Source organism: Streptomyces sp. NPDC001927, from assembly GCF_053594455.1.
The window spans coordinates 674,947-787,419 of the sequence record NZ_JBSFEN010000001.1; the positions used below are offsets into that span (position 1 = coordinate 674,947).

103 protein-coding genes (2 of these 103 cut by a window edge) are annotated in these 112,473 nt (G+C 72.0%); 52 read left to right on the forward strand and 51 right to left on the reverse strand.

The features are described from left to right. Both ACWCO8_RS02815 and ACWCO8_RS02820 read right to left on the reverse strand, forming a co-directional pair. A protein-coding gene (locus ACWCO8_RS02815; RefSeq protein ID WP_451030602.1) for a protein phosphatase 2C domain-containing protein crosses the window boundary here: on the reverse strand, positions 1–584 show its beginning. 742 nt of this gene lie to the left of the window's left edge; 584 of the gene's 1,326 nt are visible here — the first part of the coding sequence; the start codon lies at positions 582–584; its stop codon lies beyond the left edge, outside the window. A 108-nt stretch (positions 585–692) separates the two neighbouring features. After that, complete coding sequence (locus tag ACWCO8_RS02820) at positions 693–4,457, reverse strand: S8 family peptidase (RefSeq protein WP_451030603.1); 3,765 nt, start codon at positions 4,455–4,457, stop codon at positions 693–695. Positions 4,458–4,690: 233 nt separating this feature from the next. On the opposite strand from ACWCO8_RS02820, the gene ACWCO8_RS02825 reads away from it, so the two are divergent. The 3 genes from ACWCO8_RS02825 (at position 4,691) to ACWCO8_RS02835 (ending at position 6,911) form a co-directional block, all read left to right on the forward strand. Continuing rightward, positions 4,691–5,674, forward strand: a complete 984-nt coding sequence (locus ACWCO8_RS02825) for a helix-turn-helix domain-containing protein (RefSeq protein ID WP_362017086.1) — start codon at positions 4,691–4,693, stop codon at positions 5,672–5,674. 101 nt (positions 5,675–5,775) lie between these two features. Then, entirely contained in the window at positions 5,776–6,258 is a 483-nt protein-coding gene (locus ACWCO8_RS02830; protein ID WP_362017084.1) for a DUF456 domain-containing protein, read from the forward strand. A gap of 242 nt (positions 6,259–6,500) precedes the next feature. Continuing rightward, a complete protein-coding gene (locus ACWCO8_RS02835) occupies positions 6,501–6,911 on the forward strand; it encodes a PPOX class F420-dependent oxidoreductase (protein WP_451030604.1) in 411 nt (136 codons plus the stop codon). On the opposite strand, the gene ACWCO8_RS02840 is transcribed toward ACWCO8_RS02835, so the two are convergent. From ACWCO8_RS02840 to rsgA, 3 genes are all read right to left on the reverse strand, one after another. Continuing rightward, positions 6,883–7,323 (reverse strand): N-acetyltransferase family protein, encoded by a 441-nt coding sequence (locus ACWCO8_RS02840; protein WP_451030605.1) that lies wholly within the window; start codon positions 7,321–7,323, stop codon positions 6,883–6,885. The two genes, ACWCO8_RS02835 and ACWCO8_RS02840, sit on opposite strands and share 29 nt — an antisense overlap. A gap of 7 nt (positions 7,324–7,330) precedes the next feature. Beyond that, on the reverse strand, positions 7,331–8,698 hold the full coding sequence (locus tag ACWCO8_RS02845) for a bifunctional transcriptional activator/DNA repair enzyme AdaA (protein WP_451030606.1): 1,368 nt from the start codon (positions 8,696–8,698) through the stop codon (positions 7,331–7,333). Between the two features lie 89 nt (positions 8,699–8,787). Further along, on the reverse strand, positions 8,788–9,924 hold the full coding sequence (gene rsgA, locus ACWCO8_RS02850) for a ribosome small subunit-dependent GTPase A (protein WP_451030607.1): 1,137 nt from the start codon (positions 9,922–9,924) through the stop codon (positions 8,788–8,790). 312 nt (positions 9,925–10,236) lie between these two features. Between rsgA and ACWCO8_RS02855 the strand changes: the two genes are divergently transcribed. Both ACWCO8_RS02855 and ACWCO8_RS02860 read left to right on the forward strand, forming a co-directional pair. Beyond that, positions 10,237–11,067, forward strand: coding sequence for a glycoside hydrolase domain-containing protein (locus tag ACWCO8_RS02855; RefSeq protein ID WP_451030608.1), 831 nt, complete (start codon positions 10,237–10,239; stop codon positions 11,065–11,067). Positions 11,068–11,228: 161 nt separating this feature from the next. Further along, positions 11,229–12,050: a slipin family protein gene (locus ACWCO8_RS02860; protein ID WP_362017072.1), complete on the forward strand. Its 822-nt coding sequence runs from the start codon at positions 11,229–11,231 to the stop codon at positions 12,048–12,050. A 12-nt stretch (positions 12,051–12,062) separates the two neighbouring features. Here the strand turns inward: ACWCO8_RS02860 and ACWCO8_RS02865 are convergent, their stop codons facing one another. Continuing rightward, complete coding sequence (locus ACWCO8_RS02865; RefSeq protein WP_362017071.1) at positions 12,063–13,181, reverse strand: molybdopterin-dependent oxidoreductase; 1,119 nt, start codon at positions 13,179–13,181, stop codon at positions 12,063–12,065. Between the two features lie 160 nt (positions 13,182–13,341). Here ACWCO8_RS02865 and ACWCO8_RS02870 point away from each other — a divergent pair, with 160 nt between their 5' ends. Then, positions 13,342–13,740 carry a VOC family protein gene (locus ACWCO8_RS02870; RefSeq protein ID WP_362017069.1) on the forward strand — a complete coding sequence of 133 codons (399 nt, stop codon included), beginning with the start codon at positions 13,342–13,344 and terminating at the stop codon, positions 13,738–13,740. Here ACWCO8_RS02870 and ACWCO8_RS02875 read toward each other — a convergent pair. Next, complete coding sequence (locus tag ACWCO8_RS02875) at positions 13,677–14,414, reverse strand: helix-turn-helix domain-containing protein (RefSeq protein ID WP_451030609.1); 738 nt, start codon at positions 14,412–14,414, stop codon at positions 13,677–13,679. The two genes, ACWCO8_RS02870 and ACWCO8_RS02875, sit on opposite strands and share 64 nt — an antisense overlap. 22 nt (positions 14,415–14,436) lie before the next feature. Continuing rightward, positions 14,437–15,552: a YihY/virulence factor BrkB family protein gene (locus ACWCO8_RS02880; protein WP_451030610.1), complete on the reverse strand. Its 1,116-nt coding sequence runs from the start codon at positions 15,550–15,552 to the stop codon at positions 14,437–14,439. Between the two features lie 17 nt (positions 15,553–15,569). On the opposite strand from ACWCO8_RS02880, the gene ACWCO8_RS02885 reads away from it, so the two are divergent. From ACWCO8_RS02885 to ACWCO8_RS02955, 15 genes are all read left to right on the forward strand, one after another. Further along, positions 15,570–17,216 carry an acyl-CoA dehydrogenase family protein gene (locus ACWCO8_RS02885; protein WP_451030611.1) on the forward strand — a complete coding sequence of 549 codons (1,647 nt, stop codon included), beginning with the start codon at positions 15,570–15,572 and terminating at the stop codon, positions 17,214–17,216. 246 nt (positions 17,217–17,462) lie between these two features. Beyond that, entirely contained in the window at positions 17,463–18,785 is a 1,323-nt protein-coding gene (locus ACWCO8_RS02890) for a GAF domain-containing protein (protein WP_451030612.1), read from the forward strand. A gap of 149 nt (positions 18,786–18,934) precedes the next feature. After that, positions 18,935–19,504: a GNAT family N-acetyltransferase gene (locus ACWCO8_RS02895; RefSeq protein ID WP_362017059.1), complete on the forward strand. Its 570-nt coding sequence runs from the start codon at positions 18,935–18,937 to the stop codon at positions 19,502–19,504. Positions 19,505–19,667: 163 nt separating this feature from the next. Then, a complete protein-coding gene (locus ACWCO8_RS02900) occupies positions 19,668–19,751 on the forward strand; it encodes a putative leader peptide (RefSeq protein ID WP_352077884.1) in 84 nt (27 codons plus the stop codon). Between the two features lie 126 nt (positions 19,752–19,877). Next, positions 19,878–21,575 (forward strand): nitrite/sulfite reductase, encoded by a 1,698-nt coding sequence (locus tag ACWCO8_RS02905; protein WP_451030613.1) that lies wholly within the window; start codon positions 19,878–19,880, stop codon positions 21,573–21,575. Further along, a complete protein-coding gene (locus ACWCO8_RS02910; RefSeq protein ID WP_451030614.1) occupies positions 21,572–21,751 on the forward strand; it encodes a hypothetical protein in 180 nt (59 codons plus the stop codon). Before ACWCO8_RS02905 ends, ACWCO8_RS02910 begins: the two co-directional genes overlap by 4 nt. Further along, complete coding sequence (locus tag ACWCO8_RS02915) at positions 21,748–22,467, forward strand: phosphoadenylyl-sulfate reductase (RefSeq protein WP_451030615.1); 720 nt, start codon at positions 21,748–21,750, stop codon at positions 22,465–22,467. The genes ACWCO8_RS02910 and ACWCO8_RS02915 overlap by 4 nt, the downstream gene beginning before the upstream one ends. Then, on the forward strand, positions 22,449–23,033 hold the full coding sequence (gene cysC, locus ACWCO8_RS02920; RefSeq protein ID WP_451030616.1) for an adenylyl-sulfate kinase: 585 nt from the start codon (positions 22,449–22,451) through the stop codon (positions 23,031–23,033). Before ACWCO8_RS02915 ends, cysC begins: the two co-directional genes overlap by 19 nt. Continuing rightward, a complete protein-coding gene (cysD, locus tag ACWCO8_RS02925) occupies positions 23,030–23,965 on the forward strand; it encodes a sulfate adenylyltransferase subunit CysD (RefSeq protein WP_362017049.1) in 936 nt (311 codons plus the stop codon). The genes cysC and cysD overlap by 4 nt, the downstream gene beginning before the upstream one ends. After that, on the forward strand, positions 23,965–25,329 hold the full coding sequence (locus ACWCO8_RS02930; RefSeq protein WP_451030617.1) for a sulfate adenylyltransferase subunit 1: 1,365 nt from the start codon (positions 23,965–23,967) through the stop codon (positions 25,327–25,329). Before cysD ends, ACWCO8_RS02930 begins: the two co-directional genes overlap by 1 nt. Positions 25,330–25,531: 202 nt before the next feature. Next, positions 25,532–26,638: an aliphatic sulfonate ABC transporter substrate-binding protein gene (locus ACWCO8_RS02935; RefSeq protein ID WP_451030618.1), complete on the forward strand. Its 1,107-nt coding sequence runs from the start codon at positions 25,532–25,534 to the stop codon at positions 26,636–26,638. Between the two features lie 24 nt (positions 26,639–26,662). After that, positions 26,663–27,457: an ABC transporter ATP-binding protein gene (locus tag ACWCO8_RS02940; RefSeq protein ID WP_451030619.1), complete on the forward strand. Its 795-nt coding sequence runs from the start codon at positions 26,663–26,665 to the stop codon at positions 27,455–27,457. After that, positions 27,444–28,337: an ABC transporter permease gene (locus ACWCO8_RS02945; protein WP_362017041.1), complete on the forward strand. Its 894-nt coding sequence runs from the start codon at positions 27,444–27,446 to the stop codon at positions 28,335–28,337. The genes ACWCO8_RS02940 and ACWCO8_RS02945 overlap by 14 nt, the downstream gene beginning before the upstream one ends. A gap of 10 nt (positions 28,338–28,347) precedes the next feature. Further along, the gene (locus ACWCO8_RS02950) at positions 28,348–29,226 is read left to right on the forward strand and encodes a sirohydrochlorin chelatase (protein WP_451030620.1); all 879 of its coding nucleotides are present in this window, start codon (positions 28,348–28,350) and stop codon (positions 29,224–29,226) included. A gap of 262 nt (positions 29,227–29,488) precedes the next feature. Next, a complete protein-coding gene (locus ACWCO8_RS02955; protein WP_451030621.1) occupies positions 29,489–29,959 on the forward strand; it encodes a flavodoxin family protein in 471 nt (156 codons plus the stop codon). Between the two features lie 12 nt (positions 29,960–29,971). Here ACWCO8_RS02955 and ACWCO8_RS02960 read toward each other — a convergent pair whose 3' ends face one another. Continuing rightward, positions 29,972–31,111, reverse strand: coding sequence for a hypothetical protein (locus ACWCO8_RS02960; RefSeq protein ID WP_451030622.1), 1,140 nt, complete (start codon positions 31,109–31,111; stop codon positions 29,972–29,974). Between the two features lie 110 nt (positions 31,112–31,221). Between ACWCO8_RS02960 and ACWCO8_RS02965 the strand changes: the two genes are divergently transcribed. Continuing rightward, positions 31,222–31,761 carry a hypothetical protein gene (locus ACWCO8_RS02965; protein ID WP_451030623.1) on the forward strand — a complete coding sequence of 180 codons (540 nt, stop codon included), beginning with the start codon at positions 31,222–31,224 and terminating at the stop codon, positions 31,759–31,761. 13 nt (positions 31,762–31,774) lie between these two features. Here the strand turns inward: ACWCO8_RS02965 and ACWCO8_RS02970 are convergent, their stop codons facing one another. Beyond that, on the reverse strand, positions 31,775–32,347 hold the full coding sequence (locus ACWCO8_RS02970) for a TIGR03086 family metal-binding protein (RefSeq protein ID WP_451030624.1): 573 nt from the start codon (positions 32,345–32,347) through the stop codon (positions 31,775–31,777). 75 nt (positions 32,348–32,422) lie between these two features. Between ACWCO8_RS02970 and ACWCO8_RS02975 the strand changes: the two genes are divergently transcribed. Beyond that, on the forward strand, positions 32,423–33,274 hold the full coding sequence (locus ACWCO8_RS02975; protein ID WP_451030625.1) for an aldo/keto reductase: 852 nt from the start codon (positions 32,423–32,425) through the stop codon (positions 33,272–33,274). Here ACWCO8_RS02975 and helR read toward each other — a convergent pair. The 7 genes from helR to ACWCO8_RS03010 form a co-directional block, all read right to left on the reverse strand. Then, entirely contained in the window at positions 33,271–35,433 is a 2,163-nt protein-coding gene (gene helR / locus ACWCO8_RS02980; RefSeq protein WP_451030626.1) for an RNA polymerase recycling motor ATPase HelR, read from the reverse strand. The genes ACWCO8_RS02975 and helR overlap by 4 nt on opposite strands. Positions 35,434–35,614: 181 nt before the next feature. After that, positions 35,615–36,169, reverse strand: coding sequence for a DUF1697 domain-containing protein (locus ACWCO8_RS02985; RefSeq protein WP_362017025.1), 555 nt, complete (start codon positions 36,167–36,169; stop codon positions 35,615–35,617). 71 nt (positions 36,170–36,240) lie between these two features. Continuing rightward, positions 36,241–37,449 (reverse strand): S8 family serine peptidase, encoded by a 1,209-nt coding sequence (locus tag ACWCO8_RS02990; RefSeq protein ID WP_451030627.1) that lies wholly within the window; start codon positions 37,447–37,449, stop codon positions 36,241–36,243. Between the two features lie 223 nt (positions 37,450–37,672). Further along, positions 37,673–38,884: a macrolide-inactivating glycosyltransferase gene (mgt, locus tag ACWCO8_RS02995; protein ID WP_451030628.1), complete on the reverse strand. Its 1,212-nt coding sequence runs from the start codon at positions 38,882–38,884 to the stop codon at positions 37,673–37,675. Positions 38,885–38,960: 76 nt separating this feature from the next. Further along, positions 38,961–40,256, reverse strand: a complete 1,296-nt coding sequence (locus ACWCO8_RS03000; RefSeq protein ID WP_451030629.1) for an ABC transporter substrate-binding protein — start codon at positions 40,254–40,256, stop codon at positions 38,961–38,963. Then, entirely contained in the window at positions 40,256–41,098 is an 843-nt protein-coding gene (locus ACWCO8_RS03005) for a carbohydrate ABC transporter permease (RefSeq protein WP_451030630.1), read from the reverse strand. The genes ACWCO8_RS03000 and ACWCO8_RS03005 overlap by 1 nt, the downstream gene beginning before the upstream one ends. Then, positions 41,095–42,024, reverse strand: coding sequence for a carbohydrate ABC transporter permease (locus ACWCO8_RS03010; protein ID WP_451030631.1), 930 nt, complete (start codon positions 42,022–42,024; stop codon positions 41,095–41,097). Before ACWCO8_RS03010 ends, ACWCO8_RS03005 begins: the two co-directional genes overlap by 4 nt. 148 nt (positions 42,025–42,172) lie before the next feature. On the opposite strand from ACWCO8_RS03010, the gene ACWCO8_RS03015 reads away from it, so the two are divergent. Continuing rightward, positions 42,173–43,072, forward strand: a complete 900-nt coding sequence (locus ACWCO8_RS03015; RefSeq protein WP_451030632.1) for a phosphotransferase enzyme family protein — start codon at positions 42,173–42,175, stop codon at positions 43,070–43,072. A gap of 52 nt (positions 43,073–43,124) precedes the next feature. Further along, the gene (locus ACWCO8_RS03020; RefSeq protein WP_451030633.1) at positions 43,125–43,970 is read left to right on the forward strand and encodes an alpha/beta fold hydrolase; all 846 of its coding nucleotides are present in this window, start codon (positions 43,125–43,127) and stop codon (positions 43,968–43,970) included. Positions 43,971–44,004: 34 nt separating this feature from the next. On the opposite strand, the gene ACWCO8_RS03025 is transcribed toward ACWCO8_RS03020, so the two are convergent. Continuing rightward, positions 44,005–44,727 (reverse strand): 3'-5' exonuclease, encoded by a 723-nt coding sequence (locus ACWCO8_RS03025; RefSeq protein WP_362017010.1) that lies wholly within the window; start codon positions 44,725–44,727, stop codon positions 44,005–44,007. 120 nt (positions 44,728–44,847) lie between these two features. Continuing rightward, positions 44,848–46,098 carry an SAV2148 family HEPN domain-containing protein gene (locus ACWCO8_RS03030; protein ID WP_451030634.1) on the reverse strand — a complete coding sequence of 417 codons (1,251 nt, stop codon included), beginning with the start codon at positions 46,096–46,098 and terminating at the stop codon, positions 44,848–44,850. 429 nt (positions 46,099–46,527) lie between these two features. Between ACWCO8_RS03030 and glgX the strand changes: the two genes are divergently transcribed. Together glgX and treY are read left to right on the forward strand one after the other, a co-directional pair. Continuing rightward, complete coding sequence (gene glgX, locus ACWCO8_RS03035; protein ID WP_362017006.1) at positions 46,528–48,648, forward strand: glycogen debranching protein GlgX; 2,121 nt, start codon at positions 46,528–46,530, stop codon at positions 48,646–48,648. 161 nt (positions 48,649–48,809) lie between these two features. After that, positions 48,810–51,170, forward strand: a complete 2,361-nt coding sequence (gene treY, locus ACWCO8_RS03040; RefSeq protein WP_451030635.1) for a malto-oligosyltrehalose synthase — start codon at positions 48,810–48,812, stop codon at positions 51,168–51,170. Here the strand turns inward: treY and ACWCO8_RS03045 are convergent. Beyond that, on the reverse strand, positions 51,154–52,281 hold the full coding sequence (locus ACWCO8_RS03045) for a cytochrome P450 (protein ID WP_451030636.1): 1,128 nt from the start codon (positions 52,279–52,281) through the stop codon (positions 51,154–51,156). The genes treY and ACWCO8_RS03045 overlap by 17 nt on opposite strands. Positions 52,282–52,478: 197 nt before the next feature. On the opposite strand from ACWCO8_RS03045, the gene ACWCO8_RS03050 reads away from it, so the two are divergent. Next, a complete protein-coding gene (locus ACWCO8_RS03050; RefSeq protein ID WP_451030637.1) occupies positions 52,479–52,949 on the forward strand; it encodes a MarR family winged helix-turn-helix transcriptional regulator in 471 nt (156 codons plus the stop codon). Between the two features lie 20 nt (positions 52,950–52,969). Here the strand turns inward: ACWCO8_RS03050 and ACWCO8_RS03055 are convergent, their stop codons facing one another. Both ACWCO8_RS03055 and ACWCO8_RS03060 read right to left on the reverse strand, forming a co-directional pair. Continuing rightward, positions 52,970–55,159 carry an MMPL family transporter gene (locus ACWCO8_RS03055; RefSeq protein ID WP_451030638.1) on the reverse strand — a complete coding sequence of 730 codons (2,190 nt, stop codon included), beginning with the start codon at positions 55,157–55,159 and terminating at the stop codon, positions 52,970–52,972. A gap of 160 nt (positions 55,160–55,319) precedes the next feature. Continuing rightward, positions 55,320–55,868, reverse strand: coding sequence for an FHA domain-containing protein (locus ACWCO8_RS03060; RefSeq protein ID WP_451030639.1), 549 nt, complete (start codon positions 55,866–55,868; stop codon positions 55,320–55,322). Positions 55,869–56,140: 272 nt separating this feature from the next. On the opposite strand from ACWCO8_RS03060, the gene ACWCO8_RS03065 reads away from it, so the two are divergent. Both ACWCO8_RS03065 and treZ read left to right on the forward strand, forming a co-directional pair. Then, on the forward strand, positions 56,141–57,130 hold the full coding sequence (locus ACWCO8_RS03065; RefSeq protein ID WP_451030640.1) for a GNAT family N-acetyltransferase: 990 nt from the start codon (positions 56,141–56,143) through the stop codon (positions 57,128–57,130). Positions 57,131–57,229: 99 nt separating this feature from the next. Further along, on the forward strand, positions 57,230–58,981 hold the full coding sequence (gene treZ, locus ACWCO8_RS03070; RefSeq protein ID WP_451030641.1) for a malto-oligosyltrehalose trehalohydrolase: 1,752 nt from the start codon (positions 57,230–57,232) through the stop codon (positions 58,979–58,981). A 12-nt stretch (positions 58,982–58,993) separates the two neighbouring features. On the opposite strand, the gene ACWCO8_RS03075 is transcribed toward treZ, so the two are convergent. The 4 genes from ACWCO8_RS03075 to ACWCO8_RS03090 all read right to left on the reverse strand — a co-directional run bounded on the left by ACWCO8_RS03075 (position 58,994) and on the right by ACWCO8_RS03090 (position 62,874). Further along, complete coding sequence (locus tag ACWCO8_RS03075) at positions 58,994–60,091, reverse strand: aminopeptidase P family protein (RefSeq protein ID WP_451030885.1); 1,098 nt, start codon at positions 60,089–60,091, stop codon at positions 58,994–58,996. Between the two features lie 170 nt (positions 60,092–60,261). Next, positions 60,262–61,233, reverse strand: a complete 972-nt coding sequence (locus ACWCO8_RS03080) for a hypothetical protein (RefSeq protein WP_362014413.1) — start codon at positions 61,231–61,233, stop codon at positions 60,262–60,264. 59 nt (positions 61,234–61,292) lie between these two features. Next, the gene (locus ACWCO8_RS03085; protein WP_451030642.1) at positions 61,293–62,165 is read right to left on the reverse strand and encodes a LysR family transcriptional regulator; all 873 of its coding nucleotides are present in this window, start codon (positions 62,163–62,165) and stop codon (positions 61,293–61,295) included. A 121-nt stretch (positions 62,166–62,286) separates the two neighbouring features. Continuing rightward, positions 62,287–62,874, reverse strand: a complete 588-nt coding sequence (locus ACWCO8_RS03090; RefSeq protein ID WP_451030643.1) for a hypothetical protein — start codon at positions 62,872–62,874, stop codon at positions 62,287–62,289. A gap of 128 nt (positions 62,875–63,002) precedes the next feature. Between ACWCO8_RS03090 and ACWCO8_RS03095 the strand changes: the two genes are divergently transcribed. Next, positions 63,003–63,752, forward strand: coding sequence for a CTP synthase C-terminal region-related (seleno)protein (locus ACWCO8_RS03095; protein ID WP_451030644.1), 750 nt, complete (start codon positions 63,003–63,005; stop codon positions 63,750–63,752). Here ACWCO8_RS03095 and ACWCO8_RS03100 read toward each other — a convergent pair. Then, positions 63,749–64,384, reverse strand: a complete 636-nt coding sequence (locus tag ACWCO8_RS03100) for a nucleoside/nucleotide kinase family protein (RefSeq protein WP_451030645.1) — start codon at positions 64,382–64,384, stop codon at positions 63,749–63,751. The two genes, ACWCO8_RS03095 and ACWCO8_RS03100, sit on opposite strands and share 4 nt — an antisense overlap. A gap of 47 nt (positions 64,385–64,431) precedes the next feature. Between ACWCO8_RS03100 and ACWCO8_RS03105 the strand changes: the two genes are divergently transcribed. Next, entirely contained in the window at positions 64,432–64,824 is a 393-nt protein-coding gene (locus ACWCO8_RS03105; RefSeq protein ID WP_451030646.1) for a VOC family protein, read from the forward strand. An 84-nt stretch (positions 64,825–64,908) separates the two neighbouring features. On the opposite strand, the gene ACWCO8_RS03110 is transcribed toward ACWCO8_RS03105, so the two are convergent. Both ACWCO8_RS03110 and ACWCO8_RS03115 read right to left on the reverse strand, forming a co-directional pair. Beyond that, positions 64,909–65,289 (reverse strand): hypothetical protein, encoded by a 381-nt coding sequence (locus ACWCO8_RS03110; protein WP_451030647.1) that lies wholly within the window; start codon positions 65,287–65,289, stop codon positions 64,909–64,911. 68 nt (positions 65,290–65,357) lie between these two features. Continuing rightward, entirely contained in the window at positions 65,358–66,821 is a 1,464-nt protein-coding gene (locus ACWCO8_RS03115) for a TerD family protein (protein WP_451030648.1), read from the reverse strand. A gap of 116 nt (positions 66,822–66,937) precedes the next feature. Between ACWCO8_RS03115 and ACWCO8_RS03120 the strand changes: the two genes are divergently transcribed. Beyond that, entirely contained in the window at positions 66,938–68,182 is a 1,245-nt protein-coding gene (locus tag ACWCO8_RS03120) for a benzoate/H(+) symporter BenE family transporter (protein WP_451030649.1), read from the forward strand. Between the two features lie 11 nt (positions 68,183–68,193). On the opposite strand, the gene ACWCO8_RS03125 is transcribed toward ACWCO8_RS03120, so the two are convergent. The 5 genes from ACWCO8_RS03125 to ACWCO8_RS03145 form a co-directional block, all read right to left on the reverse strand. Further along, the gene (locus ACWCO8_RS03125) at positions 68,194–68,790 is read right to left on the reverse strand and encodes an NAD(P)H-dependent oxidoreductase (RefSeq protein WP_451030650.1); all 597 of its coding nucleotides are present in this window, start codon (positions 68,788–68,790) and stop codon (positions 68,194–68,196) included. A 148-nt stretch (positions 68,791–68,938) separates the two neighbouring features. Then, complete coding sequence (gene msrB / locus ACWCO8_RS03130; protein ID WP_362014425.1) at positions 68,939–69,349, reverse strand: peptide-methionine (R)-S-oxide reductase MsrB; 411 nt, start codon at positions 69,347–69,349, stop codon at positions 68,939–68,941. A 10-nt stretch (positions 69,350–69,359) separates the two neighbouring features. Beyond that, on the reverse strand, positions 69,360–70,751 hold the full coding sequence (murC, locus tag ACWCO8_RS03135; RefSeq protein ID WP_362014427.1) for a UDP-N-acetylmuramate--L-alanine ligase: 1,392 nt from the start codon (positions 70,749–70,751) through the stop codon (positions 69,360–69,362). 144 nt (positions 70,752–70,895) lie between these two features. Next, positions 70,896–71,384, reverse strand: coding sequence for an indole-3-glycerol phosphate synthase (locus ACWCO8_RS03140; protein ID WP_362014429.1), 489 nt, complete (start codon positions 71,382–71,384; stop codon positions 70,896–70,898). Between the two features lie 106 nt (positions 71,385–71,490). After that, positions 71,491–72,372 carry a pyrimidine reductase family protein gene (locus ACWCO8_RS03145; RefSeq protein WP_451030651.1) on the reverse strand — a complete coding sequence of 294 codons (882 nt, stop codon included), beginning with the start codon at positions 72,370–72,372 and terminating at the stop codon, positions 71,491–71,493. Positions 72,373–72,441: 69 nt separating this feature from the next. On the opposite strand from ACWCO8_RS03145, the gene zapE reads away from it, so the two are divergent. The 5 genes from zapE to ACWCO8_RS03170 all read left to right on the forward strand — a co-directional run bounded on the left by zapE (position 72,442) and on the right by ACWCO8_RS03170 (position 77,584). After that, a complete protein-coding gene (gene zapE, locus ACWCO8_RS03150; protein ID WP_451030886.1) occupies positions 72,442–73,524 on the forward strand; it encodes a cell division protein ZapE in 1,083 nt (360 codons plus the stop codon). A gap of 34 nt (positions 73,525–73,558) precedes the next feature. Further along, on the forward strand, positions 73,559–73,984 hold the full coding sequence (locus ACWCO8_RS03155) for an OsmC family protein (RefSeq protein ID WP_451030652.1): 426 nt from the start codon (positions 73,559–73,561) through the stop codon (positions 73,982–73,984). A 199-nt stretch (positions 73,985–74,183) separates the two neighbouring features. Further along, positions 74,184–75,542, forward strand: a complete 1,359-nt coding sequence (locus tag ACWCO8_RS03160; RefSeq protein WP_451030653.1) for an alkaline phosphatase PhoX — start codon at positions 74,184–74,186, stop codon at positions 75,540–75,542. Between the two features lie 264 nt (positions 75,543–75,806). Then, a complete protein-coding gene (locus ACWCO8_RS03165) occupies positions 75,807–76,625 on the forward strand; it encodes a PPK2 family polyphosphate kinase (RefSeq protein WP_451030887.1) in 819 nt (272 codons plus the stop codon). A gap of 17 nt (positions 76,626–76,642) precedes the next feature. Next, on the forward strand, positions 76,643–77,584 hold the full coding sequence (locus tag ACWCO8_RS03170; RefSeq protein WP_451030654.1) for a polysaccharide deacetylase family protein: 942 nt from the start codon (positions 76,643–76,645) through the stop codon (positions 77,582–77,584). Here the strand turns inward: ACWCO8_RS03170 and ACWCO8_RS03175 are convergent. Genes ACWCO8_RS03175 through ACWCO8_RS03190 form a run of 4 tightly spaced genes read right to left on the reverse strand, consistent with a single transcriptional unit; the run spans position 77,581 to position 79,995 of the window. After that, positions 77,581–77,802, reverse strand: coding sequence for a hypothetical protein (locus tag ACWCO8_RS03175; RefSeq protein WP_451030655.1), 222 nt, complete (start codon positions 77,800–77,802; stop codon positions 77,581–77,583). The genes ACWCO8_RS03170 and ACWCO8_RS03175 overlap by 4 nt on opposite strands. Positions 77,803–77,816: 14 nt before the next feature. Next, entirely contained in the window at positions 77,817–78,470 is a 654-nt protein-coding gene (locus tag ACWCO8_RS03180; RefSeq protein ID WP_451030656.1) for an ABC transporter, read from the reverse strand. Beyond that, complete coding sequence (locus ACWCO8_RS03185) at positions 78,467–79,324, reverse strand: ATP-binding cassette domain-containing protein (protein ID WP_451030888.1); 858 nt, start codon at positions 79,322–79,324, stop codon at positions 78,467–78,469. Before ACWCO8_RS03185 ends, ACWCO8_RS03180 begins: the two co-directional genes overlap by 4 nt. After that, positions 79,321–79,995, reverse strand: a complete 675-nt coding sequence (locus tag ACWCO8_RS03190; protein ID WP_451030657.1) for an AIM24 family protein — start codon at positions 79,993–79,995, stop codon at positions 79,321–79,323. The genes ACWCO8_RS03185 and ACWCO8_RS03190 overlap by 4 nt, the downstream gene beginning before the upstream one ends. 128 nt (positions 79,996–80,123) lie before the next feature. Here ACWCO8_RS03190 and ACWCO8_RS03195 point away from each other — a divergent pair, with 128 nt between their 5' ends. The 5 genes from ACWCO8_RS03195 to ACWCO8_RS03215 all read left to right on the forward strand — a co-directional run bounded on the left by ACWCO8_RS03195 (position 80,124) and on the right by ACWCO8_RS03215 (position 86,221). Further along, positions 80,124–80,834, forward strand: a complete 711-nt coding sequence (locus ACWCO8_RS03195) for a peptidyl-tRNA hydrolase (RefSeq protein WP_451030889.1) — start codon at positions 80,124–80,126, stop codon at positions 80,832–80,834. 236 nt (positions 80,835–81,070) lie between these two features. After that, positions 81,071–81,826 carry a DUF4142 domain-containing protein gene (locus ACWCO8_RS03200; protein ID WP_451030658.1) on the forward strand — a complete coding sequence of 252 codons (756 nt, stop codon included), beginning with the start codon at positions 81,071–81,073 and terminating at the stop codon, positions 81,824–81,826. Between the two features lie 158 nt (positions 81,827–81,984). After that, on the forward strand, positions 81,985–83,406 hold the full coding sequence (locus tag ACWCO8_RS03205; protein WP_451030659.1) for a multinuclear nonheme iron-dependent oxidase: 1,422 nt from the start codon (positions 81,985–81,987) through the stop codon (positions 83,404–83,406). Positions 83,407–83,413: 7 nt separating this feature from the next. Further along, positions 83,414–84,466 (forward strand): TIGR04222 domain-containing membrane protein, encoded by a 1,053-nt coding sequence (locus ACWCO8_RS03210; RefSeq protein WP_451030660.1) that lies wholly within the window; start codon positions 83,414–83,416, stop codon positions 84,464–84,466. A 69-nt stretch (positions 84,467–84,535) separates the two neighbouring features. Then, positions 84,536–86,221 carry an alpha/beta hydrolase gene (locus tag ACWCO8_RS03215; protein ID WP_451030661.1) on the forward strand — a complete coding sequence of 562 codons (1,686 nt, stop codon included), beginning with the start codon at positions 84,536–84,538 and terminating at the stop codon, positions 86,219–86,221. Positions 86,222–86,229: 8 nt separating this feature from the next. On the opposite strand, the gene hemQ is transcribed toward ACWCO8_RS03215, so the two are convergent. Together hemQ and hemG are read right to left on the reverse strand one after the other, a co-directional pair. After that, positions 86,230–86,943 carry a hydrogen peroxide-dependent heme synthase gene (gene hemQ, locus ACWCO8_RS03220; protein ID WP_362014450.1) on the reverse strand — a complete coding sequence of 238 codons (714 nt, stop codon included), beginning with the start codon at positions 86,941–86,943 and terminating at the stop codon, positions 86,230–86,232. A gap of 17 nt (positions 86,944–86,960) precedes the next feature. Beyond that, entirely contained in the window at positions 86,961–88,439 is a 1,479-nt protein-coding gene (gene hemG, locus ACWCO8_RS03225; protein WP_451030662.1) for a protoporphyrinogen oxidase, read from the reverse strand. 150 nt (positions 88,440–88,589) lie between these two features. Between hemG and ACWCO8_RS03230 the strand changes: the two genes are divergently transcribed. From ACWCO8_RS03230 to ACWCO8_RS03240, 3 genes are all read left to right on the forward strand, one after another. Further along, positions 88,590–89,498: a DUF4349 domain-containing protein gene (locus tag ACWCO8_RS03230; RefSeq protein WP_451030663.1), complete on the forward strand. Its 909-nt coding sequence runs from the start codon at positions 88,590–88,592 to the stop codon at positions 89,496–89,498. A gap of 27 nt (positions 89,499–89,525) precedes the next feature. Further along, positions 89,526–90,899: an FAD-dependent oxidoreductase gene (locus ACWCO8_RS03235; protein ID WP_451030664.1), complete on the forward strand. Its 1,374-nt coding sequence runs from the start codon at positions 89,526–89,528 to the stop codon at positions 90,897–90,899. A 67-nt stretch (positions 90,900–90,966) separates the two neighbouring features. After that, a complete protein-coding gene (locus ACWCO8_RS03240; RefSeq protein ID WP_451030665.1) occupies positions 90,967–91,398 on the forward strand; it encodes a hypothetical protein in 432 nt (143 codons plus the stop codon). Between the two features lie 38 nt (positions 91,399–91,436). Here the strand turns inward: ACWCO8_RS03240 and hemE are convergent, their stop codons facing one another. Further along, positions 91,437–92,495, reverse strand: a complete 1,059-nt coding sequence (gene hemE, locus ACWCO8_RS03245) for a uroporphyrinogen decarboxylase (RefSeq protein ID WP_451030666.1) — start codon at positions 92,493–92,495, stop codon at positions 91,437–91,439. 91 nt (positions 92,496–92,586) lie between these two features. Here hemE and ACWCO8_RS03250 point away from each other — a divergent pair, with 91 nt between their 5' ends. The 5 genes from ACWCO8_RS03250 to ACWCO8_RS03270 all read left to right on the forward strand — a co-directional run bounded on the left by ACWCO8_RS03250 (position 92,587) and on the right by ACWCO8_RS03270 (position 99,296). Continuing rightward, positions 92,587–93,267, forward strand: a complete 681-nt coding sequence (locus tag ACWCO8_RS03250; RefSeq protein WP_362014458.1) for a DUF3000 domain-containing protein — start codon at positions 92,587–92,589, stop codon at positions 93,265–93,267. Between the two features lie 269 nt (positions 93,268–93,536). After that, positions 93,537–94,202, forward strand: a complete 666-nt coding sequence (locus ACWCO8_RS03255; protein ID WP_015037008.1) for a response regulator transcription factor — start codon at positions 93,537–93,539, stop codon at positions 94,200–94,202. Positions 94,203–94,337: 135 nt separating this feature from the next. Next, positions 94,338–95,612: an HRDC domain-containing protein gene (locus ACWCO8_RS03260; RefSeq protein WP_451030667.1), complete on the forward strand. Its 1,275-nt coding sequence runs from the start codon at positions 94,338–94,340 to the stop codon at positions 95,610–95,612. A 334-nt stretch (positions 95,613–95,946) separates the two neighbouring features. Then, the gene (locus ACWCO8_RS03265) at positions 95,947–97,161 is read left to right on the forward strand and encodes a thiolase family protein (RefSeq protein WP_362014462.1); all 1,215 of its coding nucleotides are present in this window, start codon (positions 95,947–95,949) and stop codon (positions 97,159–97,161) included. After that, the gene (locus ACWCO8_RS03270) at positions 97,158–99,296 is read left to right on the forward strand and encodes a 3-hydroxyacyl-CoA dehydrogenase NAD-binding domain-containing protein (protein ID WP_362014464.1); all 2,139 of its coding nucleotides are present in this window, start codon (positions 97,158–97,160) and stop codon (positions 99,294–99,296) included. The genes ACWCO8_RS03265 and ACWCO8_RS03270 overlap by 4 nt, the downstream gene beginning before the upstream one ends. 76 nt (positions 99,297–99,372) lie before the next feature. Here the strand turns inward: ACWCO8_RS03270 and ACWCO8_RS03275 are convergent, their stop codons facing one another. Further along, positions 99,373–100,476 carry a hypothetical protein gene (locus ACWCO8_RS03275; RefSeq protein WP_451030668.1) on the reverse strand — a complete coding sequence of 368 codons (1,104 nt, stop codon included), beginning with the start codon at positions 100,474–100,476 and terminating at the stop codon, positions 99,373–99,375. 127 nt (positions 100,477–100,603) lie between these two features. Here ACWCO8_RS03275 and ACWCO8_RS03280 point away from each other — a divergent pair, with 127 nt between their 5' ends. Beyond that, the gene (locus tag ACWCO8_RS03280; protein ID WP_362014467.1) at positions 100,604–100,969 is read left to right on the forward strand and encodes an NTP pyrophosphohydrolase; all 366 of its coding nucleotides are present in this window, start codon (positions 100,604–100,606) and stop codon (positions 100,967–100,969) included. 10 nt (positions 100,970–100,979) lie between these two features. Here the strand turns inward: ACWCO8_RS03280 and ACWCO8_RS03285 are convergent, their stop codons facing one another. The 9 genes from ACWCO8_RS03285 to ngcE all read right to left on the reverse strand — a co-directional run. Continuing rightward, on the reverse strand, positions 100,980–102,458 hold the full coding sequence (locus ACWCO8_RS03285; RefSeq protein WP_451030669.1) for an amino acid permease: 1,479 nt from the start codon (positions 102,456–102,458) through the stop codon (positions 100,980–100,982). A gap of 192 nt (positions 102,459–102,650) precedes the next feature. Further along, positions 102,651–104,567 (reverse strand): 1-deoxy-D-xylulose-5-phosphate synthase, encoded by a 1,917-nt coding sequence (gene dxs / locus ACWCO8_RS03290; protein WP_362014471.1) that lies wholly within the window; start codon positions 104,565–104,567, stop codon positions 102,651–102,653. A 209-nt stretch (positions 104,568–104,776) separates the two neighbouring features. Beyond that, the gene (locus tag ACWCO8_RS03295) at positions 104,777–106,132 is read right to left on the reverse strand and encodes a sugar ABC transporter permease (RefSeq protein ID WP_451030670.1); all 1,356 of its coding nucleotides are present in this window, start codon (positions 106,130–106,132) and stop codon (positions 104,777–104,779) included. Continuing rightward, on the reverse strand, positions 106,129–106,935 hold the full coding sequence (locus tag ACWCO8_RS03300; protein ID WP_451030671.1) for an ATP-binding cassette domain-containing protein: 807 nt from the start codon (positions 106,933–106,935) through the stop codon (positions 106,129–106,131). The genes ACWCO8_RS03295 and ACWCO8_RS03300 overlap by 4 nt, the downstream gene beginning before the upstream one ends. A 234-nt stretch (positions 106,936–107,169) precedes the next feature. Then, the gene (locus ACWCO8_RS03305; RefSeq protein ID WP_362014474.1) at positions 107,170–108,270 is read right to left on the reverse strand and encodes a substrate-binding domain-containing protein; all 1,101 of its coding nucleotides are present in this window, start codon (positions 108,268–108,270) and stop codon (positions 107,170–107,172) included. A gap of 122 nt (positions 108,271–108,392) precedes the next feature. Next, positions 108,393–109,604 (reverse strand): ROK family transcriptional regulator, encoded by a 1,212-nt coding sequence (locus ACWCO8_RS03310; protein ID WP_362014476.1) that lies wholly within the window; start codon positions 109,602–109,604, stop codon positions 108,393–108,395. A 293-nt stretch (positions 109,605–109,897) separates the two neighbouring features. Next, positions 109,898–110,830: a carbohydrate ABC transporter permease gene (locus ACWCO8_RS03315; RefSeq protein WP_451030672.1), complete on the reverse strand. Its 933-nt coding sequence runs from the start codon at positions 110,828–110,830 to the stop codon at positions 109,898–109,900. A gap of 109 nt (positions 110,831–110,939) precedes the next feature. Further along, the gene (locus ACWCO8_RS03320) at positions 110,940–111,869 is read right to left on the reverse strand and encodes a carbohydrate ABC transporter permease (RefSeq protein ID WP_362014477.1); all 930 of its coding nucleotides are present in this window, start codon (positions 111,867–111,869) and stop codon (positions 110,940–110,942) included. Between the two features lie 115 nt (positions 111,870–111,984). Beyond that, positions 111,985–112,473, reverse strand: the 3' portion of a protein-coding gene (gene ngcE, locus ACWCO8_RS03325; protein WP_362014479.1) for an N-acetylglucosamine/diacetylchitobiose ABC transporter substrate-binding protein. The gene runs 975 nt beyond the window's last position; the window shows 489 of its 1,464 coding nt (coding positions 976–1,464); its start codon lies beyond the right edge, outside the window — the gene reads right to left on this strand; its stop codon occupies positions 111,985–111,987.

A 112,473-nucleotide genomic window follows, 5' to 3' on the forward strand; every position in this document is an offset into this window, starting at 1 on the left:
AGCGCGGCCTCCTCCTGCCCGAACCGGGCGGTGAGCAGGGCGTCCCTGCGGGGTTCGCCGCGGTAGCGGGCGGAGTCGCCGCGCTGGGAGGCGGCGCGCAGGGTGTACGAGCCGTAGCGGGCGCCGTCGAGGACGGTGTCGGCGACCAGCTCGCCGAGCTCACCGGGCCGGGCGACGGGCAGCGCGGTCGGCTCGGCCTCGTACGTGGGCGGTCTGTTGCCGATGTGTGCGGTACGGGGGCGCGGCAGCGGCGGGAGGGGCGGCTCGGGCACTTCGGGATCGGGGAGGTCCACGGCGAGCGTGGCGTCGGCGGTGGCGTCGGTGGGCGCGTCCGGGTCGGGGGGCTCCCAGGGAGCCCGGGTCGGGCGCGCCACCGGGGGCGCCTGGCGCGTCACCGGCGGGGCCGGGTCACCCGCCGTCGTACTCGACGTCGTGCTCGGCGTCGGGGGCGTCCTCGTGCCCGTCGTCGCACGTGACGCGGAGTCGAAGCGGTCGTCGAGCGTGTCGCCCGTGGCTGTCGGTGCCGTCTCCGGCACCGACTCGTCGTAGAGCTTGTCCCACCAGTTGTCCCCCTGCTGAGTCATGCCCTTATTGTCCACCGCGCGGGCCGCCAGAAAACGGGACATGCCGAAAAAGAGGTCCGCCGGGCGACCCCACCCCCCACGGGAAGGACGCCCGGCGGACCGGCGTGATCAGCGCACGTCGTAAGCGCGGACCACGGTCTGGGTGACGGAGTTGCCGTTGGCGTCCGTCAGTTCGGTCTTGAGCGTGACCGGCTTGCCCGCCGCGCCCGCGTGGTTCACGGTCGCGGTCCAGGTGCCGGCGCGCTGCGAGACCCGCGCCTCCGTCCAGGTCGTTCCTCCGTCGTAGGAGTACGAGAGCCTGGCCGAGGTGAGCGCGGCGGGCGTGTAGCCCGCGTGACCCGTCGCGGTGAGGCCGATCTGCTGGCCGTCGGTCGCGGCGAGGGTCTTCAGTCCGTCCTCCGGCAGGTTGTACCGGGGGAAGAGAATCGGGATGCCTTGAGAGTAGACGTTCTCGTCACGCTCGGAGGTGAATTTCCATACCGAGTTGACAGATGTGGAGCGGTTCCACACCTTGCTGCCGATCTTCATGGTGTTCTGTTCGAGCGTGTATGTACCGCGCTCGGACGGGATGTCGAAGACACCGAACGGCCATCCGGTCTCGCCGAGCACCTCACCGTCCTTGCTGAGCCGGAGGTTGCCGATGTCCCCGAAGGATCCGGGCTGGGAGTAGTGGGTGTTGTCCCCCCACATGGAGTCGGCGAACCCTATGAGGTTCCCCTGACGCTCGGCGACGAGGACGGGCTTGCCGGCGGCGTCCAGCGGGGCGGTCGGGGCGATGACGCCGTCGTACCAGCGCTCGGTGCGCTTCTCCCCCGCCTTGTAGGCGTGCTTGGCCCCGATCATGAACTCGCCGAACGGGAAGCTGGAGGAGAGGACCGTCTCCCACTGGGTGTCTCCGGTCGTGTAGTACTCCGTCCTCGTGCCGGGCGCCGGGACGGCCTCGATCGCGCCGAAGTAGACGGCGGTGCCGTTCGGCCGGTAGGCCGCCGGGCTGTCGATGAAGTCGGTGGCGACGCCCATGGAGCCGTAGGTGGACTCGGTGCGGCCCAGCTGTCCGTCGCGGACCCGGTACGTCTTGTCGTCCCGTACCTGACCGGACTCGGGGAAGGCGAGGTTGTAGAGGTACGGGCTCTTCGCGGTGGCCTTCCAGGAGAGGGTGACCTCGCCGGCGGAGAGCTTGGCCAGGAGCGCCGCGCTCTCGGCGGAGCCGACGGCGAGGACCGGGAACCCGGCGCCGGTGAAGCCGGCCGTCGGGTACCAGCGGGCGGTCGACGTGCGGTACGCGAGGACCGCGACGGCTCCGGCGGCCTTGGCGTTCCGGGCGACGGTGGCCGCGTTGGTGGAGGTGTCCGGGAAACGGACCAGGGCGATACGGCCCTTGACGCCCGCGGCCGTCAGTTCCTCGGGGGTGCCGGTGCCCGCGTCGACGAGACCGGCGGTGCCGGTGCCGTCGAGGTTGTCGGAGCCGAGGGAGGCGGTGACCGGGTGCAGGACGGTGCCGTCGGCCGTCTTCAGCTCCGCGATCTGCGGGGCCGCGGTGCGCCAGTAGCTGCCGAACTCGAAGTCGCCCTCGTCGGCGCGGCCTTCGACCGAGGCGTAGTAGCCGCGGATCGAGCGGGTGCCCGCGGCCGTTCCGGCGTGCATCCAGGTGTCGTCCCAGGAGCGGGCGAACGCCAGGGTGGTGCCGCGCTGTTCACCGGGCTTGTCGGTGCTGACCGACAGCTTGTGGGCCTTGCGGGCGTCGAGGACGACGGTGGTGTCCTTCTTCACCTCGATCTGCGGGCGGGCCAGGTAGCTGAGCGAGTCGTTCAGCGTGGCGCCCTCGCCCGTGTCGGGGGTGGTGACGAAGGAGGAGAGGAAGTAGCTGCCGGGCCGGACCTGGAAGACCTGGTCGGTGGCGCCCTCGTTGAAGCGGCGCTCGCCGCTCGCGTCGTCGGTGCCGATGAGGTCGACGGAGGAAGCCCCGTCGGCGGGCTTGCCCTGACGGTCGATCAACTTGACGCGCAGGGTGACCGTTTCGGGCTGGACGTAGAGGGAGAACGGCGTCGAGACGTGCAGCCCGTCACCGCCGGTGGCCACGACGCGTCCGGTGACGTCGCCGTACTGCGCGCGCTCCAGGTGCGCGGTCGGGTCCAGGTGGAGCGGGACCTCGACGGTCGCGCCGGCCGGGACGGTGACCGTGCGCTTGCCGAGCTTGGCCACGGAGGAGCGCACGCGGGAGCCGTCGTTGCCGGTGACCTTCTCGACGTCGAGCGTCAGGGTGACGGCCTTGCCGGAGGTGTTGGTGTACGGGACGGAGACCGTGCTGCGGTCGCTGCTGTCCTGGGGCCAGTTGAAGGTGCCGCCCTGGACGGCGTCGGCGCCGAGGACCGTCTGGTCGATGGCGGCCTTGACGTCGAGCCGGCCGCCGCCGACCTCGCGCACGTCGCCGGGGACGTCGCTCTCGGCGGAGGAGACGAGTGCGGCCTTGATCTGCTGCCCCGTCCAGTCGGGGTGCCGCTGCTTGACGATGGCGGCGGCGCCCGCGACGTGCGGGGTGGCCATCGACGTACCGGACATGGACTGGTAGGCGTACACGCCCCGGCCGCCGACGGCGGCGGCGGAGATGCCGACGCCGGGCGCGGCGATCTCCGGCTTGAGGGTGTGGTTGACGATCGTCGGGCCGCGGCTGGAGAAGGACGCGGTGGAGTCGTCGCGGTCGGTGGCGCCGACGGTCAGCACGTCGGGGGCGCAGCCGGGCGAGGAGACGGTGTTGAGCGTCGGGCCCGAGTTGCCGGCGGCTATGACGAACAACGTGCCCTTGTTCTGGGCGAGTTCCTGCGCCGCGACGCTCATCGGGTCGGTGCAGTCGGTGGGTACGGAGCTGCCGAGGCTCATGGAGACGACGTCGGCGCCCTGGCCGACGGCCCACTCCATGCCGGCGATGATCCAGGAGGCGGCACCGGAACCGGAGTCGTTGAGCACCTTGCCGTTGAGGAGGGCCGCGCCGGGCGCGACGCCCTTCTTCTTGCCGCCGCTCGCCGCGCCGGAGCCACCGACGGTGGAGATCGTGTGGGTGCCGTGGCCCGCGCGGTCCTCGGCGGTGTCGGAGTCGGTGAAGTTCTCCGAGGCGACGATCCGGCCCTTGAGGTCGGGGTGCTCGGTGTCGGCGCCGGTGTCGAGGACGGCGACCTTGGTGCCGGTGCCGTCGAAGCCGGCGGCCCACGCCTCGGGGGCGTGCACCTGCTTGGTCGAACGCTCCAGGGTGGCCTCGACCTTGCGGTCCAGCCAGAGCTTCTTCAGGCCGGTCGCGGAGCGGGCGGCGGGGGCGTTCACGTCGGCCCAGAAGGTGGCGGCCTGCTTCTTGTCGGCCTTGAGGGCGACGCCGTCGACGGCCCTGAGGACCTGGCCGCGCTGGGCTCCGCGCGGGGCGGCGGGGACGGAGCGGGCGAGGTCGGAGCCGTAGACCGCGATGAGCGGCAGCGTCTGGGTGCCCGCGTCGTCGTAGCCCTGCCGGACGAGGCCGGTGACGTTGAAGAGCTCCTCGTCGACGCGGCCCGCGGCGAGGGCGGCGGTGGCGCCCTCGGGGTAGACGTACAGGTCCTGGCCCGAGCGGCGGGTCTGGACGAACGGAACGGTCCCGTCCTCGCGGGGCAGCGCGGTGGCGGCCGGGTTCCCGGCGGCGTCACGGGTGACCAGAACCCGATCGCCGGTGACCAGCGTGACCGTGGCGGTCCGGTCGCCGGCGCGGGCGCCGTGCGCCTCGCTGCCGACCAGCGGTCGATTGCCGGTCGGGTCGTCCTGCGGCACGGCGGCCGTGGACGGCGCGACCGCGGTGACGGCCAGGACGGCGGCGGTCGCCGCTCCCAGGGCCGTACGCGAAATCGGGCGCATCGCTCTCCCCATCTGATTCCGGCGCAAGGGCGGGCAAAGGTCCCGTGCCCGGAGGCTGTTGGTGCTGCGGTGGCGCCACATTGGCAGAGGTGAGGGTGGTGCAGGGATGATGTGCGCGGCGGGAATGCGCCGTGGCCGATTCCCGCCAGGGCACCAACGGAACGAATGCGTCCGGTGAACGTCAGGGGAATGTCCGGGACGTCCCAGGACGTCCGGTGAGGGGTGGGGCAGCGATGCTGGGAGCGATAGGGCTCGACGAACGGCAGGAGTCCGCGTACCGGGCGCTCGTCGCGCTGGGCGCGGCCGAGGTGACGGATCTGGCGCACCGGCTCGCCCTGCCGGAGACGGACACCGAACGGGCGCTGCGGCGCCTGGAGTCGCAGGGGCTCGCCGCGCAGTCCTCGGCGCGGACGGGACGGTGGGTCGCGGCGCCCCCGGGGGTGGCCCTCGGCGCGCTGCTGACCCAGCAGCGGCACGAGCTGGAGCAGGCGGAGCTGGCGGCGGCGCTGCTCGCGGAGGAGTACCGCGCCGAGGCGGCCGAGCCGGCCGTGCACGACCTGGTGGAGGTGGTGACGGGCGCGAGCGCGGTCACGCACCGCTTCCTCCAGCTCCAGCTGGGCGCCACGGAGGAGGTCTGCGCGCTGGTCACGGGGAAGCCGATCGCGGTGACCGGTATGGAGAACGACGCGGAGGAGCTGGCGGCCGTGCGGGGCGTGCGCTACCGCGTGGTGGTCGAGCGGGAGGTCCTGACGCTGCCGTCGGGGATCGTCGAGCTCTCGGCGGCGCTCGGCCGGGACGAGGAGATCCGGGTGGTGGACCGGGTGCCCACGAAGCTGGTGGTCGCGGACCGGACCCTCGCGATGGTCCCGCTGACCGGCCGGGGCGCGGAGCCGGCGGCGCTCGTGGTGCACGCGAGCGGGCTCCTGGAGTCCCTGATGGGCCTCTTCGAGGCGGTCTGGCGCGACGCGCTGCCGCTGCGGCTCGGCGCGGGCGCGCAGGTCACGGAGACGGAGGCGCCGGGCCCCGACGCGACGGACCTGGAGGTCCTCTCCCTGCTCCTGGCCGGCATGACGGACGCGAGCGTGGCGAAGCAGCTGGACCTGGGCCTGCGCACGGTGCAGCGCCGGGTGAAGGGCCTGATGGAGCTCTCGGGCGTGACGACCCGCCTCCAGCTGGGCTGGCACGCGTACGAGAAGGGATGGGTGGCGCGGGGGTAGGCGCGGGGCGGGTGGGCCTGAGGCGCGCACCAGGCTCGGTCGGGTGCCCCGTCCGTACGCCGCGACCTGCGAGGAGATCATGGGTCCTGCACGCTGGGCAGATGGGTGTGTGGCAGCTGTTGCTCGTCGCGATGGTGATGCTGCTCGGCCTGTTCGGGGTACTGGCTCCCGGCGTGCCGGGGCCGTGGCTGGTGTGGGCGGCCATGCTCTGGTGGTCGCTGCACGAGCAGAGCGGGCTCGCCTGGATCCTGCTCGTCGCCTCGACCGCGCTGCTCCTGCTCACCCAGGTGGTCGTATGGCTGCTGCCGCAGCGCCGGATCCGGGGCGTGGGGATCACCCGGCGCATGGTGACGTACGCCGGCGTCGGCGCCTTCCTCGGCTTCTTCCTGGTCCCCGTGCTCGGCGCGATCCCCGGTTTCATCGGCGGGATCTACCTCTCGGAGCGGCTACGCCTGGGCGGCCACGGCCAGGCCATGGCCTCCACGCGCACGGTGATGCGGGCGGCCGGGACGAGCATCCTGGTCGAGCTCTTCGCCTGCCTGCTGATCGTCGGCGCGTGGGTGGGCGCGCTGATCTGGGGCTGAGGACCTAGGGGGTGTCTCGTCGATCAGGCCGGATCAGGGAGCGGGGTCTGGTGCGTGCGATCGCAAGGCGGAGGAGGGAGTCGACGCGGAGCGTCGGCGAGTGACGACAACGCGGCGAGCGGGCGTGCCAGGCGCCGCGAGCCCGGCATGATCGGCGAGACACCCCCTAGGACCACGGCCCCTGCCGCACTTCCGCCGGAGCGCCGATGCGCGCGGCACGGCCGGCGGGCGATGCTGGCCGTATGAGGGATTTCGAGGGCTTCGACGCAGCCGAACTCGCCTACCTCCGGACGCAGCGGCTCGCCCGGATGGCCACGGTCGACCCCGCGGGCCAGCCCCAGGTCAACCCGGTCGGCTTCTTTCCGCAGCCGGACGGCACCGTCCTGGTCGGCGGGCTCGCCATGGGCAGGACGAAGAAGTGGCGCAACCTCGTGGCCAACCCCAAGGTGGCCCTGGTCGTCGACGACCTGGCGAGCGTGCGGCCCTGGCGGGTGCGCGGGGTGGAGATCCGGGGCGAGGCCGAGCTCCTGGTCGGGCCCCACGAGCTCGGCCCGCACTTCAGCGAGGAGGTCATCCGGATCCACCCCCGCCGGATCCACAGTTGGGGTCTCCCGCCCGAGGGGGCTACTTCGGAAGATCGATCTGGTACTTGATGAAGCCGGTGTCGCGGGCGACCTTGTCGTACAGGTGGCGCGCGGTGGTGTTGGACGCCTGCGTGTTCCAGTAGACCCGGTCGCAGTCCTGCTCCCGCGCCCACTCCGCCACGGCGGCGATCAACGCCCGCGCGACGCCTTGGCCGCGCGCCTCGGGGTCGGTGAAGAGGTCCTGGAGGTAGCAGACGTCCGGCCCGGAGGTGCTGGGGTGGACGAGGAAGTGGGTGAAGCCGACGACCCGGCCCTCGTGCCGCGCCACGCGCGCGTGGACACGGGTGCCGTCCTGGAAGGCCTTCCAGGCCCGCCCGTACAGGGCGTCGGGCTCGCTGCGCCCGTAGAAGTCGATGTACGCGCGGAAGAGGCGCTCCCAGGCGTCGCGGTCCTCGGGTCGGAGCAGGTCTGTGCTGATCATGGGCTCATCATGCCGGTACGGGTGCGAGCTCCAGGTACCGGTACGCGTACGAGCGCCAGGGCCGCCACGCCTCGGAGCCGCCCCCCGGGTCCACATCCGGGTCGCCGAGGGCCCGCATCCGGATGAGGGCGGCGTGGCCCGCGGTGACGCCGGGGACGGCGCGCAGGGCCTGCTCCGCCTCGTCGCGGTCGGCGCCCGGGTCGAGGCGTACGGCCCCGGTGGTGAGCGCGGCGGCGAGCGGGCCCGCCTCCGGGTGGTCGAGGAGCGCGGCGGGCTCGGGGAAGAGGTGGGTGAGGGTGCCGCAGGCGGTCTCCAGGGGCGTGCCGTCGGCCAGGACGAGGCGGGCCGCCTCCTCGGGCCCTGCCACGGTCCGGAGCGCGAACTCCTCCGGGTCGGCCGCGCCCGGCGACCGGAGGCCGGGGCGGGCGGCGACCGCCTCGGCGAGCACGGAGTCCGGGGCGGCGCCGAGGTGCTCGGCGACGGCGTAAGGGTCGGCGTCCAGGTCGAGGAGGCGGCGCAGCCGCTGCACAGCGGTGGTCAGGTCGCGCAGGTCGGTGAGGTGGATCCGGGCCTCCAGCCAGGGCCCGGCGGAGCGCTCGTCGACGGAGACGAGGCCGGTGCCGTACGGGAGGCGGAGCGTACGCCGGTAGGTGCGGGAGCCGGGGGCGCCGAGGACCTCCTCGACGCCCGGCAGGGCCTCGGCGGCGAGCAGGTCGAAGAGCTCGCGGGCGGCGTACGGGCCCCGGTGGGCGAGCCGCAGCGGCACCCCGGCGGCGAGCGCGGTACGGGGCCCGGCGCCGGTGCCGGACTCGGAGCGCAGCTCGGTGGGGGTACGGGCGTAGATGCGGCGGATCGTGTCGTTGAACTGGCGCACGCTGGCACTGCCGGACGCGAAGGCGATCTCGGTGACCGAGAGCCCGGTGGTCTGCAGGAGCAGCCGGGCGGTGTGGGCCCGCTGGGCGCGGGCGAGGGCGACGGGCCCCGCGCCCAGCTCGGCGGTGAGCAGGCGCTGCACCTGGCGGGCGCTGTAGCCGAGCCGCCCGGCGAGTCCTGGCACGCCCTCGCGGTCGACGACCCCGTCCCCGATCAGGCGCACGGCGCGGCCGACGACGTCGGCGCGGACGTTCCACTCGGCGGAGCCGGGCACGGCGTCCGGGCGGCAGCGCCGGCAGGCGCGGAAGCCGTGGCCCTGGGCGGCGGCGGCCGTCGGGAAGAACGTGACGTTCTTCCGCTTGGGCGTGACGGCGGGGCAGCTGGGCCGGCAGTAGATGCCGGTCGTCTCGACGGCGAAGAAGAACGCGCCGTCGAAGCGGGCGTCCCGGCTGCTGACGGCCTCGTACCGCCGGTCGGATTCCTGTTCGCTCACGCTGTCCACGTGTTCCAGTGTGCGGGAGCCCAGGGGGCGCGGCTGGCGGTTTTCGGACACCGCGCTGCACCGCGCTCCCCGGGACTCCCCAGGTCCCGCTACCAGCCCGAGTGCCGCCCACGGCCACCGGAGCCGCCCCGCTTGGACTCCATCGCCGCACGACCTTCCGCGCCCTTGCGCTTCCAGTCCTTGAGGATCTCGGAGCGCAGGCGGGCGTCGGTCTTGGCGACGATCCGCTGGTTCTCGCGGAGGAGCTTGCGGTAGCTCTCCAGCCGGCGGACCGACAGGGAACCGTCCTCGACCGCCGCCGTCACGGCGCAGCCGGGCTCCGCCTCGTGGGCGCAGTCGTGGAAGCGGCAGTCCTGGGCCAGGCTCTCGATCTCCGAGAAGACCTGGCCGACGCCGGTCTCGGCGTCCCAGAGCCCGACCCCGCGCAGACCGGGCGTGTCGATGAGGACACCGCCCCCGGGCAGCACGAGCAGGTTGCGCGTGGTCGTGGTGTGGCGGCCCTTGCCGTCCACGTCACGGGCGGCCTGGACGTCCATCACGTCGTCGCCGAGGAGCGTGTTGGCGAGCGTGGACTTCCCGGCGCCGGAGACGCCGAGCAGCACGCTCGTACCGCCCGCCACGAGCGAACGGAGGACGTCGAGCCCCTCGCCGGTCGTGGAGCTGACGGGCAGCACCTGGACGCCCGGCGCGACGGTCCGCACGTCCTCGAGGAGGTACGAGAGTCCGACCGGGTCGGGCACCAGGTCGGCCTTGCTGAGCACGACCACCGGCTGGGCACCGGACTCCCACGCGAGGGCGAGGAAGCGCTCGATGCGGCCGAGGTCCAGCTCGACGGCGAGCGAGACGGTGATGATCGCGTGGTCGACGTTGGCGGCGAGGATCTGCCCCTCGGACCGCTTGGAGGACGTGGACCGCGCGAAGGCGGTACGGCGCGGGAGGAGATGCCGTACGTAACGGGGATCGCCGTCGCGGTCGACGGTGGCCCAGTCGCCCGTGCAGACGACCTTCAAGGGGTCCCGGGGCACGACGAACTCGGTGTCGGCCCGGAGGATGCCGATCGGGGTGACCAGGTCGCACTGGCCCCGGTCGACCCGCAGGACGCGGCCGGGCATGAGGTCCCACACTTCGTACGGGGCGAACGCGGCCTCCCAGCCCTCGTCCCAGCCGTACGGGGTGAGGTCGTGCGAGGTCGAATCCTGAAGATCCTGAAGAGAGGAGGAAGACAAGGGGTGACCCTTCACAAGGGTGGCCCCGGCACGCGCCGCGTGGGCGCGCAGAAAGCAGAGGGAAGGTCAGCCGGAGACCACGGGGGTGGGAACGATGAACTCCTGAATGCGGGCACAGCCCGTCACCATGACAGTCATCAATGTCCTCACCTCCTGTTTCTTCTCAACGAACCGACTCAGCCCGCCCCCTCGGGAGCGGATGGGCGAAACCCTAGCCCCGCCCCAGGACACGGCACCACCGATTAAATTCCTCCGGATAGGGTGCAACCGGCTCCGGAGACCGGAGCCGGTACATCAGACGAGGTGGGGGAAATGCCGAAGCACCGGCTGTCCAGAAAAGGCCGTTACGCAGCGCTGGCGAGGACGGCCGTCGCGGTCGTGGCGGGTGCCGGGGTCGCGGCGCAGTCCTCGATGGCGGCCACGCCGTGGCCGGCGCAGAAGACGTACACGGGCCGTGCGTTCGACGCCTGCACGGCGCCTTCGCTCACCGCGATGAAGGCGTGGAAGAAGGACGCCTACTACGGCGGCGTCGCCGTCTACATCGGTGGGAAGAACCGCGGCTGCGCCCAGCCCAACCTGACCAAGAGCTGGGTGAAATCGGTCGACACGCTCGGCTGGCGGGTCGTCCCGCTCTACGTCGGCGCCCAGCCGCCCTGTCAGAAGAGCGGGAACAAGGAGCGGTTCACCGCGGCCACCGCGACCTCGGTCGGGGCGAGCAACGCCGCCGACGCGGTCGCCAAGGCCTCGGCGCTCGGCATGAAGCCCGGCAGCCCGATCTACCTCAACATGGAGCCGTACAACACCGCCGACAAGGCGTGCAACGACGCGACCCTCGCCTACGTGCGGTCCTTCACCAAGACCCTGCGCGCCAAGACCTACCGCGCCGGCCTCTACGGCTTCAGCAGCTCCAGCGCCAAGGCGATCGCCACGGCGAAGGACCGCACGGACCTGCCGGGCAACCTCTGGTACGCCCTGTGGAACGGCCAGGAGACCACCACCAAGGACTGGCCCTGGGACCCGAAGCTGTACACCGGCCACAGCCGGGGCCACCAGTACAAGGCCAACAGCAAGGAGACCCGCGGCGGCCACACCATCACCGTCGACCGCAACGCGTGGGACGCCCCGGTCGCCATCATCGGCTGACGAGCGGCTTCCGGCTCGGCGGTGTCTCGTCTGCCCGGCAAGACACTCCTGGCGTCAACGTGCGTAGTTTGACGCGCTCTTGACGCTGCGTTCGCATCCGCTCGCTCCACCATGACCGTCCTGAGGAGTGTCGAACCGCGCCCACGAGGGAGTGTGCTGCCATGGATGGCGTCGCCGTCGGAGCCGTCATCACCGTCGTCTGTGTCCTGCTGGTGTTGCGCAGCGGACTGCGGGTGATCAATCAGATCGAGCGAGGCGTGGTGTTCCGCTTCGGTAAGGCGCTGCCGGGGCATCGGCAGCCCGGCATCACGCTGCTCATCCCCTTCGCCGACCGGATGCGGAAGGTGAACGTACAGGTCGCGACCCTGCCGATCCCGACGCAGGAGGGGATCACCCGGGACAACGTCTCGGTGAAGGTCGACGCCGTCGTCTACTACCGGGTCGTCGATCCCGCGCGGGCCGCGATCGAGGTGCAGGACTACGCCTTCGCGGTCGGGCAGGTCGCCCAGTCCTCCCTGCGGTCGATCATCGGCAAGAGCGATCTGGACGACCTGCTGTCCGACCGGGAGCGGCTGCACGAGGGGCTCGCGCTGATGATCGACAGTCCGGCCGCCGGGTGGGGCGTCCACATCGACCGGGTCGAGATCAAGGACGTACAGCTGCCGGAGTCCCTGAAGCGGTCGATGTCGCGGCAGGCCGAGGCCGAGCGTGAGCGGCGGGCCAGGGTCATCACCGCCGACGGCGAGTTCCAGGCGGCGCAGCAGCTCGCCAACGCGTCGCGGATCATGGCCGACACGCCCGAGGCGATGCAGCTGCGGCTGCTGCAGACGGTCGTGGAGGTCGCCGCCGAGAAGAACTCCACGCTCGTCATGCCCTTCCCGGTGGAGCTGCTCCGCTACTTCGACCGGGCCGCCCGGCAGTTCGACCAGCCCCAGGAGCCTGCGGGCGGCACGCTCCCCGAGCAGCGCGCTCCCGGGGAGTAGGCGGACCGAGCGTCAGACGACCACCACCTCCACCGACGCCACCGTGTTGCAGCCGTAGCCCTGCGCGTTCCACGGGGCGCGGTCCGGCTGGGTGGCGCCGTGGGAGTCGGTCGCGCGGGCCAGCAGGCGGTAGCGGCCGGGGCGGCGCGGGGTCCACGGGTACGACCAGCCGGTCCAGGCGTACGGTCCTGTGGGCGGCTCCAGTTCGGCGTCGTGCCACCCCGTGTCCGGGTCGTCCTGCCCCGGTCCTGTGCCGTCCTCGTCCTCGGCCCGCACCTCGACGCGGCCGACGGTCCGCCCGCCGCCGGACCAGGCCCTGCCGCGTACGACGGTCTCCGTCCCGCGCCGCAGGTCCTCGTCCGGTTCCGGCGTGGTGATGAGCGACTTGACGAGGATCGCCCCGACGGGCCCGTCGGGGGTGCCGTCCGAGGCGATGTACACGTACTCCTCGGTCTGGAAGACGCCGGTGAAGGGCGTCGTGACGGCCCTCGCCCCGACCAGCCACTTCACGTCCGCGACCGCGTACCGGCCGGGCACCACGAGCCGGACCGGGGCGCCGTGCCGGGGCGGGAGCGGTTCGCCGTTCAGGTGGGTCGCGAGGAGCGTGTCGGGGTGCAGGGCCTCGGCCAGCGGCAGGGCGCGCTCGAAGGCGGTCCGCCGCCCGTGGAAGGGGCCCTCGTCCGCTCCGGTGAAGACGAACTCGACGGCCTCCGGGGCGAGCCCGGCCCGTTCGGCGACCAGGTGGAAGGGGACGCCCGCGAACCGGGCGCAGCCGACCGCCCCGCGCTCCCAGGGCAGGCCGGGCGGGCGCGGGTTCATCAGGGCGCGTCCGTTGCCCGCGCACTCCAGGACGACGTCGAGCTCACGCCGCCCGGCGCGGCCGCCGAGGGCGATGAGCTGCTCGTAGTCGATGTCGAGCGGGGCCGTCACGGCGCCGTCGACGCGCAGCCGCCAGTGGGCGATCTCCGGGCGCGGGACGCCGAAGTGGTCCCGTACGAAGAGGGCGTCGGCGGGCGTCACCGGATCGGCGAGCGCGGCCAGGGGGGTCTGGGCGTTGTACGGCTCCGTGGTCACCGTCTCGGGCGCCCAGGCGGTGGCCCCCATCCCCTGGGGAACGGCTGCTGTGCTCATGCCGGCACCTCCGTCGGGCGCGGTCCTTCTCAGCGTACGTCCGGCCCCGCGCCCCCACTCGTCAGGCTCCGCGCGCCCAACCCGTCGCGTACGGCCGGCCCCACTCGGCGCGTCCGATTCGTACAAGACCCGCGCCCCGCCGCCTGCCTACCGTGGTCCCATGAACACACCACGACTCGACGTCATCGGCCTCGTCGTCGCCGACATGGCCGCCTCGCTCGCCTTCTACCGGCGGCTCGGTCTCGACGTGCCCGCCGAGGCCGACACGCAGCCGCACGTGGAGGCCGCCCTGCCCGGAGGGATGCGGATCGCGTGGGACACCGAAGAGGTCATCCGGTCCTTCGATGCCGACTGGTCCCGGCCCCAGGGCGGTGACCGGATCGGGCTCGCGTTCCTCTGCGACTCGCCCCGAGACGTGGACGCCACGTACGAGGCGCTCGTCGCCGCCGGCTACCAGGGGCATCTGAAGCCCTGGGACGCGGTGTGGGGGCAGCGCTACGCCGTCGTGCTCGACCCGGACGGCTGCGGGGTCTCCCTCTTCGCCCAGGCCGAGGCGTAGGCCGAGAGCGTCGTTCCGGCGAGCGCCCGGGTCTCGCGGGCCAGGTGCGCCTGGTCGGCGCAGCCGGCTCGCAGAGCCGCCTCGGCGTACGGGACGCCCGCCCTGACCAGGGCCAGGGCCCGCTGGAGCCGCAGGATCCGGGCCAGCGTCTTGGGCCCGTAGCCGAACGCATCCAGCGAGCGCCGGTGCAGCTGCCGCGCGCCGAGGCCGACGGCCTCCGCGGTCTCGCCGACGGGGCGTCCGGCGGCCAGGCGCCGGGCGACGGCGCGGATCAGCGGGTCCGGGTCCTGGGCGTCCGCCGCCCGGTCGACGGCGAGGGCCTCCAGCGCGGCGGCCGGGTCGGGTGCGGCGGAGACCCGCTCGGCGAGCCGCCGGGCCCGCGCCTCGCCCCAGAGCGCCCCGAGCTCGACCCGCCGGTCCCGCAGGACGCTCGCCGGTACGCCGAGCAGGGCGGGGGCGTCCCCAGGCGCGAAGCGCAGCCCGGCGTAGGGGCCGGGGCCGGCCTCGGGGACGTACGCGAAGGTGTCGGGGCCCGCGACGAACAGCCGGCCGTCGTGCCACAGCAGGTCCATGCACCCGTCGGGCAGCACCGCCACCGGCTCCTCGCCCACGGGCGAGGGCCCGATGCTCCAGACGACCGCGCCGGCCAGGCGCGCGGGGCGTTCCTCGTACACCCTTCCGAGCCTAGGACGGTTCCTAGTCCTTCTCCCACCCCGAGTGCAGCCGCGACTTGACGTCGTCCGGGGGCAGGAAGCGCGACCAGCGTTCGGGGAACTCCGAGGGCATGTCGGGGTCGTCCTCGTCCACCTCGTCCGCCTCCGCGCGCAGCCGGGCGACGAGCTCGGCGGCCTGGGCGGCGCGGGCGCGGTCGGAGGCCTCGCGGGCGGCGGCGGTGGCGACCGAGGGCCAGACGCGGTCGATCGCCGCGTTCACCGCCGCGCCGACGAGCACGGCGAAGGCGGAGATGCCGATCCAGAGGAGGACGGCGATGGGCGCGGCGAGCGAGCCGTAGATGGTCGGGCCCTCGACCTGGCTGGTGAGGTAGATCCGCAGCAGGAAGCTGCCGAGCACCCACATCCCGAGCGCCACGAGCGCGCCCGGGATGTCCTCGATCCACGGCGATCTGACGGGCACGGAGACGTGGTACAGCGTGGTGAGGAAGGCGACGGACAGGAGGATGACGACCGGCCAGTACAGGACGGAGACGACCTCCGTGCCCCAGGGGATCAGCTCCACCACCCGGTCGGGTCCGACCACGGCGAGCGGCAGCACGACCGCGCCGATGAGCAGCGCCACGATGTAGAGCAGGAAGGCCAGGAGCCGGGTCTTGACGATGCCCCGGTGGCCGTCGAGGCCGTACATCACGGTGATGGTGTCGATGAAGACGTTCACGGCGCGCGAGCCGGACCACAGGGCGATGGCGAAGCCGAGGGAGACGAGTTCGGGGCGCGTGCCCTGGGTGACGTCGTCCAGGAGCGGCTTGGCGATGTCGCGTACGCCGCGGTCGGAGAGGACCGTTCCGGCGGCGTGGAGGATGTTCTCCCGCATGCTCGCGACGGTGTCGGTGTTGGTCCAGTCGTCGGCGTAGCCGAGGAGGGCGATCATTCCGAGCAGGAGCGGGGGCAGGGACAGCAGGGTGAAGAACGCGGCTTCGGCGGCGAGGCCGAGGATGCGGTACTCGATGCACGAGTTGACGGTGTCCTTCAGGAGCAGCCAGACCATCTTCCGCTTCGATACGTTGCGGTAGAGGACTCGCGCCCGGTGGAGTCGTGTCCCGGGCCGCCGCCCGGGTGTTTCGTTTGCTGCCTGCACCTCCTTACCGTATCGGCATGGCAGCCAGCACCCACACCGTGACCAATCAGCCTCCGCCCCTGGTGGGATACGACGTCTTCTCCACGGACCGGGCGCTCGCGGAGGCGGTGGATCGGCATCTCGACCCGCTCGGCCCGGAGGTTCTCGGCTCCGCGCGCGAGGAGCTGGCGGAGTTCGGCCGGGCCGCCGGTTCGGAGCAGGCGCGGGAGTGGGGGGACCTGGCGAACACGTTTCCGCCCCGGCTGCGGACGCACGACCGGTACGGGAACCGGATCGACGAGGTCGAGTTCCACCCGGCCTGGCACCGGCTCCTGGGCCGGGCGGTGGGCGCGGGGCTGACGAACGCGTGGGGCCGTCCGGGTGGACATGTGCGGCGCGCGGCGGGTTTCTTCCTCGCGACGCAGACCGAGGCCGGGCACGGCTGCCCGGTGTCGATGACGCACGCCGCCGTGCCCGCGCTGCGGGCGGACCCGGACCTGGCCGCCGCGTGGGAGCCGCTGCTGACCTCGCGGGTGTACGAGCAGGGGCTGCGGCCGCCGGCCGAGAAGGCCGGGGTGCTCTTCGGGATGGGGATGACGGAGAAGCAGGGCGGCAGCGACGTACGGGCGAACACGACGGAGGCCCGGCCGCTGGCCGAGGACGGGGCCTATGTGCTCACCGGGCACAAGTGGTTCTGCTCGGCGCCGATGTCGGACGGGTTCCTCGTGCTCGCCCAGGCTCCCGGGGGCCTCGGCTGTTTCCTCGTCCCCCGGGTCCTGCCGGACGGGACGCGGAACGCGTTCGCGATCCAGCGGCTCAAGGACAAGCTCGGCAACCGGTCGAACGCCTCCGCCGAGGTCGAGTTCGACGGGACGACCTGGGCCCGCCGGGTCGGCGAGGAGGGGCGCGGGGTCCGCACGATCATCGGGATGGTGGCGGCGACGCGCCTCGACTGCGTGCTGGGCTCGGCCGCGCTGATGCGGCAGGCGGTGGCGCAGGCCGTGCACCATGCCGCGTACCGCAGGGCGTTCGGCGGGGTGCTGATCGAGAAGCCGCTGATGCGCAACGTACTGGCGGATCTGGCGCTGGAGTCGGAGGCGGCGACGGTCCTCGGGATGCGGCTCGCGGCAGCGTACGACACGGACTCCGAGTCCGAGCGGGCGTTCATGCGGATCGCGGTGCCGGTGGCGAAGTACTGGGTGACCAAGCGGTGCACGCCGACGGTGGCGGAGGCGCTGGAGTGCCTCGGCGGCAACGGCTACGTCGAGGAGTCGGGGATGCCCCGGCTGCTGCGCGAGTCGCCGCTCAACTCGATCTGGGAGGGCTCGGGGAACGTCCAGGCGCTGGACGTGCTGCGGGCGTTGCAGCGGGAGCCGATGGCGCTGAACGCGTTCCTGACGGAGGTCGGGAAGGCGCGGGGCGCGGACCACCGGCTGGACGGGGCGATCCGGGGGATGCTGACCGAACTGGCCGACCTGGACGGCATCGAGGGGCGCGCGCGACGGCTCGTGGAGCGGATGGCACTGGTGTTGCAGGGGTCGCTTCTGGTGCGCTGGGCACCGTCCGAGGTGTCGGACGCTTTCTGTGCCTCGCGGCTCGGCGGCGACTGGGGCACGGCGTTCGGGACGCTGCCGTCGACGCTCGACCTGGGAGCGGTGGTGGAGCGGGCGCGGGCCGAGGTCTGAGCGCCGATTCGGGTGGCTCGTCCGCCGCGAAAAGCGGTGGGTGGTGCTGCGCCGACACGGCACCACCCTCCGCTCGCACCACCTTCACGCACGAGAGCGGTTGCTACCAGAGTTGCAAAGGGTTGCAGGATTACCGGAATCGGGCTCTACCGGCGAGCACCGGACGGCACGATGGGCACCGGACTCCGGAGTCCGGCAGAACCGATACAGCACCGACGCGGCAGTGAGGGTGGCTGGGAGAGACCGATGAAGAACACTCAGCTGAACAACACTCGGCTCGACATGAAGCGGCTGGCCGCCATGGACGCCGCCCAGGCGACCCGGCTGCTGCACCGGGTACGGGACGAGACGCTGGCCGGCCGCACGCCGCCGATCGCTCCCCGGCCGGTCATCGACGCCTCCTGGCAGCGGATGTTCCGGCTCGGTCTCGACCCGGACCAAGGCACCAGCAGCGTGCTGCTCCAGCGCGACGAGCTGGAGCAGCGGCGCCGCACGACCGTCCTCGGCGAGGTGATGCGCACCCTGAGCACGATGCTCGCCGGGATCGCGGACGCCTCGATGCAGATCATGGTGGTCACCGACGAGCAGGGCCGGGTGCTCTGGCGCGAGGGCAACCTCTCCGTGATGCGGCAGGCCAACGGCATCTGTCTGGAGGAGGGCGCGGCCTGGACCGAGCACACCACCGGGACGAACGCGGTGGGAACGGCGCTCGCGATGCGGCGGGCCGTCCAGGTCCACTCGGCCGAGCACTACGTCCAGACCCTGCACAGCTGGACGTGCGCCGCCGCCCCGGTGCACGATCCGCGCGACCAGCGGCTGTTGGGGATCGTGGACGTCAGCGGACCGGCGTCCAGCTTCCATCCGTCGACGCTCGCGCTCGTCGGCTCGGTGGCCCAGCTCGCCGAGGCGGAGATGCGCGACCGCCATCTGCGGTCGATCGAACGGCTCCGCTCGGTGGCCGCGCCGATCCTGTGCCGGGTGGGCGGGCGCGCGGTCGCGGTCGACGCGCACGGCTGGACGGCGGCGGTCACCGGGCTCGCCCCGGTGGACCGGATCACGCTGCCGAAGTCGTTCCGGGCCGGGCGGGTGTGGCTGCCGTCGCTCGGGATGTGCGCGGTGGAGCCGCTGCCGGGCGGCTGGCTGCTCCGGATCGAGGAGGAGAAGCGCGCGGACGCCTCGGCGCCGGGCGGCGCGGAGGCGGCCGGCCGGGTGGTGCTCGACCTGAGCCGGCCGCGCCGCTGGTCGGTGGCGGTGTCGGGGGCGGCGGGCAGCTGGTCCCAGGAGCTGAGCCCGCGCCACGCCGAGCTGCTGTACGTCCTGGCCCGGCACCGGGACGGGCGGACGGCGGCGGAGCTGGCCGAGGACGTGTTCGGCGACCGGACGAGGACGGTGACGGTCCGCGCGGAGATGTCGCGGATCCGCCGGAACCTGGCGAGCGTGCTCGCCCACCGCCCGTACCGGTTCAGCGAGGAGGTCGAGGTCGAGATCGTGACCCCGGCCGACCCGGTGGACCTGCTCCCCCACTCGACGGCCCCGGCGGTACGGGCGGGGCGGCTGGGCCGGGCGTAGAGGGGAGGCGGCCCGCCCCGGACCGGCCTGACCTGGACCGGCCCGGCCGACCCCGCACCGCCCCCTCGATCCCACCGCTGTCCACCATGCGGACAGCCGACCGACGGAGCCCCTTGGGAATCGCGTACTCCGCATGATGCGATGAACCCATGAGCATCACTCTCACCACCTGGTCCCTCGAACAGACCGCGCCGTCCGACCTGCGCGCCTCGACCCCGCCCGAGGGAGACGACGTCGCGATCCGGCGCGCCGAGGTGCCCTCCCCCGAGTACAGCCGCTTCCTCTATACGGCGGTCGGCGGCGACATCCGCTGGAACGACCGGCTGTCGCTGACGTACAAGCAGTGGGAGGAGATCGTCGAGAAGCCCGGGGCGGAGATCTGGGTGGCGTACGACAAGGGGACGCCGGCCGGGTACGTGGAGCTGGACCCGCAGGACGACGGAGTCGTGGAGATCGTCTACTTCGGCCTCATCCCCGCCTTCCGGGGCCGCCGGATCGGCGGGCACCTCCTCTCGTACGGTGTCCAGCGCGCCTGGGACCTGGCGGAGCGGTGGCCGGAGCGGGAGGCGACCCGGCGGGTCTGGCTGCACACCTGCTCGCTGGACGGGCCGCACGCGATGGACAACTACCTCCGCCGGGGCTTCCGGCTCTTCGACACCAAGGTGGAGGAGGTCGAGGAGTCCGAGACCCCCGGCCCCTGGCCCGGCGCGCACGGCTGAGCCCGGCCGAACAGGCCGCACGACGGCCCGGGTCCGCGGGAGGGCGGCCCGGGCGTGACCCTCGAACGTGACCCACACCACACCATCTCGCACAGCGAGACACTCTTGTCCACATAGCGGACGAAGCTGGACTGGGTCCAAAGTCCCGTGACACGCTTCCGTCATGTCTGGAACTGGAATTGCCTTGGTGAGTCGGCGGCACGTCGACCTCGGCCGCATGTCCAGCGCCATGTGTTCGGCGCGCTGAGAGAACCAGCACCGCCGCGAGCACCTTTCAGACCGACCCTGCTGCGCACCGTCGCGCCATCCCCTGACCCACGTACGAGTGTGCAGGTCAGAGCCGCCCTCCCGCAGTCCCGAAGGACGAAACGCCATGGCCGCCACCCCGGAAAACCCCGCACCCGCCACGCTCCGCCGCAAGGTGAGCCGTCACCGTGGCGAGGGCCAGTGGGCCGTGGGGCACTTCACCCCGTTGAACGGCAATGAGCAGTTCAAGAAGGACGACGACGGTCTCAATGTGCGGACACGCATTGAGACGATCTACTCCAAGCGTGGATTCGACTCGATCGACCCCAACGACCTTCGGGGCCGCATGCGCTGGTGGGGTCTGTACACCCAGCGCAAGGAGGGCCTCGACGGCACCAAGACCGGTGTCCTGGAGCCGGAGGAGCTGGACGCGGAGTACTTCATGCTCCGGGTCCGCATCGACGGCGGCCGGCTGACGACCGAACAGCTGCGGGTCATCGGCGAGATCTCGCAGGAGTTCGCGCGCGGCACCGCCGACATCACCGACCGGCAGAACGTCCAGTACCACTGGATCCGGATCGAGGACGTCCCGGAGATCTGGAACCGGCTCGAGGCCGTGGGCCTGTCGACCACCGAGGCCTGCGGTGACACCCCGCGTGTCATCCTCGGCTCGCCGGTCGCCGGGATCGCCGAGGACGAGATCATCGACGGCACCCCCGCCATCGACGAGATCTACCGCCGGATCGTGGGCAACAAGGACTTCTCCAACCTGCCCCGCAAGTTCAAGTCGGCCGTCTCCGGTTCGCCGCTGCTCGACGTGGCGCACGAGATCAACGACATCGCCTTCGTCGGCGTGAACCACCCGGAGCACGGCCCCGGCTTCGACGTCTGGGTCGGCGGCGGTCTCTCCACCAACCCCAAGCTGGGCGTCCGCCTGGGCACCTGGGTCTCCCTGGACGAGGTCCCCGACGTCTACACCGGCGTCATCTCGATCTTCCGCGACTACGGCTACCGCCGGCTGCGCACCCGCGCCCGGCTGAAGTTCCTCGTCGCCGACTGGGGCCCGGAGAAGTTCCGCCAGATCCTGGAGGACGAGTACCTCAAGCGCAAGCTGACCGACGGCCCCGCGCCCGAGCAGCCGGCCGGCCAGTGGCGCGACCACGTGGGCGTCCACAAGCAGAAGGACGGCCGCTTCTACGTCGGCTTCGCCCCGCGCGTCGGCCGCGTCGACGGCACCACGCTCACCAAGATCGCGGAGATCGCCGAGGCGCACGGTTCGGGCCGGGTCCGTACCACCGCCGAGCAGAAGATGATCGTCCTGGACGTCGAGGAGGCGCAGGTCGAGTCGATCGTCTCCGCCCTGGAGGCCCTGGACCTGCGGGTCAACCCCTCGCCGTTCCGGCGCGGCACGATGGCCTGCACGGGCATCGAGTTCTGCAAGCTGGCGATCGTCGAGACCAAGGCGCGCGGCGCCTCCCTCATCGACGAACTCGAGCGCCGCATCCCCGAGTTCGACGAGCCGATCACCATCAACATCAACGGCTGCCCGAACGCCTGCGCCCGTATCCAGGTCGCGGACATCGGTCTCAAGGGCCAGCTGGTCCTGGACGACGAGGGCAACCGCGTCGAGGGCTACCAGGTCCACCTGGGCGGCGCCCTCGGTCTGGAGGCCGGGTTCGGCCGCAAGGTCCGTGGCCTGAAGGTCACCTCGACCGAGCTGCCGGACTACGTCGAGCGGGTCCTCACGCGCTTCCAGGAGCAGCGCGAGGACGGCGAGCGCTTCGCCACCTGGGCGGCGCGCGCCTCCGAGGAGGCCCTGTCATGAGCGAGCGTGCCGCACCGTTCTACTGCCCGTACTGCGGCGACGAGGACCTGTTCCCGCACGAGAACGGGCACGGCGCCTGGGAATGCCGGGCATGCAGTCGAGCCTTCCAGCTGAAGTTCCTGGGGCTCCTCGCCCCGGGCACTTCGAGCAACCCAGCTGGAAGGGAAGAGATATGACGACGACTCAGGCCATCACCGAGGACACCCCGGACACCGACCTGAAGGCGCTCGCCGAGCAGGCCGGGCGTGACCTGGAGGACGCCTCCGCGCTGGAGATCCTCCAGTGGGCGGCCGACACCTTCGGCAAGCGGTTCTGCGTCACCTCCTCCATGGAGGACGCGGTGGTCGCCCACCTCGCCTCCCGGGCCATGCCCGGCGTCGACGTCGTCTTCCTCGACACCGGCTACCACTTCCCCGAGACCATCGGCACCCGCGACGCCGTCGACGCCGTGATGGACGTCCGCGTCATCACGCTGACCCCGCGTCAGACGGTCGCCGAGCAGGACGCCGAGTACGGCGAGCGGCTGCACGACCGCGACCCCGACCTCTGCTGCGCACTGCGCAAGGTCAAGCCGCTGGAGGACGGGCTCACCGCGTACCGCGCGTGGGCGACCGGCCTGCGCCGCGACGAGTCCCCGACCCGGGCCAACACCCCGGTCGTCGGCTGGGACGAGAAGCGGCGGAAGGTCAAGATCTCCCCCATCGCCCGCTGGACCCAGGACGACGTCGACGCCTACGTCGCCCAGCACGGTGTCCTCACCAACCCGCTCCTCATGGACGGTTACGCCTCCGTCGGCTGCGCGCCGTGCACGCGCCGCGTCGCGGAGGGCGAGGACGCCCGGGCCGGCCGCTGGGCCGGACGCGGCAAGACCGAATGCGGGCTGCACGGCTGATGACCACCACAGAGACCTCCCAGGAGAATCACGTGACCGGTGCCACCATCTGGCTCACGGGCCTGCCCAGCGCCGGCAAGACCACCATCGCGTACGAGCTCGCCGGCACGCTGCGCGGCGAGGGCCACCGGGTCGAGGTGCTCGACGGCGACGAGATCCGCGAGTTCCTCTCCGCGGGCCTCGGCTTCAGCCGCGAGGACCGGCACACCAATGTGCAGCGGATCGGCTTCGTCGCCGAACTGCTCGCCTCGAACGGCGTGAAGGTCCTGGTCCCGGTCATCGCCCCGTACGAGGACAGCCGCGAGGCCGTCCGCAAGCGCCACCAGGCCGAGGGCACCGCGTACGTCGAGGTGCACGTCGCGACCCCGGTGGACGTGTGCTCCGTACGCGATGTGAAGGGGCTCTACGCCAAGCAGGCCGCGGGCGAGCTCAGCGGTCTGACCGGGGTCGACGACCCGTACGACGAGCCGCGCAACCCCGATCTGCGGATCGAGTCCCAGAACCAGACCGTGCAGGAGTCCGCGGCGCAGCTTTACGCGCTGCTCACCGAGAGGGGCCTGGCGTGACCACCGTTGCCCATGTTCATGAGGAGACCGACAGCCCGTTCGCGCTGTCGCACCTGGACTCGCTCGAGTCCGAGGCCGTCCACATCTTCCGTGAGGTGGCGGGGGAGTTCGAGCGGCCGGTGATCCTCTTCTCCGGCGGCAAGGACTCCATCGTCATGCTGCACCTGGCGCTGAAAGCGTTCGCGCCGGCGCCGGTGCCGTTCACGCTGCTGCACGTCGACACGGGGCACAACTTCCCCGAGGTCATCGAGTACCGCGACCGGGTCGTCGCCGAGCACGGGCTGCGCCTTCACGTGGCCTCGGTGCAGGAGTACATCGACGCCGGGAAGCTGCGCGAGCGTCCCGACGGGACGCGCAACCCGCTGCAGACGGTGCCGCTGACCGAGGCGATCCAGCAGCACCGTTTCGACGCCGTCTTCGGCGGCGGGCGGCGCGACGAGGAGAAGGCCCGTGCCAAGGAGCGGGTGTTCTCGCTGCGCGACGAGTTCTCGCAGTGGGACCCGCGCCGCCAGCGCCCGGAGCTGTGGCAGCTGTACAACGGCCGGCACGCCCCGGGTGAGCACGTCCGGGTCTTCCCGCTCTCCAACTGGACCGAGCTGGACGTCTGGCAGTACATCCAGCGGGAGAAGATCGACCTCCCCGACATCTACTTCGCCCACGAGCGCGATGTGTTCGCCCGCAACGGCATGTGGCTGACGGCCGGCGAGTGGGGCGGCCCGAAGGACACCGAGACGGTGGAGAAGCGGCTGATCCGCTACCGCACCGTCGGCGACATGTCCTGCACCGGCGCCGTCGACTCCGACGCCACCACGCTGGACGCCGTCATCGCCGAGATCGCCGCCTCCCGGCTCACCGAGCGGGGTGCGACCCGCGCCGACGACAAGCTGTCCGAGGCCGCGATGGAAGACCGCAAGCGCGAAGGGTACTTCTAATGAGCACCACCACCGAGCAGCTCTCCGACGAGCAGCTGGCCGCCACCACCCTGCTGCGTTTCGCCACCGCCGGGTCCGTCGACGACGGCAAGTCCACGCTGGTGGGCCGGCTGCTGCACGACTCCAAGTCGGTCCTCGCCGACCAGCTGGAGGCCGTGGAGCACGCCTCCCGTTCGCGCGGCCAGGAGGCGCCGGACCTGGCGCTGCTGACCGACGGCCTGCGGGCCGAGCGGGAGCAGGGCATCACGATCGACGTGGCGTACCGCTACTTCGCGACCCCGCGCCGCCGCTTCATCCTGGCCGACACCCCCGGGCACGTGCAGTACACCCGGAACATGGTCACCGGCGCCTCGACCGCCGAACTGGCCGTGGTCCTGGTCGACGCGCGCAACGGTGTCGTCGAGCAGACCCGCCGGCACGCGGCCGTCGCGGCGCTGCTGCGGGTGCCGCACGTGGTCCTCGCGGTCAACAAGATGGACCTCGTGGAGTACGCGGAGCCCGTCTTCGCGGCGATCGCCGAGGAGTTCACGACGTACGCCTCCGAGCTGGGCGTCCCCGAGATCACCGCGATCCCGATCTCGGCGCTCGCCGGTGACAACGTGGTGGAGCCGTCGGCCAACATGGACTGGTACGGCGGCCCGACGGTCCTGGAGCACCTGGAGACCGTCCCGGTCAGCCACGACCTGACGGCCTGCCACGCGCGGTTCCCCGTGCAGTACGTGATCCGTCCGCAGACCGCCGAGCACCCGGACTACCGGGGCTACGCGGGCCAGATCGCGGCCGGTGCCTTCCGGGTCGGCGAGCAGGTCTCCGTGCTGCCCTCGGGGAAGACGTCCACGATCACCGCGATCGACGCGCTCGGCGAGTCCGTGGACATCGCCTGGGCCCCGCAGTCGGTGACGATCCGGCTCGCCGACGACATCGACATCTCGCGCGGCGACCTCCTCGCCCCGAGCGGTGACGCCCCGGCGACCAGCCAGGACGTCGAGGCGACGGTCTGCCACGTGGCGGACCAGCCGCTGAAGGTCGGGCAGCGGGTGCTGCTCAAGCACACCACCCGCACGGTCAAGGCGATCGTCAAGGAGATCCCGTCCCGGCTCACCCTGGACGACCTCTCCCAGCACCCCGAGCCGGGGCAGCTCGTCGCCAACGACATCGGCCGGGTCAAGGTCCGTACGGCCGAGCCGCTCGCGCTCGACTCGTACGCCGACTCCCGCCGTACCGGCTCGTTCCTGCTGATCGACCCGGCGGACGGCACCACGCTCGCGGCCGGCATGGCGGGCGAGTCCTTCGCCGACGCCAAGGCCGTGAAGGCCGGTTCGGACGCGGCGGACACCGCGGACGACAAGGGCTGGGACTTCTGAGATGACGTACGACGACGTCTACGGCACCTTCGCCAAGGAGGGCGGCCGCGTGGGTTCCGGCGCCCTCGGCGCGGGCAGCGGGGGTGTCGCGCGATGTGCGTGCTGATTCCGATGCGGTGCGTACGCGCCGCGCTGCCGCTCCACCCGTACCACGAACGACATAGCCGAAGAAGCCTTCGAAGACCCTGAGGGGACCACCTCCGTGCCTGCCTTCCGCACCACTCCGCGCCGCCCGATCGCCGCTCTCGCGGCTCTTCCGCTGCTGATCGGCGCGCTCGCCTCGTGCGGGTACGGATCCCAGGCGAAGGGCGACGAGCAGAAGGTGGCCGCCCAGGGCGCGAAGCTGTCCGCGGACACGGTCCGGGTCGGCTACTTCCCGAACCTGACGCACGCGACGGCGCTCGTGGGCGACCAGGAGGGCATCTTCCAGAAGGAGTTGGGCGGGACGCAGCTGAAGGTCTCGACCTTCAACGCCGGCCCGTCGGAGATCGAGGCCCTGAACGCCGACTCGATCGACATCGGCTTCATCGGCCCCTCCCCCGCGATCAACGGCTACACCAAGTCCCAGGGCAAGAACCTCCGTATCGTCGGCGGTTCGGCGTCGGGCGGCGTGAAGCTGGTCGTGAACCCGGCGAAGATCAAGACCCTGGACGACGTGAAGGGCAAGCGGATCGCCACTCCGCAGCTCGGCAACACCCAGGACGTCGCCTTCCTCAACTGGGTTTCGGAGAAGGGCTGGAAGGTCGACGCCCAGAGCGGCAAGGGCGACGTCTCCGTCCTGCGTACGGACAACAAGGTGACCCCGGACGCCTACAAGTCCGGCTCCATCGACGGCGCCTGGGTCCCCGAGCCGACCGCCTCCAAGCTGGTCAGCGAGGGCGGGAAGGTGCTGCTCGACGAGGCGTCGCTGTGGCCGGACAAGAAGTTCGTGATCACGAACATCATCGTGTCGCAGAAGTTCCTGGCCGAGCACCCGGACGTCGTCGAGGCGGTGCTGCGCGGTTCGTCGAAGACGAACGCGTGGATCAACGCCCACCCGGACAAGGCCAAGGCCTCGGCCAACGCCAAGCTCAAGGAGCTCACGGGCAAGCCGCTGGGCGCCGAGGTCATCGACGCCGCCTGGCCCTCGATCCAGTTCACCGACGACCCGCTCGCCGCGACCCTGCGCGCCCAGGCGGACCACGCGGTGAAGGCCGGACTCCTCAAGCAGCCCGACCTCAACGGCATCTACGACCTGGGGCCCCTCAACAAGGTCCTGACGGCAGCGGGCAGGTCCGCCGCATCCGACGCCGGCCTCGGCGCCAAGTAACCGAACCCACAGGAGGTGACGACCATGGCAACGACCGCGACGCTCGCCAAGGCCGAGGACCGTGCGCAGGTGACGCACGCCGCCCGGCTCGACCACGTCTCGAAGTCCTTCGGCGGACCGGGCGGAGGACAGCTCGTCCTCGACGACATCTCGCTCGACGTCGCCCCGGGTGAGTTCGTCACCCTGCTCGGCGCCTCGGGCTGCGGCAAGTCCACCCTGCTGAACCTGGTCGCCGGGCTCGACCGGCCCTCCGCCGGGTCCATCGAGACCCCCGGCGGCCGGCCGGCCCTGATGTTCCAGGAGCACGCCCTCTTCCCGTGGCTGACCGCGGGCAAGAACATCGAACTCGCCCTGCGGCTGCGCGGGGTGCCGAAGTCCGAGCGGCGCCCGGAGGCGGAGCGCCTGCTCGAACTGGTGCGGCTCTCGGGCTCGTACCGCAAGCGGGTGCACGAGCTGTCCGGCGGCATGCGCCAGCGCGTCGCACTGGCCCGGGCGCTCGCCCAGGACAGCGACCTGCTGCTGATGGACGAGCCGTTCGCGGCGCTCGACGCCATCACCCGGGACGTGCTGCACGACGAGCTGACCCGGATCTGGCGCGAGACGAACGTCTCGGTGCTTTTCGTGACCCACAACGTGCGCGAGGCCGTGCGGCTCGCCGAGCGCGTGGTGCTGCTCTCGTCCCGCCCCGGGCGGATCGCCCGGGAGTGGACCATCGACATTCCGCAGCCGCGCCGCATCGAGGACGCCGCCGTGGCGGAACTGTCCATCGAGATCACCGAAGAACTGCGTGGGGAGATCCGCCGCCATGGCCAGCACTGACACGACCACCACGAAGGCCGCCAAGGCCGACGACCTGGCCGGTCTGGAAGCCGGACTCGACGCGCTGGACGCGGTGCAGCTGCGCCGTACGCCGGTGCGCGAGGTCCTGGTGAAGAAGGTCCTGCCGCCGGTCCTCGCCGTGGTCCTCGTCCTCGCGGTCTGGCAGCTCCTCGTCAACCTCGAGGTCACCGACGAGTCCAAGCTGCCCGCGCCGCTCGCGGTCTGGGACAGCCTGAAGACCATGTGGCTGGAGGGCACGCTCCTCGAGGTCCTCTGGACGAGCGTGTCGCGCGCCCTGCTCGGCTTCCTGATGGCGCTCGCCATCGGTACGCCGCTGGGCCTGCTGGTCGCCCGCGTGAAGTTCGTGCGCGCGGCGATCGGTCCGGTGCTCGCGGGCCTGCAGTCGCTGCCTTCGGTCGCCTGGGTGGCCCCGGCGGTGCTGTGGATCGGCCTCAACGACTCGATGATGTACGCGGTGATCCTGCTGGGCGCCGTGCCGTCGATCGCCAACGGCCTGGTGGCCGGCGTCGACCAGGTCCCGCCGCTCTTCCTGCGGGCCGGGCGCACGCTCGGCGCCACGGGCCTGAAGGGCGCCTGGCACATCGTGATGCCGGCCGCGCTGCCCGGCTACCTCGCGGGCCTGAAGCAGGGCTGGGCGTTCTCCTGGCGGTCCCTGATGGCGGCGGAGATCATCGCGTCCTCGCCTGACCTGGGGCTCGGCCTCGGCCAGCTCCTGGAGAACGGCCGCAACAACTTCGACATGCCGGGCATCTTCCTCGCGATCATCCTGATCCTGCTTGTGGGTGTCGCCATCGACCTGCTGATCTTCAGCCCGCTGGAGCGCGCGGTGCTGCGCGGCCGCGGTCTGCTGGTGAAGTGAAGAGCTGACCATGAGCGCTCCCGTCCTCCTCGTCGTCGCCCACGGCAGCCGCGATCCGCGGCACGCCGCGACCGTGCATGCCCTGGTGCGGCGCGTCCGGTCGCTGCGGCCGGGGCTGCGGGTGGAGACGGCGTTCCTGGACTTCAACCTGCCGTCCGTCCCGGGCACCCTCGACCGTCTCGCGGCAGAGGGCGTACGGGACGTGGTGGCCCTGCCCCTGCTCCTGACCCGCGCCTTCCACGCGAAGGCCGACATCCCGGCGGTCCTCCGCGAGGCCCCGCCGACCCTGCGGATCCGCCAGGCGGAGGTCCTCGGCCCGTCCCCGCTGCTGCTCGCGGCGGTGGAACGACGCCTGTACGAGGCGGGCCTGACGCCCGCCGAAGAGAGCGCGACCGGGGTCGTCCTGGCCTCGGCGGGCTCCACAGACCCGGAGGCGATCGCAGCGATCGCAACTGTTCCCGCCCGGGGGACAACCCCCGGACCCCCGGCAGGAACTGCCGCGTGGCGTCGGGCGGTCGACGAGATGAAGCGCTCGACGGGGGTCGTTCTGGCCTCGGCGGGCTCCACAGACCCGGAGGCGATCGCAGCGATCGCAGAAACGGCGCGGGAGCTGCGGCGCACCGGTTGGTGCTCCGTGCGGCCTGCGTTCGCCTCCGCATCTCTCCCGAGGACCGAGGACGCGGTCCGGGCGATGCGCGCCGACGGCGTGCGCCGGGTGGCGGTGGCCCCCTACGTCATCGCCCCCGGCCGACTCCCGGACCGCATCGCGGCGGGCGCGGCCGAGGCCGACGTCCTGGCGGACGTCCTCGGCGCCTCGGAGGAACTGGCCCGGCTGCTGATCCGGCGCTACGACCAGTCCCGTACGACGGAACGCGCGGCCGTCGCCTAGGGGGCGTGCTGGGACCGCGTCTGAGCACGGCCGTTGACGATCGCGGCCGTGAGTGTGGCGGCGGAACCGACGGCGGCGCCCGGCAGCGCGGCGAGTCCTGCGTCCATGGGCCAAGTCTGATGTTCTCGCGGTTCGTCCGGTGCGCCGGGGCTTCGTCCCTGGATCCGGTCCGACTGCTGTGACCGCCCTCACACGCGCGGAGTTGTCACGTCCGCCGCCGGTCCGGTGTCTTCTCTGCAGGAGCGAGGGAAGGGATCGTGAGATGAAGGCAGTCATCGTGTGCGTCTCCGTGTCGCACGGCAATACGCGTCGAGTCGCCGACAGCATCGCCCAGGTGTTGGGCGCGAAGGTCGTCTCCCCCGAACAGGCCGACCCGGCGGAGCTGGCCGCGGCCGACCTGGTCGGGTTCGGCTCCGGCGTCTTCTACAGCAAGCTCCACCCGGACCTGACCGACTTCGTCAAGGCGCTTCCCGCCGGGCGGGGACGGGCGTTCGTGTTCGCCACCAGCGGGCTCCCGGAGCTGCCGCCGGCGCCTTTCACCCGCCCCCTGGTCCGGCTCCTCGAAGGCAAGGGCTTCGAGCCGGCCGGGAGCTTCTCGTGCCGGGCGTTCGACACCTGGGCTCCCTTCAAGCTCGTCGGCGGCATCAACAAGCAGCGGCCGAACGCCGGTGACCTGGACGCCGCGCGGGCGTTCGCCGAGCGGCTGCGGGCCGGGCGAGCCTCGCGCCCCTGAGGGGGCGCGGCATCACCGCTCCGCGGCGCTCTCCGTGGCACGGTGACCTGCCACCCGTAGCGTGATCGTCGCCGCGAGCCCCGCCGTCAGACCGACCGTCAGGGCCGCCGGGACGCCGTTGCCGAGGGCGGCGGAGAGCTGGATCAGGCCCCAGCGCATGCCGGTCCGGTTCGTCGCCATGCCGAGCAGCTGGCTCGCGAGCAGGCCGAGGACCGTCGCGCAGACGGTGCCGATCGCCATGGCCGGGAGCGTGACCCGGGTGAGGAGGCCGGGGAGGCAGCGAAGCGCCCACCACACCAGCACGAGCAGCAGCACGTCACCCGCGCGGTAGAGGAGCCAGTCGCCGACCGAGCCGCCGGCCGGGCCCGACCACCCGCCGAGCAGCAGCCACTGGCGCAGCAGATCGCCCGGCTCTGCGAACAGCCCGCCGTCCGGCGAGATCATCTGGATCTGCGCGGCGACCCGCTCGTACGAGAGGACCACCAGGGACAGGGCCACGACGGCCGTCCCGACCGTGGCCGACAGGCGGGCGGCGCGCGCCGCGACCTGCTGCCGAGGCAGCGGATCCGCGCCCTTGACCGCGACCCGCGCGACGAGCACCGTCACGGCCGCCACCACCAGCCCGGTCACCACGAGCACCTGGCGCCCCGAGGAGATCACGCTCGCCAGGTGCGGCAGGAAGCGGTAACTGCCGCGCCCGTTCGCCGCGATGGCCCACGGCGCGGAGACCGCCACCGCCAGCGTTCCGGCCACCACGCCCCAGGCCCACACCCCGAGCAGCGTCGCCGGCGTCCGGCCCCGCACCGGCGGCAGCCTACGGAGCAGCAGCAGCGCCCCGGGCACGAAGAAGGCGAAGACCGCCGCGAACCGGATCTGCATCCCGGTGGTGTAGAGCGAGAGGTAGCGGCTGTTGTCGACCGAGGCGGTGTCGCCGATCCCGCCGGACACCTCGGCACCGAGGCGGTACGAGGCCGGCGGGTCGTACGCCCACGGAACCAGCCAGTGCTCCAGCTCGGCGGCGGTCCGGCCACCGATCGCGCTCGTGGTGCCCTGCAGATGCAGCGCCTGCGTACTCGCCCCCGCCCACCACAGCAGCGCGAGGAGCAGAAGTCCTCCCACCAGTGCCGGTATCGCCGCTCTCCGGTATGTCATGTCCCGCCCCGTGTTGGCCCCCGTGCACGTGGTGCACCTGATCACAAGGAGGCTACGGCGTGCCGATCACGTACATGTCACGCCGTCCCCGTCGCCTAGGCTCCGGGATCATGACGACGTACCACGAAGACGAAGCGGACACGGAACGCCCCACGCCCCGGCGCAGGTCGGTGCGGTGGGCGATCGTCGCGCTCGTGGTCGCGGTCCCCGTCGGCGGTCTCGTCTGGCTGTTCCAGGACGCGTTGTTCAGCCCGTTCGGCGACGGCCGCGCCTGCGAAGGGAGCGAAGCGGCGCTGCCCGCGACGATCGCCCCCGTCGGCGTCCCCCTGCCCGCCGACGCCTCCGAGGTCCACTACACCGTCCGCAAGGGCCGCGCCCATGTCTCCTTCCTGAGCAAGGAGATTCCGGAGTACCTCGTCCGCGCCGGCCTGCTCACTCCGGGCGAACCGCTCATCGACGAGCGGGACGACCCCAAGTACGCGCTCGGTGCAGGCGAACCCGAGCTGCCCCACGGGGTGTGCGGCTCCCCCCTGTACGGCCCCGTCTGGTTCTACGGGAACGGCTCGGTCGAGGTCGAGGTCGAGCGCTCACCGGTCACCCCCGACCGCTTCCCGAACCCGGCGCGGGCCGTCGTCACGTACACCCCCTGACGCTCGGGCACTCTCAGGCGCGCGGGTCGCGGCCGCTGGCGGCGAGCGCCCGCTCGAAGTCGGACGCGTTCTCCGGTACTTCGACGGGGGCGGCGAAGCCGTCGTACTGGCGGTAGACCTCGGCGTGCTCCTCGACGACCGCGAGGACGAACGTCCCCGTCCCGTCGGGGAGCGTGAGGCGTTGACCGGTGGAGCGGGCCAGGTCCCAGCCGTGCAGGGCGAGTTCCTTGACGATCAGCGAGGCGATCACGGGGGCGGGCATGGTGGCGTAGCCGGTGTCCACGTCGCCCTCCCAGACGTCCGGCTTCTCCCAGGCGGCGAGCGCCCGGTCCAACTGGGCCGCGTACCGCTCCGCCCAGTCGGCGTCGGCGGTGAAGTCCCGCTGGACGGTGGCCTCGGGGAGCTGCTCGCGCAGGGCACGGCGCTCCAGGCCGTGGGCGGAGTAGAGGACGAGGTGGTTGACGAGTTCGCGCACCGTCCAGTCGGTGGCGACGGACGGCTGGGCGAGCTGCTCCGTGGTGACACCGCGGGCGACCCGGGCGGCCTCGGCGGCGCAGACGGTGAGATGGGTGTGGATGGCGTTCATACGGCCGACGCTACGGAGCGCCCTGGTAACCGGTCTTGAAGAATCGCGACAGGGCGATTGATGTAGCGTCCACCCATGATCCCGGACACCTTTTCGATCGGCGGCAGGCTTCCCGTACGACGGCTCGGCTACGGCACCGCCCAACTGACCGGCCCGGGCTACTGGGGGCCTCGCGGTGAACGGGCGGACGCCGTCGCCGTCCTGCGGCGGGCCGTGGAGCGCGGGGTCACCCTGATCGACACGGCCGACAACTACGGCCCCGACCTCGCCGAGGAACTGGTCGCCGAGGCCCTCCACCCGTACCGGGACGGCCTGGTGATCGCCACGAAGGGCGGGGTCGTACGGACGAGCGACAGCGCCTGGCACATCGAGGGGCGGCCGGAGCGGTTGCGCGCGATGTGCGAGGCGAGCCTGCGGCGGCTGGGGACCGACCGCATCGACCTCTACCAGCTCCACCGCCTCGACCCGGAGGTCCCGATGGCGGAGCAGCTCGGCACGCTGGACGAGCTGCGCGCCGAGGGGAAGATCCGGTACGTCGGCCTGGACTCGGTCACCGCCGCGCAGCTCACGGAGGCGCTGCGCCTGACGTCCTCGATCGTGTCCGTGCAGAACCGCTTCAACCTGCTCGACCGGCAGTCGGCGGAGGTCCTGGCGCTCTGCGCAGCGCACGACCTGGCCTTCCTGCCGTGGTTCCCGCTGGCCAACGGCGCCCTGACCGACAGCGCGGCGGACACCCTCGACGCGGTGGCGGCGCGGCACGGGGCGGGCCGGGGCCAGGTCGCCCTGGCCTGGCTGCTCCACCACTCCCCCGTCCTGCTGCCCACCCCCGGCACCGGCTCCCTCACGCACCTGGAGGAGAACCTGGGCGCGGCGGAGCTGCGCCTCGACGCCTCCGACGTCTCCCTCCTGGACGCACTGAGCTCCTAGCTCCTGCCCTGGCTCTTCAGCACCACCAGCCGCTGCGTCGCCCGGGTCATCGCGACATAGCGGTCGACCGCGCCCTCGACGCCCTCGCCGAAGGCCTCCGGGTCGACGACCACGACCAGGTCGAACTCCAGGCCCTTCGCGAGGCTGGGCGTGAGCGACCGCACGCGGGCGGTCTCCTCGAAGGTGGGGTCGCCGATGACGCAGGCGACGCCGTCGGCGTGGTCGGCCAGCCAGCCGTCGAGGATCGCGTCCCGGTCCGCGACGGAGCCGTGGAGGACGGGGATGCCGTTGGCGCGGATGGAGGTCGGCACGTTGGCGTCCGGGATCGCGGCCAGGATGGCCGGCGCGGCCTCCGCCATGACCTCTTCCGGCGTCCGGTAGTTGATGGAGAGCGAGGCCACCTCGACCCGGTCGAGCCCGATCCGCTTGAGCCGCTCCTCCCACGACTCGGTGAACCCGTCCCGGGCCTGGGCCCGGTCGCCGACGATGGTGAAGCTCCGGGACGGGCAGCGGAGCAGCAGCATCTGCCACTCGGCGTCGGTCAGCTCCTGCGCCTCGTCGACGACGACGTGCGCGAACGGGCCGTCGAGCAGCGCGCGCTCCGTGCCGGGCAGCGCGTCCTCGTCGATCAGGCTGTCTTGGAGGTCCCGCCCGCGCAGCATCGTCACCGCGCCCTCGCCGTCGGCGTCGGCCGCGATGACGTTCTCGATGACACCGGCCATGCGCTCGCGCTCGGCGGCCACGGACGCCTCGTGCCGGCGCTTGCGCTGGGACGCCTTCGGGTCGCCGAGCCGCTGCCGTGCCGCGTCCAGGAGGGGCAGGTCGGAGACCGTCCAGGCCTGCGGGGCGTGCTTGCGCAGAAGTGTCCGTACGTCGTCGGGGCCGAGCCAGGGCGCGCACATCCGCAGGTAGGCGGGGACCGACCAGAGGTCGCCGACGAGGTCGGCCGCGTCGATCATCGGCCACGCGCGGTCGAGGGTCTCGATCAGTTCCTCGTCGTGGAGCAGCGACTTCCGGAACTGCTGCTCGGAGGGGACGTCGCCGCTGTGCTTGTCCAGCAGGATCGTGACGAGTTCCTCCCAGATCTCCTCGCGGGCCTCGTTGTGCGGGGTGCTCGGCCCGGGCGCCCGGAACGCCTCGGCCCAGTCGTCGGCGGTCAGCCGGACCTCGGACCACGGGGTGGTGACGGTCATGCCCTGGGTGGGCGGTTCCTCGTAGAAGCGGACGGCCTTCTCGATCGCCCGCACCATGTCGGCGGAGGACTTCAGGCGCGCCACCTCGTGGTCGGTCTCGGCCGCCGCGCCGGGCCCCTCGGGGAGCAGGTCGCGCAGGGTGCAGGTCCGTACGCCCTCCTCGCCGAGGCTGGGCAGGACGTCCTCGACGTAGTTCAGGTAGGGCTGGTGCGGGCCGACGAAGAGCACGCCGCCGCGGCGGTGGCCGAGCCGCGGGTCGGAGTAGAGCAGGTACGCGGAGCGGTGCAGCGCCACGACGGTCTTGCCGGTGCCGGGGCCGCCGTCGACGACGAGGGCGCCCTTGGAACCGGCCCGGATGATGGCGTCCTGGTCGGACTGGATGGTGGCGAGCACGTCACGCATCCGGGACGAGCGCTCGCCGCCGAGGCTGGCGATGAACGCGGAGTGGTCGTCGAGCGCCGCGTGGCCCTCGCGGCCGTCGGCGGTGAACACCTCGTCCCAGTAGTCGGTGATCCGGCCGCGGGTCCAGCGGTACCGGCGACGGCTGGCCAGGCCCATCGGATGGGCGTGGGTCGCAGCGAAGAACGGCTCGGCGGCCGGGGAACGCCAGTCGAGCAGCAGCCGGCGGCCCGTGCTGTCGGTGAGGCCGAGGCGGCCGATGTACACGGGCTCGGGGCTGTCGGCGAGGACGACGTGCCCGAGGCACAGGTCAAGGCCGAACCGGCGCAGGGTGCGCAGGCGGGCGGTGAGGCGGTGGATCTCCGTGTCCCGCTCCAGGGCCTCGCGGCCGGCGCCGCCGGGCGCCTTGCGCGCGGCGTCGAGCTGCTCGGACAGCTCGGCGATCGTCCGGTCGAGGCAGTCCGCGACGGCCGCGAAGTGCTGCTCGTCGCCGGCGATCAGGGCCGGGGCGGCCTTGGAGGACAGTCGGTCGGAAAGGTCGAACGCGCTGGTGGTCAGGGGATTCATCTCCTCGGTTCTGCCACGGAATCGGGCCAAGGCCTGAGATTGTGCGGCATCACCGGGGCCTTGCCGCAAGGCCCCCCATGCGCTATAAGTTAAAAGTGGCAAGGAGTGGGTACGCCTTCTTGCCCCTCTACGAGAGACCTCCGAGAGACTCCGAGAAACCCTCCGCGAGACCCGAAGCGGTTCAGTCCCGGGTCATCTCCACCAGCTTCATCACGGTGTTCCAGTTGCGTGTCGTCGCCACGATGCCCTTCACCAGGGCCGGCTTCGAGAGCGCCTCTGCCAGTTTCGAGCGGCCGAGGCCGTCGGGCGCGTAGAGGTAGAGCACGCGGTCGCCGAGCCTGAACTCCTCGGGCAGGAAGGCCTTCTGGTCGATCGAAGCGATCCGCTCGGGGCCGACCGGCTCGGAGAAGTACGTGACGTGGAGCTGCTTGCCCTCCAGCTCGGCGGCCGGGAACGGGCAGCTGTCGGCGACGGCCGCGAGATAGGCGGCGTCCCGGACGAGGCAGTCGACGCGGAAGCCGAAGCGCTTCTCGATGGCGTCCTGGAGCGCGGTGGTCAGCTCGTCCGTGCTCGCGCCGTCGGCGTCGGTGGTGAAGACGGCGTTGCCGCTCTGCAGATACGTCCGGACGTCCCGGTGCCCGAGCTCTTCCAGTACGGAACGGAGTTCCGCCATGGGGACTTTGCGGTGCCCGCCCACGTTGATCCCGCGCAGCAGCGCGGCGTACGTCGTCGTCATGGGCACACCATAAGACGGCCGCCGTGCCCCGTGGGGGAGGGCACGGCGGCCGCCGGTTCAGCGGGGTGCGGCTACTCGACGATCTTGAGCAGCTTGTTGGCGGTGCCCCCGGTCGGGTTGCTGATCTTGTCCGGGGTGGCGCCGGTGACCAGCGCCTCGGCGACCTGGTCCGGCGTGGCGTCCTGGTGCGCCGCGAGGTAGACGGCGGCGGCGCCGACCACGTGCGGGGTGGCCATGGACGTACCGGAGATGGTCTTGGTGCCCTCGTCGCTGTCGTTCCACGTCGAGGTGATCTCCGAGCCCGGGGCGTAGAGGTCCACCACGGAGCCGAAGTTGGAGAAGCTGGACTGCTGGTCGTCCTCGGTCGAGGAGGCGACGGTGATCGCCTCCTGGACGCGGGAGGGGGAGCCCTCGCCGGCGTCGGAGGACTCGTTGCCGGCGGCGACACCGAAGGTGACACCGGAGGCGATGGCCTTCTTGACGGCCTCGTCGAGGGCCGGGTCGGCGCCCCCGCCCAGGCTCATGTTGGCGACGGACGGGCCCTGGTGGTTCTTGGTGACCCAGTCGATGCCCGCGACGACCTGCTCGGTGGTGCCGGAGCCGTTGTCGTCGAGGACGCGGACGGCGACGATCTTCGCCTTCTTGGCGACACCGTGCGAGGCGCCGGCGATGGTGCCCGCGACGTGGGTGCCGTGGCCGTTGCCGTCCGAGGCGTCGTCGTCGTTGTCGATGGCGTCGAAGCCGGAGGCGGCGCGGCCCTCGAAGTCCTTGTGCGTGGTGCGGACTCCGGTGTCGATGACGTAGGCCGTGACGCCCTCGCCGCCGTTGTCCGGGTAGGTGTACTTCTTGTCGCCCGCGGTCTCGGCCTGGTCGACCCGGTCGAGGCCCCAGGACGGCGGGTTCTCCTGGGTCGCGTTGATGGAGAACTTCTTGTTCTGGACGACCTTGGCGACGGCCGGGTCGGCGGCGAGACGCTTGGCGTCCGTCTCCGAAAGGTCGTTCACCGAGAAGCCGTTGACCGCGGAGTCGTAGCTGCGGCGCAGGGTGCCGCCGTACTCCTTCGCCAGCTCACCCTTGTCGGCCTTCTCGTCCAGCAGAACGATGTAGCTGCCTGCGACGGCACCTTCGACGCCGAGTCCGTGCACGGTTCCGAGGGCGGGCGGCGTGGGGGCCGCACCGGCGAACGGGCTCGTGATGACGGTGACTCCGGCCGCGGCCGCGATCGCGGTCGAGACGGCGACGATGAGCTTGGTCTTGCGGGCACGCTTGTGTATTGCCATGAAGAGGGGTCTCCTCGCCAGGATTTGTGGGGGGTTGAGCCTCCGAAAGGAAACCCTCCGGCGGCTGCTTCAAAACCCTTGCTCATTGACGAGTGCAAATCAAGACCTTCATGCAGCTGTGACTTAAGCAACAAGGCTTCGTAATAATAAAGTCACGCATCCCTCCCAACTCCGGCACAGAACATGGCCCCCGGCTTCACCCGGGGGCCATCTGCGTGCGGAATCAAGCGAGTTCGGACTCGAAGAGTTCGGCTTCGATCAGATCGGCCGCCCGGCGCGTGCCGCCCTCGCGCGCCATCCGCTCCTGGACCTCCTTGGCCCGGACGGCCACTTCGGGGTCGTCGAGGAGTGCGAACACGGAGGCGCGCAGCAGCTCGGCGGTGACGTCCGCCATCTCGAGCCGACGGGCCACACCGAGGGACTGGAGCATGTCGGCGTTGCCGAACTGGTCGGTCGCGAGCGGGACCGCGACCATCGGGGTCGCGGTGGCGAGCCCCTCCTGGCTGCCGCCGGCGCCCGCGTGGGTGATGAAGGCGTCGGCCTGCTTCAGGATGGCCAACTGGGGTACCCAGGACCGCACTTCGACGTTGGCCGGAATCTCGCCCAGTTCGGCGGGGTCGACGAAGGCGCCGATCTGGAGCACGACGTGCCAGCCGGGCAGGTCGCCGAAGGCGGCCACGCAGGTGCGGTAGAAGTCGGGCAGCTTGGTGAAGGCCGAGCCCATCGAGACGAGCAGCACCTTCTCGGCGCCCTTGGGACGGTGCCACTCCCCCTGGTCCGCGCGCTCGCCCTGACAGGCGCCGACGAAGGTGAAGACGGAGTCGTCGACCCGGTCGGCGTGCGGCTGGAGGGCGCTCGGGATGAGCGCGAGGGCGCGCCGGGGGCGGGCGACGAGGCGGTCGGGGTGGGTGTCCACGCCGTGCTCGGCGAGCCAGTTCTCGAAGCGGGTGTAGTACGCCTTGCCCCGTTCGGAGGCCTTCAGTTCCGCGAACATGGGCGCGGCGACCTCACTCTCGTACCCCTCCCAGGGGACCAGATTCGGCCAGAGTCCCACGGCGGGGACGCCCCAGCGGTGCGCGAGGACCGGCGCCGGGTAGGAGGTGATGTCGTGCAGGACGAGGTCCGGCCGGTCCGCGTCGAAGGCCTCGGCCAGCTGGGGCAGGGCCTGGATCGTGTCGGCGAGGAACGGTTCGACGTGGTCGATCAGTTCGGTGCCCCAGGCGTCCGGGTCGTCGTCGGTGGGGAGCGTGGAGCGGTAGACGACGGGCGTGGCGCCGGTCGCGGCGACCTTCTCGGCGAAGGAGGCGGGGATGGCGTAACTGACGCGGTGGCCCCGGTCGACGAGCTCGCGGATCACTTCGAGGCTCGGGTTCACGTGTCCGTGGGCGGCGATGGAGAACATGGCGATATGAGCGGGGCGCGGCGTGGTGGTCATGCGCCCACATTAAGCGAGACGAGACGTCTCGTCCAGTCAATATGAAGTGAGGACTCCCCCAGGGGTCGGATACAGGTCAGTCGCGCTGGTAGCGGGCGAGGACGAGGTTGCCGTCCTCCTCCAGGCGTTTACGCAGCTCCGCCGCGTCGATCGCCCCGCTGTAGTACTCCTGGTAGGCCGGGGTGGCCACCTTGTCCTTCCACTCGGGATAGCCCCGGACGGACTGCGCGGGCGCGGAACGCAGGTGTTCGGCGACGGCGACGCCGGTCGCCCAGCCGTCCTTCGCGGTGTGCAGGGACGGGTCGGCGAGCGCCGCCGTGCCGGTGGGCAGCATCCAGTCGCCGCGTGCGAGCCGGACCATGTTGGCCGGCTGGAGGAAGAAGTCGAGGAAGGCCGCGGCCTCCTTCTTGTACCGACTGTCCTCGGCAATGGAGAGCGTCTGCGGGCTGACGCCCTGCGCGAGCCCGTCCTGCCCCGCGGGCGCGGGCAGCACGATCCACTCGAAGCCCTTCGGCGCCTGCTGGGTGATCTGCTGGCGGTACGAGAAGCCCAGCGGGACCATCGCGTACTTGCCGCCGAAGAATCCGGGCAGGGCGTCCGAGCCGCCGCTGCCGAGCGTGGAGCGCGAGGCGCTGTGGTCGGTGTTGACCTGGTCGTGGATCGTGCCGGGCACGACGCCGTCCTGGTCGGTGAAGCGGATCGTCACCTTCCCGTCGGCCTCTCGATGGAAGAGCTGCCCGCCGGCCGAGAGCCCGAGGTTGAGACTGACCGAGACCGGCTCCTTCAGCGGCCAGGCGATCGCGTACTTCCCCTCCCCCATCTTCTCCGTCAGCCCCTCGGTGATCTGCCGGAACTCCGCCCAGCTCCACGGCTTCTCGGGGGTCGGGAGGCGGACGCCGGAGGACTCCAGGATCCGCTTGTTGGCCATGATCACGCGCGGTTCCTGGAGGAACGGCACGCCGTAGATCCCGCCGCCGAAGGTCGTGGTCTCCCAGCTGCGCGCCGGGATGTCGGCCTTGAGCCGCTCGGGCAGGAGGCCGGTCAGATCGGCGAGGTAGCCGCCGTAGGCGAAGTCGGCCAGGTCGTCGGAGGCGTCGTGGATGATGTCGGGCGCCTCGCCGCCCTCGAAGGAGGTGAGGAGCTGGTCGTGGACCGAGTCCCAACTGCCCTGGACGTAGTCGACCTGGATGTCGGGGTGGGCCGCGTTCCACTCGGCGACCAGTTCCTTGTTGGCGTCGACGGACTCCTTCTGCCAGGCCAGGGACTGGAAGCGGAGCCGTACCGGGCCGTCGCCGGGTTCGTCCCCCGCCGAGCAGCCGGTGAGGAGCAGCGCGAGCGCGGCGGCGGCCGCCGCGAACGTCCGTACCCGCATCAGGACTTCACCGCCCCGGCCAGCATGCCGCCCGTGATGCGCTTCTGGATGATCGCGAAGATGACCAGCGAGGGGATCGTGGCCAGGAACGCGGCGGCGGCCAGCGGACCGAGGTCGGCGACGCCCTCCGCGCCGAGGAAGTGGGTGAGGACGACCGGCAAGGTCTGCTTCTCCGGGGTCTTGAGCAGGACGAGCGCGAAGAAGAACTCGTTCCACGCGGTGATGAAGGCGAAGAGCGCCGTGGCGACGATGCCGGGGGCGAGCAGCGGGGCGGTGACCGAGACGAGCGTACGGAGCCTCCCGGCGCCGTCGACGGCCGCGGCCTCCTCCAGTTCGGCCGGGACGGCCCGTACGTACCCCACCAGCATCCAGAGCGCGAACGGCAGCGACCAGACGACGTAGACCAGGACGAGGCCGAAGAGGCTGTTGATCAGGTGCAGGTTCTTGAGGACGAGGAAGAGCGGGATGATCACGAGCACGAAGGGGAACGCCTGGCTGATCACGACCCAGCCGGTGGCGGCGGTGGAGAGCCGGCTGCGGTGGCGGGCCATCACATAGGCCATGGGCGTGGCGATGACGACGGCGATCAGGGCGGCCGCGAGCGCCGCGATCAGGCTGTTCCCCGCGGCCTGGAGCAGCGGCTGCTCGTCGAAGGCCTGCCGGAAGTTGGCGAGGGTCGGATCCTTCGGGATCCACGTCGGGTGGAGCGAGCCGAGTTCGGTCGCCGGTTTGAAGGCGGTCGAGATCAGCCAGAGGAACGGGAAGGCGAGGAAGACCAGATAGGCGAGGAGCGCGAGGTACTGGCCGATGCGTGCGGGTCTGCTGACGCGGAGGGTGCTCACCGGTCCTGGTCCCCCTTCAGCCGTCCGACGAGATAGAGGGCGAGGAGTACGGAGATGACGGCGACCATGACACAGCCCATGGCGGCGGCGTAGCCGAACTGGCCGTAGCGGAACGCTTCCTCGTAGGCGAAGAGCATCGGCAGCCGGGTGCGGCCGCCGGGTCCGCCGTTGGTCAGGACGTAGACCAGGGCGAAGGAATTGAAGTTCCAAATAAAGTTCAGGGCCGTGATGGCGAGGGCCACCGGTCTGAGGGCGGGCCAGGTGACGGTACGGAAGCGGCGCCAGGCGCCCGCGCCGTCGAGGGCGGCGGCCTCGTGGAGCTCGTGCGGGGTGTTCTGGAGGCCGGCGAGCAGGGCGACCGTGGTCTGGGGCATGCCGGCCCAGATCCCGACGACGATCACGGCGGGCAGGGCGGTGGCGAGCCCGGTGAGCCAGTCCCGTCCGTCACCCAGGCCCAGGTCGCGGATGGTCTCGTTGAGGATGCCCGCGTCCGGGTTGTAGACGAGGCGCCACATGATGCCGACGACGACCTCGGGCATGGCCCACGGGATGATCGCGAGCGCCCGGGCCAGCCAGCGGAAGCGGAGCTTCTCGTTCAGCAGCAGCGCGAGGCCGAGGGCGAGGAGGAACTGGGGCACGGTGACGCCGACGGCCCAGAGCAGGCCGATCCGGAAGGAGTCCCAGAAGAGGGTGTCGTGCAGCAGGTCCTGGAAGTTGAGGGTGCCGACCCACTGAGTGGGCTGGGTGCGGCCGGACTGGGAGTCGGTGAAGGCGAGCGCGATGCCGTAGAGGAGGGGGCCGACGCTCAGGACCAGGATGGGGATGAGGGCGGGCAGCACCAGGAACCAGGCGCCGTGGTCCCGCACCGGACCGGGTCTCCGGCCGGCGGCCGTCGCCCCGCCGGACCGCTTCGTTGCGGTCGCCACTCCCACAGATCGACCCCTTATGCGCCTTTTGCGAATGCGACTCGGCCTCCGTCATGGTCCTGACGGGCCGTCGGTTCGTCAAGGCAACCTGCATGGATGCGAGACTTTGGCTGATTCGCACACGCATCGGTGCAGCTGGGAGAGACGGATGGACGAGGCGCGGGCACGGGAGATCCTGGCCGCCACGGGACTGTCGACGGGGGTGCCGAGGGGACTGCCTACGGCCCGGGATGCGGGGCAGCCGGAAGCGCGGCTGCTCGCGCTCGGCGAGAACGCGGTCTTCGCCGTGGGCGAGCTCGTGGTGAAGATCGGCCGGGACCCGGAGCTGCTCCCCCGCGCCGAGCGTGAACTCGCGCTCGCCGCCTGGCTGGCGGAGACGGACATCCCGGCCGTGCGCGCGGCGGAGCCGAAGCCCCGCCTGGTCGACGGCCACCCGGTCACCCTCTGGCACCGGCTGCCCGAGGCCGTACGCCCCGCCGAGCCCCGCGACCTGGCGCCGCTCCTTCGCCGGATCCACGCCCTTCCGGAGCCGACGGGCTTCACGCTGCCGCGCCGTGAACTCCTGGGCGGGGTCGAGCGGTGGCTGCGGCTCGCGGGCGACGCGATCGACCCGGCCGACGCGGCCTTCCTGCGCGAGCGCCGGGACAGCTTCGCCCCGGCGGCGGCCGCGCTCACCCCGCACCTGCCCCCGGGCCCCCTCCACGGCGACGCCCTCCCCCGCAACGTCCATGTCGGCCCCGAGGGTCCTGTCCTGGTCGACCTGGAGACCTTCTCCTCCGATCTGCGCGAGCACGATCTGGTGGTTCTCGCCCTCTCCCTCGACCGGTACGGACTCGACCCCGCCGCCTACGACGCCTTCACCGAGGCGTACGGCTGGGACGTCCGGGAGTGGGACGGGTGCGCGGTGCTGCGCGGGGCGCGGGAGACCGCGAGCTGCGCCTGGGTGGCCCAGCACGCGCCGACGAACCCCAAGGCGCTGGCCGAATTCGAGCGACGGGTGGCCTCGCTGCGGGAAGGTGATGCCACCGTGAGGTGGTACCCCTTCTGACATCAGGACGGGGTCTCTCGTGCGAATTCCCACTCATGAACGGAGTGTTGTGATGCGCGTGGCACTGTCCGAGGTGGAGCTCGACGTCGAGGTGAGCGGCGAGGGACCGACTGTCCTGCTGGTGCACGGCTTCCCCGACAGCAAGGATCTCTGGCGCCACCAGGTGCCGGCGCTGACCGCGGCCGGGTACCGGTGCGTCGTTCCCACGTTGCGGGGCTTCGGCGCCTCCGACCGACCGGCGGAGGTGGACGGCGGCGGCTTCGAGGGGTACCACCCGGCCAGGCACGTCGGCGACCTGATGGAACTCCTGGCCCACCTCGAGGTCGACGGCCGTGTCCATCTCGTCGGGCACGACTGGGGCTCCGGGATCGTCCAGGGCTTCGCCCAGATCGCACCCGAGCGGGTGGCGTCCCTGAGCATCCTGTCGGTGGGCCACATGGCGGCCATCCTGGACGCGGGCTTCGAGCAGAAGCAGCGGTCCTGGTACATGATCCTGTTCCAGTTCCCGGGGCTCGCCGAGGACTGGCTCTCCCGGGACGACTTCGCCAACCTCCGGGAGATGGCGACCGAGCACCCCGACGGGGCGGCGATCATCGAGCAGCTGCGGGCGCCGGGCGCGCTGACCGCGGCGCTGAACATCTACCGGGCGGGTCTCCCCGCCGAGGTCCAGTTCGGCCCCGCCGTGCCCCGCCCGCCGCTGCCGGGCCCGGTCCTGGGCGTCTGGTCCACCGGCGACCGCTTCATGACCGAGCGGTCCATGACCGGCACCGGCAAGCACGTGGACGGCACCTGGCGCTACGAGCGCGTGGAGAACGCGGGCCACTGGCTCCAGCTGGACCAGCCCGAGCGGATCAACACGCTGCTCCTGGACTTCCTCGCGGAGAACCCGATCGGCTGACGGTGCCGCGCGGGGCGGTCCGCCCCGCGGTCCGTCAGCGCGCCACGGAAGCGAGTTCCCGCAGGGGCCACGACGGGTCGACGACCGCGTCCGGGGTGCCCTTGCGGCGCAGGAAGTCCTGGAAGTCCTCGGCCCACGTGCGGTACCAGTCGATCTGACGGCCGTGCAGCTCGGCCGGGGTCAGGGCGGCGACCGTCGGGTGTCGCTCGGCTATCGCGACGGCCACCCGCACGGCGGCCTCCGCGTCGGCGGACGCCTGGTGGGCGGCTTCGAGGACGACTCCGTACTCGGCGCAGACCGCCTCCAGGGTCCGCTTCCCCCTGCGGTACCGGTCGACGGCCCGGTCGATGGTGTACGGGTCGACGACCGGGCCTATCGGGGCGCCGCCGCGCCGCTCGCTCAACGAGGGGAGCCCGTGGCGGCGCAGCTCGGCAGAGAGCAGCGTGAGGTCGAACGAGGCGTTGTACGCCACGATCGGGACGCCCTGGTTCCAGTACCCCGTCAGGGTCTCGGCGATCTCGTCGGCCACCTCGGCCACCGGCCGCCCCTCCGCGGCCGCCCGCTCGCTGCTGATGCCGTGGATCGCGGACGCCTGCTCCGGGATACGGATGCCCGGGTCGGCGAGCCAGTCCCGGTGCCGCGTCACCCGGCCGCCCGATACGCCGACGATCGCGGCGGTCACGATCCGCGCCTCCAGCGGTTCCGTACCGGTCGTCTCCAGGTCGAATCCGACCAGCGGTTCCCCGTGCCAAGCCATCGGGCCTCCTTACGTGATCTCCCCCGTGGTGCTGAACACCCTCGCACGAGCCACTGACAACGGGCCCCGCCGGGCCGCCCCCGGCCTTCGCCGGCGCCTTCTCTCGGCCTTCCGCCGGCCTCAGGAGACCGGGCGCGAGTCGAGCCAGACCGACTCGAACTCATCGCGATATGTAGAGAAAAGTCCGTATTCGCCGTCTCGCCCCTGTTGTCCGGCGCGCACCAGGTTCCGGCCGCCCCCGCGCAGCACGAGCACCGGCGCCTCCATGCCCCGCGCCTTCCGCAGGTACGACTGGATCACGGCGACCCCGTCCGGCCCGTCCCCGTCGACCAGGTACGCCGTGAAGCGCGGGGTCTCGTCGAAGACATGGATCTGGAAGGCGTCCGGGTCGCGCAGCCGGGACCGCACCCGCCGCATGTGGAGGATGTTCATCTCCACCGAGCGGCTCAGCTCGCCCTTCTTCAGACCCAGTTCCCGCTCGCGCCGCTTCACCGCGCTGCTCGCCGGGTTCAGGAACAGCAGGCGTATCCGGCAGCCCGACTCGGCGAGCCGCACCAGGCGCCGCCCGGAGAAGTTCTGCACGAGCAGGTTCAGGCCTATGCCCGTGGCGTCGAGGCGGCGGGCGCCGCCGAAGAGGTCCTCGGCCGGCAGCTGGCGCTGCAGCCGCACCCGGTCGGGGTGGACGGAGACCACGTCGGCGTACCGGTCGCCGACCAGGTCCTCGACCGCGTCGACCGGCAGCCGGTCGGCGGACGGCACGCCGGCCCCGCTGCCGAGGATCTCCAGGAGCCGGGCGGACGCCCGTTCGGACTGGGCGAGGACGGTGAGCGAGAGGGCGCGGTTGCGGGAGACGACGTTCCGCGTCACCTCCAGCTCGTCGAGGGCGAGTTCGACCTCGCGCCGGTCGTCGAAGTACGGCTCGAAGCACGGCCAGTGCTGCACCATCAGCTCCCGCAGCTGCGGGAGCGTCAGGAAGCTGAGGACGTTGTCGTCGGCCGGGTCAAGGAGGTAGCCCTTACGCCGCGAGACCTCGCGGACGGCGACGGCCCGCTGCACCCACTCCTGCCCGGCGGGCCCGGCCGCGGCCACCACCCACTCCTCGCCGTGCACCGGCTCGTACACCGGGCGCAGCACGGCGGCCACCACCGCGCGGAGCCGCTGCTCGACGAGATTCAGCCAGATATAGGCCCGTCCGGCGCGCTGGGCGCGGGTGCGCACCTCGCTCCAGGCCTCGGCGCCCCAGTCGAGCTCTGCCCCGATCTCCATCGGCCTGGCGACGGAAACCGCTCCGGGCGGTACCTCCACGGGGTCGGGCGAGCCCCCCTCGTGACCCGCGTCACCTGGGGGCAGCTCCAGACCTCCCGAGCTCACCCGCGCACCGCCTTCTGCTCCTGGACGCCCGATCCGACCGTCTGTCGACGATCAAGGAAGGGTACTCCGCGAGCGGGAGCCGGTGCAGCCGGATCGACAGGCTGCTCGCTCAACTCCCCTGATTCGGAGTGCCGTTCCGTCCGGCGAGATCGACCGGAGTGAGCGGATTCATAGCGGAAGCGTCCCTGGCAGCGGGCCGGAGGCCCACCCGATCGGCGGCGGGCGGCAGAGGTCCGGGTCCCGGCACGGAAGGGAACACGATGTCGAGCCGTACGACAGGGTCGGCGGGCGTCCCGCCGTTGACGCGGTCGCCCACGGCCGTCCCCGACGGCGCGCCCGGCGTGTCGGGTGGCCCGCCCCCGCCTCCCTTTCGGGCAATCTGGCCGGAGTGCACCCCAACACCCGGATCAGAATGGAAGAGTCGTATCTATGCAGGTCTGGCCGGGACAAGCGTATCCCCTGGGCGCCACGTACGACGGCGCCGGAACCAACTTCGCGGTCTTCTCGGAGGCCGCCCACAGGATCGAGCTGTGTCTGCTCCATGACGACGGCTCGGAGACAGCGGTGGAGCTGCGCGAGACGGACGCCTTCGTCCGGCACGCCTATCTGCCGGGAGTGATGCCGGGTCAGCGGTACGGATTCCGGGTCCACGGTCCGTACGCCCCGGAGCGCGGGCAGCGCTGCAACGCGGCGAAGCTGCTCCTCGACCCCTACGCGCGGGCGGTCTCGGGCTCGGTCGAGTGGGGCGAGGCGGTGTACGGCTACCACTTCGGGCGGCCGGACTCGCGCAACGACCTCGACTCGGCGCCGCACACGATGAGCTCGGTCGTGGTCAATCCGTACTTCGACTGGGGCGACGACCGGCGGCCGCGCACCGACTACCACCGCACGGTGATCTACGAGGCCCATGTGAAGGGCCTGACCATGCTCCACCCGGAGCTTCCCGAGGAGCTGCGTGGGACGTACGCGGGGCTCGCGCACCCCGCGGTGATCGGGCATCTGAAGGAACTGGGCGTCACGGCGCTGGAATTGATGCCGGTCCACCAGTTCGTGAACGACCACCGCCTGGTGGACGCGGGCCTCGCCAACTACTGGGGCTACAACACGATCGGCTTCTTCGCCCCGCACAACGCGTACGCCTCCTGGGGCGACCGGGGCCAGCAGGTCCTGGAGTTCAAGTCGGCGGTGAAGGCCCTGCACCAGGCGGGGATCGAGGTCATCCTCGACGTGGTCTACAACCACACGGCGGAGGGCAACCACCTGGGCCCCACGCTCTCCTTCCGGGGCCTGGACAACCCTTCGTACTACCGGCTCTCGAACGACCGCCGGTACTACACGGACACCACCGGCACCGGGAACTCGCTGCTCATGCGGTCCCCGCACGTGCTGCAGCTGATCATGGACAGTCTGCGGTACTGGGTGACGGAGATGCACGTCGACGGCTTCCGCTTCGACCTGGCGGCGACGCTCGCACGGCAGTTCCACGAGGTGGACCGTCTTTCGTCCTTCTTCGACCTGGTCCAGCAGGACCCGGTGGTCAGCCAGGTGAAGCTGATCGCCGAGCCGTGGGACGTCGGCGAGGGCGGCTACCAGGTGGGCAACTTCCCGCCGCTGTGGACCGAGTGGAACGGCAAGTACCGGGACTGCGTACGGGACTTGTGGCGCGGCGAGCCGCGCACGCTCGCCGAGTTCGCGTCCCGGCTCACCGGCTCGTCCGACCTGTACCAGGACGACGGCCGCCGGCCGCTCGCCTCGGTCAACTTCGTCACCTGCCACGACGGTTTCACGCTGCGCGACCTCGTGTCGTACGACGGGAAGCACAACGAGGCGAACGGGGAGGGCAACCGGGACGGCGAGAGCTACAACCGGTCGTGGAACTGCGGAGCCGAGGGCGACACCGACGACATCGGGATCCGGGAGCTGCGGGCCCGCCAGATGCGGAACTTCCTCGCGACGCTGATGCTCTCGCAGGGCGTGCCGATGCTGAGCCACGGCGACGAGTTCGGCCGGACGCAGGGCGGCAACAACAACGCGTACTGCCAGGACAACGAAGTGGCGTGGGTGCGCTGGCCGGAGCCGGGCGAGTCGGAGGAGGGCACGCTCCTGGAGTTCACCCGGGCCATGGTGCGGCTGCGGCGTGACCACCCGGTCTTCCGGCGCCGCCGCTTCTTCCACGGGCGCCCGGTGGAGGGGACGCACGACGAGCTGACGGACATCGCCTGGTTCACGCCGGAGGGCGAGGAGATGACGGCGCGGGACTGGCAGGCGGCGCACGCGCAGGCCCTGTCGGTCTTCCTCAACGGCAACGCGATCTCGGAGCCGGGACTCCAAGGAGAGCGGATCGGGGACGACTCGTTCCTGTTGATGTTCAACGCGTCTTCGCAGGAGCTGGAGTTCGAGGTCCCGATCAACCACGGCGAGAGCTGGCGGGTGGTCGTGGACACCTCCCACCCGGAGGGCATCCCTCCCCAGGAGGGCCCGAAGGTCGCGGCGGGCGAACGGGTGTCGCTGGCACCGCTGAGCCTGACGGTGCTGAAGCGGCCGGCGTAGGGGGCCCGGCGTAAGGGCCGGCGGGGGGGCCGGCCTCGTTCGGCGGCGGCCGAACGGGTGTCGCGATACAGGCGGGCCACCGGCGGAACGTAACGCGATGCACCCGAATGGGCGCATGCGGCGATGACAGAGAAGGCCTCGCGCCGGGTACGTACGTTCGCATGACGCCCTCGCTCCCGGCCTCGCCGGCCGCCCGGACCGTACCCACCGCCACCTATCGGCTCCAACTCCAGCCGGATTTCCCGTTCTCGTCCGCCGAGCGGGCCGTCCCGTACCTCGCCGGGCTCGGGGTGTCGCATCTGCACCTCTCCCCCGTCCTGGAGGCCGTGCCCGGGTCGACGCACGGGTACGACGTGACCGACCACCGTGCGGTCCGGGCCGAGCTGGGCGGGGAGGCGGGGCTGCGGGCGCTCGCGGCGACCGCACGGGCGCACGGTCTGGGCCTGGTCGTGGACCTGGTCCCGAACCACATGGCGGCCTCCCCCGTGCACAACCACGCCCTGCGCGCGGTGCTCCGGGAGGGGCCGGAGTCGCCGTACGCCCGCTGGTTCGACATCGACTGGGCGGCCGGGGACGGCACGATCCTGCTGCCGGTGCTGCCCGCCCGGCTGCCGGAGGTACGGGAGCGGATGCGGGTCTCCGACGGCGAGTTGCACCTCGACGACCTGTCGTTCCCGCTCCGCCCGGGCACGGAGGGGCTGCCGCTGGCGGAGCTGCTCGACGCGCAGTGGTACCGGCTCGGCTGGTGGCGGCTCGCCCGTACGGAGCTCAACTACCGGCGTTTCTTCACCATTTCGGAGCTCATCGGGGTGCGGGTGGAGGACCCCGAGGTCTTCGACGCGACCCACGGCACCATCGTGGAGCTGGTACGGGACGGGGTGATCGAAGGGCTGCGGATCGACCACCCGGACGGACTCGCCGACCCCGAGGGGTACTTGGAGCGGCTGCGGGAGGCGACGGGCGGCCGGTGCTGGACGGTCGTGGAGAAGATCCTCACCGGAGCGGAGCCGCTGCCGCCGACCTGGCCGGTCTCGGGGACCACCGGCTACGACGCCCTGCGGCATGTGGACGGCCTCTTCGTGGACGACGTCGGCGCCGATGAACTGGCGGACTTGTACCGGGAGTTCGTGGGGCGGGCCGGGGACAGGGGCGGCTCCTGGGAGGCGACCGCGCGCCGCGCCGCGTACGAGGTCGTCACGCACGACCTCGCCGCCGAGACCGCCGCACTGACCCGGCTCGCGGAGCGGATCTGCGCGGCCGACCCGGACCTGCGCGACCACGCCGCCTGGGCGTTGCGGACGGCCGTACGGGAACTCCTCGTCCGCGTACCGGTCTACCGCTTCTACCGCACCGGCGACGAATCCGTGCTGACGCCGGAGGCGGCCCGTGGCGCGAAGGCGGCCTTCGCCGTGGAGGAGGAGGCCTCGGCGGTCGACACCGTACGCGACCTGGCGCTGGGGCGCAGCGGCGACGGCCCCGAACACCGGGCGTTCCGGGCCAGGTTCGCGCAGACCTCGTCCGCGCTGCGCGCCAAGTCCGTGGAGGACACCGCCTTCTACCGCTACACCCCGCTCCTCTCGGCGAACGAGGTGGGCGGCGACCCCGGGCGCCCGGGCATCGGGCCCGAGGAGTTCCACGCGTACTGCGAGCGGCTGGCCCGGGACTGGCCGGCGACCGGGACCGTGCTGTCCACGCACGACACCAAGCGCAGCGCGGACGTCCGCGCGGGGATCGCCGTGCTCTCCCAATGCCCTGAGGTGTGGCGGGAGTTGCTCGACGAGGTGGCGGGGGTCCACGCGCCGGACGCACATCTGGCGTGGACGGCCTGGCAGACGGCGTTCGGCTTCGGCACCCCGGACGCGGAGCGGATCGGCCCGGCGGTCCTGAAGTCCGTACGGGAGGCGGGGCTGCACACGAGCTGGACCGAGCCCGACCCGGCGTACGAGCGGGCGGTGACCGACTTCGTGGCCGCCGGGCCCGGCCGGATCCCGCTGCGGGCGGCCTCGGAGGCGGCGTTCGCCCTGGAGCCGCACATCCGGGCGCACATGCTGGGCGCGACCCTGGTCCAGCTGACGATGCCGGGGGTGCCGGAGCTGTACCAGGGGACGGAGCGGGAGTACCGGGCGCTGGTCGACCCCGACAACCGGCGGCCGTTCACGGTCGGCGAGGACGACGACAGGACGGCGCTCGTACGGGCCGCCCTCACCCTGCGACGGACGCGGCCCGAGGTATTCGCCGCACCGGACTCGTACGTCCCGCTGACGGTGACCGGGACCGCCGCACAGCACTGCCTGGCCTTCGCGCGCGGACGCGCGGGCGCCGCGCCCGAGGTGGTCGCGGCGGTCACGCGGCTGCCGCTGCGCCTGGTGGAGGCGGGCGGCTGGCAGGACACCGAGCTGGTGCTCCCGCCCGGCCGCTGGGTCGATCTCCTGGACGGGGAGAGGGAGTTCGCGGGCGGCGCGGTGAAGCCGGTCGATCTGTTCGACGCGCGTCCGGTGGCGCTGCTCAGCCGCCGGGCCTGACCAGCAGGCTCTTCGGGGCGCGGGTGATCAGGCCGGTCCGCTCGGGCCGGAAGCCGTCGGCGAGCCGGAGGCGGGGCATGGCGTCGAGGAGCGCCCGCACGGCGTACTCGGCTTCGAGCCCGGCGAGGAGGACGGCCGGGCAGGCGCCGCTGCCGTAGGTGAGCTGGCCGGGGTCGTCGCGGAGCGGGTCGTACCGGTCGGGTTCGCGGAAGCGCTCCGGGTCCCGGCAGGCGGCGCCGATCAGCAGGGCGACGGGCTCCCCCGCCGGGATCGTGCCGCCGCTGACCCGCACCTCGGCGGCGGTGCGGCGGACGGCGATCTGGACGGGCGGGTCGCGGCGCAGCGACTCGGTCCAGGCGCGGGCGAGCTGTCCGGAGGGCGCGGCGTGGAGTTCCCGCGCGTGGTCGGGGTCGGCGAGCACATTGGCGAGGAAGGAGGCGAGAGCCTTCTCCCGTACGGCGATCTGGCCGGTGCACTGGCCGGCGAGCGCGGCGGCGGCGCGGCCACGGACCAGGCGCATCATGTCCCGGTACGGCACGCCGACGGCGGCGGCGACGGTGCCGGCGGGGAGCCAGTGGCAGAAGTCGGCGACCAGGTCGGCGTGGGGCCGGTCGGCGATCCGGCGGGCGAGGACGTGCGCGGTGCGCGCGGCGACGCTGCGCAGCTCGGCCTCGTCGACGTCGACATGGCTGCGGGCGCAGGGCGGGTCGCCGGGACGGTGGCCGTGGGTGAACCGGGCGTCGGTGAGGGCGGTGGCCACGTCGGCGTACCGGCTCAGGACCCAGGCGCGCAGGAGCGGGTCGTAGGTGAGCGGGAACTCCTCGCGCAGGACGCGGTGGACGCGGTGCGGGTACCGCGTGCCGCCGGGGTCGAGGGGGCTGGGGGCCGCGGTCCGGCTGGTCGGCGGGCGCCTGTCGGTCGCCGCGGAGCCGCCGGTCGCCGCGGGCCATGCGGCGGCGGAGGGCGTGGCGGTCCGGAACCGCTCGGCGGCCGCCGCGAGCGTCGCGCGGGCGGGGGTGGGGGTCGGGGCGGCCGGGGACGGACCGCGGTCCATGGGCGGCAGATCGGCCCAGCGGTCGGGGGGCGTCCCCGGCTTCGACTCGTCGCTCATCGCGCCCCCTGGGGGTCCGGCATACGGGTGTCCCCCCACCTGACCATCGCCGGAGGCGGGGCGCAGCCGGCGTACCGCCGAACGGGTGAATCGGCCACCGCCGGAACACGGCTTGACCTCAAGCAAAGTTGAGGTTCTACGTTCTGATTACCGGCACACGGACCGGTCTTCACAGCGGCACTCACAGGGGGTTTCCGATGACGACCCAGCACCTCACCGACACCGAACTCGCCGCCCAGCCGGCCGCTTACTGGACGGGAATGGCCTACGAGGCCCTCATCGCCTTCACGCGGGCCCGGCAGGCTGAGCTCGGCTTCACCCAGCCCCAGTACTGGCTGCTGCGCAACCTCTCGAAGCACGACATCTCGGCCGACGGCGAGGGCATGACCATCCCGGATCTCCAGCGGGCGATGGCCTCCTACCTCAGGCCCGAGGACGATCTCGTGACGGAGTCACGCGCCCTCCTGGAGCGCGGCTGGCTGACCCGCGACGGAGACGACCGCCTGTGGATCACGCCCGAGGGCGACGAGGCGCGCGCCGCCTTCAAGCGGCACGCTCCGTCGATCCGCGCCCGGATCCACGAGGGGATCACGGATGCCGAGTACGTGACGACGCTCAAGGTCCTCCAGCAGATGATCCGGAACGTGGGCGGACCGACCACCGCCTGACGCGTCGGGGAGGCGCGGACTCAGACCAGGAGCTTCCGGTCGGCGGGCGAAGGCGCTTGAGCCTGAGGGGTCGTCGGCCCGTCGGCCTCCGACGGGCGGTGCGGCCACCAGGCGCGGTCTCCGAGGAGGGCGAGGGCCGAGGGGAGGATCACCGCGCGCAGCACGATCGCGTCGAAGAGGACCGCGACCGTCAGACCCACCGCCAGCTGCTTCATCTCGATGCGGTCGATGAAGAGGAAGCTCACGAAGACCGACACCATGATCACCGCCGCGCTCGTCACCACGCTCGCCGAACCCGCGATCCCGTCGACCACCGCCTCCCGGGTCGGCACGCCACGCCGTACGGCCTCGCGGATCCGGCTGACCACGAAGATCTGGTAGTCGGTGGAGAGCCCCACCAGGATCGCGAAGACCATCAGCGGCATACGGGAGCCGACGAAGCCCAGGGACTCGAAGCCCAGCAGGCTCTCCGCCCACGTCCCCTGGAAGACCAGGGTGAGCACGCCCCAGGCCACCATGACCGCGGCCAGGTTGAGGACCGTGCCGAGCGCCGCGAGGACCACCGAGCGGAACGCCGCGTACATCACCGCCAGGCTCGCCAGCGAGACGAAGAGGACCACCCACGGCAGCCGCCGCTCCTGGTGCGCCGCGTAGTCCGCGCCGTACGCGATCTCGCCCGAGACCGCCCGGTCAAGGCCCCGCGTGCCCTCGACGGCCGCGGGCAGCAGCACCGCGCGGACCCGGTCGAGGGAGCGCGCGGCCTCCGGCGAGTTCGCCGCGTACGGGACGGGCAGCGTGAGCAGGGCCGTACGCCCGTCCTCGGCGACCCGCACCACGGGCGCCGTGTCCTGCGCGAACAGCGCGTCGCCCCGGGTCGCCGCCGCCAGCTTCCGCAGCGGAGCGGCCGGGTCCTCTCCGCGTACGAGCACGAGATGCGCGGGCCCCTCCGACGGGAAGGCCGCCACGAGCCGGTCGTACGCCGCCACGGCCGGGATGCTGTCGGGGAACGTCTCCTTGCCCTCCGTACCGAGCCGCATCCCGAGCGCGGGCGCGGCCAGCGCGACCGTCGCCGCGGCCCCGGCGAGCAGCGCCACGAGCGGCCGGCGCACGACCGGCCCCAGCAGCGCCGCCCACACGCGCCCCTCGCCACCCCGGCCGGCTCGCGCGGCGCGTCGGCGCGCGCGCCGACCGCCGTCCATGCGGTGGCCCAACGTCGCGAGCAGGGCGGGCAGGACGGTCAGCGAGCCGCCGACCGCGACCAGCGTGACCAGGATCGCGCCCGTGGCGATCGACGAGAAGATCACGTCCCCGACGAGGTACAGGCCGGCGAGGGAGAGGGCGACGGCGAGCCCGGAGTCGACGACCGCGCGGCCCGAGGTCGCGGCGGCCAGTTCGACGGCGCGGGCGTGCGAGATCGTGCCGCCTGACCGCTCGCGTTCCTCGCGGGCCCGCTTGAGGTAGAAGAGCGAGTAGTCGACGCCGACCGCCATGCCCATCATGAAGATGACGCTGAGTGCCGCGCCGCCCGCGTCGGGGAAGACCCAGGAGGCGATCCCGTACAGGCCGACCGCGCCGACGAAGGCGAACAGGGCGAGGAGCACGGGGATTCCGGCGGCGAGCACCGCGCCGAAGACCACCAGGAGGATGAGGAAGGTGACCGGGAGGCTGATCATCTCGGTCCGCTGAAGTTCCTGCCCCTGCTTGTCGTTGACCGCGACGGAGACGGAGGCGCTGCCGGTCTGTTCGATCGTCAGCTCGGGGTGCGCCCGCTGGACGGCGGCCGTCTCGGCGAGGAGCGTCCCGACGTCCTTCTTCGCGGTCTCCCGGTCCCCGCGCAGCGTGACCGCGACCCGCACCGTCTCCGGGCGCCCAGCGGAGGCGACGGGCACGCCGACCGCCTCGACGGCGGGCAGCGCCGCCATCCGCCGCCGGATCTCCTCCGCGGCGGTCGTGGCACCCGCCTTGGTCTTCCCCTCGATCAGCACCTGCTCCACCGGCGGAGGCGTCAGGCCGCTCCCGGAGGCCATCGCCTCGGCCCGTCCCGCCTCACCGATCCAGAAGTCGGCGAAGGTCCCCTTGTGCGTGCCGACGGCCGCCCCCGCGCCGACGCAGAGGGCGAGCAGCAGCACCCAGCCCGCGATCGCCTTCCAGGGGTGGGTCGCACACCACTGCGCCGTTCGGACCGTGACCGGGACTTCTGTGCTTCTCATGGAGAGAAGCCTCCCGGCGGAGGCGGTACGCGGTCACTGGTGGACTCCCGCGTACGGAAGGGGGGTTACCCCCACCCTTAGGGGAAGTCACGGAATTCCCCCGGGAGTTGTTCCGGCAGGCCCCGTGAGTTGCCCCGGTGGGCCCGCCCCCGAGAGTCGCTCAGCGCACCGACAGCCTGAACGTCATCTGCCCGAAGCCGACCGCGTCCCCCACCCGGACCGCCACCGCGCCCGTGACCCGGCGGCCGTTGACCGTCGTGCCGTTCGTCGAGCCGAGGTCGCGCAGGACCCAGAGCCCGCCCTGGAGGGAGAGTTCGGCGTGCAGCCGGGAGACCGTCTCGTGGCTGAGCCGCAGCCCGTTCACGGGGTCGCGGCCGATCCGCAGCGGGTGCGGACCCGGCTCCGGCATCAGCAGCTTCGGCAGCCGCTCGGTGTGCCAGGCGCGGCCGAGCTTCGCCGTGAACGCGGACATCTTCTCCACCGCCCCGACCAGACGGCGCGTCCAGCCGGACTCGGTGCGCAGGTCGGCGGTGAGGAGGGCGAGTTCGTCCGGCTGCCGGGCGGCGAGCGCCCGCTCCATCCGGAACAGGAAGGTGTCGTGCGAGAGCCTGCCCTGCGCGGCACCCTCACGGAGGAGCTCCAGCGCGCGGTCCCGCTCGGCGTCGGAGAGCCGAGCGGGGTGCGTGGAGAACTCGAAAGGGGTGGTCACACGGTGATTGTCCGTCCGAGGGGCCCGAGGTGTCCAGAACGGGTGCGAAGGGGGCGGAAAGGCGGCCCCGCCGGCACCCCGTCGGCGGTTCCGGGGCGGCCCCGTCGGCGGTTCCGGGGCGGCCCCGTCGGCGGTTCCGGGGCGGCCCCGTCGGCGGTTCCGGGGCGGCCCCGTCGGCGGTTCCGGGGCGGCCGCATCGCCCCGTAATCCCGTACCGGCCGCGTCAAGATCGCTGGTAGCTTCTGCGGACTCGACTCCCTGGGGGATATGACGTGACCGCGTCCTCGACCGCCACGCCCGACGGCGTGATACTCCGCCCGCTCGCCGGACCGGAGGAGCTGGAGCTGTTCCAACGGCTCAGCTACGTCCTCGACCACGAACTCGAGGACGACCTCGCCACCGGCCGCCGCGTGCCGGCCTGGATGTGGGTCGCCCTGCGCGGCGACCGGGTCCTCGCCAGGATCTCCTGGTGGACCAAGAAGGCGGGCGGCGAGCCGCTCGCCCTCGACTTCTTCGACCTCGACCCCGAACTGCCCGAGGAGGAGCGCGCCGAGATCGGCCTCCGCCTCCTCGAGACGGCGACCGCCGCGGTCGTACCGGCGGGCACGGCCCGCCCCGAGTTCAACCGGTTCCTGCCGGCGGACTGGCGCGAAGTGCCGGGGACGCGGGCCGAACTGGAGGCGCTCTTCCGCGTCCTGGAGGCCTCGGGCGCGCGCCCGCTGGTCGAGCGGCTGCGCCTGGAGTGGCTCCCCGGCACCCCCGTACCGGAGGCGACGGGCCGCCTCGACTTCCGGCCGGTGCGCGACCGCGAGGACCTGGTCGCGCTGATGGCCCCGGTCCTGGAGGGCACCCTCGACGCGCACGGGCAGGCCGATCTGGCGTCCGGTCTGACGCCCCGCGAGGCGGCGGAGCAGCACTACGACGAGGAGTTCGCGCAGTACGCCTCGCCCCAGGAGTGGTGGCGGGTCGCCGAGCTGCCGGAGACCGGCGAGCCGGTCGGTTTCGTCGTGCCCGCGCGCAACAACTACAACCACACGATTGCCTACATCGGTGTGCTCCCCGCCCACCGGGGCAAGGGCTACATCGACGACATCCTCGCCGAGGGCACCCGCGTCCTCGCCGGAGAGAACGTGCCCCGCATCCGGGCGGCGACCGACCTGGGCAACGTCCCGATGGCCAGGGCCTTCGCCCGGACGGGGTACGCGACCTTCCAGCGGGCGATCGACTTCGTGTGGGACACGCCGGGCGCGGCCGGGTCCTGACTGCCAGGATGGTCGCCGTAGCCGCAGTTCCTGGCGGAAGCAGCCGTCGTTCCTGGCGGAACGGCTGTGCGCGAGGACCATCGACGAGGGGATCGGCCGGTGCTGTTCGAGGTGTGGGCCCCGCAGGCCCGTGACCGGGTGACGCTGGAGCTCAACGGCACCGGGCACCCGCTGGAGCGGGACGCCGAGCGGGCCGGCTGGTGGTCCGGCGTCGTACCGGCCGAGGACGGCGACCGGTACGGCTACTCCCTGGACGGCGGCCCCGTCCTGCCCGACCCCCGGTCCCGCCGCCAGCCGGACGGCCCCGACGGGCTGAGCGCGGTCGTGGACCACTCCGCTTACGTCTGGTTCAACGAGGCCCCGCGGCTGCGGCTGCGCGCCGCCGTCCTGTACGAGCTGCACGTCGGGACCTTCACCCCGGACGGGACCCTGGACGCGGCGGCGGAGCGGCTCGGGGAGCTGGCGGGGCTCGGCATCACCCATGTGGAGCTGATGCCGCTCTGCCCGTTCCCGGGCACCCGCGGCTGGGGGTACGACGGCGTGGCGCCGTGGGCGGTCCACGAGCCGTACGGCGGCCCTACGGCGCTCAAGCGCTTCGTCGACACGGCCCACGGGCTCGGGATGGGCGTGGTCCTGGACGTCGTCCACAACCACCTGGGCCCGTCGGGCAACCATCTGCCGTCCTTCGGCCCGTACTTCACCGACACCCACCACACGCCGTGGGGCGCCGCGATGAACCTGGACGCGCCCGGCTCGGACGAGGTCCGCCGGTATCTGCGGGACAGCGCGCTCGCCTGGCTCCAGGACTACCGGATCGACGGGCTCCGCCTGGACGCCGTGCACGCCCTGGTGGACAACCGGGCGCTGACGTTCCTGGAGGAGCTGAGCGAGGCGGTGGACGAGCTGGCGCGGGAGCAGGGCCGCCAGCACTTCCTGATCGCCGAGTCGGACCTCGCCGACCCGCGCACCACGACCCCGCGCGTCTCGGGCGGCCTCGGCCTGCACGCCCAGTGGAACGACGACTTCCACCACGCCCTGCACACGACCCTGACCGGCGAGGACCAGGGCTACTACGCCGACTTCGCGAGCGCCCCACTGGCCGCGCTCGCCAAGACCCTGACCCATGTCTTCTTCCACGACGGTACGTACTCGAGCTTCCGGGCCCGCCACCACGGGCGCCCGGTGGACCGGGTCCGTACGCCCGCGCACCGCTTCCTCGGCTACGCCCAGACGCACGACCAGATCGGCAACCGGGCGCTCGGCGACCGGCTCTCGGCGACGCTCTCCCCCGGGCTGCTCGCCTGCGCGGCGACGCTCGTCCTGACGGGGCCCTCGGTGCCGATGCTGTTCATGGGCGAGGAGTGGGGGGCGACCACGCCCTGGATGTACTTCACCGACCACACGGACGAGGAGCTCGCGGAGGCGGTACGGCGGGGCAGGCGGCGGGAGTTCGCCGAGCACGGCTGGGCGGAGGAGGACATCCCGGACCCGCAGGACCCGTCCACCCGGGACCGTTCCGTCCTGGACCGTACGGAGCGCGAGCGCGCCCCGCACAACCGGCTTGCGGCCTGGCACCGGGAGCTGATCGCGCTGCGCCGCACCCTGCCGGACCTCACCGACCCGGACCTGGCGGCGGTCCGGGTCGCCTTCGACGAGGAGGCCCGCTGGCTGGCGTTCCGGCGCGGGGTGCTGCGGGTCGCGGTCAACCTGGGCAAGGAGCCGGTGGCCATCCCGCTGGGCACCAACGGCCGCGACCGGGTCCTCGCGGCCTGGGAGCCGGTCGAGGCCCCGGGCGCCGACGGCCTGCTGCGGCTGCCGGCGGAGTGCGCGGTGGTCCTGACGGACGGGTGAGCTTCTTGCGGGCTACTCGACGATCGCCATCTCGTGCGGGGTGTTGTTGAAGCGGCGGCCGGCGCCGGTACCGTCCGGGCCGCCGTCCTCCGTGGCCGTCACGATGTCCTCGATGCGGACCCCGAAGCGGCCCGGCAGATAGACACCCGGCTCGATGGAGAAGCACATCCCCGGCACGATCGGGAGCTCCTCGCCCTCGATCATGTACGGCGGCTCGTGGGTCGTGACGCCGATGCCGTGGCCGGTGCGGTGGATGAAGTACTTGCCGTAGCCCGCGTCCGTGATCACCTTGCGGGCCGCCCGGTCGACGTCCTGGCAGGCCGCGCCGGGCCGTACGGCCTCGAAGCCGGCCTGCTGCGCCTCCCGTACGAGGTCGTGGACGCGCCGCTCCTCGTCGGTCGGTTCGCCGACGTGGACGGTACGGGTGGTGTCGGAGCCGTACCCGTGCTTGAGGCCGCCGAAGTCGAGGACGACCATGTCCCCGCGCTCGATGACCCGCTCGCCCGCCTCGTGGTGCGGGTTGGCGCCGTTGGGGCCTGAGCCGACGACGGTGAAGTCGACCTGGGAGTGGCCGAACCGCATGAGCAGCGCGGCGAGATCGGCGGCCACCTCGGTCTCCCGACGGCCCGCGAACGCGACCTTGAGGATCTCGCCGTACGCCCGGTCGGCGGCGGCGCCGGCCACCGCGATCCGCTCCAGCTCGTGGGCGTCCTTGACGGCCCGCAGCATCGGCAGCGCCTCGGTGAGGGAGACGTACGACGTGTCGGGGAGCTGCTTCTGGAGGCCGAGCAGGTGCATGGCCCAGGCGTTGTCGCTGACGCCGAACCGGCCGGTCACGTCGAGGAGCGGCGAGGTGACGGCGTACGGGTCCTTGCCGTCGGTCCAGTCCCGCAGCGTGAGCGCGGCGGCGCCGGGCGCCTTCTGAGCGTCCGGGGCCTCCAGCGTCGGCACGACGAGCACCGGGTCCTGGCCGGCGGCGAGGACGAGGACGGTGAGCCGTTCGGTGATCGCGGTCGGCTGGTAGCCGGTCAGGTAGACGAGGTCGGGGCCGGGCGCGACGAGGACGCCGGCGAGTCCGGCGTCGGCGGCGGACTCGGCGGCACGGTTCATCCGGGCGCGGTAGTCGTCGGCGGTGAAGGGCGCGGGAGCGGACTCGGCGGTACCGGTTTCGGGCGTACGGGCTTCGGACGTACGGGACTCAGGCGTACTCGGCATGGGGTCAATCCTGCCGGTCGAGCCCCTGCGGCGCGACCGGTCGGAGCGGGTCGGGGCGGGTGCGGTCAGCGGGTGTCGGGGCCGGGCCCGGGGCCCTGGGAGATGAGGCGTTCGAGCAGGTCGTGGAAGTCCTCGCCGACGACGATCCGCAGCTCTCCGCCGTCCTCGTCGTGGTCGCTGAGCTGGGTGAGCGTGCCGCCGCGCCACCAGAAGACGTACGGGCTGATGGCGCCCGGGGTGTCCTCGTACCCGGAGGCGGCGAACGAGGCCATCGCGCCGAGCGCGGGCACGATCGTCGTGTCGCGGATCGGGTGGAAGGCCAGCTGGTGCCGGAACGGCATGGCGACCAGGGCCCCGTACTCGCCGAGCGGGCGCCCGGTGACGCGCCGTACGACGGCGTCCAGGTCGAGGACGCGGCTCGCGGTGTAGAAGGAGTCGCCGAGGATGACCTCGAAGCACATGCCGTCGGCGTCCCGGACCGTCTCGTGTCCCTCGACGGGCAGCCCGCGCAGATTGGCGAGCGCGCGGTCGCGCAGGTCGTCGAGGTCGCCGAGGGGTTCGAGCGCCTCGTCGGTGAGCATCATGACGCTCTCGGGGAGGTCGAGGGCGAGGATCTCGTACAGCCCCGGCGCGACGCTGCGGGCGTAGCCGAAGGTGCCGGGGTCGATGCCCTCGCCGCTGACGACGCGGGGGTAGAGCTGGGCACGGATCTGCTCGGGCCGGAGGGTGTCGAGGGCCGAGGGGCCGTCCATGGTCCGCAGCACGAGGCTCACATGGCGGCGGATCAGCGCGGGCCAGACGCGCGGTCCGCGCCGGTCGTTGTGGCAGACGGCGGCGAGGTTGCCGAGGCCGAAGGCGCGGCCGTCGGCGTCGCGCACCAGGTCGGCGTAGACGGTGACTTCGAGGCCGAGTTCGGCGAAGGCCTCGCGGACGCGGCTGCGGAAGAGGGCGGCCTCGCGGACGGAGAAGTACGAGAACTCGGGGTCCCTGGGCGCGTCGTCACCGTCGCGCCGTGGCCCTCGTCGGAACAACCCCACGTCAGCCCCGCCTTCCCTGTCGCCCCTCGCCGTGGGACCAGCCTAGGGGGTGTCTCCGCTCAGGCGACGAGCTGTCCGGCCAACTCCGCGGCCGGGCCCCCTGGTTCGGTGCCGGTGTGGAGGAGTTCGACGCGGTGGACGAGACGCGGAGAGGTGAGGGGTACGGCGACGGCTCCCGGGACCGTGGCGGCGAGCGAGACGGGCAGCAGGGTGAGGCCGTGCCCCGCTGCGGCCAGGGCTCCGAGGAGGCGGCTGTCGCTGCCCTCGTGGCGCAGCGCGGTTCGGAAGCCCTGGCCGGCGGGGCCGCCGTGCGCGGAGCGGAGCCGGTCGAGCGGGATGCCGGCGTCGGGGGCGTCGAGCCAACGTGCGTCGACGAGGTCGGCGAGGCGCAGGCCGGGGCGCCCGGCGAGCGGATGGCCGACGGGCAGGACGACGGCGAGCGGCTCCTCGGCGACCCGGGTGGCCGTGAGCGGGGCGACGTCGGGCAGCCGCAACGGGTCGCTGGGGGCGGCCAGTCCGTCGACCAGGCCGAGGTCGGCCGCTCCGGTCGCGACGGCGGCGGGCACCTCGTCGCGGGGCAGGGTCCGCAGGGTGACGCCGACGGCGGGCAGGGCCGCGAGGGTACGGGGGTGCAGGGCGAGCGGGGAGGCCGCGAGGGTCAGCGTCTCGGGCGGCGCGGCGGCGAACCGGGCGAGGTCGGCGCGGGCGGCGTCGAGCCGGAGCAGCAGCGAACCGGCGTGTTCGAGCAGCCGCTCCCCCGCCGGGGTGGGCACGACGGGCCGCCGCCCGAGGAGCGGCAGACCGAGGTCGCCCTCCAGGGCGGCGATGTGCTGGGAGACGGCGGACTGGGTGTAGCCGAGCTCACGCGCGGCCTCGGAGAAGGAGCGGAGCCGGGCGACGGTGACGAGGGTACGGAGGTGGTGCGGGTCCATGGGGTGGTGCGGGTCCTTGGGGTGGTCGGGTCCTTGAGGTGGTCGGGCCGTCGGGGTCGTCGGGGTCGTCGGGTCCTCGGGGTGGTGCGGGGCCTTGCGGTGGTCGGATCGGGTCCTCGGGTCAGAAGTCCGGCAGATCCAGGCGGCTCAGGAAGCGCCCCGGCCACGAGTAGAGCGCGCCGCTGAAGGAGAGGTTGCGGGTGTAGGCGCCCTCCAGCAGGATCGCGAGGCCGATGTCCAGACCGTCGCAGTGGCCCTGCCCGGACCCCGAGATGCGCTCCGGGTACCGCCAGCTCGACCGCGCCATGGTGAGGACGGCTCCCTCACGCCGCAGCTCGTGCCGGTACTTGCTGCCCAGGACCTGGTAACGGTACGAACGCCCGGCGACCTCGATCCGCAGCGCCCGCCCGCGCGGGGTGACCGCCAGATGACGGCGCTTGAGCTTTCCGCTCCAGCCGTCGACGGTCAGGGTCATGTCCGCCAAGCGCGGCCGGTCACGGAACTCGACGCCGAGGAACGACATGGGCGGTATCCCCCGCCCGGACACCCAGGCGCCGACGAGATCCCGGGCGAACTCCTCCTCCGCGGGCGTCGACAGCTCGACCGTCCCGAAACCCGCCACCGTTCCGGCCCACGAGTGTGTGGAGCGCTTCCGCAGCCCTCCATGATGCGGGCCTTGGTACGGCAGCTCGAACTGGATCGGATACATGTGCGACGACTCCCCCGCGAACGTGTGCGGTCGCGAGGCTACCTGGTCAGCGCGGGACGACGTCATAAGCGTTCGCGATCGGGAGTGCAGGAATCATCGTTGGACGTGAACGAGCCCGTCCGACCAGCATGGTCGGCATGAACCAGGCATCGACCACCACCAGGCACACCCCCCGCGTCGCCCTCGTCGGCGACCGCTCCCCGCACGTGAAGTCCCATGTCCGCATCCCCACTCTCTTCGACGCGCTGGCCGAGCGCGACGGCCTCGTCCTCGACGCGTACTGGATCCCGACCGCCGACGCGGAGGCGCCGGGCGCGGTGAAGGGCTTCGACGCCGTGTGGGTGCTGCCGGGGAGCCCGTACGAGAGCGAGGAGGGCGCGCTGGCCGCGATCCGTACCGCCCGCGAGGACGGCATCCCCTTCCTCGGCACCTGCGGCGGCTTCCAACACGCGCTGCTGGAATTCGCCCGCGACGTCTGCGGCCTGACCGCCGCCGCGCACGCCGAGAACGACCCGGCGGCGGCCGACGACGACCTGCTGATCGCGCCGCTCGCCTGTTCGCTGGTCGGCCACGAGGGGGCGGTGCGGGTCACGCCGGGCTCGCTCGCGGAGTCGGTCCTCGGCGCCGAGCGGACGACGGAGCGGTACCACTGCTCCTACGGCCCCGACACCCGCCACCTGGACACGCTGCGGGCGCACGGACTGCGGTTCACGGGCGAGGACGAGGGCGGGCAGGTCCGGATCGCGGAACTGCCGGGCCACCCCTTCTTCCTGACCACGCTCTTCCAGCCGGAACTCGCGGGCGACGGCTCACGCCCGCACCCGATCGTCCGGGCCCTGGCCCAAGCGGCGACGGACCACGCCGGCCGGTCGCGCTAGCTCATGCTCACGACGAGGTGGGCACGGTCCCTGCCCCGGGCGACGAGCCGGGCGTTGGACTCGTCGGAGTCGCGGACCCACCGCTCGGCGTGGGCGCGGTCCTTGCCGAAGCGGACGTGGCGTTCGACGAGCCGGGGCACCCGGCGGTTGTCGTCGAGCTCCAGGAACCACGCCTCGTCGAGCAGCGGCAGGACCCCGGCCCACGGACCCTCGTCGTGGAGCAGGTAGTTCCCCTCGGTGACGACGAGCGGGACCTCCGGCGCGACGGGCACCGCCCCGGCGACGGGCTCCTCCAGGGCGCGGTCGAACGCGGGGGCGTAGACGGTGGTCCCCGGCTCGGGGGCACGGAGCCGGGCGAGCAGGGCGGTGTACCCGGCGGCGTCGAAGGTGTCCGGCGCCCCCTTGCGCCCGGCGCGCCCGAGCCTCTCCAGCTCGGCCTGGGCCAGGTGGAAGCCGTCCATCGGCACGAGGACGGCGAGGCCGTCGAGCCGGGCGACGAGCCGCGCCGCGAGGGTGGACTTCCCCGCCCCGGGCGCCCCGGCGAGCCCGAGGATCCGCCGCCGACCGGGGACGGCGAGGAGCCGGCCGCGGTCGGTGAGCTCGGCGAGCAGCTGGGCGTCCATGCGGTGCATTGTCGCACCGCGTGGCGCCCGACCGGTCATACGTATAACCTCGTGGTATGTCCTTCATCGCTCTCGTCACTCTCGTCGTCCGTGACTACGACGAGGCCGTCGCCTTCTACACCGACGCCCTCGGCTTCGACCTCGTCGAGGACACCGACCGCGGCGACGGCACCCGCTGGGTCGTCGTCCGCCCGCCGGGCGGCCCCTCCGGCACGGCCCTGGTCCTGGCCCGGGCGAAGAACCCGGCGGAGGAGTCCGCCGTCGGCGCCCAGACGGGCGGCCGGGTCGGCTTCTTCCTCCACACCGACGACTTCACCCGCGACCACACCCGAATGACCACGGCAGGCGTCCACTTCCTGGAGACCCCCCGCCACGAGCCGTACGGCACGGTCGCCGTCTTCGAAGACCTCTACGGCAACCGCTGGGACCTGCTGGAGCCGAAGGGCTGAACGGCGCTGCCTTGCGGGGCCTCAGGTGTGCGCTCGCTCAGGGCCTGTCCGGCGGATCAGGGTCGGACAGGCCCTGGCGGTCACTTACATGACCTCGCGCGACACGCTTGCGATCCCAGCCAGCACACTGACGTGAACCGGCCCTTCGGCTCGGAACCAGATCAACGCCGGGAGCGAGGACGAACGGATCAGTTCGAGATCCAGCCCTTCAGGCCAGGGTGAATCGCTCGGCTCCAGAAGGGTGGCCGTCACCTGATCCAGCGGCGCGGCACCAGGCCCCGGAGGCCGCTCGATCGAGCAGAAGTAGACGTCACGAAAAGCGAGCGTCACATCCGGCTTCCCGGGCCCCCAACGGAGCCCCATCTCCAGCGCATCGACGTCGTCGATGCGCTCCAGCGAGAGGCGGTCCAAGAAGTACCCCTGGCAGCCTGGCGCGGCTTCGAGAACCTTCTGAAGTGAACTCACCGGATCACCTTCTCTCCCGTCGAACGCTCGTGTCGACGCCCGCCACTCCCCCGTCCCCGTCGGGACGGTCAGCGCCTCCCCCGGCGTAGCCAGCCCTGGGCCTTGCTTATGTCGGTCACCGGTGCGGGCCGGCCGTCGGTCGGCCGGCGGCTGTGGGGCTGGAGGTGCTTCAGCCGTCCCCGCCACGGGCCGTCGGCCATCTCCATGTGCACGATGACCGGGCCCTCCGGCAGCGGAACGGTCTCCCGGCGCTTGCCGATCTCGTTGACCACGTTCTCGTAACTGGGCAGCGTCGAGGGGTCGTCGTGGCCCTCCAGTTCGTAGAGGTGGACGATGAGGTTGTCGTCGCCCCGGTAGTGCAGGGCCAGATCGGCCGTGCCGCCCGTGTGGAGGAAGACGTCGGGGCCGCGGTTCTCCATCTCTTGCTCCGTCAGGCGCGTTGCCGCGGCCAGCGGCAGGACCTGGAACTGCCAGGGGCCCTCCGCCCTCAGCTTGAGGCGCAGTCGACCGCTTCCGGGGACCTGGACGAGCGTGCGGCCCCGGAAGTTCTCCTCGGTGCTGTTGACGAGGTTGTCCCCCTCCTTGTTCAGCCGGTTGAGGGTCCAGAGGCCCGTGTATCCGTCTCCCCGTATCTCGAGTTCGACCACGACCGGCCCCGGCGGAAGGCCGTCCACCGTGAGGACTTCATTGTCCCGGCCGCTCTGCGTGTACGGCGGGAACACCGCACCGAACGTCCAGTCCGGCACTCCGCCCGGCGGCGCGGCCGGAACCACCACCGTGGGCGCGGGCCCGGGCCCGGGAGCCTGGAAAGCCGGTGCCGGTGCGGCCGGTACGCCGTACCCCGGCGCCGGTGCAGGTGCGGCCGGCACGCCGTACCCCGGCGCCGGTGCCTGGTACGGAACCTGCGCCGGTGGCGGCGCCTGGAAAGCCGGGACCGGAGCCGGAGTCGCAGGCGGCGCCTGGAAAGCCGGAGTCGGAGTCTGGAGCGGAGCCGCCGTCGGGCCCTGAACCGGCCCCGGCCCCGGCCCCGCGCCCCCCGTCCCCGGCTCCTCCGCCACGTCCACCCCGTAGTCGCTCGCCAGGCCCGCCAAGCCGTTCAGCCAACCCTGGCCCACCGCGCGGAACTTCCAGCCCCCCGCCTTCCGGTACAGCTCCGCGAGGACCATCGCCGTCTCGCCGCCCGCGTCCGTCACGTCGTACCCCGCCACCGACGTGCCGTCCGGCGCGAACGCCTCCGCGGACAGGCCCCGCGCGTCCCGCAGCGCGCCGTTCTCCGTCGAGGCGACCACAAGGACCCGGGCGATGTCCCCCTCGATCGCCGTGAGGCCCGCCTCCAGCCAGACCGTGCCCTGGTCGTCCCCCAACAGGCGCACCGCGCCCGAGGGATGGACCGGTGCCCCGTGGAACACGATGTCCGCGTCCCCCCGGACCCGGCCCGTCTCCGTCAGCAGCAGCGCCGCGACGTCCACCCCGCCCCGCACCGCGATCCGCAGCGGCACCGTCGGTACGAAGGCATTGCTCCCCTTGATCATTTTCCCCTCCCCAAAATGGATCACTCCTGGATCTTGCGGCCATCCGGGCCCTCGCGACAAGGCCTGTGGAAAACCCCTCGGGCGCCCGGAAGTCGGTGTGCCAGGATGCCCGGGCCATGGATTTCATACGACATATTCGATCCGCCGCGCCGACCACCGCCGTCTCCGCCGGATTCCTCGCCGTGCTCATCGGCGTCACCAGCTCCGTGGCCGTCGTCTTCACGGCCGCCAAAGCCGCGGGGGCCACCTCCGCCGAGCTCACCTCGTGGGTCTTCGCCCTCGGCATCGGGATGGGGGTCACCTGCATCGGCCTCTCGCTGCGCTACCGCGCCCCCGTGGTGACGGCCTGGTCGACGCCCGGCGCCGCGCTCCTCGCCACCGGCCTTCAGGGGGTGACGATGGCTCAGGCGGTCGGGGCGTTCCTGCTGTCCGCCGTGCTCATCGTCATCAGCGGGGTCACCGGCTGGTTCGAACGGATCATGAACCGGATCCCGGTCCCGCTCGCGTCGGCGCTGCTCGCCGGTGTCCTGCTCCAGTTCGGCACCGAACTCTTCACGCAGATGGAGCGGAACGGCGTCATCGCGGTCCCCATGTTCCTGGCGTACCTCGTCGGCCGGCGCTGGTTCCCGCGGTACGCGGTCGTCGCGGCGCTCGCCGTCGGTGTCGCCGCGACGGCGTGGCAGGGCTCGTGGAAGCTGGACGGCTTCGAGCTCACGCTCGCCGAACCGGCCTTCGTACGCCCCGAGTTCGACTGGCAGGTCCTGATCGGCGTCGGCCTGCCGCTCTTCGCCGTGACCATGGCCTCGCAGAACCTGCCCGGGGTGGCCGTGCTCCGCAACGCCGGTTACTCCACCCCGATCTCACCCCTCCTGACCTGGACCGGCACGGTCAACACCGTGCTCGCGCCCTTCGGTTGCTTCGGCCTGAACCTGGCCGCCATCACCGCCGCCATCTGCAGTGGCGAGGCGGCCCACCCCGACCCCAGGAAGCGGTACATCGCCGGTGTCTGGACGGGTGTCTTCTATCTGCTGGTCGGCCTCTTCGGCGGAACGGTCGGCTGGCTGCTGACGGCGATGCCGCCGGCCCTCGTTCTGGGCATCGCGGGCATCGGGCTGCTCGGCACGATCGGCGGCTCCCTCACCTCGGCCCTCCGCGACGACCGCCTGCGCGAACCGGCCGTGGTCACCCTGCTCGCGACCGCGTCCGGCTTCACGCTCTTCGGCATCGGCTCGACCTTCTGGGGCCTGCTTGCGGGCGTCCTGACCCTCGCGGTCGGCGACTTCGCCCGGCGGCGCGGGGGCCGCTCCGACGCGCAGCCGCGGAGCGCCGCCGCCGAGACCGAGGCGGCGAAGAGCCGCTGAACCGCTGGGCGTCAGACCGAGCGCGCCAGCGCCGCCGCCCTGGCCAGGTGCTCACCCTTGAGCACCTGCCAGCCGCTCGCACTCGCGCCCGCGGAGCCGCCGAGGACGACGAACTCGCTCGTCCTCGCCCGCTCGCCGATCCGGTCGGTCAGCATGACGGTCCTCATCGCCCGGTAGCAGCCGGAGGCTTCGAGCTCGGCGATGTCGTACCCGGCCGTGCAGAGGACCAGGGCCTTCTCGGCCACCGTGCGGCGCGGACCGGTGACTCCCCGGGCGAACCCCACCGTCCACACGCGGTCGAACCAGCCCTTGAGCCGGGCCGGGCAGTCCGCCCACCACACCGGGTAGACGAACACCCACGTGTCGGCGGCGGCGAGCCTGGCGTGCTCGGCGGCGACGTCCTCGGGAACGGGCACGTCGGCGTCGTACCCGGACTCGCGCTCGTACTCGGCCCGCGTGAGCTCCGCGCGGAAGTCCATCGCGTAGAGGTCCGACACCGTGTACGGCCGACCGGCGTCGGCAAGGCCGCCGAGGAACGCGTCGAGCACCTCGCGCGTGAAGCTCCGCTCACTGGGGTGCGCGTACACGACGTGTACGGGGCCGGTCACGCGTCCGCCTCGAGCTCGAGCTCAGGTCGTCTGCGCAAGCCCGGCGAGGCATGCGGCTCCGTCAGGAGTCGCTCTGCGGGGTGCGACGTCATGCGCCACACCCTGGCAGTGCCCCGCCGGGACCTCCAACGAATAAAGGAGCGGCCGGTCAGCCCTCGTCCGGCGTCAGGCGCAGCGAGATGCTGTTGATGCAGTACCGCTGGTCCGTCGGGGTCGGGTAGCCCTCGCCCTCGAAGACGTGGCCCAGGTGCGAGCCGCAGCGCGCGCAGCGGACTTCGGTGCGCGTCATCCCGTGCGAGCGGTCCTCGATCAGCTCGACCGCCTCGCTCTCCTTCGGGTCGTAGAAGGACGGCCAGCCGCAGTGCGACTCGAACTTCTCCGTCGACGTGAACAGCTCGGAGCCGCACGCCCGGCAGGAGTAGACGCCCTTCGTCTTCGTGTCCGTGTACTCACCCCGGAACGCGGGCTCGGTGCCCGCCTGGCGCAGGACCTGGTACTCCTGCGGGGTCAGCTCCGCGCGCCACTGCTCGTCCGGCTTCTCGACCTCGTACGACGCCATCACATGCTCCTCAGCTCGACAGGCGGGCGAGGATCTCCGGACCGAGGTCCGTGACGTCGCCCGCGCCCATCGTCAGAACGAGATCACCCGGCCTGGCCATTCCCGCCACGACGTCCGGGACCGTGCCCTTGTCGTGGACCGCCGTCACGTCCGCGCCGGCCGCGCGGGCCGCCGCGATGATCAGCTCGCTGGTGATGCCCGGGATCGGGTCCTCGCGGGCCGGGTAGATGTCCAGGACCACGGAGGCGTCGGCGAGGCCCAGGGCGTCGCCCATCTCCTTGCCGAGCTCCTGCGTGCGGGAGAAGAGGTGGGGCTGGAAGACCACCAGGAGGCGCGCGGCCCCGGCGGCGCCGCGCATGGCCTCCAGGTCGGCGGTCATCTCGGTGGGGTGGTGCGCGTACGAGTCGATGACCTGCACACCGGCGGCCTCGCCCTTGAGCTGGAGGCGGCGGCCGACTCCGGTGTACGCGGTGAGGGCCTGGGCCAGCTCCGCCGGGTCGATGCCCACGCGGGAGCCGGCGGCGAGGGCCGCGGCCGCGTTGTGCGCGTAGTGACGGCCGGGGACGGAGACGGTGAAGGTGTGCTCGACGCCGTCGAGGAGGACGACGACCTCGCTGGTCATGCCCTTCGGGGTGATCGAGAGGATCCGGGCGTCGGAGTCCGCGGACTCGCCGACGGTGAGGATCCGGAGGTCCTGCCGGCCCGCGACGCGGCGCGCCAGCTCGCGCGCGCCCGCGTGCTCGCCGACGACGAGGGTGCCGCCGGGGCGGATCTTGGCGCTGAAGGCCTCGAAGGACTCGTAGATCTCGTCCATGGAGGCGTAGTTCGCGTGGTGGTCCAGCTCGACGTTGAGAACGATCGCGACCTCGGGGTCGTACTTCTGGAAGCTCCGGTCGCTCTCGTCCGCCTCGGCCACGAAGACCTGACCGTCGCCGTGGCGGGCGTTGGTGCCCGGGCCCGCGAGGTCGCCGCCGATGGCGTACGAGGGGTCGAGACCGAGCTCGGTGAGCGCGACGGCCAGCATCGACGTGGTCGTGGTCTTGCCGTGCGTACCGGCGACGGCGATTGCGCGCAGGCCGTCCATGAGGGAGGCGAGCGCGTCGGAGCGGTGGACGACCGGGATGCCCAGCTCGGCGGCGCGGGCCAGCTCGGGGTTGTCGGCGCGGATGGCGCTGGAGACGACGACGGCGGAGGCGTCGTCCGCGAGGTGGCCGGCGGCGTGCCCGATGTGCACCGTGACCCCGAGCGCGCGCAGTGCCTCGGCGGTCGCGGACTCCTTCGCGTCGCTGCCGGCCACCTTCGCTCCGCGCTGGGCGAGGATCTTCGCGATGCCCGACATTCCGGCACCGCCGATGCCGATGAAGTGCGGCCGTTCCATGGCGGTAGGGATGGCGGGTGCCATGAGTGTTCTCCCCGGGGGACGACGTACAGGAGGTCCCCAGCCTAGTGGCTCCCTGTGACAGCCCCTGGCTGACGGCCCCCGGGGCGCGCCCGCGCCCTACGCGGCGGCCGCCCCGCGCGGGGCGGGGCGGCCACGGCACGCCTCCTACCCCTCCGCGTTCTCCGCCTCGCTGTGCGCGAACAGCTTCAGGACCGGTACGCCGACCTTGTGACGGGCCCGTGACGCCCAGTCGCGGTGGAAGAACTCCTCCACATAGTGCGGGGCCGTCAGCACGATGACCTCGTCCGCCTCGGACTCCTCGACCACGGACTTCATCTTGTCCAGGGGGTGGTCCTCGACCACCTGTCCGACCGCCTCGCAGCCGGCGTTCCGCAGCCCCTGGAGGGAGTACTCCAGGGCCTGCTCGGCGGGGACACGGGCCGCCTTGCCCTCCGGCTCCTCACCCTCGCGGGTCGCTTCCTTCAGTTCGCCCATGGCGACGTCGTCGATGGCGCGCAGCAGTACATCGGCCTGGTCACCACGGGGCTGCATCAGAACGATGAAGGACACTTCCTCGTCGCCGTGCAGGGTGGTGACGAATTCCACGTCGACGGACGTGAGGGGCTTCTCGATCATCAGAACGCTTGTGAACACCTCAGGAGCCCTTCTGCGGAAACCATCCTTCCCCGTGCCCGCACGGGGTCTACGGGGGTAAGTGTGCCCAGCGGAAGCTAACCGGAACGACAAATTCCGCCGATTGTCAGATCCGACGGTAGCGGGTGAAAAGGAACCCGGCCTCTTCCAGCACGGACGCCACGTGGAACCGCCGCGGGACGGCCACGGACGGGCCTCCGGCGATGCGCTGCGCACTGCCCGCCGTCATGGTCGGCGAGACCGTCAGGCACATCTCGTCGAGGACCCCGGCCGCCACGAACTGGCCCAGGAGCCGGGGGCCGCCCTCGGTCAGCTGGCGCCGGAGCCCCCGCTCGGCGAGCGCCGCCACCGCGCGGCCCGGCTCGACGCCGGTCCCGTCGCCCGCGATCACCACCTCCGCCCCGGCCGCCCGGGCCTCGGCGACGCGGTCGGCGGGCGCCCCGGCGCCGGTCAGGACGAGGGTCGGGACCAGGGGCTCGGTGAAGAGCGGCAGCGTGAAGTCGAGGTCAAGGGAGGCGCTGACCACGGCGATCACCGGCGCGACCCCCTGCCCGGCGGCCGCCCGGCGGGCCGCGAAGGCCTCACGCGCGCGTGCCGGGCGATACCCCTCCTGGCGCACGGTCTGCGCGCCGACGACGATCACGTCGGCGAGGCCGCGCAGGGTGCCGAAGATCCGCATGTCGCTGTCGGAGGAGAGCGGCTGGGACCGGCCGTCGTGCTGCCCGGCGCCGTCGAGCGAGGAGACCATGTTGGCGCGCAGCCAGCTCTCGCCGGGGGCGAGGTCCGGGTACGCGTAGGCATCGGCGAGCTCGTCGAGGGACCACTCCCGGTCACGGAGAGCGTCCGGGCCGATGGCCTCCGTGCCGACGGCAGTGCGGCCGCCGTCGCGGCCCGCGGCGTCAGGCCCGGACCCCTCCTTGCCCAAGACGTCGACCGCCGTCGGGGCCGTCGTGGCTGTCATGTCCGTCACAGGGAACAGGCGTCGCATCCTCGCAGTCTGACACGGCGCTTAGAGTGGGGAACTGTGTCGACCCGTGCCTCCCACGCCCCCCGCGCCATGACCGAAGCGGCTTCCACCGAAGCGGCTCCGGCCTCCCTCTGCGCCCGGGAGCCCCATGTCCCCGCCGACCGCCTCGTCGCGGAGATGGTGCCGCCGCCGCGGTTCGACTCGGTCCGCTTCGACACGTACATCCCGGACCCGAACCAGCCCAGCCAGACCGACGCGGTCAAGGTCCTCAGCTCCTTCGCCGAGGGGCTCGGCGGCGCCCACGCCACCGGCGCGGGCAAGCGGCCGGCCCTCAGCCGCTGGTTCGCGAAGAAGCCGGCCGCCCCCATCGGGCCGCGCGGTGTCTACCTCGACGGCGGGTACGGCGTCGGCAAGACCCACCTGCTCGCCTCCCTCTGGCACGCGACGCCCGCCGAGCCCGGGCTCAAGGCCTTCGGCACCTTCGTGGAGCTGACGAACCTGGTCGGCGCGCTCGGCTTCCAGCAGACCGTGAAGACCCTGAGCGGCCACCGGCTCCTCTGCATCGACGAATTCGAACTGGACGACCCGGGCGACACCGTCCTCGTCTCCTCCCTGCTCAGCCGCCTGGTCGAGGCGGGCGTGGCGCTCGCCGCCACCTCCAACACGCTGCCGGGCAAGCTGGGCGAGGGCCGGTTCGCCGCCGCCGACTTCCTCCGCGAGATCCAGGGCCTCTCCGCGCACTTCCGTCCGCTCCGGATAGACGGCGAGGACTACCGCCACCGCGGGCTGCCCGAGGCGCCGGCGCCGTACTCCGACGAACAGGTGACGAAGGCCGCGTACGCGACCCCCGGCGCCTCGCTCGACGACTTCCCGCACCTGCTCGACCACCTGGCCAAGGTCCACCCCAGCCGGTACGGCGCGCTCACCGACGACCTGGCGGCGGTCTGCCTCACGGACGTGCAGGCGGTCCCGGACCAGTCGACCGCGCTGCGGCTCGTCGTCCTCGCCGACCGGCTCTACGACCGTGAGGTCCCGGTCCTCGCCTCCGGGCTCCCCTTCGACCGGCTCTTCAGCGAGGAGATGCTGAACGGCGGGTACCGCAAGAAGTACTTCCGGGCGATCTCCCGGCTCACCGCGCTCGCTCGCGACGCGAAGGGCTTGGTCGAGCAGTAGGTTGGGGGCCATACCCGATCGAAAGGGATTCATCATGGCCGCAACCCGTACCGCCCACACCGTCTGGCAGGGTGACCTCCTCAAGGGCAACGGCGTCGTCACCCTCGACTCCTCCGGTCTCGGCTCGTACGACGTCTCCTGGCCGGCCCGCACCGAGGAGCCGAACGGCAAGACCAGCCCGGAGGAGCTGATCGCCGCCGCCCACTCGTCCTGCTACTCGATGGCGTTCTCCAACATCCTGGCCAAGAACGACACTCCGCCGACCCGCCTGGAGACCAAGGCCGACGTCACCTTCGTGCCGGGCAAGGGCATCACGGGCAGCCACATCACCGTGCGCGGCGAGGTGCCGGGCCTGGACAAGGACAAGTTCCTCGAACTGGCCGAGGACGCGAAGAAGAACTGCCCGGTCAGCCAGGCGCTCACGGGTACGACGATCACCCTGACCGCCGAACTGGTCTGATCCGTAACGCTTCTGACGCCTTATGAGGCCGTGAGGCCCGCATGGGTTCACGTGTCACCAGACCACGTGGTACACACATGCGGGTCACACGAAACACGCCACGCGAGTACGCCACCGACGTACGCCCGCCACACGCGTACGTACGTCACACGTGCCCGCCACACCTCTCTGTCCGCCAACAGAAGTGGGTTGCCTCAGCATGTCCGCGACACGACGTCAGATCCTCTCCCGCACCGGCGCCTCCGTCGCCGGTATCGCCTTCTCGGGCGCCCTCGGCGAGCTCTTCGCCGGTACGGCCGCCGCCCGGGGCCACGCCGGCTACGGCCCCCTCATCCCGGACCCCGCCGGTCTCCTCGACCTCCCCAAGGGATTCCGCTACACGGTCCTCTCCCGCCAGGGCGACCCCCTCCGCTCCGGCGAGGGCCCCGTCCCCAGCAACTTCGACGGCATGGGCGCCTTCCCCGGCCGCCGGGGCCGCGTCCATCTGGTCCGCAACCACGAGAACCGGGTCACCGGCAAGATCGGCGTCCCGACGGTCGAGGGCCTGACGTACGACCCGGCCGCGAAGGGCGGCTGTACGGCGCTCACACTCGACGGGCGCGGCAACGTCCTCGACGAGCGGGTCGCGATCGCCGGCACCGCCGTCAACTGCGCGGGCGGCCCGACCCCTTGGGGCACCTGGCTCACCTGCGAGGAGACCGAGGACAGGGCCGGGACCAACGGCTACACCAAGGACCACGGCTTCATCTTCGAGGTGGACGGCGCCGACCCGCGCCGCACCGGAGCCGTGCCGCTCACGGCCATGGGCCGGTTCGCACACGAGGCGATCGCCGTCGATCCGCGCAGCGGGATCGTGTACGAGACGGAGGACGCGTTCGAGAAGCCCTTCGGGCTCTTCTACCGCTTCCTGCCCGAGAAGCCGCTGGGCGGCCACGGTTCGCTGCGCGCGGGCGGGGCGCTGGAGGCCATGCGGGTGCCGGGTGTGCCCGACCTCTCGGTGATCCAGGAGACCGGGGCGAGCTTCGACGGGGTCGAGTGGGTTCCCGTACCGGACCCGCAGGCGGCCGAGACGCCCATCAGGCTCCAGGACTTCGGGCCGCGGGGCATCACGCACGCGCAGAAGCTGGAGGGCTGCTACTGGGGCGACCGGTCCGTCTACTTCGTCTCGTCCTTCGCCCGGACCGCCGACGGTTCGGGCGCGACGCACTTCGGCCAGGTGTGGCGGTACGACCCGCAGCGGCGCCGGCTGACCCTCGTCGTCGTCTTCGGCCCGAGCACGGACATCCAGCTCCCCGGCGAGTCGCCGGACAACATCTGCCTCGCCCCGAGCGGCGGCCTGATGGTCTGCGAGGACGGCGAGGGGGCGCAGCACGTGTACGGCCTGACCCGGAAGGGCGAGGTGTACGCGGTGGCCCGCGGGGCCCAGAACATCGGCACGCCACAGGCCCCGGAGTGGGGCGAGTTCGCGGGGGTCACGTTCTCCCCGGACGGCACGACCATGTACGTCAACTGCTATACGCCGGGGACGACGTTCGCCGTGCGGGGTCCTTGGTGCTGACGTCGCCCACCTAGCCGCCGCCGACGCCCGGTCGCGCGCCCGCGCTTTCCGTCGCAGGATCGGGGGAAGGCGCGGGCCGGGCGGACGGATCGACGGACGGGAAGGGTCGGCGAGGTGGCCAAGAAGGACAAGGACAAGCAGAAGCAGGACAAGCGCGGGAAGCAAGAGCAGAACGAGAAGCGCGAGAAGAACGCGACGAGCGCGAAGAGCGAGAAGGCACAGCGTGACGGCCGGCGGAAGCGGGAGCCGGTCCTCCGGGACGTCCTGCGCCTGCCCGTGGGCAAGCCGGTCGACCTGTCCGCGTACTCCGCCTCGGAGATCCCGGCCGGCCCACCGGACAAGGTGGCAGGCATCGCGGCGACGGCCCTGCTCGGCCCCGACCTCGCCGACCTCCAGGAGCGCCTGTACGCGGCGAGCACGGCCGGCGACCGGCGCCGGTTGCTGCTCGTCCTCCAGGGCATGGACACCAGCGGCAAGGGCGGCACGGTCAAGCACGTCATCGGGTTCTTCAACCCGTCCGGCTGCCGGATCCGCGCCTTCAAGGCCCCGACCGCCGAGGAGCGCGGCCACCCGTTCCTCTGGCGGATCGCCCGGGCGCTGCCGGTGCCGGGCGAGATCGGCATCTTCGACCGCTCGCACTACGAGGACGTCCTCATCGCCCGCGTCCGCGAACTGGTACCCCGCCGCGATCTCGGCCGCCGCTACGGCCAGATCAACCGCTGGGAGGAGTCGCTGACCGACGACGGCGTGACGATCGTCAAGGTCTTCCTGCACGTCTCGTACGAGGAACAGCGCGCCCGTCTCCTGGAGCGCCTGGACAACCCGGAGAAGCACTGGAAGTTCAACGCGGGCGACATCGAGGAGCGGGCGCTGTGGCCCGCGTACCAGGAGGCGTACGAACTCGCGCTCGAACGGTGCTCGACGGAGGAGTCGCCCTGGTATCTGATCCCGGCGGACCGCAAGTGGTACCGCAACTGGGCGATCAGCAAGCTCCTCCTGGAACACCTCACCGCCCTGGACCCGCAGTACCCGCCGGGCGACTTCGACGTGGCGGAGTGCCGGAAGCGGCTGCTCGCGACCTGATCGGTTAGTTTCCGTGCGTGACCATTTCTGTACGAAAACTGTCGGCGCTTGCTCTGCTGGGTGCCGTACTCGTCGGCTGCGGCGGGGGCGCGGCCGACACGGCGACGGGGCCTGAAAGACCGTCCGCCAAGCAGTCGAGCCCCACGAAGTCGAGCCCCACCCCGTCGAACCCCAAGCCGGTCGCCGGCGCCAGCGCGGGCGCCAGTGCCGGTGCCGCGCCCGGACCGGCCGTCGTCCACAAGGCGCCGCCGACGATGGCGCCCGGGCCCGGCGGGCTCACCCCGGTCTTCGAGCGGGCCCGCAAGGGGGGCGACAAGGTCGTCGCCCTCACCTTCGACGCCGACATGACGGCCGACCAGGGGCGTCGGGCCGCGAGCGGCGAGCGGTTCGACAACCCGGCGCTGATCGAGACCCTGCGGCGGCTGAAGGTCGACTCGACCGTCTTCATGACGGGCCGGTGGGCCGAGGAGTACCCGGACCAGGCGCGGTCCATCGGCACCGACCCCCGCTTCGAGATCGCCAACCACTCGTACAGCCACTACGCCTTCGCCTCGCCCTGCTACGGACTGCCGACGGTCGGGAAGCAGGACATGGCCGCCGATGTGAAGCGGGCCTTCGAGGCGTTCCGGAAGGCGGGGGCGCGCAATGTCGTGCCGTACTTCCGGTTCCCCGGCGGCTGCTACGACGACGGGGCGCTGCGCGCGCTGGCGCCCGCGAAGGTCACGGCGGTGCAGTGGGACGTCGTCAGCGGCGACGCCTTCGCCAAGGACGGTGACGCGGTCGCCGAGCAGGTGCTCGACGGGGTGAAGCCCGGCTCGCTCGTGGTCATGCACTGCACGCGCAGCGCCGCGCCCGTCACCGAGCAGGCGATCCGGAAGATCGTGCCCGAACTGCGGGCGAGGGGCTACCGCTTCGTGAAGGTCTCGGAGCTGATGGCCGGCCGCTCAGGCACTTCCTAGCCGGAGCAGGCGGAGCGCTGGGCCTCCTGCCACTCGCAGACCGGGCAGAGCGTGATCCCCTTGGCCGACTCGGGGTACTCGGTCGGCTTCCGGCACAGCACGCACTCGGCGTACGGCGGCCCTTCCGCCGCCGTACGGCCGGTCGCCGCCGCCCCTGCCGCTTCCGCCCGTACGGGTTCGCAGTACGCGCCCGAGCCCGAGTCCACGTCCGAGTCCATGGCGTCGAGGGTACTCACTCCCGCCAGGCCGTGGCCCTGACGCTGACCGCCACCGCGACGGCGGCGAGGAGCAGGGCGCCCGGGAGGGCGGCCCACGGGAGCGTGACCGTCGCGGCACGCGCGCCGGTGACCAGGCCCGTCACGGCGTGCTTCGCCGGGGAGCCGGTCGTCACCAGGGCGAGCAGCGAGCCCAGGACCAGCGCCGCGAGGGACCAGCCCCGGGAGCGCACCAGCGGCCGGCCGGTGAGGGCGCCCACGGCGGCGCCGGTCAGGACACAGGTGGTCGTGGCGAGGAGCCCCGCAGTCACGGCCCGCGCCGCACCGACGCCCCGCAGGTCGGCGACCGCCGTCACGCCGAGCACCGCGACCGCCCCGAGCGGGGCCGCGCAGGCGACGGCCGCCAGGAGCGCCGCCACGTGCGCCCGCTGCCGCCCGGCCGCGGCGGCCACCACGTTCCGCGCGGCGGCGGGCTCCTGACCGAGGCAGATCCGTACCAGCCAGGCCGTGACGGGGAGCAGCGCGGCGGCCGCGTAGCCGAGGGAGCCGAGCACGGGCTCCCCGCCGCGCACGCCGACGGCGAGGAGGACCGCGTAGAGGAGCAGCGGTGCGAGCCAGCGCTGGGAGCGCAGCAGCAGGTCGGTCTGGTAGCGCAGCAGTGCGGTCGTCATGTCCGGGCGCCTTCGGTGCTCAGCTCGTGGATGTGCCAGGAGGCGTCGAGCAGCGCCCGGAGCAGCGCGTCGGAGTGCGCGGCGTCGACCGCGTACGCCGTCGTCGCCGTGCCGTCGGGGCGCGGCCCCGGCTCGCGGGAGGGTGCCCCGGGCAGCCCGTCGGGGAGCGGGCGGCCGCCGGAGGCGACGATCCGGGCGCGGGGCGGCGGTACGACGGGACTCCACTCGGCGGCGCCCGCGGAAGCCCTCGCCCGTACCCGGCCCGCCTCCACCTCGTACACCGCGTCGGCCTCCCCCGCGAGGCGGCGCGGGTCGTGGTCGACGAAGACCGCCGTGCCGCCGGCCGCGACCCGCTCGCGGACCGCGCGGTCGAGTTCGTGCCGCGCGGCCGTGTCCAGGCCGGTCCACGCCTCGTCCAGGACGATCAGCGCCGGGTCCGCGAGGAGGGCCTGGGCGACGGCGACCTTCTGGCTGCTGCCCTTGGAGAGTTCGGCGAGCGGCGCGTCCGCGAAGGCGCCCGCGCCGAAGCGCTCCAGCCACGCCCGTGCCCGCTCGGCCGCCTCGGTCCGGCCGAGCCCCTGGACGCGTCCGAGGTGCGTCAGGTAGCGGGTCGCCGTGAACGGCAGGGCGACCGGGAAGCGCTCCGGCACGTACGACGTGCGCGGCGGCCGGCCGGTGATCCGGCCCTCCGTCGGCGCGTCGACGCCCGCGACGACCCGCAGCAGCGTCGACTTGCCGCTGCCGTTGGCGCCGGTGAACCGGACGAGGGCGCCGGCGGGCAGGACGAGGTCGACCTCGCGCAGCACCCACGGCCCGCGCGGGCCGTAGCGGCGCCCCACCCGTTCCAGGTTCAGTTGGAGGCCTTCTGCGGGGTGGCCTCGCTCGGGCGGACGATGACGAAGCCCTGGCCGTCGAGGCGGAGCTGGACGGCCTCGCCCGAGCCGCCGCGGATCATCGAGCCGATGGACTGCGAGCGGTGGAGCGAGGTCTGGAGCTGCTCGCTCCAGCCGACGACGGCGTCGGTGTCGACGCAGACCGGGGACTGCGGGGTGACCGGGATGACGATCGGGGTGCCCTCGCAGGCCAGGGCGATCTTTCCCTGACCGGTGAAGACGCTGTTGAAGAGGCCGCCGCCGGTCATGCCGGCGCCCTTCACCGTCCTGATCTCGTACGAGAGCGTGGCGTCGAAGCAGAGCACGTTCCGGCCGTTGACGGTGAGCGCGTCGTTGGGCTCTATCTCGACGATGAAACAGTTCTGCGCCTCCTGCGCGAACCAGGCCTCGCCCTGGCCGCGCACGGCCATCAGCGCGAGGCCCTCGCCCGTCACGGCGCGCTTGAGCATGCCGCCGATGCCCTGGCCCTTGCGCTCGAACTGCAGGTCGCCGCGGAAGGCGATCATCGATCCCTGACGGGCGTGCATCTCTCCGTTGACGACGTACTTCACGCACTTGGCGTTCTGCAGGCTCATGCCCGGCAACGCGGCGGTCTCGGCAAGGTGTTCGGCGGAAAAAAGATCACTCTTCATGAAAGGCATCCTGTCGCGGAACCGACCAATCCGACAAGAAACACCTGTGCGAGCAGTGGCAAACTGGCCGGGTGAGCAGCAACGAGACCGAAATCCACACCGCCGTCCCCACCGCCGTCCCCACCGAAGTGCACACCGATGTGCCCGCCGATGTCCGCGACGAGAAACCGCAGTTCGTCCTGCCCCTCGTCGTACGGATCGAGCGGGCCGAGCCCCCGGCGCGTACCGACGCGCTGGAGACAGCCGCCCGCGCCGTCCTGGAGATCCTCGCCGACGAGCGCTCCACGGGCGACGGCGAGTGGGCACGGGCGATGACGGACTGGCAGGACGCCCGGATCCGCAAGGTCGTGCGCCGGGCGCGCGGCGCGGAGTGGCGGCGGGCCGGGGAGCTCCCGGGGATCACGGTCACGGGCGAGTCCGCGGAGGTACGGGTGTTCCCGCCGATCCCGCTGGACGGCTGGCCCAAGGAGCTGGCGAAGCTCCAGGTGTCCGGCACGGACCTGGAGGACCCGACGGCCCCCGGCGCGGCCCGCCCCGACGCGCCGACGCTCTGGCTCAACCCGCACCTGGACATGTCCGCGGGCAAGACGATGGCCCAGGCGGGGCACGCCGCGCAGCTGCTGTGGTGGGAGCTGTCGGACACGGACCGCAAGTCCTGGCGCGAGGCCGGCTTCCCGCTCTCCGTCCGTCCGGCCACGCCGGAGCACTGGGCGGAACTGACGGCGAGCGCTCTGCCAGTGGTCCGCGACGCGGGCTTCACCGAGATCGCCCCCGGACCGACCTTCGTCTCCGAGGGAAGCGACCGGTTCGGCTCCCATGTGCGCCTGGGGCAGCGGTGACCGTTGTACGTCTGGGGCAGGGATGACCGTCCGGCTCGCGCCCGTTCGTGCCCGTTCGTGCCCGCTCGTGGCCGAGTTCTCCGGCTTCGGTCCGGTCGGCGACTGAACACGGCCGCCCTGTCGCACGTATCTCCCGATACCGCCAAGTGGGTTGTACGACCGTCTGGTTGGCGGTTCAGTCTGCGGTGAACGGCACCGGTGACCCGCACCGGCGCGGAGAACGTACGGGAGACACCTTGTCGCTACGCGTCAACGGCACGGCCCTCATCATCGCGGCGCTCGTCGCCACGATCGGCGCGCTCGCCTTCCCCGTCTGGTCCTACGCCGACCGTTCGGGCACCGGTCAGGCGAACCTGAACGCTTCGAGCGTGCCCACGCCGTGGGGGCCGCTGTCCGCCACGGACCGGGACTTCCTGGTGAAGGTACGGCTCGCCGGGCTTTGGGAGCTCCCGGCCGGCCAGCAGGCCGTCGAGCGCGCGCCGAGCCGGGCGATCGTGGAGTGCGGCGACCATCTCGTCGTCGGCCACACGGACCTGGACCGGCGGGCCAGGACCGTGGCGGCGAGGCTGGGCGTGGAGCTGCCGAACCAGCCGACCGAACAGCAGCAGGGGTGGTTGCGGGAGCTGACGGCGGCGAGCGGGGAGGAGTACGAGCGGAAGTTCGCGAACCTGCTGCGCAACGCGCACGGCAAGGTGTTCGCGCTGGTCGCCGAGGTCCGGCACACGACCCGCAACTCGCTGATACGGCAGCTGGCCAGTGACGCGAACCAGACCGTGCTCGACCACATCACCATGCTGGAGGCGACCGGGATGGTCGACTTCGACGCGCTGGCGAACGAGGCGGCGGGCCGGAAGACGGCGCCGCCGACCGGGCCGCCGGTGGTTCCGTCGCCGTTGACGCCCTCGCCGGTGCGGCCGACGGGGACGGACCAGTCGTTCACGTCGCGCCCGGTGCCGGACGCGGGGATCGTGACGCCGCACTCGATGCCGTAGGCCGAAATCGTGACGCCGCACTCGATGTCGTAGCGGCCGAAACGGGCCGAGACACCCCTTAGTACCTCCGGAACCTCAAATCAACCTCTGAACGTCCCCCTGACTGGATTCGAACGGGTTGTTCCGGGCCATCAGGTGAGGGACCGAAGGAGGGGGACATGACGGAACTCGGAGTCGGAATCGGGTGGCGGCCGGAGATCGCGGGCGCGGTGGAGGCGCTGCCGGGCGTCGACTGGGTGGAGGTCGTCGCGGAGAACGTGTGCGCGGGCCATCTGCCGGACGCGCTGGCGCGGCTGCGCGAGCGTGGGGTCACGGTCGTCCCGCACGGGGTCTCCCTGGGGCTCGGCGGCGCCGACCGGCCGGACCCGGCGCGGCTCGCGGAGCTGGCGGCGACGGCGACCGCGCTGGGCGCCCCGCTGGTGACGGAGCACATCGCGTTCGTCCGCGCCGGGGGCGCCCTCACGGCGACCCCGGTTCTCGAAGCGGGCCATCTGCTGCCCGTGCCGCGCACCTGGGACGCCCTGGACGTGCTCTGCGAGAACGTCCGGATCGCCCAGGACGCGCTGCCCGTGCCGCTGGCGCTGGAGAACATCGCGGCGCTGATCGCCTGGCCCGGCGAGGAGCTGACCGAGGGCCAGTTCCTGGCCGAGCTGGTGGAGCGTACGGGGGTACGGCTCCTGATCGACGTCGCCAACCTGCACACGAACCACGTCAACCGGGGCGAGTCCCCGGCGAAGGCGCTCTCCGAGCTGCCGGTCGAGGCGATCGCGTACGTCCACGTGGCGGGCGGTCTCGCCCGCGACGGCGTGTGGCACGACACCCACGCCCACCCGGTCCCGGAGCCCGTCCTGGACATCCTGTCGGACCTGGCCTCCCGGGTCTCCCCGCCGGGCGTCCTGCTTGAGCGGGACGACAACTTCCCGCCGGCGGAGGAGCTGGCCGCGGAACTGACGACGATCAGGGGCCGCCTGCGGGACGCCGCCACGCGGCCCGCCACAGCCCGGGCGGCCACGGCCCGCGTCGCCGACCCCGCACCCCTGATCGGCGCGGGCGCCCGCGTCTCGGGCGGCCCGATGCCGCAGTCCCTGCATACGGCCGAGGAAGCCGAGCAGCCCGCTGACACCGCAGCGGACACCCGCGCGCCCCGGCCGACCCCGAACCCGGCCGCGCGGCAGAGCGTGGCCGTCGCGCAGGCCTCCTTGCTGTCCGCGCTCGTCGCCGGGGCGCCCGTGCCCGAGGGGTTCGACTCGCGGCGGATCGGGGTGCAGAGCCGCGCCCTCGTCGGGAAGCGGACGGACGTGATCGCCAAGATCGCGCCCGAGCTGCCCGAGATCCTCGGCGACGGCTACCGCCCCGCGTTCCGCGCGTACGCCCGGACCCGCCCGATGTCCAGCGGCTACCGCCGCGACGCCCTCGACTTCGTCGCGCACCTGCTCGTCGCGGGACGCCCCGAGGACCCCGACGCCCGGCGTCGGCTGACCCGCTGGTGGCAGGACCGCGCCGGCGCCCGCCCGCCCCGACCGGCCGGCCGGATCGCCCGCGCGGCCCGTGCCGCCCGCACCGCACTCGTACGGAGGTGACGTCCCCATGAACCTGTTCGCCCTGCTCGTCTGGGCCGCCGTGCTCACCGGCTCCGCCCTGCTGATCGTCCACCTCCGCGCCGCCCGCGCCGACCGCGGCGGCTTCGTCCACGACCTCAGCGAGGCCGCGTTCCTCATCGGCGGCCCGCCCCGGGTCGTCGACAGCGCGCTCGCCGCCCTGCACTCCGACGGCCGGATCGCCGTCGGAGGCCCCGGCATCGTCGTGCCGCGCCCCGGCGCGGCCCCCCGCAGCCATGTCGAGCGGGCGGTCCTCCAGGAGCTGGCCGCCGCCCCGCACGCGGCCCTGCACGACCTGCGCCTCGCCGTGATGCGCGGCCCCGCCGTCCAGGAGATCGGCGACGCCCTCGCGGCGCGCGGCCTGATGGTGGACCCCGAGGTCCGCCGCACCGGCCGGCGCTGGTGCCTCGCCCTCGCCCTCGTGTCCTTCTTCATGTTCATCCCCGCGATCGTCGTGACCGTGGCCGTCGACCTCGACGGGTTCCAGGTTCCGTTCGTCTTCAAGGTGGGGCCCGTCCTCTTCGCCGGCTTCATCACCGGCCTCGTCTGCGGGGCCTACAACGCCGGCCGCACCACCCGGGGCGGCCGCCGGGCGGCCACCGCGTACCAGCGCGACCACGTCTACGCACCCGACGCCGGGCACCAGGTCGCGCTGCGCGGACTGCGCGCCGTTCCGCACGAGGAGCTGCGCACCCAGCTGATCGCGGCCGCCCGGATGCCCAGGGTCGCCCACGCCTCCTCCTCTTCCTCCTCGTCCGCCTCGGACGTCGCCCTGCTCGCGAGCCTGCACTGGTGCGCGGGTACACCGGGCAACGCGGGCCCGTGCGGCGGTGCTTCGGGAGGTACGGGTGGCGGAGGCGGCGGTACGGACAGCGGCTTCGGGGGCGGCGGGTGTTCCGCCAGCGCCTGCTCCGGAGGATCCAGTGGATCCTCTGGATCCGGCGGCGGGGGCAGCTCCTGCTCCAGCGGGTCCAGCAGCGGCGGCAGTTCGTGCTCCAGCAGCAGCAGTAGTTCCAGCTGCGGCGGCGGCTCCAGCGGCTGATCGGGTCGTTTCCGCCGACACGCCCCGGCGGTCCTTTACACGGCGGCCGGGGGCTCCAACGATCCTGCCGTGAAAGCCCTCGCGCTGACCGGAACCGTCGGGTCGTTGACGGCCGCGCTGCTGTCCACCCTCACCGCCACACCCGCCCCCGTACGGGACGCGCCGCCCGCCGAGTCGGGCGGCGTGCTCGCCGCCGCCCGTCGCGCGGCCGCCGAAGGCATCGCCTTCGGCGACTGCCCGGCGGTCGAGAAGCTCCCGCCGTCGGTCCGGTGCGGCACCCTGCTGGTCCCCCTCGACTACGCGGACCCCGACGGCACCCGGATCCCGCTCACGGTCAGCCGGATCAAGGCCTCGGGACCGGCCACCGACCGGCAGGGCGCACTCCTCTACAACCCGGGCGGCCCCGGCGCGTCGTCCACGTACTTCCCCATGGTCGCCGAACTCCCCGCCTGGAAGCGGATCGCCGCCGCGTACGACCTCGTCGGCTACGCCCCGCGCGGCGTGGGCCGCTCGGCGCCCGTGTCCTGCCAGGACCCCGCCGACCGCTCCACGGGCCCCACCCCGGCACCGACCCAGCCGTCCGAGGTCTTCAAGCAGGAGCGGATCGCCCGCGCGAAGACGTACGCGCGGGGCTGCGCGACCCGCACCGGCGAGGCGCTGCGGCACTACCACTCGCTGAACAACGCCCGCGACCTGGAGCTGCTGCGCGCCGCGCTCGGCGAGCCGAAACTGACGTACATGGGCGCCTCCTACGGCACGTACTTCGGCGCGCTCTACGCCACGCTCTTCCCGCACCGGGTGCGCCGGATGGTCTTCGACGCGCCCGTCCACCCCGCGCCGCGCCAGATCTGGTACCTCAACAACCTCGACCAGTCACGGGCGTTCGAGCGCCGCTGGGCCGACTTCCGCACCTGGGTCGCCAAGCACGACAAGGTGTACGGCCTCGGCTCCACGGCCCAGCAGGTGCAGGAGAGTTACGAGAAGGTCCGCGCCGAACTCGCGGCGAAACCGGCCGGTGGGCGCGTCGGCCCGGGCCAGCTGCACGGGGCGATGCTGCAGACCGGGTACCACGACGGTTACTGGCCGCTGCGCGCCACCGCGCTGGCCCGCTATCTGAAGGGCGACGCGCAGCCGCTGATCGCGCAGGCCGCGCCGAGCGAGGAGATCACGGAGGACACCGGCAACCAGGCCGCCGTCTACTCGGCCGTCGAGTGCAACGACGCGCCGTGGCCGGAGGACTTCGCCGTCTGGGACCGGGACAACACCCGGCTCGCGGCGGTCGCGCCCTTCGAGACCTGGGACAACGTCTGGTCCAACCTGCCCTGCGCGTACTGGAAGGCGCCACGCCAGAATCCGCTGGACGTGCGGACCGGTCCGGGAGTGCTGCCGCCGGTGCTGATCCTGGCCGCCGAGCGGGACGCGGCCACACCGTACGAGGGGGCACTGGAACTCCAGCGCAGGCTGGCGGGTTCGGCCCTGGTGACCGAGAAGGACGCCGGGACGCACGGCATCGGGGGCGGCGCGAACGCCTGCGTCAACGGGTACCTGGAGCGCTATCTGCTGACGGGGGCGGTGCCGGCCGCTTCCGTAGCGCAGGCCCCGGAAAAGACGCCGGTGCGGCGCGCGTCGTGCGCGCCGCACCCGGAGCCGGACCCGGTGTCGCTGGAGCGGCGGTCGGAACTCCGTCCGCCGTCTGATCTTCCGGGTCGAGGGGTGACGGCCCGGCTGGTCGCCGGGCCGTCACCGAGTCGGTAGGGCGGCCGTCAGGCCAGGCCCGCCACCAGGTCCGCCACGGAACGGCGGCGGCCGGTGTAGAAGGGAACCTCCTCGCGGACGTGCATCCGTGCCTCGGAACCGCGCAGGTGACGCATGAGGTCGACGATGCGGTGCAGCTCGTCGGCCTCGAAGGCGAGGAGCCACTCGTAGTCGCCGAGCGAGAACGAGGCGACCGTGTTGGCCCGGACGTCCGGGAAGCCGCGGGCCATCTTGCCGTGGTCCGCGAGCATCCGGCGACGGTCCTCGTCCGGCAGCAGGTACCAGTCGTAGGAGCGCACGAAGGGGTAGACGCTCACGTAGTCGCGGGGCGTCTCGTCGGCCAGGAAGGCCGGGATGTGCGACTTGTTGAACTCGGCGGGGCGGTGCAGCGCCATGTTCGACCAGACCGGCTCGAGGGCGCGGCCCAGCTTGGTGCGGCGGAAGAGGTTGTACGCCTCCTGGAGCTCGTCGCTCGTCTCGGCGTGCCACCAGATCATGACGTCCGCGTCGGCGCGCAGACCGGAGAGGTCGTACGTGCCACGGACGGTGATGTCCTTGGCGGCGAGCTGGTCGAACAGCTCCTGGACCTCGTCGGCGTAGCCGGCGCGGTCCTCGGGCAGGTTGTCGCGCAGCTTGAACACAGACCACAGGGTGTAGCGGATGACCTCGTTGAGGTCCTTCGCCTTCTTACCGGCGTTCGGGATCTTTTCGGGCGCACTCATACGCCTATTCTCGCCCGTCACGGACAGTGCCCCGCACCAGGGTGGGTGGTTTCCGACGTGGCGATGATCTCGTCCACGATTTCGTCCGCGGCGCGCCGGCCGGAGGCGACGCAGGCGGGGATGCCGACGCCCTCGTACACGGCGCCGGCCAGGCGCAGTCCGGGGACCTCGGCGACGGCGTCACGGATGCGGGCGACGCGGGCGAGATGGCCGACGGGGTACTGCGGGAGGCCGTCCGTCCAGCGGGTGACGGTGGTGGCGACGGGCCGGGCGGTGAGCCCGGTGGCGGCGGCGAGGTCCTTGAGGGAGGCCTCGACGAGGTCGGCGTCGTCGCGGTGGACCTGCTCCTCCTCGCCGTAGCGGCCGACGGAGGTCCGCAGGACGAACAGGTCGGGGGCCGCGTCGGAGACCCACTGCCACTTCTGGCTGGAGAAGGTGGACGCCTTGATGGTGTGCCCGTCGACGGGCGGCACGAGGAACCCGGAACCGGGCAGCCCGTGCACGTCCTTGCGCTGGAAGGCGAAGGTGACCAGGGCCATCGAGGCGTACTCGACCCCGGCCAGCTCCGCGGCCGCCGCGGGCGCCTCGGGCCCGAGCAGCTCGGCGGCGGCCCAGGCGGGCGCGGCGACGACGACGGCGTCGGCGCGGAACTCCCGGCCGCCGGCGACGATCCGCCACCGCTCGCCGTCCGCCGCCCGGCGCACCTCGGTGACCGGCATGAGGGTCAGGATCTCGCCGCCGGCCGCGCGGATCGCCGTGGCGACGGCCTCGGGGAGGGTGCCGATCCCGCCCTCGATGCCCGCGAAGGCGGAGCCGCCGAGACCGGTCGCGGCGCCGGCCGCGTCGGACGGGGTCGCGGCGCCCGCCCGCTGGACGGCGTGGACGGCGTCGGTGAGCGTCGGGTGGCTGCGGGCGGCGGCGAAGAGGGCGGGCACGGCGGCCCGCATGGAGATGCGGTAGGCGTCTCCGGCGTACACCCCGCCGAGCAGCGGCTCGACGAGCCGGTCGACGACCTCGTGGCCCATGCGCTCGGCGACGTACGCGCCGATGGCGATGTCCTCGCCGATCTCGGCGGGGGGCAGTTCGCTGTCGCGCCCGACCCGGCGCAGGCCCTCGTCGGAGAGCAGCTCGGCGAGGGCCGCCGCGTCGCCGGGGACGCCCATGACGTGGCCCTTGGGCATCGGGCGGAGCGTGCCCCGGCTCCAGACGGACGCCGTGGTCGTGGCGGGCGCGCAGAGCCGGTCCCCGAGTCCGACGGCGCGGGCGAGCGCGACCGCCTCGGGGCGGCGGGCGAGCAGCGACTCGGCGCCGAGGTCGACGGGGGCACCGGCGATCTCGCCGGCGAGGAGCTTGCCGCCGAGCCGGTCGCCGCCTTCGAGCACGGTCACGCGCAGGCCGGCCGAGACCAGTCTGTGGGCCGCCGCGAGACCGGCGATTCCGCCTCCGACGACAACGACATGCGCCTGTGCCCTGCTGACCGTGGTGTCCGCGTTCATGGCTCCACTCTCTCAAACCCGTTCCGAGGCCAGAACGTGACCGCTTCGCTACCGCCGGAGGGCAACCCGCGAGGCCTCCTCGCACGTCGAACCGACACCACTCACCACCATCTCAGGGGGGATCCTGTGCGAGGAGCGCGAAGAGCGGCCGTGGCGCTGCTGATGGTCTCGTTGGCGCTGACCGGCTGCGGCGCCGGCGCGTCCGACAGCGGCGCCGACGCGAAGGGGCAGAGCGCGGCGAGGCCGGCCGAGGGCGCCGCCGACCAGGGCTACGAGTCGGACGAGGCCGCGGGCAGCGGAGCCCCGGACGCGAAGAACCCCTCCGCCCCCGCCCAGGGACAACAGCAGCACATCATCCGTACCGCCGAACTGTCCGTGGAGGTCGAGGACGCGACGAAGGCGCTGGCCACCGCCCGCCGGGTCACCGAGGACGCGGGCGGTCATGTCGCCAACGAGGCGACCGAGCGGATCGACGACTCTCACGTGACCTCGCGGATCGTGCTGCGCGTCCCGCAGGCCTCGTACGAGTCGGTGCTCGGGGAGCTCGCGGGCACCGGGAAGCTGCTCTCCCGGAAGGCGGACTCCAAGGACGTCACCGAGCAGGTGGTGGACGTGGAGAGCCGGATCGCGAGCCAGCGGGCGAGCGTCGACCGGGTCCGCAAGCTGATGGACCAGGCCACGAAGCTGAGCGACGTGGTCACCCTGGAGGGCGAGCTGAGCCGCCGTCAGGCCGACCTGGAGTCGCTGCTCGCCCAGCAGGCCTCGCTGAAGGACCGTACGACCCTGGCGACGATCACCCTCGAACTCCACGAGAAGGAGACGGCGAAGCCGGCGGAGACCGAGGACCGGCCGGGCTTCCTGGACGCGCTCGCGGGCGGCTGGAACGCGCTGGTGGCTGCGGTGACCTGGATCGGGATCGTCCTGGCGGCCCTTGCACCGTGGCTGGCGGTGGCCCTCGCCGGGTATCTGGTGTGGCGGTACGGGATCCGGCGGCGGCGCGCGGCACGCCGCCCCGCGTCCGGTCCGGCGGCGGAGGAACAGCCCGCTTCCACCGACTGAACGACCGCGCCGACGTAGCGTGTTCGTATGAGCGAACGACTGGTGGTCATCGGCGGCGACGCGGCGGGCATGTCCGCCGCGTCGCAGGCACGCAGGCTCAAGGGCCCCGAGGAGCTGGAGATCGTCGCCTTCGAGCGCGGTCACTTCAGCTCGTTCTCGGCCTGTGGCATCCCGTACTGGGTCGGCGGCGACGTCGCCGAACGCGACGAGCTGATCGCGCGTACCCCGCAGGAGCACCGGGCGCGCGACATCGACCTGCGGATGCGCACGGAGATCGTCGAGATCGACGTGCCCGGGCAGCGGGTGCGCGCCCGGGACCTGGAGTCGGGCGCGGAGACGTGGACGGGCTTCGACAAGCTGGTGGTCGCGACCGGGGCGCGGCCGATGCGGCCGCCGCTGCCGGGAATCGACGCGCCGGGGGTGCACGGCGTGCAGACCCTCGACGACGGGCAGGCGCTGCTCGACTCGCTGGCCCGTACGGAGGGCAGGCGGGCGGTGGTCGTGGGCGCCGGGTACATCGGCGTGGAGATGGCCGAGGCGCTCCTGAACCGGGGTTACGAGGTGACGGTCCTCAACCGGGGCGAGCAGCCGATGGCGACGCTCGACCCGGACATGGGGCGCCTGGTCCACCAGGTGATGGACGGCCTCGGGATCACGACGGTCGGCTCCTCGCCGGTGACCAAGATCCTCACGGGCGGGGACGGCCGGGTCCGGGCGGTGGCGACGGAGCAGGCCGAGTATCCGGCGGACGTGGTGGTCCTCGGGATGGGTGTCGTACCGGAGACGCGCCTGGCGGCGGCGGCCGGGCTGCCGCTCGGGACGTACGGCGGACTGCTCACCGACCTCGCGATGCGGGTGCGGGGCCACGAGAACATCTGGGCGGGCGGTGACTGCGTCGAGGTCCTCGACCTGGTGTCGGGGCGCGAGCGGCACATCGCGCTCGGCACGCACGCCAACAAGCACGGTCAGGTGATCGGTTCGAACGTGGGCGGTGGGTACGCCACGTTCCCGGGCGTGGTGGGCACGGCCGTGTCGAAGGTGTGCGATCTGGAGATCGCGCGGACGGGGCTGCGCGAGAAGGAGGCCCGGGAGGTGGGTCTGCGGTACGTCGCGGTGACGATCGAGTCGACCAGCCGGGCGGGCTACTACCCGGGGGCCGCGCCGATGACGGTGAAGATGCTCGCGGAGCGCCGTACGGGCCGGCTGCTCGGGGTGCAGATCGTGGGCCGCGAGGGGGCCGCGAAGCGGGTGGACATCGCGGCGGTCGCGTTGACGGCCGGGATGACGGTGGAGCAGATGACGGCGCTCGACCTGGGGTACGCGCCGCCGTTCTCGCCCGTGTGGGACCCAGTGCTCATCGCGGCGCGGAAGGCGGTGGCGGCGGTTCGGGCGGCGGGCTGAACCCGATCGGAGCAGTCACCCCGGGTGACGGCTTGCGACCCTCCCGTCACCATGGGTGACTGATCGTATGATCCGACACACTCTGCGCGCGCTCTGCGCCGCCGGCCTCGTCATAGCCCCGCTCGCCCTGACCGCGACGCCCGCCCACGCGGCGACCACGTGCACGGTCAACGGCGCCACCGTCACCTCCGCGAACGTGGTGGGCACGGCCGGCGCCGACTTCATCACCTGTGCCACGGTCTCCGCGGGCGACACGGTGAACGGTCAGGGCGGCGCCGACTACATCCTCGTCACCGGCACGGTCGCCGGCACCGTCAGCGGCGGCGCCGGCCGCGACTACGTCCAGGTCGGACCGGTCGCGGCGACCGGCGCCGTGCATGGTGACGCGGACAGCGACTACGTCCGCGCGGGCGCGAACGGGGGCGCCGTCAGCGGCGGCGCCGGGTTCGACGTCTGCCAGGTGGCTTCCGGCAACGCGCCCGCCACCTGCGAGTTCTGAGCCCCGCCCGGAGCCCCTTCCCCGCACGCGGGCGGCCGTCAGACGGCCGTCCGCGTGTGCACGTACTCCACGAGACGCGTCAGGGCCTCCGGGTTCGTGGTCGGCAGCACGCCGTGGCCCAGGTTGAAGATGTGGCCCTCGAGCCCCTTGGCGGCGGCCAGGACCTCGTCCGTCTTGGCCTCGACGGCCTCCGGGGTGGAGAAGAGCACGGCCGGGTCCAGGTTGCCCTGGAGCGCCTTGCCGGGGCCGACGCGGCGGGCGGCCTCGTCGAGCGAGACCCGGTAGTCGACGCCCATGACGTCCGCGCCGGCCTCGCCCATGAGGCCGAGGAGCTCGCCGGTGCCCACACCGAAGTGGATGCGCGGAACCCCGTACGAGGCGACGGACTCCAGGACCTTCGCGGAGGCGGGCATCACGGAGCGGCGGTAGTCGGCCGGGGCGAGCGCGCCGACCCAGGAGTCGAAGAGCTGGACGGCGGAGGCGCCCGCCTCGATCTGGACCTTGAGGAAGGCCGAGGTGATCTCGGCGAGGCGGTCGAGCAGATCGGCCCACAGCTGCGGGTCGCCGTACATCAGCGCCTTGGTGTGCTCGTGGTTGCGGGAGGGGCCGCCCTCGACGAGGTAGCTCGCGAGGGTGAAAGGCGCGCCGGCGAAACCGATGAGCGGGGTGGAGCCGAGCTCTCCGGTGAGCATCCCGATGGCCTCGGTGACGTAGTGGACGTCCTCGGGGGTCAGGTCCCGGAGCCGGTCGAGGTCGGCGCGGGTGCGGATCGGGTCGGCGACGACCGGGCCGACGCCCGGCTTGATGTCGAGGTCGATGCCGATGGCCTTCAGCGGGACCACGATGTCGCTGAAGTAGATCGCGGCGTCCACCTTGTGCCGGCGCACGGGCTGCAGCGTGATCTCGGTGACCAGCTCGGGCCGCATGCAGGACTCGAGCATCGGGATGCCCTCGCGGACCTTCAGGTACTCGGGCAGCGAGCGCCCGGCCTGCCGCATGAACCAGACCGGCGTGTGCGGCACGGGCTCGCGCCGGCAGGCCTTCAGGAAGGCGGAGTCGTACGTCTGCGGCTGGTGCTTCGTCTCAATGGCGCTCACGCCCAGAATCTTCGCATGCACGCGCAAGCCGCCCGCCGGGGTGGGGTGTGCCTCCCTGCGCGAGGCCCCCGTTCCGCCTACTCTTCCCCGCATGGCTGCGGCTCAGGGACATTTTTCCGATCATTCCGACGGTGACGGAGGCAAAGACGACACGGAGACGAAGGCGGTGCCACCCGCCTTCAAGAGAGCGGTCGACGCCCTGCGGGCGGCCCGGCTGCGGCCGGAGCTGGAGATCGACCCGACCAGGCCGCCGCAGCGCCTGGCCCCGTACGCGTACGCACTGGAGGCGGCCGTCGTGGAGGGCGAGGACGATCTCGCCGACGGCCGGCTCGTGCTGCTGCACGACCCGGCGGGCCACGATGCCTGGAAGGGCACGTTCCGCCTGGTGACGCTCGTACGGGCGGAGCTGGAGCCCGAGATGGCGGCGGACCCGCTGCTGCCGGAGGTCTGCTGGTCGTGGCTGACCGGCGCGCTGGAGGCGCGCGGCCTGGCGTACGGGGAGGCGAGCGGGACGGTCACCCAGGCGGGTTCGCACTACTTCGGGGGTCTTGCCGAGCGGCGCCCGGCGACCCAGATCGAGATCCGGGCGTCGTGGACGCCGCAGGAGACGTCGGCCGGGGTGCCGGACACCGGGGCGCACCTGGCGGCCTGGTGCGATCTGCTCTGCCAGATCGCGGGCCTGCCGCCGTCGCTCCCGGACCCGGGGGCGGGGACGATCTCGGGCGCGGGGGTCGTCTCGCTGCCGCAGCGCAGGGGCCCGCAGCAGCCGTGAATCCGGGCGCGGGGGCCCTTCTGAGGGCCCCCGGGAGGGGGTGTCGGCGACCCCCGGGAGGGGCCTTCGGCGTCGCCCGTACGGAGGCAAACTCGTAGGATGATCGATCACGCGTCCGAATTGCCCGAATTGTTACTCACCAAATCGTGATCTTTCCCTAAAGGCGGGCGGCCGAGCTGCCGAAGAGGTCATTGACCCCTTCACCGCACGGGTTCGCCCCCGGCTTCTTCCCCGAGCCGGCTCCGTCCCGCATCTCCCCAGGAGGCCGTGTGTCCGTTCTCCTCGAGCAGCCCGCAAGCCTGGTCGCCTACCGCCCGAACAAGCCGACGGCCATGGTCGTCGTGGCCGACCCGCGTGTTCGCTCCACCGTCACCCGCCACCTGTGGGCCCTCGGCGTACGCGACGTCATCGAGGCGTCGTCCATCGCCGAGGCCCGTCCCCGCGTCGGCAACCCGCGCGACATCTGCGTGGCCGACGTCCACCTCCCCGACGGCAGCGGCCTCACGCTGCTGTCCGAGACCCGCGCGGCGGGCTGGCCGAACGGCCTGGCCCTCTCCGCGGCCGACGACATCGGCGCGGTGCGCAACGCGCTGGCCGGTGGCGTCAAGGGTTACGTCGTCACCGGTACGCGGACCAACATCGGGCACCCCACCCGCCCCGGCGCCGCCCCCATCGGCGCCGCGGCAGCCCGTCTCGGCCACCGCCGCCCCCCGGGTGCTCCGAGCCACCCGGGCGGCTACCGCGAGCTCTCCGGCCGTGAGGTCGAGGTGCTCCGGCTGGTGGCCGAAGGCCAGTCGAACAAGGCGATCGGCGTGTCCATGGGCCTGTCCGCCCTGACCGTGAAGAGCCACCTCGCCCGGATCGCCCGCAAGCTGGGCACCGGCGACCGGGCCGGCATGGTCGCGGTGGCGCTGCGCACCGGGATCATCCACTGAAGCCATCGAGTCCACCGAGTCCACTGAGCCCCTGGAGTCCCCGAACGGGCACCTCGCGCGGTTGACGAAACATCGGCGCCTGTCGACGGAACGTTCCGTCGACAGGCGCTTGCCGTTCACAGATACCCTTGACACGTGACCGACGCCCAAGAGACCGCAGCAGACACAGCACTGCGAACCACCGGGGGCGCTCCCCCGGACGACGACGTCCCTGCGAACGGGCTGCCGATCCCCTTGCTGGAGCCCCGTGAGGGCATTCCGCCCGTCGTGGCGACCGACGAGGCGCTCGCCGAGGTGATCGCCGCCTTCGCCGCGGGCCGCGGGCCCGTCGCCGTCGACGCCGAGCGCGCCTCCGGGTACCGCTACGGCCAGCGCGCCTATCTGGTCCAGCTCCGCCGCGAGGGCGCCGGCACCGCGCTCGTCGACCCGGTGGGCTGCCCGGACCTGTCCGGCCTCGGTGAGGCGCTCGCGGGGACCGAGTGGATCCTGCACGCCGCGACCCAGGACCTGCCGTGCCTGCGGGACATAGGCATGGTGCCGAGCCGGCTCTTCGACACCGAGCTGGCGGGCCGGCTCGCGGGCTTCCCGCGGGTGGGGCTCGGGGCCATGGTCGAGTCCGTACTCGGTTACGCCCTGGAGAAGGGGCACTCCGCGGTGGACTGGTCCACCCGCCCGCTGCCCGAGCCCTGGCTCCGGTACGCCGCGCTGGACGTCGAGCTTCTCGTCGACCTGCGTGACGCACTGGAGAAGGAGCTCGACCGGCAGGGCAAGCTGGAGTGGGCCATGGAGGAGTTCGACGCGATCGCCTCCGCCCCGCCCGCGCCGCCGCGCAAGGACCCGTGGCGTCGGACCTCCGGCATGCACAAGGTCCGCCGTCGCCGCCAGATGGCGGTGGTACGGGAGCTGTGGGAGGCCCGGGACCGGATCGCCCAGCGGCGGGACGTCTCGCCCGGCAAGGTGCTGAGCGACGCGGCGATCGTGGAGGCGGCGCTGGCTGTGCCGCTGAACGTCGCGGCGCTGACCGCGCTGCCCGGGTTCGGCCACCGCATGGGTCGTCGGCAGCTGGAGCAGTGGCAGTCGGCCGTGGACCGGGCGAAGGCCCTCCCCGACACCGAGCTGCCCCAGCCGGGCGCCCAGGTCGCGGGCCCGCCACCGCCGCGCGCCTGGGCGGACAAGGACCCGGCGGCGGCCGCGCGCCTCTCGGCCGCCCGGGCGGCGGTCTCGGCCCTCGCGGAGGAGCTGAACCTCCCCCAGGAGAACCTGATCACCCCGGACACGGTCCGCCGAGTCTGCTGGGAACCCCCGACCCCGGACCGGGTCGCCGCCACCCTCGCGGGCTACGGCGCCCGCCCGTGGCAGGTGACCTTGGTGACCCCGCTCTTGGTAGAGGCCCTGACGGCAACGGCGTAACTCTCCCCACCCCGCCCCTTCCCGTAACTGGGGCTCCGCCCCAGACCCCGCGCCTCAAACGCCGGCGAGGCTGGATTGTGCAGCCTGGGGGCCTGGGGGCTTGCCCCCAGTTCGGGAAGGGGCGGGGTGGGGAAGAGGCCCGCCGCAGGCGCACCTCCAGCCGCACCGCACCCCTGCCCGCGCCCCCGCCCGCACCCCTCCCCGAGTGTGACCTTCGCCGCTCCCGTCCAGGGGGGTGGGCAGCTTGGTTACCCACAAGTAGCATGGGGGGAGCAAGCGCGCGCTTAGCGGCGTGCCGCAGCAGTGCCATCCCGCACCCTGGAGGAGAGCCATCGTGCCTCGTACCGTCAGGGACGTCGTCTTCGTCGACGGCGTCCGCACCCCGTTCGGCAAGGCGGGCCCGAAGGGCATCTACCACGAGACCCGCGCCGACGATCTCGTCGTGAAGGCCATCCGGGAGCTGCTGCGCCGCAACCCCGGCCTCGACCCCGCGAAGATCGACGAGGTCGCCATCGCGGCGACCACGCAGATCGGTGACCAGGGTCTGACCCTCGGCCGCACCGCCGGCATCCTCGCCGGGCTGCCGCAGTCCGTCCCGGGCTACTCCATCGACCGCATGTGCGCCGGTGCCCTCACCGCCGTCACGAGCGTCGCCGGCTCCATCGCCTTCGGGGCGTACGACGCCGTCATCGCCGGCGGTGTCGAGCACATGGGCCGTCACCCCATGGGCGAGGGCGTCGACCCGAACCCGCGGTTCGTGAGCGAGAAGCTCGTCGACGAGTCCGCCCTGTTCATGGGCATGACCGCCGAGAACCTGCACGACCGCTACCCGAGCATCACCAAGCAGCGTGCCGACGAGTACGCCGTGCGCTCGCAGGAGAAGGCCGCCAAGGCGTACGCCGACGGCAAGATCCAGCAGGACCTGGTGCCGATCTCCGTGCGCCGCACCAACGCCGAGGCCGGCGAGACCGGCTGGGGCCTGGTCACCGCCGACGAGCCGATGCGCCCGGGTACGACCCTGGAGTCGCTGGCGAACCTGAAGACGCCGTTCCGCGTCCACGGCAACGTCACCGCCGGTAACGCGGCCGGTCTCAACGACGGCGCCACCGCCTCGATCATCGCCTCCGAGGACTTCGCCCGCGAGAACAACCTCCCGGTGAAGATGCGCCTCGTCTCGTACGCCTTCGCCGGCGTCGAGCCCGAGGTCATGGGCTACGGGCCGATCCCGGCCACCGAGAAGGCGCTCGCGCAGGCCGGTCTGTCCATCGAGGACATCGACCTCTTCGAGATCAACGAGGCCTTCGCCGTCCAGGTCCTCGCCTTCCTGGAGCACTACGGCATCGCCGACGACGACGCCCGCGTCAACCAGTACGGCGGCGCGATCGCCTACGGTCACCCCCTCGCCTCCTCCGGCGTCCGCCTGATGACGCAGCTGGCCCGCCAGTTCGAGGAGAACCCGCAGGTCCGCTACGGCCTCAACACCATGTGCGTCGGCTTCGGCATGGGCGCCACTGTCATCTGGGAAAACCCCCACTGGGAGGGCAAGTGAGCACCACCGCCGAGCTTCTGAAGGGTGCGGCCGAGCTGTTCCCGGACGAGGTCGTCACCAGCGCCCACGTACGGCACTTCGAACTCCCGGCGAACGCCGGCCGGTTCGCGCTGATCACGCTGGACAACGGCTTCGACCACACCAAGCCGACCACCTTCGGGCCGCAGTCCCTGGCGAATCTCAATCTCGCCATCGATCAGGTCGAGAAGGAAGCCGCCGAGGGTTCCATCGTCGGTGTCGGTGTTACCGGTAAGCCGTTCATCTTCGCCGTCGGCGCCGACCTCAAGGGCGTCGAGCTGCTCAAGCAGCACTCCGACGCGCTCGCCATCGGCAAGGGCGGTCACGACGTCTTCAAGCGGCTCTCCGCGCTGGCCGTGCCGACCTTCGCGTACTACAACGGTGCCGCGATGGGCGGCGGTGTCGAGGTCGGTCTGCACTGCACCTACCGCACCGTCTCCAAGGCCCTGCCGGCCTTCTCGCTGCCCGAGGTCTTCCTCGGTCTCGTTCCCGGCTGGGGCGGCTGCACGATCCTGCCGAACCTGATCGGCGCGGAGAAGGCCGTCACGGTCATCATCGAGAACTCGCTGAACCAGAACCGTCAGCTCAAGGGCAAGCAGGTCTTCGAGCTCGGCATCGCCGACGCGATCTTCGAGGGCGCGGACTTCCTGGAGCAGTCGCTCATCTGGACCGCCTCCGTCCTCAACGGCACGGTCACGGTGGAGCGTCCGGAGATCGACCGCGGTGAGGGCTGGGACCAGGCCGTCGCCAAGGGCCGGTTCATCGCCGACTCCAAGGTGCACGGCGCGGCCCCGGCCGCGTACCGCGCGCTGGACATCATCGCCGCCTCCAAGGACGGCGACCTCCAGGCCGGTTTCGACGCCGAGGACAAGGCGCTCGCCGACCTGATCATGGGTGGCGAGCTCCGCTCCGGCATCTACGCCTTCAACCTGGTGCAGAAGCGCGCCAAGCGCCCTGCCGGTGCCCCGGACAAGTCGCTGGCCCGCCCGGTCACCAAGGTCGGTGTCGTCGGCGCCGGTCTGATGGCCTCGCAGCTCGCCCTGCTCTTCCTGCGCCGCCTCGAGGTGCCGGTCGTCCTGACCGACATCGACCAGGAGCGCGTCGACAAGGGCGTGGGCTACGTCCACGGCGAGATCGAGAAGCTGCTCGGCAAGGGCCGCATCAACCAGGACAAGGCCAACCGCCTGAAGGGCCTGGTCTCCGGTGTCCTGGACAAGGCCGAGGGCTTCGCGGACGCGGACTTCATCATCGAGGCCGTGTTCGAGGAGATGTCCGTCAAGCAGAAGGTGTTCGCGGAGGTCGAGGCGGTCGCCCCGGCGCACGCGATCCTCGCCACCAACACCTCCTCGCTGTCGGTCTCGGAGATGGCCTCCAAGCTCCAGCACCCGGAGCGCGTGGTCGGCTTCCACTTCTTCAACCCGGTCGCGATCCTCCCGCTCCTGGAGATCGTCCGCGGCGAGAAGACGGACGACGCCTCGCTCGCCACCGCCTTCGGTGTCGCGAAGAAGCTGAAGAAGACCGCGGTCCTCACCAAGGACGCCCCGGCGTTCGTCGTGAACCGCATCCTGACCCGCTTCATGGGCGAGATCCAGAACGTCATCGACGAGGGCACCTCGGTCGAGACGGCCGAGAAGGCCATCGAGCCGCTCGGTCTGCCGATGTCCCCGCTGGTGCTCCTGGAGCTCGTCGGCCCGGCGATCGGTCTGCACGTCTCCGAGACCCTGAACCGCGCCTTCCCGGAGCGCTTCACCGTCTCCCCGAACCTGGCTGCCGTGGTCAAGGCCGGCAAGCGGGGCTTCTACGTCTACTCCGCCGAGAACAACTTCAAGCCGGAGCTGGACCCCGAGGTCGCCGCTCTCCTCAAGCAGGGCGACGTCGTCCTGACGGAGGAGCAGGTCCGGGCGCGCGTCCTGGACGCGGTGGCGCAGGAGATCGGCCTGATGCTGGAGGAGGGTGTCGTCGCCGAGGCGCAGGACATCGACCTCTGCCTGATCACGGGCGCGGGCTGGCCCTTCCACCTGGGCGGCATCACGCCGTACCTGGACCGTGAGGGCGTCTCCCAGCGGGTGAACGGCAAGCCGTTCCTCGCGCAGGGCGTCGCGAGCGTCCCGGCGTAACGGCAGTTCCCAGGCCAAGCGAACGGCCCCGGCACCAGAAAGGTGCCGGGGCCGTTCCGCGTTCTCGTCGTCCGGGTCAGACCAGCGACTGCCAGGCGCCGAGCTGGAAGCCGTCTGCCGCGGTCTTCTGACGCATGGTGAGCAGCAGGGGTCCCTTGGGCCCGTCCGCCGCCGTCAGGGCCACCAGACCGCCGTCCAGGGCCTGCGCGAGGGTCGTGGTCAGCGGGCCGTGGGGCTCGCCGGTCTCGGTCCACTTGGTGACGGCGGTCTCCTCCTCGGCGGGGAAGGCCACCAGGGCGAGCCGCCCGTCGGCGGACTGCTGCGCGAGCGCGGTGCACTCGACGCCGTCGACCACGCACGGGGTCGCCGCGAGCGGGCCCGTCCCCACCGCGTCCAGGAAGGGCGTCGGCTCCAGCGAGCGTCCCGGGGACCAGGCGCAGACGCGCTGCTCCTCGTCGAGGTAGTAGAGCGTGGCGTGGCCCGAGGGGCCGGTCACCGCGGCCAGGGTCCCGAAGGTCACCGGCGCGGGCACGGGCACCACGTCGTGCCGGACCGGCTTGCCGCCGGACTCCTGCTGCTCGTAGCGGAGCAGGCCCTCCGGCTTCGCCGAGTACAGCTCGACGAAACCGTCGCCGTTGGTGACCGCGACCGGCGACGGGTCGGAGCGGTTGCCCCACAGGTCCCACCACGGGTGCCAGCCGCCCCCGTCCTTCTGGGCCCGTACGCTCAGCCCGCCGCCACCGTTCTTGGTGAAGATGTACGCGCGCCCCCGGGGGTCCACCGCGACGGCCGGGTTGCCGGTCCACGGGTAGCTCTTGCCGTTGGAGTGCTGGATCGAGCGCCACTCCACCGCCGGACGGCCCGTCTGGAACTGGGTCGAGTGCACCAGCTCGACATGGTCCTCGGTGTCGGGCACCGGGCGCAGCGCGACCATGTGGACGTACCGGTTCTCGCCCTGCCCGATCGACAGGATCGGCCGGAGCGTCCCGCCGCCGCCGAGGGAGACCGGGCCGCTCCAGCGGCCGTCGGTGCCCTCGGTCCAGCGCAGTACCTCGCCGTCGCTCATCAGGTAGGCGCTGAAGCGGCCCTCCACGCCGCGGGTGAGCCAGCTCCCGCGCAGGGTCGGGACGGTGAACGGCCCCTGGAGACGGCGGGTCGGGTCATCGGATCGATATGCCATGGGGTGCGGCGCTCCGGTCGACAGATCAGCGGTGGAAAGGTGCAGGTCCGCTCGGACTGCTGTTCGTCGACTTTAGTGGGTGCCCAGTGGTCCCGACTCCCCCGGTGGGGGCTGAGATCCTGTGCGCATGGACCAGGAGCTGCCTCTGCTGATCGTCGACGGCGCCAACGTGGTGGGCTCGGTGCCCGACGGGTGGTGGCGGGACCGTCGTGGGGCCGCCGAGCGGCTGCGCGACCGGCTCGCGGCCGGGGGCGGGCCCGAGGGCGGCCCCTTCGAGATCGTGCTTGTCGTGGAGGGCCGGGCCCGGGGCGTGGAGTCCGTGCCGGGCGTACGGGTCGAGGAGGCGCCCGGCAGCGGCGACGACCTCATCGTGGAGCTGGCCCGGAACGCGGCCGGTCGGCCGTGCCTGGTGGTCACGGCCGACCGTGAACTGCGGCGGCGGGTGGACGAGCACGGGGCCCGGTGCGTGGGCCCGCGTGCGGTCCTCCAGTAGCTCCGTACGGCTAGTACTGCGCGTTCTGGCCCTGCTTGCCCAGGCGGCTGTGGGAGCGGCCGTACAGGAAGTAGACGACGACGCCGATCACCATCCAGACGGCGAAGCGGAACCAGGTCTCGCCGGGCAGGTTCAGCATCAGCCACACCGACGCGGCGATCGAGATGATCGGGAGCGCCGGCACCCACGGCGTGCGGAAGGAGCGGTGCAGGTCGGGGCGGGTGCGGCGGAGCACGATCACACCGGCGGCCACGACGACGAAGGCGAAGAGCGTTCCGATGTTCACCAGCGTCGCGAGCTCGTTGATGCTGGTGAAGCCGGCCACGATCGCGATGATCACGCCGAGCAGGATGGTCGGCCGGTACGGCGTCCGGAAGCGCGGGTGGGTGATGGAGAAGAAGCGGGGCAGCAGCCCGTCGCGGCTCATCGCGAAGAACACCCGGGTCTGGCCGAGCAGCAGGATGAGGCAGACGGTGGTGAGGCCGACCGCGGCACCGAAGCTGATCACACCGGCGTAGAACGGGTGCCCGACGGCCTTGAAGGCGTCGGCGAGCGGGGCGCTCACGGAGAGTTCGCTGTAGTGCTGCATGCCGGTCACGACGAGCGCCACGGCGACGTACAGCACGGTGCAGATCAGCAGCGAGCCCAGGATGCCGCGGGGCATGTCGCGCTGCGGGAGCTTGGTCTCCTCGGCGGCGGTGGCGACCACGTCGAAGCCGATGAAGGCGAAGAAGACGACGGAGGCGGCGGTGAAGATGCCCATGACGCCGAAGTTGGTCGGCTCGTATCCGAAGATCGTCTGGACCAGCGGGGCGTCCCAGGCGGAGCCGCCGCCCTCCGGGGTGATCGCGGGGGGAATGAACGGGTCGTAGTTGTCGCCGACGATGAAGAACAGACCGGCGACGATCACGATCATGACGACGGTGACCTTGATGGCCACGACGAGCGCGGTGATCCGGGCGGAGAGCTTCATGCCGAGGACCAGGATCACCGTGAGGACCAGGACCAGCAGGAAGGCGAGGATGTCGAACGTCCCGCCTGGAGCGTCCGGGCCTTCGAGCGCCGCTGGTAGATGCCAGTCGACGTTGTCCATCAGCGAGCGGACGTAGCCGGACCAGCCGACGGCGACCACGGCCGTGCCGAGCGCGAACTCCAGGACGAGGTCCCAGCCGATGATCCAGGCCGGCAGTTCGCCGATCGAGGCGTACGCGAAGGTGTACGCCGATCCGGCCACCGGGACGGTGGAGGCGAACTCGGCGTAGCAGAGCGCCGCGAGCGCGCACACGATGCCGGCGGCGACGAAGGCGAGCGCGGTGGCAGGCCCCGCGTTCTCCTTGGCCACCTTGCCGGTGAGAACGAAGATGCCGGTGCCGATGATCACGCCGACGCCGAAGACCGTGAGGTCCCAGGCGGAGAGGGACTTCCGGAGCGCGTGCTCCGGTTCCTCCGTGTCACGGATCGACTGTTCGACCGTTTTCGTCCGGAACATCCCGGAACGCGCCTGTGGTGGTTGCTGGTCCGTACTCACCGTCGTACCTCCGTGCCGTCGGTCCCAGAACCCCATGATCGAGACACGAAAGAGGTGGCGCCCGTCGAGCGAACACGATTCACACGAATGGGCCGGTCGGTCACCCCGTGGGGTGCTCCGACCGGCCCAATGGTGACGCGGTGTGACCTCCGGTCAGTCGCGCGCGGGCTCCACGGTCTTGCTGTCCTCGGTGAGGCCGTCCAGACGCGAGACCAGGCCGGTGACCTGACGGGCGATGTCCGGGGCGGTCAGACCGATCTCGGCCATCACCTCGGCGCGCGAGGCGTGGTCCAGGAAGCGCGGCGGGATGCCGAAGTCGCGCAGCGGTACGTCCACGCCGGCGTCGCGCAGCGCCTGCGCCACGGCCGAGCCGACGCCGCCGACGCGGCTGTTGTCCTCGACGGTGACGACGACCCGGTGCTGGTCGGCGAGGGGCGCGAGGGCCTCGTCGACCGGCTTGACCCAGCGGGGGTCGACGACGGTCGTGGAGATGCCCTGCTTGTCGAGCAGGTCGGCGATGTCCAGGCACATCGGCGCGAGCGCGCCGACGGAGACCAGGAGCACGTCCGGCCGGTCCGTGCCGGGCTCGCGGAGGACGTCCATGCCGCCGATGCGGCGCAGGGCCGGTACGGCGGGGCCGACGGCGCCCTTGGAGAAGCGGACGACGGTCGGGGCATCGGTGACCTCGACGGCCTCGCGCAGCTGGGCGCGGACCTGGTCGGCGTCGCGCGGGGCGGCGAGCCGCAGGCCGGGGACGACCTGGAGGATCGACATGTCCCACATGCCGTTGTGGGAGGCGCCGTCGGTGCCGGTGACACCGGCCCGGTCCAGGACGAACGTGACGCCGCACTTGTGCAGGGCCACGTCCATGAGGACCTGGTCGAAGGCGCGGTTCAGGAACGTCGCGTAGACCGCGAAGACGGGGTGGAGGCCACCGGTGGCGAGGCCGGCCGCGGAGACCGCGCCGTGCTGCTCGGCGATGCCGACGTCGTACACCCGCTCGGGGAAGGCCTTGGCGAACTTGTCGAGGCCGACGGGCTGGAGCATGGCCGCGGTGATCGCGACGATGTCCTCGCGCTCCTTGCCGAGCTCGACCATCTCCTGGGCGAAGACGCCGGTCCAGTCGGCGCCGGAGGAGGCGATCGGCAGACCGGTGTCGGGGTGGATCTTGCCGACGGCGTGGAAGCGGTCGGCCTCGTCCTGGAGGGCCGGCTGGTAGCCGCGGCCCTTCTCGGTGAGGCAGTGGACGATCACCGGGCCGCCGAAGCGCTTGGCGCGCGTCAGGGCGGACTCCAGGGCCTCGATGTCGTGGCCGTCGATGGGGCCGACGTACTTCAGGCCCAGGTCCTCGAACATGCCCTGCGGGGCGATGAAGTCCTTCAGGCCCTTCTTGGCGCCGTGCAGGGTCTCGTAGAGCGGCTTCCCGACGACGGGGGTGCGCTCCAGGATGTCCTTGCCGCGGGCGAGGAAGCGCTCGTAGCCGTCGGTGGTACGGAGCGTGGCCAGGTGGTTGGCGAGGCCGCCGATCGTCGGCGCGTAGGAGCGCTCGTTGTCGTTGACGACGATGACCAGCGGGCGGTCCTTGGCGGCGGCGATGTTGTTCAGCGCCTCCCAGGCCATGCCGCCCGTGAGGGCTCCGTCGCCGATGACGGCGACGACGTGGTCGTCCTTCTTCAGGACCTCGTTGGCCTTGGCCAGGCCGTCGGCCCAGCCGAGGACCGTGGAGGCGTGCGAGTTCTCGATGATGTCGTGCTCGGACTCGGCCTGCGAGGGGTAGCCGGAGAGGCCGCCCTTCATCTTCAGCTTCGAGAAGTCCTGGCGGCCGGTGAGGAGCTTGTGGACGTAGCTCTGGTGGCCGGTGTCGAAGAGGACCTTGTCCTTCGGGGAGTCGAAGACGCGGTGCAGGGCGATGGTCAGTTCGACCACGCCGAGGTTGGGCCCCAGGTGACCGCCGGTCTTGGAGACGGCGTCCACGAGAAACGTCCTGATCTCTTCGGCCAGCTGTTCCAGCTGTTCCGGGGAGAGCCGGTCCAGATCGCGCGGTCCCCTGATACGGGTCAGCAATGCCACCCGTGCCTCCTTGCCATTGAGCTGGTCGAGCTTGCCGATTTGTCGAGTCTAATGTTCCGCCCCCGACCTTGGGTCGCGGGCGGCGGGGTGCGCGTCACACGTGTGGCCGACACACCGCTGAGCGTACGGGCGGTACACAGGGCCAGACGCAGCAGTGCCCGGCACCGGTTCTCCGGCGCCGGACACTGTGGGCTTGCCCACGGACGAGGCTATGCGCGGCCCGCGGTCTTCTGCGTACGGCGCGAGACCGAGTCGATCACGACGGCGGCGAGGAGCACCGCGCCGGTGATCATGTACTGGATCTCGTTGGCCATGCCGATCATGTTCAGGCCCTGCTGGATCGACTGGATCACGATCATGCCCAGGAGTGCCGACCAGACCTTGCCGCGGCCGCCGAAGAGGCTGGTGCCGCCGATGACGGCCGCCGCGATGACCAGCATCAGGGTGTTGCCACTGCCGAGGCTCTTGGTGGCGCCGCCCGAGAGGCTGGCCACGAAGAGACCGCCGAAGGCGGCGAGCATGCCGGAGAGGCCGAAGACGATGATCCGGATCCGGTCGACGTTGATGCCGGCGCGGCGGGCGGCCTCGGCGCTGCCGCCGACCGCGAAGACCTTGCGGCCGAACAGGGTGCGGCGGGCGACGAAGTCGGCGATCACCAGGACGGCCAGGAAGAGGACCAGGGCGAGCGGCAGACCGCGGGCGCCCTCGGGCTCGTTCAGGACGTAGGCGACGACGAAGCAGAGGACCGCGACGACGGCAGTGCGCAGCACGATCTCGCTGACCGGCCGGGACGGCAGGGCGGCGGACTTGCGGCGCTTGGCGTCGAGCAGCAGCGAGCCCGCGTAGGCGAGGACCGCCACGAGGGCCAGGCCGTACGCGGCGGCCTTGTCCTCGAAGTAGTACGCCGTCAGGTTCTCCACGATCGAGCCGGAGGGCGCGTTGATCGAGCCCTCCTTGCCCATCAGCCAGATCTGCAGGCCGCTCCAGCCGAGGAAGCCGGCGAGGGTGACCACGAAGGCCGGGACGCCGATCTTGGCGAAGAAGAAGCCGTGCAGCAGGCCGATGAGGAGGCCGGAGGCGACGGCGATGACGACGGCGAGCAGGTCGTTCACGCCGTTGGTGACCTGGAGCACCGCCCAGACGGCGGCACCGACGCCCGCCACCGAGCCCATCGACAGGTCGATCTCGCCCAGGATGAGGACGAAGACGATGCCGACGGCCATGATGCCGAGGCCGGAGGAGTAGACCGCGATGTTGGCGACGGAGCTCGCGGAGAGGAAGTTGCTGTTCTGGACCTGGAAGACGATCGCGATGACGATCAGGCCGAGGACGACGGGCAGGGAGCCGAGCTCGCCGCCGCGGATCTTGCGGCTGAACTCGGTCCAGTAGCCCTTGAGACCCTCCTCGCGGACCAGCAGACGCGGGTCGACGGCAGGGATCGGGGCGGCGGAGCCCTCGGGCGCGGTGGGCTCCGTGGCGGTGGCCTGGGCCGGCACGGCCGCGTCGGCTGCCTCGGGCGCCGAGGGAGTCTCGGGCGTCTCGGGGGTCTTGGCGAGGTCGCTCACTTCGCGTCCTCCTTCGTGGCCGTGGCCGAGGCCGTCCGGGCCTGCCGACGGGTCACGGCGTTGTCCGTGGCACCGGTGATGGCGGCGATGATCGTCTCGTGGGTGGTGTCCTTCACGTCGAAGACACCGTTGTTGCGGCCCAGGCGGAGCACCGCGACCTTGTCCGCGACGGCGCGGACGTCGGCCATGTTGTGGCTGATGAGGATGACTCCGTGGCCGCGCTCGCGCAGCCGCTCCACGAGGTCGAGCACCTGTGCGGTCTGCTCGACGCCGAGGGCGGCGGTGGGCTCGTCCAGGATGACGATCTTCGGGTCGCCGATCAGGGCACGGGCGATGGCCACGACCTGCCGCTGACCGCCGGAGAGGGCGGCGACGGGGATGCGGACCGACGGAATCCGGATGGACAGGGTGTCCAGGAGTTCCTTGGCGCGCTTCTCCATGGCGATCTCGTCGAGGACGGAGCCGGAGCTCAGCTCGCTGCCGAGGAAGAGGTTGGCGACGACATCGAGGTTGTCGCAGAGTGCCAGGTCCTGGTAGACGGTGGCGACCCCGAGGTTCTGGGCGTCGTGGGGCTTGGTGATCTGGACGGGGCGGCCGTCCCACTCGATGACGCCCTCGTCGATCGGGTGGACACCCGAGATCGTCTTGACGAGAGTCGACTTGCCGGCGCCGTTGTCGCCGACCAGGGCGACGACCTCACCGGCGTGGATCTCCAGTTCTACGTCGGTGAGCACCTGGACGGCGCCGAACCGCTTGGAGACTCCGCGCAACGCCAGCACGGGCGTAGCGGACACGTGAATCATCTCCTTCGCCGCCTGACCGGCGGGGATGGTGGTGCGAAGAGCACTGAGGGGGGCTGTGAGAGGAGTCCGGCGCCCCGCCCCCGCTTGCGGGGCGTGGAACGGGGCGGGGGCGCCGGACCGGACCGGGAGGCCGTTCGGAGGAGCTCGGTGGGAGCTCCGCAGGTCCTGTGCGGATCCCCTGCGGGCCCTCCACGGGTCCTCTGAGCGTTCGAACGGCCGTACCGGCAGCGGGGGTTACTTGATGCCCGCCGCCTCGCAGGCCGCCTTGTACTCGGCGGTGCAGATGTCGGCCGCCTTGTAGACGCCGTCCTTGATGATCGTGCCGGCGATGTCGGTCTTGGTGACGACCTGGGCGTCGTACAGCTTCGCCGGGATGTCCTTGAACTCACCGGTCAGGCTGGTGACCTTGGTGGGAACGAGGTCGTCGATCTTCTCGCCCTTGAGGAGGCGGACGGCGATCTCGGCGGTGGTCTCGGCCTCCGGCTTGATCTGCTTGTAGATCGTGAAGGCCTGCTCGTCCTTCAGGATCCGCTGGAGACCGGCGAGCTCGGCGTCCTGGCCGCCGACCGGGACCTTGATGCCCTGCTTGGAGAGGGCGGTGATGATGCCGCCGGCCATGCCGTCGTTGGCCGAGTAGACGCCCTGGAAGCCGTCCTTGCCCAGCGAGTCGATGGCGGCACCCATCTTCTTGTTGGCCTCGTCCGGGGACCAGTCCGGGATGTCCTGCTCGTAGACGACCTTCTTGACGGCCGTGTCGAGGACGCTGTGCGCGCCCTTCTTGAAGAGCGGCGCGTTCGGGTCGGTCGGCGAGCCGTTGATCATGACAACGTTGGCGTCCTTGGCCTTGTCGCCGAGCGCCTTCACGAGGCCCTCGCCCTGGAGGCGGCCGATCTTCTCGTTGTCGTAGGAGACGTAGGCGGAGATCGGGCCCTCGGCCAGCCGGTCGTACGCGACGACCTTGACGCCCTTCTTCTCCGCCTGCTGGACCCAGGACTTGGTGGCCTTGTAGTCGACCGAGTCCAGGATGATGACCTTCACGCCCTGCGTGACGAGCGCGTCGAACTGCTTCTTCTGCGTCTCGGTGTCCTGCGCGGCGTTGTTGTACTTGACCTCGCAGTCCGAGCAGAGAGCCTTGATCTTCGCCTCGATGATCGGGCGGTCGAAGGTCTCGTAACGCGTGGTCTTGTTCTCCGGCAGCAGCAGACCGATGGTCTTGCTGTCGCCGCCGCTCCCGTTACCCGAGTCGCTGTCGCCCGCCTTGCCACAGGCGGCGACGGAGAGGGCCATGGAAACCGCGGCCGTGCCTATGACGACGCGACGCGTCAATGCGTTCATGTGGGGTTGCCTCCCTGACGAGGCCGCGACGTTGCGGCCGAGGTGGCTGGAAGTCAACTCGGCCGCGGGGACATCGTCAAGAAGTAAATCCTTAACGAGATGGCAACGGTGCCATTCGTTATCTAAGTGAAGGCAGGCGCGGAGGTCTGCGCGGCGCCGGGCAGGGCACTCTCAAGCAGGGTCGAATCGCCCATTTCGCTCAGTACGAGAGCCAGTGCGCCGAGCACCTCCGCGCGGCCGCCGAGCGCCCCTGGAGCGAGCGACAACTGCCGGGCGGCGCTGGGGATCGCGTACCGCGAGACGGAGTCGCGGATGGGCGCCAGGACCAGCTCACCGGCCTCGGCCAGGTCGCCGCCGAGGACGACCCGGCTGGGGTTGAGCAGGTTGCAGAGGTTGGCGACGCCGCTGCCGATGTGGCGGCCGACGTCGGCGATGACGCGCCGGCAGCCCGGGTCGCCCTCGCGGGCCAGCTGGACGACCCGTTCCATCGTCAGATCGGGGCCGTGGCCGGGCTGGAGCAGGGGCAGGACGTAGCGGGCGGCCGTGAAGGTCTCCAGGCAGCCGCGGTTGCCGCAGCGGCAGACCGGGCCCGACTCGTCGAGGGTGATGTGCCCGATCTCGCCCGCCGTGCCGCCGGGGCCCCGGTAGACCCGCCCGTCGATGACGAGACCGGCCCCCACGCCGCTGGCGACCTTGATGTAGGCCAGGTCCTTCACCCCCCGGCCGCTGCCCCACACGAGCTCGCCCAGCGCGCCTAGGTTGGCGTCGTTGTCGACGTACACGGGCACGCCGAGCCGGCCCGAGAGCTCGTCGGCGGGGTTGATGCCGGACCAGCCCGGAAGGATCGAGGTGGAGCCGAGCGTGCCGGAGGAGACGTCGATCGGGCCCGGTACGCCGAGGCCGACGCCGACGACCTTGTCGCGGCCGATGCCGGTGGCCCCGATGAGCCGCATGACCAGCTGTTCCGCCCGGTCGAAGCCCTCCGCGGAGGAGGCGTCCACGTCCAGCGGCTCGGACTCCTCGGCGAGCACCTGGTGGGCGAGGTTGCCCACGGCGACCCGCAGATGGGTGTGGCCGAAGTCGACGCCGATGACGATGCCGGCGTCGCCGGAGAGCGAGACGCTGCGCGCCCGACGGCCGCCCGCGGAGGTGGGGGTGACGTCGACGGTGCCGCCGTCCTTCAGCTCTCGCACGATGTTGGAGACCGTGGCGGCGGACAGGCCGGTCGCCCGGGCGATCTCCGCCTGGGTGAGCGAGCCCGCCATGCGGACCGCACGGACCACCCGCTCGAGGTTGGCCCTGTGCAGAGATGTCTGCGACCCCGGAGTCTCCATCGACTCATCCACTCCCGCCTGCGACGGACGGTGTGATCACCGCCCCGGCCGGGGACGCGCCTGTGAGACCCCAGCTTGTTCTCCAACTTGTGAACTCTAAGCTGAGCCTTTGGGCTTGTCTCCCGTCAAGACCTTGAGCAAGACCTTGAGCAAGGTGAGGCTCGAATGAGCCCGAATTCGCTCACTCCCCGTGACGAAACCGTGACTCGTGACAGCCCCGAAGGGGGGCCGTACGTGCCGAAGGGCGGCCCCCTTGTACGGGAGCCGCCCTTCGCCGCGGATGTCCGTGACGGTTACTTCACCGCGCCCGCCGTCAGTCCGGCGACCACCTGGCGCTGGAAGATGATGTACGCGGCGAGCACCGGGAGCATCGCCATCACCAGGCCGGCGAAGAGGCCGGACCAGTCGCCCTTGTAGCCCTGGCTGACGGCGAGCTGGACCAGGCCCTGGGAGAGCACCTTCTTGTCCTGCTCGGTGTTGAGCACGGTGGGCAGCAGGTACTGGTTCCACTGGCCCAGGAAGTTGAAGATGCCCACGCTGATCAGGCCGGGCTTGGCCATCGGCAGCATCACCTGGAAGAAGGTCCGGGTGTGCGAGGCGCCGTCCATGAAGGCCGCTTCCGCCACCGAGGTCGGCAGGGTGCGGAAGAAGGCCGTGAGGAAGAAGACCGTGAACGGCAGCGAGTACGCGATGTAGACCAGGATCAGGCCGTGCAGCGTGTTGAGCAGGGCCATGTTCTGCAGCACGTAGAACAGCGGTACGAGCGCCAGGATGATCGGGAAGCTCATCCCGCCGATGAAGAGGAAGTAGATGAAGCGGTTGCCCGGGAAGTCGAAGCGGGCCAGCACGTAGGCCGCCATCGAGCCGAAGAGCAGCGTGCCGATCAGCGAGCCGCCGACCACCAGGATGGTGTTCAGGAAGTAGTCGCTCATGTGCGCCTCGGTCCAGGCGCGCGACCAGTTCTCGAAGTGCAGCTTGTCCGGCAGCGCCCAGGGCGAGGTGAAGATCGCCCGGTCGGTCTTGAACGAGGTCATGACCGCCCACAGCAGCGGCATGACCACCATGATCGCCCAGATGATCAGGATGCCGTGCGAGAAGACGTTGAGGGTGGCGCCCTCGCTCTTGCTCTCCTTGCGGGGAACGGAGGGCGCGCTCACCTTCGTGACGTGGGGCTCGGGCGGCTCGGGCAGTGCCGCGCCGGCGGGAGGGGTGTCGATGGCTTTCACCGGAGGTCACCTCGTGCTGTCGTGCCGGCCACCGCGACCGAGCTGCTTGCCTGCTGGGGATCCGGGGCCTGTCCGCCGGGAAGACACAGCATGAGTCGAGTAGGCGGCATCAGTACTCCAGCCGCTCGCGCCGGCCGAGCCGCATGACGACCGCCGCGAAGAGCAGCGTGACGACGAGCAGCGCGACGCCGATGGTGGTCGCGTAGGCGGCCTGACCGTCGCGGAAGGCCTTCTGGTACACGTACAGCGGCATCACGATGGTGGAGTAGTCCGGACCGCCGCCGTTGGGGCCGACCGTCATGATCTGGACGACGGCGAAGGACTCGGCGCCGAGCGCCAGGATGCCCATGTAGATCCAGCCGGACTGCACGGTGTCCCAGAGCAGCGGCAGAGTGATCTTGAAGAACGTGGTGAACCGGTTGGCTCCGTCGAGCAGCGCCGCCTCGTAGAAGTCCTTGGGGATGGAGGCCATGCCCGCCGAGAAGAGGACGACGAAGAAGCCGACCGTGGACCAGACGAGGACGACCATCACACAGATGAGGGCCAGGTTCGGGTCGCCCAGCCAGTCGGGCTGGATGCTGCCGAGGCCGACTCCCTTGAGAACGGAGTTGATGGCTCCGCTGTTCGGGTTGTACGCGAACTGGAAGAGCAGCGCGACGATCGCGATCGACAGCACCTGCGGGAAGAAGTACACGATCTTGTAGAAGGAGGAGCCGCGCACACCGGCGACGGCCGCTCCCTTACGGCGCCGACCACCGACATTGAGCATGAACGCGAAGAACAGCGCCAGGCCGACGGTGACCAGCGGCAGGACGACGGCGAAGGTCAGGCTGTGCTGGAGCGATTTCCAGAACACCTCGTCGTCGAGCATGCGGCTGTAGTTGTCGAACCCGACCATCCGGAATTCGGGGCTGAGACCGCTCCAGTCCGTGAACGAGTAGTAGATGGACTGGATGAAGGGCCAGATGACGAACAACGCGTACATGGCCAGGGGGATCGCCAGGAATCCCACGATGAAACGGTACTTGCCGTGTTGCATTCCTACCGACCCCGATCTTCCCGCGGAATAGCCGCTGGTGCCGTGCGTGGCGTGCGTGCCGTACGCAAGGAGCCGGGGCCCGCTCCCGGTCGGCGGGAAGGGGCCCCGGCACAGCTCACTGGTGCTTGTAGTGCTTGATGGAGGTGTCCTTGGCCGCCTCGTCGGCGAACTTCTGGATCTTCTTGATCGTCTCGGCCGGGGTCGCCCGGCCGGCCATCATCTCGCCGAGTCCGGCGACACCGATCTTCTCCTTCTGCAGCGCCACGTACCAGTCCTGCAGACGCGGGTTGACGACGTTCTGGCCGGCCTTGTCGAGGGCCGCGACACCGGACTTCAGACCCGGGGTCAGCTCGATGCCGTCGGTGCCGCCGTTGAAGGCGGTCAGCGACTTCACGGACTTGGTGAAGTTCTTCGAGGAGGCCTCGCTGAGCATGATGCGCAGCTGCTCCATGCCGCCCTCGGCGTTCTTCGCCTTGGCCGGGACGATGAAGGGCTCACCGCCGGAGGCCCAGATGGTGCCGAACGGCATCTTGTCGGAGGAGTCGATGCCGGTCGGGGCGGAGACGGCCAGGTTGAAGTCGGCCGGCATGGTCTTCGCCGCCTC

Excerpts from the sequence above, each read along its gene's own strand:
- ACWCO8_RS02820 (WP_451030603.1), bottom strand. The coding sequence starts at position 4,457 with ATGCGCCCGATTTCGCGTACGGCCCTGGGAGCGGCGACCGCCGCCGTC.
- ACWCO8_RS02825 (WP_362017086.1), top strand. The coding sequence starts at position 4,691 with ATGCTGGGAGCGATAGGGCTCGACGAACGGCAGGAGTCCGCGTACCGG.
- ACWCO8_RS02830 (WP_362017084.1), top strand. The coding sequence starts at position 5,776 with ATGGGTGTGTGGCAGCTGTTGCTCGTCGCGATGGTGATGCTGCTCGGC.
- ACWCO8_RS02835 (WP_451030604.1), top strand. The coding sequence starts at position 6,501 with ATGAGGGATTTCGAGGGCTTCGACGCAGCCGAACTCGCCTACCTCCGG.
- ACWCO8_RS02840 (WP_451030605.1), bottom strand. The coding sequence starts at position 7,323 with ATGATCAGCACAGACCTGCTCCGACCCGAGGACCGCGACGCCTGGGAG.
- ACWCO8_RS02855 (WP_451030608.1), top strand. The coding sequence starts at position 10,237 with ATGCCGAAGCACCGGCTGTCCAGAAAAGGCCGTTACGCAGCGCTGGCG.
- ACWCO8_RS02860 (WP_362017072.1), top strand. The coding sequence starts at position 11,229 with ATGGATGGCGTCGCCGTCGGAGCCGTCATCACCGTCGTCTGTGTCCTG.
- ACWCO8_RS02865 (WP_362017071.1), bottom strand. The coding sequence starts at position 13,181 with ATGAGCACAGCAGCCGTTCCCCAGGGGATGGGGGCCACCGCCTGGGCG.
- ACWCO8_RS02870 (WP_362017069.1), top strand. The coding sequence starts at position 13,342 with ATGAACACACCACGACTCGACGTCATCGGCCTCGTCGTCGCCGACATG.
- ACWCO8_RS02885 (WP_451030611.1), top strand. The coding sequence starts at position 15,570 with ATGGCAGCCAGCACCCACACCGTGACCAATCAGCCTCCGCCCCTGGTG.
- ACWCO8_RS02890 (WP_451030612.1), top strand. The coding sequence starts at position 17,463 with ATGAAGAACACTCAGCTGAACAACACTCGGCTCGACATGAAGCGGCTG.
- ACWCO8_RS02895 (WP_362017059.1), top strand. The coding sequence starts at position 18,935 with ATGAGCATCACTCTCACCACCTGGTCCCTCGAACAGACCGCGCCGTCC.
- ACWCO8_RS02900 (WP_352077884.1), top strand. The coding sequence starts at position 19,668 with ATGTCTGGAACTGGAATTGCCTTGGTGAGTCGGCGGCACGTCGACCTC.
- ACWCO8_RS02905 (WP_451030613.1), top strand. The coding sequence starts at position 19,878 with ATGGCCGCCACCCCGGAAAACCCCGCACCCGCCACGCTCCGCCGCAAG.
- ACWCO8_RS02910 (WP_451030614.1), top strand. The coding sequence starts at position 21,572 with ATGAGCGAGCGTGCCGCACCGTTCTACTGCCCGTACTGCGGCGACGAG.
- ACWCO8_RS02915 (WP_451030615.1), top strand. The coding sequence starts at position 21,748 with ATGACGACGACTCAGGCCATCACCGAGGACACCCCGGACACCGACCTG.
- cysC (WP_451030616.1), top strand. The coding sequence starts at position 22,449 with ATGCGGGCTGCACGGCTGATGACCACCACAGAGACCTCCCAGGAGAAT.
- ACWCO8_RS02930 (WP_451030617.1), top strand. The coding sequence starts at position 23,965 with ATGAGCACCACCACCGAGCAGCTCTCCGACGAGCAGCTGGCCGCCACC.
- ACWCO8_RS02940 (WP_451030619.1), top strand. The coding sequence starts at position 26,663 with ATGGCAACGACCGCGACGCTCGCCAAGGCCGAGGACCGTGCGCAGGTG.
- ACWCO8_RS02945 (WP_362017041.1), top strand. The coding sequence starts at position 27,444 with ATGGCCAGCACTGACACGACCACCACGAAGGCCGCCAAGGCCGACGAC.
- ACWCO8_RS02950 (WP_451030620.1), top strand. The coding sequence starts at position 28,348 with ATGAGCGCTCCCGTCCTCCTCGTCGTCGCCCACGGCAGCCGCGATCCG.
- ACWCO8_RS02955 (WP_451030621.1), top strand. The coding sequence starts at position 29,489 with ATGAAGGCAGTCATCGTGTGCGTCTCCGTGTCGCACGGCAATACGCGT.
- ACWCO8_RS02960 (WP_451030622.1), bottom strand. The coding sequence starts at position 31,111 with ATGACATACCGGAGAGCGGCGATACCGGCACTGGTGGGAGGACTTCTG.
- ACWCO8_RS02965 (WP_451030623.1), top strand. The coding sequence starts at position 31,222 with ATGACGACGTACCACGAAGACGAAGCGGACACGGAACGCCCCACGCCC.
- ACWCO8_RS02970 (WP_451030624.1), bottom strand. The coding sequence starts at position 32,347 with ATGAACGCCATCCACACCCATCTCACCGTCTGCGCCGCCGAGGCCGCC.
- ACWCO8_RS02975 (WP_451030625.1), top strand. The coding sequence starts at position 32,423 with ATGATCCCGGACACCTTTTCGATCGGCGGCAGGCTTCCCGTACGACGG.
- helR (WP_451030626.1), bottom strand. The coding sequence starts at position 35,433 with ATGAATCCCCTGACCACCAGCGCGTTCGACCTTTCCGACCGACTGTCC.
- ACWCO8_RS02985 (WP_362017025.1), bottom strand. The coding sequence starts at position 36,169 with ATGACGACGACGTACGCCGCGCTGCTGCGCGGGATCAACGTGGGCGGG.
- ACWCO8_RS02990 (WP_451030627.1), bottom strand. The coding sequence starts at position 37,449 with ATGGCAATACACAAGCGTGCCCGCAAGACCAAGCTCATCGTCGCCGTC.
- mgt (WP_451030628.1), bottom strand. The coding sequence starts at position 38,884 with ATGACCACCACGCCGCGCCCCGCTCATATCGCCATGTTCTCCATCGCC.
- ACWCO8_RS03000 (WP_451030629.1), bottom strand. The coding sequence starts at position 40,256 with ATGCGGGTACGGACGTTCGCGGCGGCCGCCGCCGCGCTCGCGCTGCTC.
- ACWCO8_RS03015 (WP_451030632.1), top strand. The coding sequence starts at position 42,173 with ATGGACGAGGCGCGGGCACGGGAGATCCTGGCCGCCACGGGACTGTCG.
- ACWCO8_RS03020 (WP_451030633.1), top strand. The coding sequence starts at position 43,125 with ATGCGCGTGGCACTGTCCGAGGTGGAGCTCGACGTCGAGGTGAGCGGC.
- ACWCO8_RS03025 (WP_362017010.1), bottom strand. The coding sequence starts at position 44,727 with ATGGCTTGGCACGGGGAACCGCTGGTCGGATTCGACCTGGAGACGACC.
- glgX (WP_362017006.1), top strand. The coding sequence starts at position 46,528 with ATGCAGGTCTGGCCGGGACAAGCGTATCCCCTGGGCGCCACGTACGAC.
- treY (WP_451030635.1), top strand. The coding sequence starts at position 48,810 with ATGACGCCCTCGCTCCCGGCCTCGCCGGCCGCCCGGACCGTACCCACC.
- ACWCO8_RS03045 (WP_451030636.1), bottom strand. The coding sequence starts at position 52,281 with ATGAGCGACGAGTCGAAGCCGGGGACGCCCCCCGACCGCTGGGCCGAT.
- ACWCO8_RS03050 (WP_451030637.1), top strand. The coding sequence starts at position 52,479 with ATGACGACCCAGCACCTCACCGACACCGAACTCGCCGCCCAGCCGGCC.
- ACWCO8_RS03055 (WP_451030638.1), bottom strand. The coding sequence starts at position 55,159 with ATGAGAAGCACAGAAGTCCCGGTCACGGTCCGAACGGCGCAGTGGTGT.
- ACWCO8_RS03075 (WP_451030885.1), bottom strand. The coding sequence starts at position 60,091 with ATGAACCGTGCCGCCGAGTCCGCCGCCGACGCCGGACTCGCCGGCGTC.
- ACWCO8_RS03085 (WP_451030642.1), bottom strand. The coding sequence starts at position 62,165 with ATGGACCCGCACCACCTCCGTACCCTCGTCACCGTCGCCCGGCTCCGC.
- ACWCO8_RS03090 (WP_451030643.1), bottom strand. The coding sequence starts at position 62,874 with ATGTATCCGATCCAGTTCGAGCTGCCGTACCAAGGCCCGCATCATGGA.
- ACWCO8_RS03095 (WP_451030644.1), top strand. The coding sequence starts at position 63,003 with ATGGTCGGCATGAACCAGGCATCGACCACCACCAGGCACACCCCCCGC.
- ACWCO8_RS03100 (WP_451030645.1), bottom strand. The coding sequence starts at position 64,384 with ATGCACCGCATGGACGCCCAGCTGCTCGCCGAGCTCACCGACCGCGGC.
- ACWCO8_RS03105 (WP_451030646.1), top strand. The coding sequence starts at position 64,432 with ATGTCCTTCATCGCTCTCGTCACTCTCGTCGTCCGTGACTACGACGAG.
- ACWCO8_RS03115 (WP_451030648.1), bottom strand. The coding sequence starts at position 66,821 with ATGATCAAGGGGAGCAATGCCTTCGTACCGACGGTGCCGCTGCGGATC.
- ACWCO8_RS03120 (WP_451030649.1), top strand. The coding sequence starts at position 66,938 with ATGGATTTCATACGACATATTCGATCCGCCGCGCCGACCACCGCCGTC.
- msrB (WP_362014425.1), bottom strand. The coding sequence starts at position 69,349 with ATGGCGTCGTACGAGGTCGAGAAGCCGGACGAGCAGTGGCGCGCGGAG.
- murC (WP_362014427.1), bottom strand. The coding sequence starts at position 70,751 with ATGGCACCCGCCATCCCTACCGCCATGGAACGGCCGCACTTCATCGGC.
- ACWCO8_RS03145 (WP_451030651.1), bottom strand. The coding sequence starts at position 72,372 with ATGCGACGCCTGTTCCCTGTGACGGACATGACAGCCACGACGGCCCCG.
- zapE (WP_451030886.1), top strand. The coding sequence starts at position 72,442 with ATGACCGAAGCGGCTTCCACCGAAGCGGCTCCGGCCTCCCTCTGCGCC.
- ACWCO8_RS03155 (WP_451030652.1), top strand. The coding sequence starts at position 73,559 with ATGGCCGCAACCCGTACCGCCCACACCGTCTGGCAGGGTGACCTCCTC.
- ACWCO8_RS03160 (WP_451030653.1), top strand. The coding sequence starts at position 74,184 with ATGTCCGCGACACGACGTCAGATCCTCTCCCGCACCGGCGCCTCCGTC.
- ACWCO8_RS03175 (WP_451030655.1), bottom strand. The coding sequence starts at position 77,802 with ATGGACTCGGACGTGGACTCGGGCTCGGGCGCGTACTGCGAACCCGTA.
- ACWCO8_RS03180 (WP_451030656.1), bottom strand. The coding sequence starts at position 78,470 with ATGACGACCGCACTGCTGCGCTACCAGACCGACCTGCTGCTGCGCTCC.
- ACWCO8_RS03190 (WP_451030657.1), bottom strand. The coding sequence starts at position 79,995 with ATGAAGAGTGATCTTTTTTCCGCCGAACACCTTGCCGAGACCGCCGCG.
- ACWCO8_RS03205 (WP_451030659.1), top strand. The coding sequence starts at position 81,985 with ATGACGGAACTCGGAGTCGGAATCGGGTGGCGGCCGGAGATCGCGGGC.
- ACWCO8_RS03210 (WP_451030660.1), top strand. The coding sequence starts at position 83,414 with ATGAACCTGTTCGCCCTGCTCGTCTGGGCCGCCGTGCTCACCGGCTCC.
- hemQ (WP_362014450.1), bottom strand. The coding sequence starts at position 86,943 with ATGAGTGCGCCCGAAAAGATCCCGAACGCCGGTAAGAAGGCGAAGGAC.
- hemG (WP_451030662.1), bottom strand. The coding sequence starts at position 88,439 with ATGAACGCGGACACCACGGTCAGCAGGGCACAGGCGCATGTCGTTGTC.
- ACWCO8_RS03235 (WP_451030664.1), top strand. The coding sequence starts at position 89,526 with ATGAGCGAACGACTGGTGGTCATCGGCGGCGACGCGGCGGGCATGTCC.
- ACWCO8_RS03240 (WP_451030665.1), top strand. The coding sequence starts at position 90,967 with ATGATCCGACACACTCTGCGCGCGCTCTGCGCCGCCGGCCTCGTCATA.
- ACWCO8_RS03250 (WP_362014458.1), top strand. The coding sequence starts at position 92,587 with ATGGCTGCGGCTCAGGGACATTTTTCCGATCATTCCGACGGTGACGGA.
- ACWCO8_RS03275 (WP_451030668.1), bottom strand. The coding sequence starts at position 100,476 with ATGGCATATCGATCCGATGACCCGACCCGCCGTCTCCAGGGGCCGTTC.
- ACWCO8_RS03280 (WP_362014467.1), top strand. The coding sequence starts at position 100,604 with ATGGACCAGGAGCTGCCTCTGCTGATCGTCGACGGCGCCAACGTGGTG.
- ACWCO8_RS03285 (WP_451030669.1), bottom strand. The coding sequence starts at position 102,458 with ATGTTCCGGACGAAAACGGTCGAACAGTCGATCCGTGACACGGAGGAA.
- ACWCO8_RS03300 (WP_451030671.1), bottom strand. The coding sequence starts at position 106,935 with ATGATTCACGTGTCCGCTACGCCCGTGCTGGCGTTGCGCGGAGTCTCC.
- ACWCO8_RS03305 (WP_362014474.1), bottom strand. The coding sequence starts at position 108,270 with ATGAACGCATTGACGCGTCGCGTCGTCATAGGCACGGCCGCGGTTTCC.
- ACWCO8_RS03310 (WP_362014476.1), bottom strand. The coding sequence starts at position 109,604 with ATGGAGACTCCGGGGTCGCAGACATCTCTGCACAGGGCCAACCTCGAG.
- ACWCO8_RS03320 (WP_362014477.1), bottom strand. The coding sequence starts at position 111,869 with ATGCAACACGGCAAGTACCGTTTCATCGTGGGATTCCTGGCGATCCCC.